The organism is Streptomonospora alba, from assembly GCF_000826685.1.
Lineage (GTDB): Bacteria > Actinomycetota > Actinomycetes > Streptosporangiales > Streptosporangiaceae > Streptomonospora > Streptomonospora alba.
In genome coordinates this window covers 1-112,273 of sequence record NZ_JROO01000042.1, presented here as the reverse complement: position 1 = coordinate 112,273, position 112,273 = coordinate 1, and the positions used below count along the sequence as shown (strand labels likewise).

Genomic DNA, 112,273 nt, shown 5'->3' with positions numbered 1-112,273 from the left:
AGGCACAGCCTGAAGGACGAGAGCCCGTGTGAGCGCAGCTTGGCCAGGGCCGAGCGCAGCGGTGCGCCCGCCTCGAACGGGAGGTCGCCGTCCACGGCCCCGATGACGTGGGGCCCGGTGTCGCGCTCGGCGGCGCTGACGGCGTCGTCGAGGCCCGCCCGGCCGGCCAGCCAGGCGTTGCCCCAGGCGACGAGCTGGGCGGATGAGAGTTCTCGCAGCATCGTCTCTCAGCCTAGATCGGTGAGCGGAGCCCGAGGGACGTCGAGTAGGTTCGCTTCGGTGGGGTCCCGCTGCCGCGCGGGCCTTTCGGGGGCCGCGGGGCCGCTTCAGCGGCCCGGTGCGGGCGGGGCCGCACGGCGGCAGAGGGCGGATTGTTTCGATTCACCAGTCCCAGTATGACGACGGAGAGTGCGATGAACGGCCAGGTGCTGCGCATGAGCGGCGTGACGGTGCGCCGCGGAGAGGCGGAACTGCTGCGCGAGGTGGATTGGACCGTGGAGGAGGACGAGCGCTGGGCGGTGCTCGGTCCCAACGGCGCGGGCAAGACGTCGCTGCTCAGCGTGGCCGCCGCACAGCTGGCGCCCGATGCCGGGTCGGCCGAGGTCCTCGGCGAGCCCGTGGCCGGTGCGGACACCACGGAACTGCGCAGCCTGGTCGGGTTCGCCAGCTCCGCGGTGGCCAACCGCATCCCCGATGCGATGACCGTGCTCGATCTGGTGATCAGCGCGGCCTACGGCTATCTCGGCCGCTTCGGCGAGGAGTACGGGACCGTCGACTACGGGCGCGGGCGTGCCCTGCTGAACCGCTGGGGTGTGGGCCACGTGGCGGAGCGGCGCTTCGGCACACTGTCCGAGGGCGAGCGCAAGCGGGTACTCATCACTCGGGCGCTGATGGCCGACCCGGAACTGCTGCTGCTCGACGAACCGGCAGCAGGGCTGGACCTGGGCGGGCGCGAGGACCTGCTGGGGCGCCTGGGCACGCTGGCGGGCGACATCGATGCGCCCGCGCTGGCCATCGTGTCGCATCACGTGGAGGAGATCCCGCCCGGGTTCACCCACGTGCTGATGATGCGCGAGGGCGCGGTGACGGCCGCGGGGCCGGTGGAGTTCGCCATGACCGGCGAGAACCTGAGTGAGACGTTCGGGTTGGCGCTGAAAGTCGAGCGCGACGGGGAGCGGTGGAGCGCCCGCGCCGTGTGACGCGCGTGTCCGGCGAGGGCCGGATCCGCCGTCCGCAGGCTGAGGCCAGGATCTAATCGACGTATCGGGGTGACCGCAATCAGGGCTGTTGTCCGCATGCGGCCAGGAGGTGCCCGGTTTGGTGCAGGGCCTGTGGGCTTTTGCGGGGACGGGCGGGTACATCCGGCTTAGGATCGCCGCGTGTGCCGGTGGCCGTGTCGCCGGCGCACCGGTCGCCGAGGACCGGTCGAGGTGGCTCGGCGACCGCGCACTGACCGCCTGTGTCCCCCCGACAGGAGAGCCGGAGCCGCCCTGATGGGAACCATCGTCATAATCCTGCTGATCTTCGTCGCCATCCTGGCGGTGATCGGCTGGCGCAGCGTCCGTATCGTCCCCCAGGCCATGGCCGACGTGGTGGAGCGGTTCGGCGGCTACCACCGCACCCTCAGCTCGGGGTTCAACATCGTGGTCCCCTTCGTCGACCACGTCCGCGAGCGCATCGACATGCGGGTGCAGGTGGTCAGTTTCCCGCCGCAGGCGGCCATCACCCACGACAACCTGTCGGTCAACGTCGACACCGCGGTCTACATCCGGGTCACCGACCCCTACAACGCCACCTACAAGGTCGCCAGCTTCATCCAGGCGGTCGAGCAGTTGGCTTCGGCGACGCTGCGCAACGTCATCGGCGGGATGGAGCTGGAGCAGACCCTGACCTCGCGCGACGAGATCAACCGGGAGTTGAGCGTCGTGCTGGACGAGGCGACGGCCGAATGGGGCATCGAGGTCAGCCGGGTGGAGCTGAAGTCGGTCGAGCCCCCGGAGTCGGTCCAGGAGGCCATGGAGAAGCAGATGCGCGCCGATCGCGACAAGCGCGCGGAGATCCTCACCGCCGAGGGGCAGAAGCAGTCGGCGATCCTGCGTGCCGAGGGCGAGCAGTCGGCCGCGGTGCTCAGCGCCCAGGGCGCCGCCGACGCGGAGAAGGTGCGCGCCAAGGCCGAGGCCGAGGCGATGACGGTGCGGGCCCGCGGTGAAGCCGACGCGATCACCATGGTCGCCAAGGCGCTGAAGTCCGGCGACTTCAGCCGGGAGGTGCTGGCCTACCAGTACGTCCAGAAGCTGCCGGAGATCGCGCGGGGCGACTCCAACAAGGTGTGGATCGTGCCCAGCGAGATGGGCAAGGCGCTGGAGGGCATCGGCGAGGTGTTCGAGCGCGTCCGCGACGTCGCCGGCGAGGCGTCGGCCGAGTCCGCCGGTGCGGGCGACGACGCCGACGGTTCGGCCGCCCGGCAGCGCCTGAAGGACTGAGGAACGTGTGCGGCGGCCCCGGCGGCGCCGCAGGCGCATCCCGTGCCGGGGGCGGCGGGACCCGCTCCCGGGGGATCGTACCGGTGCTTGCGCCCCCTCCTCGGCCACAGCGGGACGCGCGGCCCGGGCGGGCCGACGGGATCGATCGGTCCGCGCCTTCGCGGTCCCGCCGCGAAGGCGCGGACGGCCGCCGCGGTGGCGGCGGACACGCCGCGGGGCGCGGCGGGGGCGGTCCGGCGCTCCCGCCGAACCGGCCGCCTCACCCGGTGCGGGGCCGCGCTTACCGATCGGCCTCGGCTGGGACCGGTGCGGTGAGCGAGGCGTCCTGGAGCCAGCCTTCCCCTGCCGTCTCCGAATTCTCCCGCTCGTAGCGTGCCCGTGCGGCCGTGAGCAGATCCCACCACGAGGTGACATCCGGACGCCGCCGCAGCAGCGCCCTGCGCTCACGCTCGGTCATCCCTCCCCAGACCCCGAACTCGATGCGGTCGTCCAAGGCCTCGGCCAGGCACTCGGTGCGTACCGGGCAGCCGCGGCAGATCAGTTTGGCGCGGTTCTGCGCAGCTCCCTGGACGAACAGTGCATCGGGGTCGACCTCGCGACACAGTGCGCGGGTCGTCATCTCTGCAGTCCACATGTTGCCCCACTCCCAAGATCAGCATGTGTGTCGGATGCGCCGGCGGGCGCGGTCGCCGGCGCGGATCGGCGGTGCGGACACCGGCCGGGAACGATTCCCGCACGCTGGTCCGGACAGGGGGTCGGCTCTTCGCGTGGGGTCGGGGTTTCGGCTCGCTGTGTCTTACCTCACCGCTGAGGTCGAAACTACGGACCGGCGAAGACGCACGACAGGCCCCATTGGGCCCATTTCTGATATAGCCCGAGTGGGTCATAGCCAAATGGGCGTCGATTTGCAACACGGTGCGTTTTGTGATCGGCACGGGGAGCGATGAGTGCTGCTCGCTTCGGTGGAAGTGCGATCCGGCCCGGGCGCGGGGCGGCGGCGAATGTGACGCAGGGCGCGTTGCGACGGCGAGCGCCCACAGGAGCACTCCACGTAGACTGTATGCAGTGGACCTTGAGTTCGGCCAGGTCAGCGGCCCCGGAGGTCCCCGCGGCGTGTGGAGCCGCCTGTTCCTACGATGCGCTCCCGCCGCTGCTCGCGCTCTCGTCGTGAAAGGTGTCCATGGGTCCGTGGGAGGCGCTCGCCATTCTGCTGGCGGGCATCGGCGCAGGCGGGATCAACGCGGTCGTGGGATCCGGGACCCTGTTCACCTTTCCCGTCCTGCTGGCGTTCGGGTTCCCCCCGGTCACGGCGTCGATCTCGAACAGCATCGGCCTGGCGCCGGGCGCGCTCGCCGGAACGTTCGGTTACCGGCGCGAGCTGCACGGCCAGGGCCGCCGCGTCCTGCGCCTCGCGGCGATGTCCTGCCTCGGCGCCCTGACCGGCGGCGTACTGCTGCTCAACCTGCCCTCGGAGGTCTTCGAGAGCGTCGTGCCGGTGCTCATCGGCCTGGCCTGCGTGCTCATCATCATCCAGCCGCGCATCGCCCGCCGGGTGCGCGAGCGCAAGAAGCCCCGATCGGGCCGGGGACGGCCGCTGGTGCCGCTGGGGGTCTACGCCGCCGGCACCTACGGCGGCTACTTCGCCGCCGCCCAGGGCATCGTGCTGATCAGCATCCTGGGCACCGCCCTGGACGAGGACGTGCAGCGCATCAACGCGCTGAAGAACGCGCTCGCCGCCACGGTCAACGTGACGGCCGCGGTCTTCTACATCACCTTCGGAGAACCGTCGTGGGCCGCGGTGGGGCTGATCGCGGCGGGGTCGGTCATCGGCGGGTACACCGGGGCGTTGCTGGGCCGCATGCTCAAGCCCTTCGCACTGCGCGGGCTGATCGTGGCCGTCGGGCTGACCGCGGCGCTCCAGTTGGTGTTCGAGCGGTTCTGAGCGGTCCCGCCGCCCCGCCGCTCCGGGACGGCGGGCCTCCTCAGCCGGCCGCCAGGTATCCGCGGCGCTCGGCGTCCTCGATCAGCGCCGCGGCGTAGGATCCCAGCGCCTCCGACCCCTCGGCGATGATCTTCACCTTGTCGGCGACCTGAGCGCGGGTCACGTTGTGGCGCACCCACGTGCCGCCTTCGGTGTGCCAGTTGGCCAGCATCGGCGCCAAGCGGTCGATGGCCTTGGCGAAGCGCGCCTCGGGTGTCGTGCGCGCCTCGAACTCCTCCCACAGTGCACGCGTGTGCTCCGCTTGGTCCTCGGGAAGCAGCGCGAAGATGCGGTCGGCCGCGGCGCGCTCCCGCTCGGCTTGCGAACCGGTCTCCTGTGTGTCGTAGATGAACGTGTCGCCTGCGTCGATCTCGACGATGTCGTGCAGCACCAGCATCTCCACGACCCTGTCGATGTCGGTGCCCTGCGGTGCGTACTCGGCGAACACGCGGGCGGCCAGTGCCAGGTGCCAGGAGTGCTCGGCGTCGTTCTCGCGGCGTGAGCCGTCGACGAGCATGTTGCGCCGCAGGATGCGCTTGAGCTTGTCTGTCTCCAGAACGAACCGGAGTTGGGACGTGAGCCGTTCGTGATCGACGCCGCTGGCGAACACCGGTGCCGGTTCCGTCACGTAAGTCGCCCTCCTAGCAACAATGGGAGTCGCGTTGAAACCAGGGGGATCTCCCGGTTACCACGGGGATGATCCCACGCGGCGGCGTCTCTCAGGTCGGCGCCGAAGCATCCGACAGAGGAGGCGGCATGGAGCGGCGAGTGAACGCACGGTCACGGCTCATCGTCATCGGCGGCGACGCGGCGGGGATGAGCGCCGCGTCGCAGGCCCGGCGGCTGCGCGGCTCCGCGGACCTGCAGATCCTCGCCCTGGAACGCGGACATCACACATCCTACTCCGCATGCGGGATCCCCTATCTGGTCGGCAGAACAGTATCGAGTCACGACGAGCTGATCTCGCGCGACCCCGAGACTTTCCGCCGTGATTTCGATATCGACGTGCGCACCGGCACCGAGGCCGAGGGAATCGACCTGGACCGGCGCACCGTCACCGTGCGCACGGCGGGTGAGGGCGCCGTCGAGGAGCCCTTCGACGAACTGATGATCGCCAACGGCGCCGTCCCGGTGCGCCCCGACCTGCCCGGCATGGACGCTCCCGGCGTGTTCGGCGTGCAGACCCTCACCGACGGCATCGCCGTGCGCGAGTTCGTCGACACCGAGCGCCCGCGTAGCGCGGTCGTGGTCGGCGGCGGCTACATCGGTCTGGAGATGGCCGAGGCGTTCGTGCAGCGCGGTATGGAGGTGCACCTGGTCGAGGCGGCCGCCGAGCCCATGTCCACGTTCGATCCCGACATGGGGCGGCTGGTGCACGACGCGCTGGTGAAGATGGCCGTCCAGGCGCACATGAGCGAACCGGTCACCGGCATCGAGACCGGCCCCGGTGGCGCGGTCCGCGCGGTGGTCACCGACCAGGCGACCTATCCGGCCGACATCGTCGTGCTGGGCCTGGGCGTGCGGCCTGACAGCGGCATGGCGCGCGCCGCGGGGATCGAGGTGGGCCCCACGGGCGGCATCGCCGTCGATCCCCGCATGCGGACCTCCGCCGAGGGGGTCTGGGCAGCGGGCGACTGCGTGCAGAGCCTGCACCGCGTGTCCCAGGCGCCTGTGGCCATCGCCCTGGGCACACACGCCAACAAGCAGGGGCGTGTGGCCGGCACCAACATCGGCGGCGGCTACGCGCGCTTCGGCGGTGTGCTGGGCACCGCGATCAGCAAGGTGTGCGGGCTGGAGGTCGCCCGGACCGGGCTCAACGAGGCCGAGGCCGAAAGCGCCGGCTTCGAGTTCGAGACGGCCACCCTGGAGTCCACCACGCGTGCGGGCTACTACCCCGGCGCCGCGCTGATGACGGTGAAGATGCTGGCCGAGCGCCGCTCACGGCGGCTGCTGGGCGCGCAGATCGTCGGCTGGGAGAACGCGGGCAAGCGCGTGGACGTGCTGGCCACCGCGCTGTGGAACAGCATGTCGGTGGAGGACGTCGCGGCGATGGACCTCGGCTACGCGCCGCCGTTCTCGCCGGTGTGGGACCCCGTCCAGATCGCCGCCCGCAAGCTGGCCGAGGCGATGTGAGCTCGGCTGCCGCCGCGCCGACGGCGGCGGCCGCCCGGCTCAGTTCAGCCGGACGGTCTCCTCGGTCGGCGACGCGGCCTGCGAGGCGGCGGTGAGATGGGTGTGGAACCACTCGGCCAGGGCGCGGTCGGCCAGCACGTTGCCGGGAGCCGGCGGGCCGGGCTCCAGACCCGGCTCCGGACCCATGGTGTGGGCGAGGTCGGGCACCTCGATGTGGCGCAGCCTTTGAGCGGGATAGTCGGCTGCGAGCGCGTCGTGCAGAGCGCGACCGCGCTCGGGTGCGATGACGTCGTCCTGCTGGCCGCTGACGATCAGCAGCGGTGGCTGGGGGCGGCGGTGGGCGATGTCGGCGGCCCGTGCCGCGAAGTCCAGCCAGGCGGCGACCTCGTTTGAGGTGTCGTTCCAGGTGTAGGGGATGCCCAGGCGCCGCTCACGGGCCGAGAGCACCGCCCGCGGCTCGATGATCGGGTTGACCGTGCCGGCGGCGGCGATGGGCAGCTTGCTCTCGGCCAGGGCGAGCAGCGCCGCGGCACCGCCCGCCCCCACGCCCATCAGCCCGATGGCGGAGTCGGCGACGGGGAACCGCTCGCGCAGATCCTTCACCGCGCGCGGGAGTTCGGCGGCGGCCTGCTCGACGACGGGTCCGTAGAGCTCGATCAGGTAGTCCGACTGTCCGCGCCGGTTGACCTCGGCGACCCCGCCCTCGGGCAGGCGCGCTCCGAACATCGGCAGGCCCAGGTAGAAGCGCCACGCGGGCAGGGACGCCAGCGGCAGGGTGCCGGCCAGGGCGGTCTCACTGCGCGGCGGCTCGAACGCGTGCAGGGCGAGGATCATGGGCGCCTGGTCGACGGCGACCGCGGGCGGTATCGCGACGAAGGGGATTCCGGCCGCCGTACCGGTGGTCGGCTGAGTGGGGGTGCTGTCGGCTCGCACTGAAGGCTCCTCCCGTATTCGGATGCCGAAAGCCGTCGTGGCGATCTGGACCGACCTCATTCGTGCTGAGCATGCATGTCGAAGCCTAGTTCAGCCGAAGTGATGGCCGAGGTAGTTCCGCAGCAGGATCTTCGTCTCCTCGATGAGGCGGGGGTCGCCGTCGGGCTCGGTGCGGAACGCGAGCTTGAGTACCGCGTCGGCGGCCTCGACGGCCACGGTCACCGCCCGGTCGAGGTCCTCGCTCTCGCTTGCGCCGGCCACCGAGGTCAGCAGCGTGCGGATGCGGGCGGCGATGACCCGGTTGTTCTCGGTCGCGGAGTCCAGCAGGCGGGTGTCGACGACGTCGCCGAAGTGCAGGCTGCGGAACCCGGGTACGGTGCGGTGCATCTCCAGGTACTCGTCGATGATGGCGTCGGCGGCTTGGATCCAGTGGCTGTGGCCGCCCGCGGAGAGGCGCTCGCGCACCCGGGCGGTGAACAGGTCCAGGTAGCGCAGTCCCAGCGCCTGGGTGATCGCGCGCTTGTCGGGGAAGAACTGGTACACCGACCCGATGGCCACGCCTGCGCGCTCGGCGATGCGAGTGGTGGACAGGTTGGTGTAACCGCCTTCGTCGAGCAGTTCGGCGCAGGCGTCGAGCATGCGCTGCACCCGGACCATGCTGCGGTGCTGGGCGGGAAGTCTGCGGAGAGGGGCGCGGGACAGAGAGGACCCGACCGTGTCGAATCCCCCACCGGTCTCCGCTCGGCGGGAGGCGTCGGCGGGCGGCTGGGCTTCCGGTGCCGTCGGCACGCATGTGGTGCCGCGAGTGGAAGTGGTCATCACGCCCCCTTTGACTCTGCCCCGTGTTCGCACGGTTCCCATTGAATGCCGACGTCGCGACCGTGATCGCCGATCTGACCGCATACGGCCACGCCGACTGATGTGACGGATCGGCGCCGAACGGGGGGCGCCACGCTTGGAGCGGAGCCTGCGGCTGAGTAGCGTCACCCGAATGGAGCTCCCCAAACTCGCCTCCGACGTCGAGGCGTTCATCCACGAACTTCCCAAGGTCGAGCTGCACGTGCACCTGGAGGGCTCGATGCAGCCGGCCACGCTGCTGGAGCTTGCCCGCAAGCACGGTGTCGCCGATGTTCCCGGATCGCTGGAGGAGGTCCGCGAGTGGTACGTCTTCCGCGACTTCGCGCACTTCATCGAGGTCTATCTGGCTTCGGTGCACACGCTGGTCGACGAGGAGGACTTCGCCCTACTGGCCTCCGACGTGGCCGCGCGCCTGGCCGCGCAGAACGTGCGCTACGCCGAGGTGCACGTCAGCCTCTACGCCCATCTGATGCGGGGCGTGTCCGCACGCACGGTCTTCAACGGGATCGAGGCGGCCCGCACCGAGGCCGAGCGCAGGCATGGGGTCCGGCTGCGCTGGGTCCCCGACTTTCCCGGCGACTACGGCGTGCACACCGGCGAGCAGGCCCTCGACGCGGTGCTGGCCGAAGGGCCCGACAGTGTCGTGGGGTTCGGTGTGGGCGGTGTGGAGGTCCCCCTCGGACCGATGGCCGAGCTGTTCGACCGCGCCCGCGCGGCCGGGCTGCACAGCCTGCCCCATGCCGGCGAGAACGGCGGGCCCGAGCGTGTGCGCGAGGCGCTGGACCTGCTGGGGGCCGAGCGGATCGGCCACGGCATCGACAGCATGCGCGACCCTGAACTGGTGGCCCGCCTCCGGGAAGAGCAGATCCCGTTGGACGTCTCGCCGACCTCCAATCTGCGCACCGGAGCCGTCGCCCAGGTCTGGGACCACCCGCTGCCGCTGATGGTCGAGGCCGGGCTGGCGGTGACGCTGAACAGCGACGACCCGCCGATGTTCGGTACCGACCTGACCAACGAGTACCGCACTGCCGCCCAACTGGGACTCGGTGCGCCGGGTCTGGCGGCCCTGGCCCGCAACGGTGTGGCGGCGTCCTTCCTGGAGGACTCCGCGAAGCGGGTGCTGATCGCGGAGATCGACACAGTGCTGGCCGGGCACGCGCACCAGCCTTAGGGCGGCTCGGGCGGCGCATCCGGCCGCCGGAGCCGTCGCGGCTCCGGCGGCCGGGCCGGAGGACGGTTCCGGTCAGCCGGCCTCGACCGGCTCCTCCTCGCCTTCCTGGCCCTCGGGACTCGGGCTGAGTCCCACGGCGCATTCGGTCCGGTAGGACTCCCATGTGGCGCTGGCGTTCTCGGCGGCGGTGCCCTCGTAGAGCACGGGCACGCCGCCCTGGATCTGCCCGGGCTTCCACTCGTCGTCGACCACCTCGCCGTCCTGGAAGGTGAGGTTGAGGACGCCCGTCTCAGCCGTGGGGCCGCTGTAGTTGTAGAAGGCGAAGTTGCCCAGGCCGTAGTGGACGTAGGAATCACCCAGGTAGCCGCCCGGGGAGAGGACGTGGGCGTGCCCGCCGACCACGGCGTCGGAGCCGGCGTCGACCAGGGCCTGGGCCAGCCCGGGCGCGTGCGGCTTGGGGCAGTGGTCGCCTTCCAGGCCCCAGTGCAGGTAGGTGATGACGGTGTCGGCTTCCTCGGCCGCCGCCGAGACCGCCTCGACCAGTCGGCTCTGCATCTCGTTCTTGGCCGAGGCGAGGCCGGGCTTGCCGGGACCGGCGGTCCAGGCGGAGATGAGGTGGTCGTCGAGGACGTCGGCGGCGCCGATGACCGCCACCTTGCCGCCTTCGGTGTCGAAGACGTGCGGTGCGTAGGCCTCCTCGGCGTTCTCGCCGGCGCCCACGATGGGGAAGTCCGCCTCCTCCGCGTTGGCCAGGGTGTCCTGCAGGCCGTCGGTGCCGTAGTCCATGCCGTGGTTGTTGGCGACCGTGGCGACGTCGACGCCGGCCGAGTCGAGTGCGGTGAATGTGGTGGAGGGGGCGCGGAACACGAACTGCTTGCCGGGGGCGCGCGTACCGCCGTCGGTGACAGCGGTTTCGAGATTGACGATCGACAGGTCGGCCGCCGAAAGCGTCTGGGAGATCTCTCCGAGCGCGGTGGAGGGGTCGGCGTCCAGGCGCTGCCGCAGTTCGCCTTCGAAGTGCACGTCGCCGCCGATGGCGACGGTGATGGGCGCGCTCTTTTCGGTTTCCTCGGGGGAAGGCGAAGCCTCCGGCGAGGGGCGGTCGTCGCCCGCGGCCTGGCCGGAGCCGTCGGATTCGTCGGCCCCGCCTGAGCAGGCGGCCAGCAGCAGTGCGAGGGCGGCCATGGCGGCACCGGTGCGCACCGAGGCGAGGATCGGGGGAACGGGGGCCGAAGCGTCGTTGGACATCGGAAGCTCCAAGTAGGAGGCAGCTGCAGTGTGCGGGGGCGGGGGTGCCGTCACGGAGCGGGCGCGACCGCAGGCCGATTCCCGGTTTCCGGAGAATGGAGCCAAGGAGAGGATACGGGGCGCGATCGCCGCGGTGATAGTTGCCGCGCGCGTCGGTTCGCTACTCCTTGTGTCGGGATGGTGGTTGCGTGTGTTCGGGCTTCGCTGGACGGGCGCCTGAAGCGAAGGGAAACTCCAGGTCATCAGATGGCCAAGAGGGATCGACGAAGCTTACTTGACTCCTTCGTTTTCTTGAATCATTCCAGTTTGTGCCCTAGAGTGATGGCATGGACAACGTCGCCGACGATCTCCGTTCGGCCGGGCTCCGGGTCACCGCGGCACGAGTGGCAATACTGGAGCAGGTCCGAACCGGCAATCACCTCGACGCCGAACGCATTGCGCGCGGTGTGCGAGGCTCACTCGGCCACGTCTCGACCCAGGGGGTCTACGACGCGCTGCACGCGCTGACCCGAGCCGGCCTGCTCCGGCGGATCGAGCCCGCGGGCTCGCCCGCTCGCTTCGAATCCCGGGTCGGAGACAACCACCACCACCTGGTCTGCCGTTCCTGCGGCGAGGTCGCCGACATCGACTGCGTGGTCGGTGAGGCTCCCTGCGTGGAGCCGTCGAACACGCACGGCTACGCGATCGACGAGGCCGAGGTGGTGTTCTGGGGCGTCTGTCCGCAATGCCAGGCACAGCCGGCGGGATCCGGAAGCGGACAGCCCGCGCGGACGAAGAGCGAGGACTGACCCCGCTCCGCCGGGTCGGCGGCTGCCGCGAGGGCACCGCCTGCCCCGGCCCAGTGCCGTTATTCGAGGCCTCATCAAGCATTTCCGAAAGGTGCGAGCAGTGAGCGTTCCCTACAGCACGGACGACGCCGGCCACCCGGCGCCCAGCGATGGTTTGTCGCAGTCGGTAGGCCCCAACGGGCCGCTGCTGCTCCAGGACCACTTCCTGATCCAGAAGATGGCCCACTTCAACCGCGAGCGCGTGCCCGAGCGCGTCGTCCACGCAAAGGGCGGCGGCGCCTTCGGCGAGATGGAGATCACCGAGGACGTCAGCCGGTACACCAAGGCGGACCTCTTCCAGAAGGGGAAGAAGACCCCGCTGCTCATCCGGTTCTCGACCGTGGCCGGCGAGCTGGGCAGCGCCGACACCGCCCGCGACCCGCGCGGCTTCTCGCTGAAGTTCTACACCGAGCACGGCAACTACGACCTGGTCGGCAACAACACGCCGATCTTCTTCATCCGCGACCCCTCGAAGTTCTCCGACTTCATCCACTCGCAGAAGCGCCGCGCGGACAACCAGCTGCGCGACCACAACATGCAGTGGGACTTCTGGACGCTGAACCCCGAGTCGGCCCACCAGGTGTCGTTCCTGATGACCGACCGCGGCACGCCTAAGACCTGGCGCCACATGCACGGGTTCGGCAGCCACACCTTCCTCTGGTACAACGCCGACGGCGAGAAGTTCTGGGTCAAGTACCACTTCAAGACCGACCAGGGCGTCGAGAACCTCACCGCCGACGAGGCCAAGGCGATGGAGGGCGACGCCGACGCCCACCGCCGCGACCTGTGGCAGGCGATCGAGCAGGGCGACTACCCGTCCTGGACCGTCAAGGTCCAGATCATGCCCTTCGAGGACGCGGTGAACTACCGGTTCAACCCGTTCGACCTCACCAAGGTGTGGCCGCACTCCGACTACCCCGAGATCACCATCGGGAAGTTCACGCTGAACCGGAACCCCTCGAACTACTTCGCCGAGATCGAGCAGGCGGCGTTCGAGCCCTCCAACCTGGTGCCCGGCATCGGCGGCAGCCCGGACAAGATGCTCCAGGGCCGGCTGTTCTCCTACCCGGACACCCACCGCTACCGCATCGGTCCCAACTACCTGCAGCTGCCGGTCAACCAGCCCAAGGTCCAGACCCGCAGCTACAACTTCGACGGGCCGATGGCCTACGCCAACAACGCCGACCCGGTCTACGCGCCCAACACCATGGGCGGGGCCGTCTCGGCCAACGAGCTCTACGAGGACGAGGGTTATCACGTCTCCGGCGAGATCATGCGCTCGGCCTACGAGCTGCACAAGGAGGACGACGACTTCAGCCAGGCCCGTGCGCTCTGGGAGAAGGTCCTCAGCGAGTCCGAGCGGGCCAACATGGTCGGCAACATCGTCGGGCACGCCTCGGCTCCCGAGGTCACCGGCGACATGAAGAAGCGCGTGGTCGAGTACTGGACCAACGTCCACCCCGACCTGGGCGCCGGCGTGGCCAAGGGCCTGGGCGTGCAGGCCTGAGCTCCGCACCGCGCAAGCCGCAGCGCTGAACGCCGCGGGGGCCGGTGAGTCCACCGGTTCCCGCGGCGTACCGCCCCGGGCGCGATCCCGCGGTACCTCCGGGTACCGGGGTCGCGCCCGGGGCTTTGTGCTGTCCGGGGCGTTCGTGCGGGGGCTTCGGAGTTCCGGAGTTCCGGAGTGCGCCGGGGAGGCCTGGAGGTGCGAGAGGAGGGTGCCGAAGCGCGTGCGCCGACCTGCCGCCGACCCACGCGGTATGTCTTATTCAACGAGCTTTGCGTAGCTCGTCCCCTTTCTCGGCTTTCAAGGGCGGTCAGGGCAAAAGTCGGATTGCGGTTTTCCGGCGATCGGATTGCCGTCTGGTGTGTGTTGTCCGTGCTGGCGGCCGTGTGCCGCGTGCATTCCGAGTCGACTGGAATCGGGCGGTTTCGGGTGTTTTTCGGGTGGTCGCGACGGCTCGCTCCTCCGTACCTCCGTGCTTATCGGCCGTCCCCAAGTCCAGGTTCAGGGCGTGCAGATCAGGTGTTACTTCGACGTGTAGCTGATGGTGTACTCACCGATTTCTGTTATCGCCCTTTTTCTAGGAAAAAGCCCTGCCGTTCGGCGGGAAGCTGTTAGCGTTGGTGATCAACGGCGCAAGGAAACCCGCTCCGGCTATTACCGGGGCGTCGCCGTTCGGTTGTCATCGACGCGCGGGCGCACCGAATCCGTGCTTCCCGCGCCATCACGGATGGCGCCGACCACCCTGTTGTCCCCCTCGGGGCGACGGATCACTACCCCGCCTTAGGTGACGCCTCGCCTCCGAACGAACACATGCCGTGTTCGCGTCTGCGAAAGGTCATGCCTGAACATGCGCAAGCGTTTCTACACGTCCCTGTCCGCCTCGCTGCTGGCCGCCGGTCTGGTCGGCGCCGCACCGGCGACCGCGTTCGCCGGACCTGAGAGCGACGGCTCGGGCGGGATCGGCTCCGGCAACCAGCTCAACGTGCCTGCCGACGTCAAGGCCGAGCTGTGCGGCAACGCCCTGTCCGTCCTGGGAATCTCGCAGGCCGACTGCACCCGCGTGGCCGAGGTGCTCTACGCGTCGAGCGACGAGGGCGAGGACTCTCCGCAGACCGACGGCTCGGGCGGCGTCGCCTCGGGCAACCAGATCAACATCCCCGTCGACGCCGCTCTGGACGTGTGCGGCAACTCCGCCGCCATCGGCGGTGTCGCCGAATCGGACTGCACCACCGTGGTGAAGAAGCTGGTCGACAAGTCCGAGGACGGTGACTCTCCGCAGACCGACGGCTCGGGCGGCGTCGCCTCGGGCAACCAGATCAACATCCCCGTGGACATCGCTCTGGACGTGTGCGGCAACTCGGTCGCGGTGCTGGGCGCATCGAAGGCCGAGTGCACCACCGTGGTGAACGTCATCCAGGAGTCGGCCGGCGACGAGGGCGAGGACTCTCCGCAGACCGACGGCTCGGGCGGCGTCGCCTCGGGCAACCAGGTCAACGTCCCCGTCGACGCCGCGGTCGACATCTGCGGCAACGCGGTCTCGGTGCTGGGCGTCGCCAAGGCCGAGTGCCTGGAGAAGATCTCCGAGGACGACGGCGGCGAGGACCCCGGTGACGACTCCGGCAAGGAGACGGAGCCGCCGGAGGGCGACGACGAGACCGACGACCCGAAGGACCCCGGCGAGGACGGCCCCGGTGACGGCGACAAGACGCCCTCCCCCGAGCCCTCCCCGCAGCCCAGCGGCGACAGCACCCCGGACACCAAGCCCGCGCCCGAGGGCGACGACACCGACGCGTCCGGCGGGCTGCCGGTGACCGGCCCGGCTCTGGGCGGCCTGGTCGCCGCCGCCGTGGCCGCCGTCGGCGGCGGTGGCGCCGCGATGGTCATCAGCCGCCGCCGCAAGGCCGCCGCGGTCGGCACCGAGGACGCCGCCGGCGCCGAGGAGTAGCACCCGGCAGTGCGCCGCGCACCGCCCGCCCGGCCAGGCGCCGCGCCCGGGGTCCGAACGGACCTGCGGCGCGGCGCCTGCGCGTTTCGGCGCCCGGCCTCCGGACCGGGCGGGCGGCGCCCCGCAGGCGTGTTCGGGCAGGTCGGAAACGCCGACCCGATGACTGCGGAGCCCGTGTCTCCTATAGCCTCGAAAACGTGCTCCGTGTCCTGCTGTCTCCGCGCATGCTGGCGTTCCACGCGCTGGTGGCGCTGATCGTGCCCTCCTTCATCTGGCTGGGTTTCTGGCAGCTGGACCGCTGGGAGGACAAGTCCGCGGAGGTCGCCCGGCAAGAGGCGAACATGGCGGCCGACCCCGTCCCGGTCGGGCGGCTCACCGCTCCGGGCGAGGACGTATCGGCCGACGAGCAGTGGCGGCGGGTCACCGCGACCGGGCACTACGACGCCGAGCACGAACTGCTGGTACGCAACCGCGACGGCTCCCGCGGAGTGGGACTGCACGTGCTGACTCCCCTGGTCACCGCGGACGGCACCGCCCTGCTGGTCAACCGCGGATGGATCGAGCAGCCGCCGACGGCCACCAGTCGGCCGGACGTGCCGCCGCCGCCCGAGGGCCGGGTCACGGCCACCGGCCGACTGAGGTTCAGCGAGACCGAGGAGAGCACCGGAATCCGGGTGCGCGACGGTCTGCCCGAGGGTCAGATCATGATCGTCGACGTCGACAGGATCGCCGCGAATCTGCCTTACCCCGTCTACGGCGGCTACGCCGAGCTCACCGAGCAGCGCCCTGAGGGCACCGACCCGCCCGAGCAGGTCCCGGCGCCCGAGGCGAACACGGGCATGAACCTCTCCTATGCGGTGCAGTGGTGGGTGTTCACCGGGATCGCCGTGGGCGGATGGATCTTCCTGATGCGCCGCGAGATCGCCGACGCCCGCGACGACGAGGAGCCCCCGCAGCCGAACACGGAAGCGGGAGCCGAGCCGGCCTCCGCCGCACCCGACGGGAACGGTGCCGAGGACACCGACCACGAGGCCGCGCGCTCCGACGCCCGGTTGTAACCAGCGCCGCTGCGCGCCATTGTTGGGGCGCGTTCCGATCCGTTCGCCACACAGGGCCCCGGGGGTGCGAATGCTTACTCGATACGGGCGTGAGGCAGTATCGGTGTTCGATCTGCTCGGCCGTAACGAGGTCGACCTCACAGCGGCGCTGGGTTGGGCCCTCGCATCCTCGCCTCGATTGATGGAGTCGCTGCTGTCGCAGCTTTCGATAGACGCCGAGGCGGAGGACGTGAGTGTGGCGTTGGAACAGGCGGATGCCCAAGGCCGAACCGACATCGAGCTGACAGCGCCTGCAGCGAAGGTGGTCATCGAGGCCAAGCAGGGCTGGCTCGTGCCCGGCGAGGCTCAGCTGGGCAAGTATGCGGACCGGTTCGCAGGGTTCGTGTCGAAGCGCCTCGTCAGTCTCTCGGACTCGTCGCAGGATTGGGCGAAAGAGCAGCTGCCCGAGTCCGTCGACGATGTTCCGGTCGTCCACGTTTCCTGGGACGGAATCAGACACTGCGTTCGTGATGCCAAGGACGGGTGCCGCGGCCGTGAACGAGTGTGGCTCGAGGAGTTGGAGACGTACATGGGGTCGGTAACGTCCCGTCGTCCGGTGGAGGACCAGTGGGTGTATTGCGTCGTCGTGTCGAATGACGGGGTCGGAGGAGTCGGTTTTCAGGAGTACGTGACTGACAAGCGCGTCTACTTCCATCCCTACGGCGGCAACAACAGCTGGCCGAAGCTGCCGCCGAACTTCCTGTGCTTCCGCTGGGACGGCAAGGTCCGGCAGGTGAACCGTGTACAGAGCTGTGAGGTGGTGGCGGATCTGCGAACCCGATGCCCGGCGATCACAGAGGAAGAAGCGCCTGGACCGCACATCGTCTACCACCTCGGGCCGGATATCCCCATCCCGGAGATCTCAACGAAAGGGACCTTCGCGTCGGGGCGTGTGTGGTGCCTGCTCGATCAGTTGCTGACCCGGCCGACCTTGAAAGACGCCGGACACGCCAGCGTCCGAATGAGCGGGAAGTGACGACCGGCGGGCACGTGCGGGGGCCCGCGGCCGGGAGGCCGTCCCCCAGGGGCTCCGGCCCCGAGTCGATGGCCCGCGCTCCGGCGTGTGAACCGGGGTCGCGGGTCGACGGGGCGGTTGTTGTGCGTCCGTTTCCCGGTGAGTGGCAGGATCGGCGTATGAGCGACGAAGCGGGCGGAGCCGAGATCCAGCGTGTCACCCGGCGATCGGCCGGGCCCGACGAGAGCGCGCAGGCCAACCGCGTGTGGTGGGAGCGCGCGGCCGACGACTACCAGGCCGAGCACGGTTCCTTCCTGGGCGACACCGGGTTCCTGTGGGGCCCCGAGGGCGTCGACGAGGCCGACGTGCAGCTGCTCGGTCCCGTGGAGGAGTTGCGCGGGGCGCGGGTGCTGGAGTTGGGCTGCGGCGCAGGCCAGTGCTCGCGGTGGCTGCGGTCCCAGGGCGTGGAGCGCGTCGTAGGCGTAGACGTCTCCCACCGCCAGCTGCAGCACGCGCTGCGGATCGACGAGCACACGGACCTGCGGGTGCCCGTCGGGCAGGCCGACGTCCAGCGCCTGCCGTTCGCGGCGGCGGCCTTCGACCTGGTCTGTTCGGCCTTCGGCGGGCTGCCCTTCGTGCCCGACGCCGAGGCGGCGGTGACCGAAGCCGCGCGGGTACTGCGGCCCGGCGGGAAGCTGGTGTTCTCGGTCAGCCACCCGTTCCGCTGGTGCTTTCCCGACGACCCCGGCGAGCGCGGGCTGACCGTCCAGCAGTCCTACTTCGACCGCCGCGCCTACGTCGAGGAGAACGAGGTCGGCCGGGCCGTCTACGTCGAGCACCACCACACGGTCGGCGACTGGGTCCGCGCGGTCGCAGGCGCCGGCCTGGTCCTGCGCGACCTCGTCGAACCGGAATGGCCCGAGAACAACCCCGCCACCTGGGACGGCTGGAGCCCTCTGCGCGGCCGCCTCTTCCCCGGCACCGCAGTCTTCACCGCCGTGAAGCCCGAGGCCTAGGCCGGGCCGGGCCGGACAGGGGGACGGGCGGTCCGACCCGTGCGGCGCCCGAGCGGGCCGCTGCCCTCACCTCCCGGTGCCGAGCGGGCGGTCGGCGGGCGCTGGAAGCCGGGCACCCCCGCCGTCGTCCCCCGCGGCATGGCCGTTCAGGTGCCTTCTCGGCCGGAGCCCGGTCGACCGACCAGGTTCTCGGTGGTGGCCCGGAGGGGTGCGGTGTCGATGCCGGCTTCGGCGAGGACACGGCCGGCGGTGGAGTCGGGAACGCGCAGGACGCCCAGCAGGACATGGCCGCTGCCGATGGAGTCGCCCTCGCTCTCCAGCACCACACGCAAGGACTCCTCCAGCGCCTGCTTGGCGCGCTTGGAGAAGGGGATGTGCCTTCCGGCGCTGCGCAGGCGCCGCAGGAGGCCGCGCTTCGGGCGGTCGGCGGCGGCGTCCGCGCCTGCTTTCGCCCCCTGCTGTTCGCCGTCGGCCGGGGCCGGTGACAGCGCGCGGACCGCGGCGCGCAGCGGCTCGGGTTCTGCGCCGTGCAGGTGCAGCGCGCGATGCCCGATTCCGCCGCCCTCGGCGAGGAGAGCCAGCAGCAGGTGCTCGGTGCCGATGCGGCCGTGTCCCGCTGTGCGGGCTTCTTCCTGTGCCAGCACGACGACCTGGCGCGCATCGTGGGTGAACCGCTCGAACATGCCTACCCCTGCCTCTCCGTCACTGCGATCGCTCGGGCGGCGGCGCCCGCTCGTTTGTCAACTTATGTTGACTTCGGCAGGGAGTCAATCGAAGTTGACTCAGCGGTCGGCGGTCGCGGCGCCGAGGGCGTCCCCGGCTCCGTCGACGGACGCGATGGCTTCCACGGCCCTGTCGACGTCGTCGGGGGTTGTGGACAGGTGGAAGCTGAACCGCATCCGCCCGGCGCGCTCGGCCGCGACCACACCCGCACGGGCCAGCCGCTCGGCGCTGCCGGGCGGCAGCGGCAGCGAGACGATCGCCGAGTCGCCCGCCGGCAGCCCCAGCCCGGATCGGAACCGGGCGGCCAGCGCCAGATCGTGCCGGTGGATCGCCTCGACACCGACTTCTGCGAGGAACTCCAGCGCCGGGGCCTGTCCCGCCCAGGCCGGCCAGACCGGAGCCAGGTCCAGCCGCCGCGCGTCCGAAGCCAGGCGCAGCGGTCCGCCGTAAACCGAATCCCAGATCTCCGCGCCCGCGTACCAGCCCGCCCCCAGCGGCGGCAGCTCGGCCAGCGCCTCGGCTGTTCCCGCCAGGAAGCATGTTCCACGCGGCGCGAGCAGCCACTTGTAGCCGCCGCAGACCAGCAGGTCGACGCGATCGGCCGCCAGGGGCAGCCAACCGGCGGCCTGGGTGGCGTCGACCAGCGTCCGGGCGCCGTTGGCCGCGGCGGCAGCGGCGATCTCGTCCAGCGCCGCGACGGCGCCGTCGGACGACTGCACGGCCGAGACCGCGACCAGGTCGGTGCTCGGCCGAACGGAGGCGGCCAGTTCGGGAAGCGGCACCAGGCGTACGTGTACGCCGCGCTGCTCTTGGGCCAGCAGCGGGAACAGCAGGGAGGTGAAGTCGCCCTCGGCCGCCACCACTTCGGCGCCGTCGGGCAGGGCCGCGGCGACGAGACCGACCAGCTGCGACGCCTGCGATCCCACGGCGACGCGGTCGGGCGTCAGCCCCAGCAGCCGGGCGAAGGCCGCGCGGGATCCGCTCACCGCCGCGTCCATGGCGTCCAGATCCAGTCGGCCGGTCGCGCGGTCGCGTTCCGCGCGCACCACGGCCTCGTGGGCCTCCAGCGGCGGCAGTCCGTAGGTGGCGGTGTTCAAGTAGGCGGTCTGACTGCCCGCGGTGCCGAACTGTTCGGCGACGTCCGCGGGCAGGAGGTCTTCGGGCGCCGCCGGAGCGTTGGGCGCGGTCTGCTGCGGATGCGGCGCCGGGCGGTCGCCGCGGGCCGGGGCGTGGTCGGTGTCCATGTCCCGATCCTGGACCGCGCACAGACCAAGGACAATCGGAAGTTTTCCGCAGGAGCCCTAAAAACGGTTGATACCTTCAGTGCGTGCAAGAACTCCACCGGCTGCGCGTGCTGCGCGAGGTCGCCCGCCTCGGTTCGATGAGCGCGGCCGCCGCGAGCCTGTGCTACAGCCAGCCGGCGATCTCCCACCACATCTCCCGGCTGGAGGCCGAGGCCGGCACGCCGCTGGTCGTCCGCCACGCGCGCGGGGTCCGCCTCACCGAAGCGGGCCGGGTGCTGGTGGACCACGCCGACACCGCGCTCTCCGCCCTCGCCGAGGCCGACGAGAAGGTCGCGGCCATCGCGGGCCTGCGGGCGGGCCGGGTGCGTGTGGCCGCGTTCCCCACCGCGGTATCGGGCTTCGTGCCCGAGGCTCTGGCCGCGTTGCGTCGGCGCGCCCCCGAGACGCGGGTCTCGCTCCGGGAAGCGGAGCCCGCCGAGGCGTTCGCGGCGCTGCGGTCCGGGGAGATCGACATCGCGGTCGCCTTCGACTACGCGGAGACGCCCGGCGACGCCGACGAGCGGCTGCGCCTCGTGCGGCTCATGGACGATCCTCTCGTGCTCGCCGTACCCGAGGGGCACCCGGCCGCCGCCGAGGAGCGGCTGCGTCTGGGCGACCTCACCGACGCGACCTGGGCGTCGGGTTGCGAGCGGTGCCGCGGCCATCTGGAGTTCCGGTGCGCCTCGGCCGGCTTCGAGCCGCGTATCGACTTCGCCACCGACCAGTACGTCGCAGTGCAACGGCTGGTCGCCTGCGGGCTGGCGGTCTCTGCCCTGCCGGAGCTGGCCTTCGCGTGCCACAGCGAACCCGGCGTCGCCCGGATCGTGCTGCCGGAGCTCGGCTCGCGCCGGGTTTTCGCGGCCGTGTCGGCGGGGCCCCAGCCGCCGGCCGTCGCGGCGATGCTGGACGAACTGGTTGCGGTTTCCGCCGCGGCCGGTGGCCCCGCAGCGGCCGTGTGACGGCCGCTGCGGGGCCCGCCGACCGGATGGCGGAAACCGAGGAGGGTCCACCTGCCCGGATCGGGCGGGGAGGCCTACTCTTCGGGACGGCGCAGGTGCTGGATCCAGGCGGGAGGGAGGTTGGCCATCACCCGCTCGGTGCCGATCCCGTAGCGGTTGACCCACTCTTCGACGACCCAGCTGGAGCGGGCCTGGCGGAGGTAGTCCTCGCGGGGGGCGACGACCGCCTTGATCTGCTTGGTGTAGAGGTAGCCGAAGAGGGAGAGGTGGCCGCCGGGGCGCAGCACGGTGAAGTAGTACTCCAGGATCTCGCGGACCTCCTCCGCGGTGAAGTTCGCGAAGGGCAGCCCGGAGATGATCACGTCGTAACTGCGGTCGGTGCCGAGGTCGGTGACCAGCATCTGGTGCACCGTCGCGCTGTCGGCGATGGGGTTGAGGTCGGGGGCGGTGGCAAGTTGGTCGGCCAAACGCCCGGCGAACTCCGGGTTGGACTCGACCATGTCGATGGTGTCGCCCTCACGCATGTGCTGGGCGATCACTCGCGAGACGGCGCCCGTTCCGGCGCCCGCCTCCATGATCGCCAGTGGGGCGTCGGGCTTCTCGCGTTCGTCGACGAACCGGGCCAGCGCGTGTCCGAGGGCGCGGCTGCTGGGAGCCACCGCCCCCGTTGCGCGGAAGGTACGGACCGCTTGCTGGACGAAGAGTCCGGCGTCGCGGAGCCGCGAATCGAGACCAGTGGACTGCAGTGGTTTCTGTGGCGCTGCCATGCATGAACGGTAATGCTTCTCACCGTAAGCCGCAGGTTAGTGGGACCGGTGCGTGTCGGGTAACACCGGTCACACGGGTCCGGATGAGGCGGTGGAGCCGGGATTGGTAGACATGTCCGACCCGGCGTGCGGAGCCCGCGGCGGACTGCGGGCCGGTGCGGCGCCCGCAGCCGCGGCGCCGGGCCGGCAGCGGTACCGCCGCGCACAGCAGACCGGAGCAGACCAGACCCAGTAGGAAACCGGGCCGCACGGCCCGAGTGGAGAGCGAGCAGCCGTGAGCCAGACCGAGTCCAGGAACGAAACCGCGAGCACCTCCTCGGGCCGGGGAGCCCGGCACCGGCGCACCGCGCTGGTGACCGGCGCCTCGTCGGGCATCGGCGAAGCGTACGCGCGCCGACTGGCCCGCCTCGGATACGACCTCGTCCTCGTGGCGCGCCGCGCCGAACGTATCGAAGGGCTGGCGCGGGAGCTGACCGAGCAGCGCGGGGTTTCGGTCGTCGCCCTGCCGGCCGACCTCGCCGACGCCGACGACCTCGCCCGTGTGGAGGAGCGGCTGCGCGCCGACGGGACCGGCGATGCGGCGCCCGTCGACCTGCTCGTCAACAACGCGGGCATCGGCGGGGGAGGCGAGTTCGCCCAGCAGGAACCCGACGAGATCGACACCATGCTCGACCTCAACGTCCGCGCCGTGGTCCGGCTCGCCCGCGCGGTCGTCCCGGTGCAGATCGCCCGCCGCCGCAAGGCCGGTCTGGCCGAGGACGCCAAACCCCGCATGGGCGTCCTCAACATCGCCTCGATGGCCGGTGAGCTGGTGGCCAACCCCGGGGGCGCGGTCTACGGCGCCAGCAAGTCCTTCGTCCGGCTGTGGAGCGAGAGCGTGGCCGCGGAGGTCGCCGGTCTGGGCGTGCGCGTCACGGTCGTGCTGCCCGGCTTCGTGCGCACCGACATGACCAAGGGCGTACAGGAGAAGGGGCTGCCCGACATCGCGTTCGTGTCCAAGGAGCGTGTCGTCACCGAGTCGCTGCGGGCGTGGGCGGCCGACCGCAGCTCGGTCGTGCCCGGCGCGCAGTACAAGACCGTCGGCGGTCTGCTGCGGCTGATCCCCAGGGGGCTGTTCCAGACCGTCGCGCGCCGCGGCGGCTCCAAGGAGGCCGTGCCCCAGCCGGATTGAGCGCGTGGGTACGGCGCGGGTCCGGTGTCCGGGGCCGCCGGCGGTGTGCGCCGTCACACCGGCGGAGGTGTCCGCGCCGGTACCGCGGACGGTGCGGCCCCGGCGGCCCCGCCCTTGGCCGGTGCGGGGTCACGAGCGGGGGCGGGGGGCGCCTAGGCTAGGAGGGCACGCCGCTCGAGGAAAGTGATGATGAAGACCTTCGATGAGCTGTTCGCCGAGCTGTCCGAGAAGGCGCGTTCGCGCCCCGAGGGCTCGGGCACGGTAGCGGCCTTGGACGCGGGCGTGCACACCGTCGGCAAGAAGGTCGTCGAAGAGGCCGCCGAGGTGTGGATGGCCGCCGAATACGAGTCGGACGAGGCCGCGGCCGAGGAGATCTCCCAGCTGCTCTACCACCTCCAGGTGCTGATGCTGGCGCGCGGACTGCGCCTTGAGGACGTCTACCGGCATCTGTAGGCCGGTCCGGGCCGTTTCGTCCCCGTGGCCGGCCGCGTCCGTGCCCCTGCTCGAAGTCGACGCTCAACGAGGACATCCGCTTTATGGCTGACCAGCTCCGAATCGCCGTGCCCAACAAGGGCCAGCTCTCCGACCCCGCCAGCGACATGCTCCGCGAGGCCGGCTACCGCCAGCGCAAGGACTCCCGCGACCTGGTGATGGTCGATCCCGAGAACGAGACCGAGTTCTTCTTCCTGCGGCCCAAGGACATCGCCGTCTACGTCGGTGAGGGCATCCTGCAGGCCGGCATCACCGGCCGAGACATGCTCCTCGACTCCGGCGCGCCCGTGGAGGAGGCGCTGCCGCTGGGCTTCGGCGGCTCCACCTTCCGCTTCGCCGCGCCCGGCGGCTCCTCCATGACGGTCGAGGACCTCAAGGGCAAGCGGATCGCGACCTCCTTCGAGGGGGTGCTGGACCGCTACCTGCAGGAGAGGGGGATCGATGCGCGCGTCATCCACCTCGACGGCGCGGTGGAGAGCTCGATACAGCTGGGCGTGGCCGATGCCGTCGCCGACGTGGTCTCGACCGGGACGACGCTGCGCAACGCGGGACTGGAGCTGTTCGGCGAGCCGATCCTCACCTCCGAGGCCATCGTGATCCGCCCGCGCGGCGCCGAGAACGACCCCAAGATCGAGCAGCTGCTGCGCCGCCTGCGCGGCGTCCTAGTGGCGCGCGACTACGTGATGATGGATTACGACGTCCACGCCGAGCAGCTCGACGACGCCGTGGCGCTGACGCCCGGCATGGAGGGCCCCACGGTCTCGCCTCTGCACCGCGAGGGATGGGTCGCCGTGCGGGCCATGGTCCCGCGCTCCACCGCCCAGCGCATCATGGACGACCTGTGGCAGATCGGCGCCCGCGCGATCCTGGTCACCGACATCTACGCATGCCGGCTGTGACCGGCGACCGGGTGTAGCCGCCGAGCCTGCGGCCGTGCGGGCGCGGGTAGGATCCGCACCGGCTGGCGAGTACCGCCGACCCCGGTGGCCCGGCTAGGCGTCGACTCCGAGGAGGACCGGTGGACCGCGCTACGGCACCGCTCGCGGGATTCGAGGCGGAGCCGGCGGTCGTGGACAGAACCGTCGGGGCCACGGGCGGTGAACTGGTGCTGCGCCGGGCGGGCGAGCACTTCGAGATCATCAGCAACGGTGTGTTCCTGATGGACACCCGTGACGGCGCTTCCGAGCGCGAGATGGTGCGGGCCTGCCTGGCCGCCCTGCCCGACGCGCGCGGAGGTTCGGGCGTGCGCGTGGTGATCGCCGGCCTGGGCGTCGGCTTCTCCGCGCGCCGGGCGCTGGACGACCCGCGGGTCGAGCGTGTGCACGTGGTCGAGTTGGAACCCGCGGTGGTGGAGTGGCACCGCGGGCCGCTGCGTGCCGCCGCCGGCGATGTGCTCGCCGACCCCCGGTGCGAGACGGTCTGCGCCGACTTCACCGCCTGGCTCGCCGAAGCCGCCGAGGAGGCCGCGGCAGACGGGCCGTGGGCCGACGTGATCTGCCTGGACACCGACAACGGGCCCGACTGGACCGTGGTCGACGGCAACGACCGGCTCTACGAGCGCGCCGCACTGGTGCGGCTGCGACGGCTTCTGCGGCCCGGCGGCGCCCTCGCGTTCTGGAGCGCTATGCGCTCACCGGACTTCGCCGCACTGCTGGACGGCGAGTTCGGGTCCGTCGAGACGGTCGAGGTCCCCGCCCGGGCCGGCGAGCCCGACATCGTCTACCTCGTGCGGAAACCCGCCGCTGCATGACGAAGGGGGCGCACCCGAGCGGTGCGCCCCCTTGCCGTGCGGCGGTTCACTCGGCCTGAGCCTCGCCGTCGGCCTGCTGCTTCTCGATCTCCTTGCGGACCTCGTCCATGTCGAGATCGCGGGCCTGACGGATGAGGTCCTCCAGGCTCTCCTGCGGCAGGGCGCCCGGCTGGGCGTAGATCACCGTCTTTTCGCGGACCACCATCAGCGTGGGGATGGACTGGATGTCGAAGCTGGCGGCCAGCTCCTGCTGGTCCTCGGTGTCGACCTTGGCGAACACAAGGTCGTTGTGCTTCTCAGAGGCCTCTTCGTAGACCGGGGCGAACTGCTTGCACGGTCCGCACCAGGACGCCCAGAAGTCGATGAGAACGAAGTCGTTCTCCGTCAACGTCTCGTTGAAGTTGTCCTTGGTGAGTTCGATCGTGGCCACGAAGTCTCCTGGTGACGGGTCGGTTACGTGCTAACTCGTAGAGCGGTCCTGCCCGCTGATTTGTTCCACAAGCATCCGCTGCGGCACCGATGCGGGCGATTCGGCGACCTGGAAGCCCTGCATATGCCGACACCCCGCCCGCCTACCGCCACCGACCGACACTCTCACGGCCGTACGCGGAGTCCGACCCCGCCACCGTCGTCGACGGCGGCGTTCCGCAGCGCGAAGCCCTCGGCAATACCCCGTATCAATACCGGTTTGGGAGGAAAACGCCGAGGTCACTAGGGTCGTGGAGAGATGTTGATCGTGAACGACGGAAGGCGGGGGATGGCCGAGGGGAGAGATCCCTCCATAGGGGGACCGACAGACGCCGGTGCGGAGCGCTCGGGCGGGTCCCGGGGCGCCGAACCGGACTACCGCTTCACCCTCGCCAACGAGCGGACCTTCCTGGCCTGGATCCGCACCGCGCTCGCCTTGGTCGCCGGAGCCGTGGCGGTACTGCATCTGGTACCGCTGAAGTGGGATTCCGGAGTACGGCTGGCGGTGGGATTCGCACTCACCGGCCTCGCGATCGTCATCACCGTCTACGCGCCGCTGCGCTGGCTGCGGGTGCAGAAGGCGATGCGTCGCGACCAGGCGCTGCCCATGAGCGCGCTGCCGGTCATCACCGCTGTGGGAGTGGCGCTGGTGTGCGCCGTCGTACTGCTCGGGAACTACTGGTCGTGAGCGGATCCGCAGAGGACGGAAGCGGCGGCGCCGCCGAGCGGCCGCGCGGGCGGCGCGCCCGCGGATCCGGCGCCGACGGCCTGCAGGCCGAACGCACGCTGCTGGCCTGGCAGCGGACGCTGATCGTGCTCGTGGCGGTGGCGCTGCTGTACCTGCGCGACCCGCTGCTGCCCGGCGGCGCGCAGACAGGAGGCGAACCGCTGCACCGGCTGTTTCCGGTACTGGGTGTTCTGGCGGCGCTGGGTGTGCTGATCGTGCACCTGCGGCGGCGTTGGCGCATCACGGAGCACGGACTGCACGACGACACGACGGGCCGTCCGCCCGCACCCGTCGCCCGCCCGTGGGCGCTGGTGCTGATGAGCGCGGCCGCCTGCCTCCTGGCGGTCGCGGCCGCGGCGAGCGCGCTTCCGGCCTGACCTCCCTGCCGCGCGGATCGGCGGCTGATGCCCCGATGGGCGCCGGTAGGGCACCGAGGGGCCGGACAGCGGGTATCCGGCCCGGCGCTCTCGGGAAACGGCGTCAGAGGTCAGGAGGCCAGTAACGCGTGCCGTGGCGGTGGGGTGCCCGCGCGCTTGTACTCGATGATGGCCGTGATGATGTCGTCCAGCCGCCACTGCGGCTCGTAGCCGATGAGGTCGGCGGCCAGGCCGGTGTCGGGCATGCGCCGCCGCATGTCCTCATAGCCCTCGCCGTAGGCCTCCTCGTAGGGCACGTGGACCACCCCGCTGGTCGTCCCGGTCAGCTTGACCACGCGCTGCGCCAGGTCGCCGATCGAGATCTCCTCCAGCCCGCCGAGGTTCACGGCGCGGTTATGGGCCGCCGGGGTCTCCAGCAGCCGGCCCATGGCCGGGACCACGTCGAAGACCGAGCCGAAGCAGCGCCGCTGGGTGCCGTCGCCGTGGACGGTGATCGGTTCGCCTGCCAGCGCCTGGTCGACGAACCGGGGCACGACCATGCCGTAGCGTCCGCTCTGGCGCGGGCCGACGATGTTGAAGAACCTGGTGATGACGCAGGGAAGGCCGGAGTCACCACCGTGGACGTAGGCGACGAGTTCGTCGAGCCCCTTGGCCGCGGCGTAGGACCAGCGGCTCTTCAGAGGCGAGCCGAGGATGCGGTCGGCGTCCTCGGTGAGTCCGTCGGCGTCGTTCTTGCCGTAGATCTCGCTGGTCGAGGCGACGAGATAGCGGGCGTCGTGCCGCACCGCCGCCTCGACCACGTTCTCGGTGCCGTGCAGGTTGGTGCGCAGCGACTCCAGCGGCTTGTCCACGATGGTGTGCACGCCCACCGCCGCCGCCATGTGGAAGACGGTGTCGTGGGCGGCGACGACCTCGTCGACCAGCGCCCTGTCCAGGACCGACCCCTTCACCAGTTCGAAGCGCGGGTGCCCGTTGAGCTGCTCCAGGTTGGCCTCGGAACCTGTCGACATGTCGTCCAGGGCCACCACCTCGTGCCCTCGGGCGATCAGGTGGTCGCACAGATGCGATCCGATGAATCCGGCCCCGCCGGTCACAACGGCTTTCAAGTTGCCTCCCCAATCCAGGGTGCTCGTGGATACGCGGTTTCCGTTTGGCGGGGGCCGCCCGAGGTGTGCTCAGGCGAGCCAGCGCATCGCGTAGTAGCCCTCAGCGGATGCGACCCCGCATTGCATCCCGCGCAGTACGGCCAGGCTCTGCAGAGTGAGCTCGGACCGCGTGTGCGGGTGGTCGTGGCACTGGCTGCCGTACAGGCGCATGGCGGCGATCTTGGCGTCGAAGTCGGCTTGGCCGAGCTCGACGAGCATGTTGGGCGGGCCCGAGGGCTCCTGGCGCCACTGGTCGGCGGCCTCCTCGTAGGCCAGCACGAGGCCGGGATGGTGGCGGCGCCGGATGTCGGAGGGGCGCAACGCGGTGTGTACGGCCTCGGCCGCCGCCTGATGGTCCTGGTTGTAGCTGAGCTGGTGCGGAGCGATCACCACGGTGGGCTCGACGGAGGCGATGGAGAGCGGGCTGTTCCGTTCGACGGTGTTGGCGATCTCGAAGCGCGGGACCGCGTCGAGACGCAGGTGGTAGTCGTCACCGGGGAAGGCGATGTGCCAGTCGTCCCAGCGGTAGTGGTCGGCTACCGCCTTGATCTCGCCCACGCGCTCGTTGGCGGTGGAGAAGCCCCTTTCGGAGACGTCGGCGGTGTCGCCGACGGTCAGGAACTGCACATAGACCTCGGCTCCTGCGGCCCTCGCCTTGTGCAGAAGGCCGCCGCAGCCCAGGACTTCGTCGTCCGGGTGCGGGGCGATGACCAGGAGGCGCTGTTTGGACCAGTCGAACATGATGCGGCGCCCTTCATGGGGGATTCCGGAGATTACGCGGTGTCGGGGCCGGTGCTTCGCGGAGCGGTGTCTCGCGCGGCGCGGTCGGCTCGGCGGATTCGTGCTGCTCGGGCTGTGCGAGGTGGGACGGGAGCCGGAACCGGCAGGCGGAGGGTCAGCCGCCGGTGTCGCGTGTGCGGGTGCTGCGCAGAATGCGCAGGGCGTCGGCGGGGCCGGCGTTGACGAGCAGGTCCAACGCAGCCATCCGGGGCAGGAACTCCTCGCCGGCGCGGTTGTGCTGGGTGTAGGCGGGGTGGTGGAACCGCTGCCACTCCACCCCGACGCCGTAGCGGTCGAAGACCGCACTGTCGACGTAGTCGCGCGCGCCGTCGCCGGAGAGCATGGTGGTCGCGCCGGTCTTCGCGGCGAGCTGGGCGAGCAGCTCGCTCTTCTGGCCCGGGAACTCGCCGAGCTCGCTCGCGCGCACCACGGGCGTGTCGATCCCGAACCCGTCGAGCGCGGTGCGCATCGTGGCCATGGCGAGGTCGGCCAGGCTCTCCCACTCCCGGTCGTAGACGCTCAGAATCCCTCCGCGGAACTCCGGCCAGAACGGTGCGCCGCTGTAGCAGTGCTCTTCGAGCGTCCGGCGGTGCTTTTCCTGCCATGGGTGGGAGTTGTCGATCTTCTTATCGATGATTCGTTCGCCCCGGTTGCGTTGCAATACCGGAACGCTAAGCAGGACGGGACCGCTCTTCGTGGCGACGTAGTTGCGGTTCTGCCACCCCCGGCGCTCGTATTGGACATGATCGAGAACGACAAAGAGGTCACTCTGATCCGCCTTGTCGATGAGTCCCAGCCACGGCAGGTAATGGGGCTGGTGCATGGCGACGCGCACTGCGGTTCCTCTCCGAGGCGGCTTCGGCACGTGGAGTGGTGCTGACCAGGGCGGATTCCGCGGCGTCGGACCCGCTAGCGGATGCTGGGCCGGTGCGATCCGGACGTGTGGGCGGGGGAAGACTGATACCGGTTGAATCCGGCGTGGAATACGAAGAAACTACGGACATCGGGTCGTGTTGCTGGCCGGCTCCCTCCGGTATTGCATCAACGGGCACCCCCGACCGCAAGTACATGCCTAGGATTCGTGTGGCCTGGTTTGGCCGCCGAGTTCGGTGAACTCAACCGAACTCGGGAACGTCAACACAACGCCGGTTCTCGCCACCGCCGTCGGTCGAACACCCCGAATCCACTGCCAGGAGGACAACCCGTGCGTACGGCGCGTTTCATCGGAAGTTGGCTCGCCGGGGCGATCGCCCTGACGCTGGCCGTGGCACTCTTCGTGCAGTGGTTGCGGTTCGTCCTCGACTCCGCGCTCGCGGCGGCTCCGATGCCGCTCCTCCTCGGCATGGCGTTCGGGGTCAACCTGTTCGTGTGGAGCCTGGTGGGCGCCGTGCGCCTGGGCGACGACTCGGTGCGCGGGCTCAGAGCCCGGCGCAGCGGCAGAGGCAGGCATCGGGGGATCGAGCGCCGGCGCGCGGCCGCCCGCAGCGCCGGGTCCGCCGTACCCGCCGAGGCGGTCGGCGCGGCCGGCGAGGACCGGGTCCTGGTGCGCTCGCGCACGGCTCCCGGCACGGGCGGCGGCGCGGGAACGTCCGATCCGGCGCCCGCCGGCGGGCCGCCCGCAGCGGCCGGGGCGGCGCCGGCGCCGAACGCGCCCGCCGGCAGTGTCGCGGCCGACTCCGAGCACCTCAGGCTGGCCGTGGTGATCCCCGCGCACAACGAGGAGCCCGTGATCGACGCCGCTATCACATCGGCGCTGCGGCTGTTCGACCGCTGGGACATCTTCGTGGTCTCCGACAGCTCCCGCGACGCCACAGCCGACATCGCCGCCGAGACCGGTGTCAACGTCCTGGAGCTGCTGACCAACCGCGGCAAGGCCGGTGCCATCGAGGCGGTCATCGACGAGTTCGGGCTGACCGAGCACTACGATGGCGTTGTCATCCTCGACGCCGACACCGAACTCGACAGCGGTTACGTCGAGGGCGCCCGCCGCCAGCTGGGCGACCCCGGCGTCGCGGCCGTGGCGGGATTCGTCGTGGCCGAGTGGAAGCCCAAGCAGCGCACGGTCGTGGGCCGGATGATCTCCGCCTACCGCGACCGCCTCTACTGGCTCCTGCAGTACCTGATGCGCTTCGGCCAGACCTGGCGGCACACCAGCGTCACGTTCATCGTCCCCGGCTTCGCCAGCGTGTACCGCACCCGCGCCCTCAAGGGCATCGACATCAACCCCAAGGGCCTGGTGATCGAGGACTTCAACATGACCTTCGAGGTGCACCACAAGCGGCTCGGGCGTATCTCCATGCGCTCCGACACCAAGGCCTACTGCCAGGACCCCTTCACCTTGGGCGACTACGTCAAGCAGGTGCGGCGCTGGACCCTGGGCTTCTGGCAGACGGTGCGCCGGCACGGGATGTGGCCGAGCCTGTTCTGGTTCGCGCTGTTCTTCTACATCCTGGAGGTGGTGGTCGTCTCGCTGCTGTTGCTGGTCACGGCCCTGCTGGCCCTCTTCGTCCTCGTTCCGCCGCTCACCGGCGGCGCGGTGCTGGACATCGACGCCTACGCCGGCGCCTACGGTGCGGTCACGGCGGTGCTGCCGCTGACCACGATCCTCATCGGGCTGTTCGTGCCCGACTACATCCTGACCTGCGTGCTGGCGACCGTCCGGCGGCGGCCCAGCTACCTGGTCTACGGGCTGTTCTTCCTGCCGATGCGCATCCTCGACGCCTACCTGACGCTGCGCACGGCGCCCCAGGCGTGGACGACCCGCTCCGACGGCCGCTGGCAGAGCCCCACGCGGGATTCGGGCGTGCTGTAGGGATCGGTTCCGGCGGACTGAAACCGGGTGCCGGACGCTGACGGAGTGTGAGGTGCCCCGCATCCGCGGCGCTCACCACGGCGCTTAGGCTCGATTCGGGTCCGCAGTGCGGCATGCGCTGCGAGCACCGCGAACATCATCGGGCGGCGCCCGCCCCGGGGCGCCGTCTGCCGCCCGCCGACAGCACGAGGTGCCCTGTGGAGAAGAAGCGTCTGCCGTTCACCCTGTACCGCATCCTGGCCTATGTGACAGGCGTCTTCCTGCTGCTGCTCACGTTCGTGTCGATGCCGGCGAAGTACCTCGTCGGCGAGACCGCGCGGTTCTCGCTGGTCGGCGCGCCCGCAGGTACCGAGCAGCTCTTCGGCGACGATTCGGTGCTGATGCCGATCGTGGCCATTCCGCACGGCTACGTGTACATGGCCTATGTGCTCGTCGTGCTGTGGCTGGCGCTGGACCGGCGCTGGAGCGCTCTGCGGACGGTGGGGGTGGCGCTGGCCGGCACGGTCCCCTTCGCCGGGCTGATCATCGAGCACCGCTTGGCCACGGCGGAGAAGGCCGCCAGGCAGCCGCCGCGGGACGCGGCCGAGCGGGGAACCGGTCAGGTCCGGGCCACCGACACCTGATCGCCGTCTCCGCTGTCTTCGCCGGCGGGCGCTCGGCCGTCGGCGCCGCCGCTGTCGTTTCCGTCACTGTCGCCCTCGCCGCCGGGCGGATCGCCGTCGGCGGAGCCGCCCTCCTGCAGTGCGCGGCGCACCAGCGAAAGCCAGAAGACGACGACGGCGACGCCGAAGACCAGCCACTGGGCGGCGTAGCCCACGTTGCGCCAGTCCCACACGGTGCGCTTCGGCGGCTCGGGCGGGGGGATCTCCCGCAGTTCGGCGGCGGAACCACCGGACGCGGGGTCCTGCGGCCGCTGCTCGCCCAGCACGAGGTAGCCCTCGTAGAGCCTGTAGGGCCACTGGTTGACCAGCAGTGAGGGTGCGATCCGGGCGACGTGGTCCTCGGGGACGTCCATGGGGACGTAGCCCTCCTCGGCCTTGTCCGGCGGCAGCAGCCACCCGGTCACCGTCACCTCGCCCTCGGGCGGGGGCGCCACGCTCTGCGCGGAGTCGGCCGCGTTCTCGGGGAGCCAGCCGCGGCTGACGGCGATGGCCGTGTCCTCACCGGTGACGAGCGGCGCGACGACGTAGTAGCCCTTCTCGCCCTCGGGCGAGCGCGCGGGCGCCAGCCGCTGTCTTCCGGGGGCGTAGACGCCCGTCGCACGCACCGCCTGGTTGCCCTCGCTTTCGGACATGTAGGCGCCCGGCTCCAGCACCTCGCCCAATGGCCGCGCCTGGGAGAGCCGCTCCACCGGGTTGTCCACGACCTCCCGCGAGGGCTCCTGGGCACGCACGAACTGCCAGTACCCGGCCACCAGGCACACGGCCAGGGCAAGCACTGCCAGCAGATGCGTCCCGATCCATCCGGGTTTGACCAACACAGAGCGCACGATCCCAGGCTATGTCCGCCTCAGCGGCCCGCCGCTCCGCCCCCGGAACCACTGCGGACTTGACCTCGCGGGACGTGGCTTGGTTCGAGGGTTGAGCGGATATGGATATTACTTTAAGTAGTTCACTGTGACAGAGGGTTGTTACGGCAGGTCATAACCGGTAGTCTGGGTAACCAGAGCGAGAGGGAAAGCCGACTTGCGGCGAAGCTCTCCCGCCATAACTTAAGCCTTTAAAGGTCGCGACTCCAGGGGGGAGGAGTCGGCGACCGTTCCCAAGGCGAGGGCCGCATCCGTGATTTTGAGGGGGGACACGGAAGCGGCCCTCGCGTCATGTTCGGGGTGCTCCGCAGTGCGCACCGTCCGCGCTCCGGCGAGGAACCTCCGCGATGCCGCCGGGGCCGGGCCGGCTGCCACAGGGGGATCCGGGCCTCGGCCGCTTGCCGCCGCGAGGATCGCGGCAACGGGCGCGGCTCGCGCCGCGAACACTCCCGCCGGCGACCACCGCCACCGCAGGAGACGCTGCGCGCCGCGTACCGCTCCTTTCGCCACGCGCCTTCGACCGCGTCCGGGCCGTGGCCGCCCGCGTCGACGGGCGGCGAGCGTGTGCGGGGCGGTCTCTTCCCCTCTTCGCGGGACGGAAACCAGGGCTTCCGGGTCGGAAATCGCCGAATAAGGTCCTGAAAGGCACGTGGAATGCGAATCCGGGCGATCGGAGATTTTCATGTGATTCTCCGATTTCGAGGATCTGACCTGTAACTTCGCGCGTTCGCCGCGCTCGCGCCGAATGATCGGCGGCCGCAGGGCCGGGCGGAAGACTGAAAGGGCGAATCGCCAAAAAGCCGCGCGAACCGCACCTTTCCCTCTATCCTCTTCAGTGGTCGCAAGGTGCGGATCTCTCCGCGCCTTCGGTTCTGCTTGTTCCGTGCATGCGAAGGAGCGCCGTGATCGACCTGGATCAGCAGATGCGGGAGGTTCTCGGTCTGGACGGGGTACTGAGCGTCTGCCTCGTCCACTGGCGCGAGGGTCGCGCCCTCGCCTGCCACGGCGCCGACGACACCGCTCGGGCGGCGCAGACCTCGGCAGTCGTACGGGCCGTCGCGGAAGGCCCGCTTCAGCAGGGACGGACGGTGGAGGAGGTCGTCATCACCGATGGCAGCCATCACCTGATCTACACCGTGCTCGCCCATGCCGGCCTGTGCCTCCAGGTCCGGATGGACCGCGAGCGCGGCAGCCTGGGCCGCGCACTCCACCTGCTGCGGCGCCTGGCCGAAGAGGCGCAGCCGCCGATCCCCGAAATCCGCAGGAAGCGGGGGACGCCTGCGCCGGCCCCTGCCGCCACCGACGTCGAGCGCCCCGTCCTGATACGTGTTCTCAACGCCCTGCGGGAGCTGTCCGTCGGCAGCGCCCGGGTGGGCGAGGTGGTCGTTTGACCGGTGGAGCGAGGGCGCGCGGACAGGGCCGAGGACTGCGCCGCTGGATCGCCGAGCGGCCGGTGCTGCTCAGGTTCACCCACAGAAGAGAGAAGGATATGGCCAATATCGATTCCGGGCTCAAGGAAATGATGGAGATCGAAGGCGCGATCGGTGCCGCGGTCGTCGATTACGGCAGCGGCATGGCGCTGGGAACGCTTTCCTCCACCAACTCATTCGATCTCAATGTCGCCGCTGCGGGCAACACCGAGGTCGTCCGCGCGAAGATGCGGACCATCGAGCAGCTCAATCTCAACGAGGGGGTCGAGGACATCCTGATCACGCTGTCCTCGCAATACCACGTCATCCGCCCGCTCGCCAGCCGCAAGGGCCAGGGCCTGTTCCTCTACCTGGCCATGGACCGCACCCGGGCCAATCTCGCCTTGGCCCGCCACCGGCTGAAGTCGATCGAGGAGGAGTTGGAGGTCTGAATCTGCGCGGTTTTCTGCCCGCCGCAGAACGCGCAGGCGAGCGGTTCCGCAGTGATGGTCCTGCCGGAGCGGGCGGCGTAGTGTCGGATCTCCGGGAACGTGTCAGGGGAGGGCTCCATGGGCGAACAGGGCGCCGACGGCGACGAGCCGCTGATGCGCGACGTCATCGGGGGCGTGCTGCGCCGGGTCCGTCGGGAGCAGGGCCGCACGTTGCACGACGTCGCCGACCATGCGCAGGTGTCACTGCAATACCTGTCGGAGATCGAGCGCGGCCGCAAGGAGCCTTCCTCCGAGGTCCTGGCCGCGGTCTATCGGGCGCTGGGGCTGCAGCTGGTCGACCTGGTGGGCGGGCTGCACACCGAGCTCGCCCTCGCACCCGCGCCGATCGGCGGGGGCGCGGTGCAGCCGGCCGGGCCCGTCGGCGGTGCCCAGGCGGTCCTGCTGGCCGCCTGAGCCCCTGCGCCGTCAACATCGGGACGGCGCGCGGTAAGCAGGCGCCGCCCGCCGGTCGCGGGCGGCGCAGGCGTGTCCTCAGGCGAACGCGGGGGCGCGCCTTCCGGTGATCACGTGGTCGACCAGTCCGTATTCCTCGGCTTCCGGGGCCGTGAAGATCTTGTCGCGGTCGGTGTCGGCGCGCAGCCGCTCCACGCTCTGCCCGGTGTGCGCCGACAGGATTTCCTCGATCTCCGCGCGCACCCGCAGCACTTCGGCGGCCTGGATCTCCAGGTCGGCGGCCTCGCCCTGGCCTTCGCTGGAGGGCTGATGCAGCAGCACCCGCGAGTGCCCCAGCGCCATCCGCTTGCCGGGCGTCCCCGCGGCGAGCAGCACGGCGGAGCCCGATGCCGCCTGCCCCATGCAGACCGTGGTGACGTCGGAGCGCACGAACCGCATGGTGTCGTAGACGGCCGCCACCGCGGAGGTGGATCCGCCCGGGGAGTTGATGTAGAGGCTGATGTCGCGCTCGTCGTTCTCGTAGTCGAGGTGCAGCAGCTGGGCCATGGTCACGTTGGCCACCCCGTCGTCGATGGGCGTGCCCAGGAAGATGATGCGCTCCGAGAGCAGCCTGCTGAACACGTCGTAGGAGCGCTCGCCGCTCGCGGTGCGCTCGACCACCACCGGAACCGTGTACTGGCTCATTCCCGCTCCTCCTCCTGCTGCCGGGCGCCTGCCCCCTGCTGCTCGCGCGCCGACACCGCCGCCTGGGCGATCCCCGGCGCGTGCTCCGTGCCGAACCCGAAGCGCCGGGCGGTGTCGCCGCTCAGCTCGGCCACGCTCTCGACCACCTTGTCGACGAACCCGTACTCGCGCGCCTGCTCGGCGGTGAACCACGCGTCGCGGCGCTGGTCCTCGACGATGCGCTCGACCGGCTGGCCGGTATGCCGCGCGATGAGCTCCTGCAGGGTCTTTTTGGTGTAGGCGAGGTTCTCGGCCTGGATGGCGATGTCGGCCGCGGTGCCGCCCACTCCGCCCGAGGGCTGGTGCATCATGATCCGCGCGTTGGGCAGGCTGTAGCGCTTGCCGGGGGTCCCCGTGCACAGCAGGAACTGGCTCATGCTGCCGGCGAATCCCATGACCAGCGTGGACACGTCGTTGGGCAGAAACCGCATGGTGTCGTAGACGGCCATGCCGGCATGCACGGAGCCGCCGGGGCTGTTGATGATCAGAGTGATGTCGCGCTTGGGGTCCTCCTCGGCGAGCAGCAGCAGTTGCGAGCAGATCCGATTGGCGACCGCGTCGTCGACCTGGGTGCCCAGGACGACCAGCCGGCCGTGCAGCAGGCGCTCGGCGATCTGGTCGTCGAAGGGCGCTCCCCCGCCCTCGGCGGCGAGCCGTGGAAGCGTAGACGGAAGTGTGGAAAGCACTTCTCCTCCTCGTGGGGTATCGAAAGCCGGAACCCGACGGGTGGCCACCGCATCGCCCGGTCGAGTCCAGCCTGGGGCCCGCACCGGCACGGAATCGAGCGTTTCTGCCCTGGGGCGATCCGCTGCGGGCAGAAGTGCGGGCCCGCCGCGCAGCGCCGCCTGACGCGGCCCCGCGCCGACCCTTGACCTCAATATTGGTTGAGGTAGAAGGCTGGGCGGCGAACGGGACGGACGACGGAAGGAAGTGAGCGCCATGCGCGCGGTGCGGACGCGGCGGTTCGGCGGGCCCGAGGTGCTGGAGACGGTGGAGGTCCCCGAGCCCCTGCCGGGTCCCGGAGAGGTCGTGGTGGACGTGGAGGCGGCCGACGTGCTCTTCGTCGAGACCCAGATCCGCAGCGGCTGGAACCGGGACGTGTGGGGGATCGAGCACCCGTGGACCCCCGGCGACGGCATTGCCGGGCGGGTGGCCCGCATCGGTCCGGGCGTCGACCGGACCTGGGTGGGCAGGCGTGTCGTGGCGACCACCGGCGGTTCGGGCGCCTATGCGGAGCGCGCCGTCGCAGCCGAGGAGAGTCTGGCGCCCGTTCCCGACGGGCTGAGCTCCCCCGAGGCGGCGGCGCTGGTGCACGACGGCCGCACCGCGCGGATGCTCCTGGAGGGGATCGGCGCCGCGAAGGGGGAACGGGTGCTGGTCACCGCGGCCGCCGGGGGACTGGGTCTGGTGCTGGTGCAGATGGCGCGCACGGCCGGGGCCGAGATCGTCGGCGCCGCCCGCGGCGTGAGCAAGCTCGACCTGGTGCGCGACATGGGCGCCGACGGGGCCGTGGACTACTCCCGAGCCCGATGGACCGACCGGGTCCTGAGGGCATTCGGCGGCCAGGGCCCCGACGCCGTGTACGACGGCGCGGGCGGCCGGATCGGTGCCGAGGCGTTCGCGATCACCGGCGAGGGCGGCCGCTTCTCCGCGCACGGCGCGCCCAGTGGAGGATTCGCCGAGTTCACCGCCGAGGAGGCCGAGCGGCGCGGCATCACGCTGCGCGGCATCGAGCACGTTCAACCGGGTCCGGCCGAGAGCGCGCGGCTCATCGGCGAAGTGCTGGCCGATGCGGCCGCCGGACGCCTGCGCAGCCCCATCGGCGCCGTTTTCCCGCTGGAGCGGGCCGCGGAGGCCCACGCCGTGCTGGAGAGCCGCGCCGTGCTGGGCAAGGTGCTGCTGGCCCCATGAGTGCGTCGGAGCAGGGAGGCGGCGCGGGCGACGTAACCGTGTCCTCGGACGTGCCCGCGGGCAGGGGGCCGCCACCGAACCGCGCCTCGGCGAGGGCCTGCCCGAGGGCGCCCTCGTCGACGTCTTCCTCGGTCGCGGACGCTGAATCCGGCGGCTTGGGCGCGTCCGCCGAATGATCAGGAAAGCCCCGGCGCGACACGCGGTGCCGATACGCTTGCCACCTGGAGAACCAGGAGGTCGCGCATGGCCGTCGTTGCCCTCCACTACCGCTTTGACGGGCCCCGGCACGCCCCGGTCGTGCTGCTGCTGGCGCCGCCGGGGGCGAAGTGGACGCTGTGGGAGCCGCAGATGCCCGAACTGACCCGGGAACTGCGCGTCCTGCGCGTCAACCACCGCGGCCACGGCTCCTCGCCCGCTCCCGAAGGCGGCTACTCCATGGACGAACTGGGCGCCGACCTGCTGGCACTGCTGGACGAGTTCGGGCTGGAGCGGCTGTCGGTGGTGGGGGCCGGACTCGGCGGCATGCTCGCGACCTGGCTGGCCGCCTCCCAACCGCGACGGGTGGCGCGGTTGGGCTATGTGGCCGGTACCGCCGCGGTGGCGCGCAGGGGGCCGTGGCAGCGCCTCGCGGAACGCGCTCGCCGCGACGGCATGGAGGCCGTCGTCGACGAGGCGACTCTCTGCTGGTTCACTCCGGGCTTCGCCGAGCACCGCCCCGATGTGGTCAAACGGCTGGCCGAGGAGTTCGTCGGGGTGGCCGCGGCGGGTTTCGCCGGCTGGTGCTCGGCCGTGGCAGGACTCGACCAGCGCCGTCTGCTGGCCCGGGTGACCGCGCCGGCGCTGGTCGTCTCCTCGGCCCACGACCCGACGCTTCCCCCCGGCCACGGCCGCCGCCTCGCCCGCGGCCTGCCGCGCGCCCGCCTGGAAACGGTTTGGGGAGCGGCCCACCTCGCCGGCATCGAACGCGCCGACCGCGTCAACGAACTGCTCACCGAGCACCTGGCTCACTGACCCGCAGCGACACCGACCGCTCAGCCGTCGGTGCGCGAGGTCGGTGTCACGCTCCCCGGCTCGGCGCCCGACGGGAACGGAAGGCGGGAGGGCTCCTCCGGCCGCGGGCCGGGGTGCTGGTAGGACTGGATCCGTGCCCGAACGCTCCGACTCCGCGCGCCCCGGCCGCGGCTCGTGCGAACCCGGGGGCGCCTCCGCGGCCGCGGAGGCGCCCCCGCCCGTCGATCCCGACATCGGTCCGCACGCGCTCCGTCGGCGCCGCGAGCTGCGCGACGCGCCGTGGGCGGTGCTCGCCGCGGTCTCGCTCGGCGGGGCGATCGGCGGCGCGGCCCGCGGCGCGGTCGGGCTTGCGCTGCCCCACCAGGCGGGCGATGTCCCCTGGGCGACGCTGGCCGCCAACCTGCCCGGGTGCCTGCTGATCGGCGTGCTGATGACGGTGGTCGTGCACGCCCGCCCGGACTCCCGGCTGCTGCGGCCCTTCGCCGGGGTCGGCGTCCTCGGCGGCTACACCACCTTCTCCGCCCACATCGGCGACGTGCGGGACCTGTTGGAGGCCGGTGCCCCCGCCGGCGCGCTGGGCTACATCGGCGCGACGCTGCTGGGCGGCCTCGCCGCGGTGTGGGCGGGCGTCGCGCTGACCGAGCGCGTGCTGGGGCGGCGCGCCGCGAACGTCCGCCCGAGCGGCGACCGGAGCGGCGGCGGCGACGGGGAGGCGACGCCGTGACGATCCTGCTCGCCGCGCTGGGGGCCGCGATCGGCGCTCCGCTGCGCTACCTCGCCGACCGGTTCGTGCAGCGGCGCCACGACTCGGCGTTCCCCTGGGGCACCCACGCGGCCAACGCCACGGCCTGCCTGCTGCTGGGCTTGGCCGGCGGGTTCACGCTGCCGGAGTGGGCCGCGGATCTCGTGGCGACGGGGGTGCTCGGTGCCCTGTCGACCTACTCGACGTTCGGCTACGAGACGTTCGCGCTGCTGCGCGAGCGCCGGCGGTTCCTGGCCTTCGCCAACGCCGCCGCCTCACTGGCGGCCGGTCTGGGCGCACTGCTGATCGGCCTGGCCGTCGCGGCATCGGTCACCGGCGCAGCCTGAGCAGGCGGCCGCCGGAGGCCGTGCACACCGCAGACTCCCAGCACCCGGGTGCCGTGGCCTCACAGGATGTCGGGCCCCGCCCACGCGTAGGCGTTGCGGGCCCGCACCTCGGCCAGCTCGTCCTCGGAGAGGATCCGCGGCTCGCCCAGACTGCGGGCGCGAATGTAGACGCCGCACAGCCACTCCAGCAGCCGCGCGTGCTCGAAGGCCTCCTCCGCTCCGGCGCCCACGGCCAGTCCGCCGTGGTTGGCCAGCAGTGCGGCGTACTTGCCCTTGAGCGCCTTGATCAGGTGGTCGGCGAGCTGCCCGGTGCCGTAGGTGGCGTAGTCGGTCACCGGGACCGCACCTCCCAGACGCGCTGCGCTGTGGTGGATCGGCGGGAGTTCGGCCAGCGCGGCGGCGATGACGGCGGCGTTGTCTCCGTAGGCCTGGACGACGGCGGTGGCGTCGCCGCTGCGGTAAGCGGCGGTGTGCAGTGTGGTCTCGGCAGCGGGTTCGCGGCGCCCTTCCAGTACCCCGGCATCGACCGACAGCACCGGGCAGTCGGCGGGTTCGACCTTGTCCAGCGGAACCCCCGCCGGGGTGACCGCCATCAGGGATCCGCTGCGGACGCTGACGCTGCCGCCCTGGTCGCGGGCGAGGCCGCAGTCGACGAGCCTGCGGGCGGTCAGGCAGACGTCTCGGCGTTCTTGCTCCAGCAGCATGGGTCCTCAACAGCCTCCCGGCGCGGGCGGTCCGGGATCGGGGACGACGGCGACCCGGCACACGTTAGGTATGCCTAATCTACGTTAACCCGAGATGGGGTGCCGTTGTCCAGACCCGGGTACGACCAGCGATCAGGGGCGGCGGCCGACAGCGCGTCAGGCGGAACGCGCTCCTGCAGTCGTCGGCGACGACGCAACGCGGTGCGTGTCACGAGTCGTGAAAACGCTTTCCGGTTTCAGGATTTACCCAGCTCAGTTATGGTCTAGCGGTTGACGTGCAACCAGCGAAGACTCTGTCGTGGCCGTATCCGGCCAACCCACCTTGGGAGGAGGGTCCCGTGACCGGGCCTGACCTTCGACTCCCGGCCAAGCCCTATCTGTCCGACCCCGGGTCAGCGGGCGCCGAGAGCGATTACATCGACGGCGCCTGGCGCGCCGCCGCCAAGGGCGGCACCCGCGAGGTGCTCAACCCCTACGACGCCTCCGTGCTGACCGTCGTCAGCGAAGGCGGTGCCGACGACGCCGCCACCGCCGTGGCCGCGGCCCGCGCCGCCTTCGACAGCGGCGAATGGGCCCGCCGCCCCGCCGCCGAACGCGGCAGCATCCTCGGCCGCATCGCCGATCTGCTGCAGCGCGACCGTGCCGAGATCGCGCTGATGGAGTCCCTGGACACCGGCAAGACCATCGAAGAGGGCGGCATCGACGTCGACGACGTCACCGCCGTCTTCCGCTACTACGCCGGACTCGCCGACAAGGACTCCGGCCGCGTGGTCTCCACGCCGGAGGGCGTCTCCAGCCGTGTGGTCTACGAACCCGTCGGCGTCTGCGCGATGATCACCCCCTGGAACTACCCGCTGCTCCAGCTCGCCTGGAAGATGGCTCCGGCCATCGCCGCGGGCAACACCATGGTGGTCAAGCCCAGCGAGATCACCCCGGTGACCACCTGCAAGCTCGTCGAGCTGTGCGCCGAGGCGGGGGTGCCCGCCGGCGTGGCCAACCTGGTGCTGGGCACCGGGGCCGAGGTGGGATCCGCTCTGGTCGAGCACCCCGGCGTCGACCTCGTCTCCTTCACCGGCGGACTGGCCACCGGCAAGCGAATCATGGCCTCGGCCGCCGAGACCGTGAAGAAGGTCGCACTGGAGCTGGGCGGCAAGAACCCCAACATCGTCTTCCCCGACGTCGACCTGGACACGGCCGTCGACTACGCCATGATCGCGGCGTTCTTCCACTCGGGCCAGGTCTGCTCGGCAGGCGCCCGCCTGGTCGTGCACGAGGACGTCCACGACGAGTTCGTGGCCGAGCTGTGCCGCCGCGCCGAGCGCGTGCGCCTGGGCTGCGGCCAGCACGAGGGTGTGCAATGCGGCCCGCTGGTGTCCGAGGAGCACCGCGCCAAGGTCGAGGCCGCCGTGGCCCGCGGCATCGAAGAAGGCGCCACAGTGGCCGCCGGCGGCCGCCGCCCCGACGATCCCGAGCTGGCCAACGGCTTCTTCTACCGCCCCACCGTCTTCACCGGCTGCCGCGGCGACATGGACATCGTGCAGACCGAGGTCTTCGGCCCCGTCGTCACTGTGGAGACCTTCCGCACCGAGGACGAGGCGGTCGCCATCGGCAACGACACCGACTACGGCCTCTCCGGCGCCGTGTGGACCGACGACCCCGGCCGCGGCGAGCGCGTCGCCGCCGGACTGCGCCACGGCACCGTGTGGATCAACGACTTCGGCCCCTACCTGCCCGGGGCCGAATGGGGCGGATTCAAGCGCTCCGGCGTGGGCCGCGAACTGGGCCACGCCGGGCTCGACGAGTACCGCGAGGCCAAGCACATCTACCGCAACCTCGCTCCCGAGCCCCAGCGCTGGTTCGAATGAGGCGGCGGGGGCGCGCACGGCCGACGCGCGCCCCCGCACCCGCCCCGGCCTTCGCTCCGAACGCCTGCACGGCCGCGGCGCCGGCGACCACGCGGAGTACGACCTGAACAAGATCTTCCGCACGGGCTTCGCCGAGGACGACTCCCCGGCCTGCCGAATGCCGAAGAACGGGAACCGGACCGACGCCGACCAGGACGAGTCGCGACCGTGATCGCCGACGAGGGCATGTCGGTCGAAGAGGCCGCCAAGACCCGGGCCGGGGAGGACGAGGAGGCCTGGCGGGAGCGGATCCCCGAGAGCGCCTGAGGGTGATCCGCCGTCCGCGGGTGCTTGAGCTCGCGGACCCGGCGGGAGTCGAGCACCGAGCCGGGACCGGTACGCCTCGGTGCCCGCTCAGCGTTCGTAGCGGCGGCGCAAGGCGACCCAGTAGACGTTCAGCGCCGCCGCGACCGCCCCCGCCGAGAGCACGACGGTCAGCGGAGCCGATCCCGCAACCGCAGCCAGTACGGCGCCCGCGATCAGGACGACCAGCCCGAATACGGCCAGTACGAGCCGGAAGAGCAACGGGCTGGCCGGGCGTTCGTGGCTGCCCATCGGCCCCTTCAGCCGCCCACGGCGACCCATCCCGCGCCCTCCCGTGCCCGTGGTGCCATCCCCGACGGACCACGCTGAGCGTCGCGTGCCCGCGGCCGGTTTCCCGTCGGGATCATCGTAACGAGGCGCCTGCGGCCGCGCCCCGCGCCCGGACCGGCTCAGGGTGCCGCGGAGAACCGCAGGAACGCGCCGGCGCCGTCCTGCGCGTCGCCCGAATCGGGCAGCCGGGTGAACGCCGCGCTGGTGGCCTGCGCGGCCCGCAGCAGCAGCGAGCTGGCCGGCGCCTCGAACGCCTCGGCCGGATCGGTCATCCTGCTGCGGTCCTCGGCCGTCTCCAGCGGATCCGATGCAGACGCCCACAACGTGGGTTCGTCGGTGCGGTCGCCGGCCAGCAGCAGGCGGCCCACCTGCCCCGAGCGCAGCGCCTCGCACGTCGCGGAGAGCCCTTGGACGGCCCGCCCCTCCCGGTTGAGGTCCTGGGCGTACTGCTCCATCAGGCCCGACCGCAGGACGACTGCGGTGCGGCGCAGCCCTTCCTCCACGGACTTGCGCAGCTCGGCGATCGCGTCCGGGTCGCCGCGGCCGCCGCCGGAGAGCTCGATGAGCATCTCGGCCGTGCTGTGGTGAAGGTGCTCGCGCACCTTGCCCAGCGCGCGTTCGTCGCCGCCGACGAACACCGCCGCCGCCTGGACGTTCTTGACCGCCTCCTCGACGTCGTGGGCGACCTCGGCGGCGTTGGCGAACCACACCTCCTCGGTATGGCGCTGGTGGTGCTTCTGCCGCCAGCCGCCGGTGGGCACCTTGTTGATGTGCAGTGTCGCCCCGCTCGTGTGGCGCTCCTCGGAGAGGCTGCCGTAGGCGGGGTAGGCGTAGATGTCGGCGCCCTCGCGGTCCAGGGCCACCACCACATAGGGCAGGCCGTCGTCGAGGTCGGAGACGAGCTCGATGGGGTCGGGCACCGGCAGCAGAGACGCGCGGTTCCGCGACGGCGGGCTCGAAAGGGTGTAAGCCGCGATCAGCTCGCCGTCCGCGGCGAACAGCGCCTCGCCTTGTGGGCCCGGGATGCCCGACACTCCGCCCGCCGCGGAGTCGAGCGCCTTCAGCGTCGCCTCGTCGGCGCCGCTCTCCGACAGCTCCTCGCGGAGCCCGCGCCAGCGCAGGCCGATCTCGTGCACGGCGTTCTCGGTGGCGCGGGTGGTGTCCATGTAGACCGAAGCGACCGGACCGGGCGCACGGTACAACGGTTCCAGAAATCGCAGATCCATGTTGATCGGGCCGCAGCTGGACGGCCCTCTCACCTCCCGACGCTGCTGTGCTGTCGCTGGCAACGCGGCCGCGCTCGGCGCGTGGCCGGCGCGCCCTGCCAGCGCCACTGCCCGAGGCGGCGGGGCGCATGCGGGAGAGCGGCCACTCGTCGCCGCGGCTCGCCGCGGCCGCCGCGTGCCGTTTGTCCGGGCGGGTCGGCGGGTAGCCGCGGACCTGTAAGCAGGAATGACTGCGCCGATGACCGGTATGGAGGCGCGCGATGGCACAAGGCAGCGACAAGCACAGCCCGAAGCTCGACGACGAGATCGAGAGCGAGATCCAGGGCATGCTGAAGGGCGACAAGCCCACCCGCGCCCAAGAGGAGCGTGAGCCCGAGCCCACCGTCACCGACGAAGGGGAAGCGGCCACCGACCCGGCGGCCATCGACTCCGACGCCGAGCTGCCGGAGGACGAGCGGCGCGGCCGGTAGGCGGGCCGCGGCCCGGGGGAGCCCGGAACGCCGGGCCCCTCTGGGCCGCTGGAGCCGGTTCCACCAGGAGCGCCACAGCGGAGCATGACGCGGAGCCCTCAGGGCGATCCCGGCGCGCCCCGCCTCCTCCTATTCGTCTCCGAGAACCCCCGGAAGCGTCGACCCGTAGGCCGTGCCCAGCGTCTTCAGGCCGATGCTGAACCCGCCGTCGGGATGGGTGACGGTCATCGACCCGCCGCCCACGACGCCGATCTCGGCCGCGGGAACATGGTGCTTGCGGCACAGCCGGGCGAAGGCGTCCCCGTCCTCCTCCGGGCCGGCGACCACGATCGCGCGGGCCCCCGACTCGCTGAACAGCGCTGTGAAGGGGTCGTCGTCCAGGTGCACCGAGCAGCCCACTCCGCCGCGCAGCGCCGATTCCGCCAGCGCGACGGCCAGGCCGCCGTCGGAGAGGTCGTGCACGGTGGTCAGCAGCTGGTCGTCGACCGCCGCGGCCAGCAGACGGGCCAGCGCGGCCTCGGCGTCCAGGTCCACCTGAGGCGGCAGGCCGCCGAGGTGGCTGTGGACGACCTCGGCCCAGACCGAACCGCCCAGTTCCTCGGTGGTGCTGCCCAGCAGCATGATGCGCGAGCCCTCGCCGTTGCGCGGGAACGCGCTGGTGGGCCGCGAGTGGACGTCGTCGATCACCCCGAGTACGCCGATCACCGGGGTGGGATTGATGGCGGCGTCCCCGGTCTGGTTGTAGAAGCTGACGTTGCCGCCGGTGACCGGGGTGCCCAGCTTCTGGCAGGCGTCGGCCAGGCCGCGGGTGGACTCCGCGAACTGCCACATCACTCCCGGGTCCTCCGGTGAGCCGAAGTTCAGGCAGTTGGTGACCGCCAGCGGGCGGGCACCGGAGGCGGCGACGTTGCGGTAGGCCTCGGCGAAGGCGGCCTGGGTGCCGGTGTAGGGGTCCAGACGCGCGTAGCGGCCGTTGCCGTCGGTGGCCAGCGCGATGCCGCGGTCGCCGTCGTCGCCCACCCGGACCATGCCGGCGTCGTGGGGCGCCGAGAGCACGGTGTCGCCCCTGACGTAGCTGTCGTACTGCTCGGTGACCCAGGAGGGGGCGCAGACGCCCGGGGCCGCGAGCACGTCGAGCAGCTGCGCGCGCAGCTCCTCGTCGTCGTCGGGCCGCGCCAGGGTGCCGGGGGTGTCGGCCTGCAGCGCGTCCTGCTCGGCGGGGCGCGCGTAGGGGCGTTCGTAGACCGGGCCTTCGTCGGAGGCGGTGCGCGGGGGCAGGTCGACCACCGTCTCGCCGTTCCAGGTCATCACCAGCCGTCCGCCGCGCTCGGCCTCCTCGGAGGTGACGTCGGTGACCTCGCCGATGACGCTGGCCTGGATGTTCCACTTGGCGCAGGTGTCCATGAACGCGTCGAGGCTGCCCGGCTCGACCACGGCCATCATGCGCTCCTGCGACTCACTCATCAGGATCTCCTCCGGAGTGAGCGTGGAGTCGCGCAGCGGCACCCTGTCGAGTTCGATGCGCATGCCGCCGGTGCCGCCGGCGGCCAACTCGGTGGTGGCGCACGAGACCCCGGCCGCGCCGAGGTCCTGGATGCCCACGACCAGCCGGTCGCGGAACAGCTCCAGGCTGCATTCCACCAGCAGCTTCTCCAGGAACGGGTCGCCCACCTGCACGCTGGGGCGCTTGGCGTGGCTCTCGTCGTCGAAGTTGGCACTGGCCAGTACCGATGCGCCGCCGATGCCGTCGGGACCGGTGGTGGCGCCGAAGAGCACCACCTTGTTGCCCGGGCCCGGCGCCTGGGCGAGCTGGATGTCCTCGTGGCCCATCACGCCCACGCACAGCGCGTTGACGAGCGGGTTCCGCGCGTATCCGGCGTCGAAGCCCAACTCGCCGCCGATGTTGGGCAGGCCCAGGCAGTTGCCGTAGAAGGAGATGCCCGAGACCACGCCGGGAAGCACACGGCGGGTGTCGTCGGCCTCCAGCGGCCCGAAGCGCAGCGCGTCCATCACCGCTACGGGCCGCGCGCCCATGGTCAGGATGTCGCGGACGATGCCGCCCACGCCCGTGGCCGCGCCCTGGTGCGGCTCGACGTATGAGGGGTGGTTGTGCGACTCGATCTTGAAGGTGACGGCGCGGCCGTCGCCGACGTCGACCACTCCCGCGTTCTCGCCCATGCCGACCAGCAGCGCATCGCTGTGCGGAGCCTTCTCCCCGAACTGGCGCAGATGGACCTTGGAGCTCTTGTAGGAGCAGTGCTCGCTCCACATCACCGAGTAGATCGCCAGTTCGGCGGCCGTGGGGCGGCGGCCCAGGATGGAGCGGATGCGCGCGTACTCGTCGTCGGCCACCCCCAGCTCGGCGTAGGGCTGGGGGGTTTCGGGGGTGCGCTGCGCGGCGGCGACGGTGTCCGGCTGGGGCTGTTCGGGCATGCGGTGCTTTCCGTTCGGGCGTGCTCGGCGGGGTGTCTGCGGTTCGGAGGAGGAGGGGGATCGGCTCCCGGGACGCGCGCGTTCAGGACCCGGGCGCCTGGGCGTGCATCAGCATCAGGCCGGCGCTGGCGTCGGGCGCGTCCACCGGGGTGGCCGTGATCAGCACCTGCCCGTCGGAGAGGTAGCCCTCACCGAGCGGAACGTCCTCGGGGTCGGCCTCCTCGTTGGGCAGCACCCGTCCCCAGCCCTGGTCGAGCAGGTGGGTGAAGACCGTGTCGATCGCCTTCTCGGTGGCCTTGTCGGAGCCCTGCTCGGCACTGCCGTCCTGCAAGGCGACGCCGACGATGCGTACGCACTCCACGTCCGGGCACTGCTCGCCGAAGTCGGTGTAGGACACGTCGTCGGGAGCCTTGCCCAGCTTGTTCATCTCGGGAGCCGCCGCCGGCGAGGAGACGCTCCCCGGCGGGCCGCTCTGCCCTGCCGCCGGGGCGGAGTCAGGGCTGTTGAGCGATCTGATCAGGCCGACCGCTCCTGTGGCGACCAGTGCCACTGTCACCACGGCGGCAAGCACCACCATGGTCGTCCGCGACCGCAGTTGGTCCATCAAGCGCATACCGTCCCCCGGACGTCGCGTCGGCGGTCTCAGCCGATCGCGGCGGGCGCCGCGGGGCTGGATTCCAAGTGCGCGAGGAGGGAGGTGAAGAAATCGAGCCCGTCGGTCGAGGGGCCGGTCAGCTCCTCCACGGCGTGCTCAGGGTGGGGCATCAGACCGACCACGTTGCCGTGCTCGTTGCTGACGCCGGCGATGCCGCGGCGTGCGCCGTTGGGCGCGTCGCCCGCGTAACGGGCGACCACGCGGCCCGAACGCTCCAGCTCGTCCAGCGTGGCGTCGTCGGCGACGAAGTTGCCCTCGCCGCTCTTGAGGACGATGCGGATCTCCTCGCCTGCGGTGTAGCGGTTGGTCCAAGCCGTGGCGGTGGACTCGATCCGCACAGGCTGCGCGCGGTTGATGAACCGCAGCGAGCTGTTGCGGGTCAGCGCGCCCGGCAGCAGGTGGCTCTCGCACAGGACCTGGAACCCGTTGCAGATGCCCAGCACCGGCAGCGCGCCCGAGCGGGCGGCCGGTACCAACTCGTTCATGACCGGGGCGAAGCGGGCGATGGCACCGCAGCGCAGGTAGTCGCCGTAGGAGAACCCGCCGGGCAGCACGACGGCGTCGACTCCTCGCAGGTCGGGCTCGTCGTGCCAAAGCGAGACGGGGCGGGCGCCGGCGAGGCGGACGGCGCGTTCGGCGTCCCTGTCGTCCAGGGAGCCGGGGAAGGTGACGACGCCCACACGGGCTGTCATGGGCACTCTCCGGATATCGGTCGGATGGGAGCCGGGCGCCGGGTGCGGCCGGACCGCCGCCGACGCTTTCCGCTTCCGAGGTTACCTGCTGGTCTCGGCGCCGGGGTTCAGCGCAGGACCGGCTCCAGGCGGCTCCACTCGCCGTGCTCGGGCGGACCGGGACGGCACTGGCTGAAACGCTTGGCCATGTGCAGCCGGGTGCTGCCGTCGGGATCGGCGGAGACCGAGACGTCCTCCATGACCTGGCGCATCAGAAGAAGGCCCCTGCCCGACTCGGCTTCGATGTCTGGCAGGGGCACCCGGGAGGGGTTGAATCCGGGCCCTTTATGGGCGACCTCAAGGTCGCAGGTGTCGGTGTGGACCCGGATCGTGACCTGGTAGCCGCAGGACGGGGCTCCGTGATCGACGGCGTTGGCGCAGGCCTCGGAGGCGGCGAGGAGGATCGGGAACCGGCAGTCGGCGCAGACGCCGGTGCTGCGGAGCGCCTCCCCGAGGAACTCCCGCACCACGGCCACCGTGTACGCCTGTCGGGGGAGCGCAATCGAGAATTTCACATCCATCGCAAGCCCTCACGACCGGTAGGCACACAGTGAAGATTTCCCGGGGTGCGTCCTGCGAAACGGACATGGGCCGGAGTTGGCCGTATGCGGCAGGTGGCGTGGCGAACGCGCAGCGCGAGCAATCCTGGGCACTCGTCTGCGACGGGTTCAGGTCACCGTCGGCGCGGCGGCTCGACGTGTCCTAACCCACATGCAGCGAGTAATCCTCGATGACCGGATTGGCGAGCAGGGTCTCGGCCATGCGCCGGACCTCGTCCAGCTTGGCTTCGTCGGCCTCGCCCTCGACCTCCACCTCGAAGCGCTTGCCCTGGCGGATCCCGCGGACTCCGGAGAACCCGAGCCGTTCGCAGGCGCCGGCGATGGCCTGGCCCTGGGGGTCCAGGATCTCCGGCTTGAGCATGACGTCAACCACGACGCGGGCCACGGGGTCCTCCACTGATCGGTCGGGCGGCGAGTTCGGTTCAGAGGTCGATGGAGCCGCATCCGCGGGTAGCGGGGCGGGGCAGCAGAAAGCGTACGGCACCCAGGAGGCGCCGTGCGGGCCGTTGCGTCGGCGTCTATCCTGGAGGAGGGTGCGATTGATACACCCGCCACCCTCGAACCACCCTCGAAGGGCCTGCAAGGGGGCGCACCGCGTCCCGGTTCCTCCTGGGCGTCGTTATCGCCCGCTCTCAGGGAGACGCATCGCCGCTCGAATCCGTCCCGCGCCGTTGTCGACGGTCGTCCCGACGGAGAGGCAGTGCGTATCCGCTCGCATGAAGGCGTTCCGCGGTCCTTTTTACCGGATCTCGAGTCGCCGCGGACTCCAACTGGAAGCTTCGGTGACAAGCATCACGCGTGACGGCGTCATCATAGGGCGTCTTTGCGTGCGTCTACCGAATCAGTAGCAAGGCCGGTCGTCCCAAGGGGGAGATTTGACGACCATAGACCTGGAGCGTATGAGCGAATCCACCGAGTCCACTGAAGAGCTCGACTTCGCCACCGCCGTCACCCCGTACGCCGATCAGCTTTACCCCACGGCGCTGCGCATGACCCGCAACTCCGCCGACGCGGAGGATCTGGTGCAGGAGACCTTCGCGAAGGCCTTCGCCAACTTCCATCAGTTCCGAGCGGGCACCAACCTGCGTGCGTGGCTTTACCGCATCCTGACCAACACCTTCATCAACGGCTACCGCAAGAAGCAGCGCGAGCCCCGCCAGGACTCCACCGACGAGATCAAGGACTGGCAGCTCGCCGCCGCCGAGGCGCACTCCTCCACAGGGCCGCGCTCGGCCGAGTCGGAGGTGCTGGACCGCCTGCCCGACTCCGCGATCCGGCACGCGCTGGCCGCGCTGCCGGAGGACTTCCGCCTGGTCGTCTACCTCATCGACGTCGAGGGCTTCACCTACAAGGAGGTGGCGGCCCGCATGGGCACGCCGCTGGGTACCGTCATGTCGCGGCTCCACCGCGCACGCCGCCAGCTGCGCGAGCAGCTGGGCGACTACGCCAAGAAGCGCGGTGTCCGCGCCGCGGCCTGACCCGCCGCGCGCACCCGGCGAGGCCGTGCCCCCGAACGCGCAGGGCGGCCGCTCATCCGAAAGCGGCTCCGCCCCGGGGCGCGAGACCGCCCGGCGCCGCGACCGGCCGCCGGCGGGGCCGCCTCCTTCCATCAGCGGCCCAGTCTGATAGCTCTGTGTAATCACGTCCCGCTGCGCAGTCACACGACACTCGCCAGGGCGCCCACGTCCGGTTCTCGGCCGTCCGAATTCTTCCTTGGACGGCCTTGCTTTTACTTGGAAGCCCTGCTAGTTGCAGTTTCAGGAGTCTCGGTCATGATGGGGCGGCGGATGAAAGTCGGCGCTGGGCCCTTGCGCCGTCGGCGGTGAGTTCTGTCACGATGTCGGTAGGGCTGTCCGCTATACCCGTTACCCCGGGTGAGCGGCAGAGATCCGGCCGACGTAGTGGTACCCCGCGAAATCGGCCCCGAGTACCCGAGGAGCGACAGGTGTCGAACAACACCGCGCATGGAGAACCCGAGCTCGTCCAGCTCTTGACCCCGGACGGAGAGCTGCGCGACCACCCCGACTATCCCCTGGAGATCAGCACCGAGGAGATCCGCGGACTCTACCGCGACCTGGTCCTGGTGCGCCGCGTCGACACCGAGGCCGTCGCGCTGCAGCGCCAGGGCGAACTGGGCCTTTGGGCCTCGCTGCTGGGTCAGGAGGCCGCTCAGATCGGTTCTGCGCGCGCGCTGCGCCCGCAGGACATGGCCTTCCCCTCCTACCGCGAGCACGGCGTCGCCTGGGCGCGCGGTGTAGCGCCCAAGGAGCTGCTCGGCCTGTTCCGCGGCGTGACCAACGGCGGCTGGGACCCCGCTCAGTACGGCCTGCACCTCTACACCATCGTCATCGGCAGCCAGACGCTGCACGCCACCGGCTACGCCATGGGCATCCAGCGCGACGGCGCCACCGGCGAGGACGGCTCGGCGGTCGTCGCCTACTTCGGTGACGGCGCGAGCAGCCAGGGCGACACCAGCGAGGCGTTCACCTTCGCCGCCGTCAACAACGCCCCCGTGGTGTTCTTCTGCCAGAACAACCAGTGGGCCATCTCCGAGCCCCCGGACCGCCAGATGCGCGTCCCGCTGTACCGCCGTGCGGCCGGGTTCGGCTTCCCCGGCGTGCGCATCGACGGCAACGACGTCCTCGCCTCCCTGGCGGTCACCCGCAAGGCCATGCAGCAGGCCCGCGAGGGCCAGGGGCCGATGCTGATCGAGGCGTTCACCTACCGCATGGGCGCCCACACCACCAACGACGACCCCACCCGCTACCGGGTGCCCGCCGAGTTGGAGGAGTGGAAGGCCAAGGACCCCATTCTGCGGCTCCGTGCCCACATGCAGGCGCAGGGCATCGCAGGCGACGACTTCTTCACCGAGGTCGAGTCCGAGGCCGACCGCCTCGGCGAACAGCTGCGCGCGGAGTGCCGGTCGCTGCCCGATCCGGCCCCGCTGGACATCTTCCACGAGGTCTACGCCGAACCCAACACCCAGATCGACCTGCAGCGGGCCGAGTTCGCCGACTATCTGGCGTCGTTCGAAGACGCCGGCGCCGAGGGAGGGCGGTGACCATGAGCGTCAACCTCACGATCGGGAAGGCGATCAACGCCGGGCTGCGCCGTGCGATGGAGTCCGACCCCAAGGTCCTGGTCATGGGCGAGGACGTCGGTCGTCTCGGCGGCGTGTTCCGGGTGACCGACCAGCTCCACAAGGACTTCGGCGCCGACCGCGTCATCGACACCCCTCTGGCCGAGTCGGGCATCGTCGGCACGGCCATCGGCCTTGCACTGCGCGGTTACCGGCCGGTCTGCGAGATCCAGTTCGACGGTTTCTTCTTCCCTGCCACCAACCAGACCTTCTCCCAGCTCGCCAAGATGCGCCGCCGCTCTGCGGGCGCGCTGAGCGTGCCGGTCGTGCTGCGCATCCCCTACGGCGGCGGTATCGGAGCGGTCGAGCACCACAGCGAGTCGCCCGAGGCCTATTTCGCACACACGGCCGGGCTGCGGGTGGTCACCGTGGCCAACGCCGTCGACGCCTACTGGATGATCCAGCAGGCCATCACCTCTCCGGACCCGGTGGTGTTCTTCGAGCCCAAGCGGCGCTACTACGACAAGGCCGAGGTCGACACCGACGCCTCCCCGGACTCCGCCGCGGCGATGGGCTCGGCCCGCATCGCGCGACAGGGAAGCGACCTGACGCTGCTGGCCTACGGGCCCATGGTCAAGACCGCTCTGCAAGCCGCCGAGGCCGAGACCGAGCGCTCCATCGAGGTCGTCGACCTGCGCTCCCTCGCGCCGGTCGACTACGCGACCGTCGAGGAGTCGGTGCGGCGCACCGGCCGGCTGGTCATCGCCCACGAGGCTCCCGTCACCGGCGGCATCGGCGGCGAGGTCGCGGCGCGGATCACCGAATCCTGCTTCTACCACCTGGAGTCGCCCGTCATCCGCGTCGGCGCCTTCGACACCCCTTACCCGCAGTCCCGCCTGGAGGAGCACTACCTGCCCGATTTGGATCGGATCCTCGACGGCGTCGACCGGGCGTTCACGTACTAGTAAGGGGGCGGGAGAGACAAGGTGAGCCAGGTGAACACCGAACAGGCCGGCGTGCAGCGGTTCCGGCTGCCCGACGTGGGCGAAGGGCTGGTCGACGCCGAGTTGCTGCAGTGGTACGTGCAGCCGGGCGACGAGGTGCAGGTCAACCAGATGATCTGCGAGGTCGAGACCGCCAAGGCGGCCGTCGAACTGCCCTGCCCTTACGCGGGGACCGTGCGCGAGCTGCTGGTGGAGGCCGGCTCCACCGTCGATGTGGGCACGCCCATCATCTCCGTCGACACCGGCGGAGGCTCGGACGGCCAGGCACAGGAATCCGGCGGCGGAGCGGCCGGCGCCGAGGAGGCCGAGGAGCGGGAGAAGCCGCTCGTGGGCTACGGCGAGCGCGCCTCCTCGACCACCCGGCGCCCGCGCCGCAGGCGCACGGATGCGGCGAGCACCTCGGCGGCCGCGGAGTCCGCTGCCGCGCCCGGCGGCGCGCAGAGCGAGCGCAACGGGCAGGCGGCGCCGACCGCACCCCCGGCCCCTGCCGACCAGGGCGAGGGCGGCGCCGGTGCGGCGAGCAACGGCACTCAGGCCCGCGCACTGGCCAAGCCGCCGGTGCGCAAGCTGGCCAAGGATCTGGGCGTCGACCTGGCGTCGGTCACCCCGACCGGGCCGGGAGGCGTCGTCACCCGCGACGACGTCCGCCGCGACGCGGGCGAGGAGGCCGCACCGGCCGCGCCCGCCGCACCGGCGGCGCCCGCTCCCCAGCCCGAGCAGGCGGAGCCGGAGGCCGCGCCCGCGGCTCCCGCGGCCGATGCCGGGGCGCGCGAGGAGCGCATCCCGGTCAAGGGCGTGCGCAAGCACACCGCCGCGGCCATGGTGCGCAGCGCGTTCACCGCGCCGCACGTCACCGAGTTCCTGCAGGTGGACGTCACCGAGGCGATCGAGACCGTCGAGCAGCTGCGCGGGCGGCCGGAGTTCGCCGAGGTGAAGGTGTCGCCGCTGCTGCTGGTGGCGCGTGCCCTGCTGACCGCCGTACGGCGGCACCCCGAGGTGAACGCCTCCTGGGACGACGAGCGCCAGGAGATCGTGCGCAAGCACTACGTGAACCTGGGGGTCGCGGCGGCCACCGATCGCGGGCTGGTGGTGCCCAACATCAAGGAGGCGCACACCAAGCCGCTGCCGGAGCTGGCGCGGGAGCTGCAGGCGCTCACCGAGACCGCCCGCGCGGGCAGCGCCACCCCGGCCGACCTGAGCGGCGGCACGATCACCATCACCAACGTGGGGGTGTTCGGGGTGGACGCCGGGACGCCCATCATCAACCCGGGCGAGGCGGCGATCCTGGCGTTCGGCCAGATCCGCGACATGCCCTGGGTGCACGACGGCGAGCTTGCGGTGCGCAAGGTGACGACGCTGTCGCTGTCCTTCGACCACCGGCTGGTCGACGGCGAGCTGGGCTCGAAGGTCCTGCGCGACGTCGGCGCCATGCTTGAGGACCCCAAGACCGCGGCGCTGATCTGGGGGTAGCGCACGGCAGGCTCCGGCAGGACGAGTGACAGCGAAGCGGGGCCGGACTCCGGTCCGGCCCCGCTTCGCTGTCCGGATCCGGCTGAAACGCCGATCGCGGGCCGAGCCACTGGCTGCGCGGCCCGCGGAACCGTAGGGTTTCACGATGTCTCTGGTTTCCCCGTTGGTTCTTCTCGCCGGCGCCGCGGTTCTGGTGATCGTGATCGCGGTGGTCGTCCTGGTGGTGGTGCTGGTCTCGAAGTCCGGCAGGTCCCGCCCGTCCCAGCCGCCGCAGCACCCGTATCCGGGAAGTCCGCCCGGTCCGCCTCCAGGCGCTTGGCACCAGGCCGGGCCGACGCAGCAGCCCTCGCCGCCCGGCGGCCCGCCTCCGCCGAACCAGTGGCCCCCGCAGGGCGGGCACGGCACCCGGTAGCGAGCCCGGCGTAGGTACCCGGCACCGGAGCGGTGCTCATTCGGACTGCCGGAGAAAGGAACTCTCCGGAACCGCCCGGGAGCGGCTACCTCAGAGGGTGCTGGGCGGATTCTGCGTTTCGGGGATGGGGGTCCCTCGGCCGTACATCAGGCGGCGGAGGAGTGCCTCGGCGGGGCCGCGGCGGTCGGTGCGGTCGAGGGCGTAGGCGGCGGCGACGGTCAGCAGCCACACGCCGACGGCGAAGAGCGCCATGGTCGCGCTGGTCAGGTGCGCACCCCAGCCCAGCCCCCAGGCCGCCAGCAGCGGCGCGAAGATCAGCGAGTGAGCCAGGTAGCAGGAGAGAGACCGCCTGCCGACCGCTGACACGGCGACGACGGGCAGGCTGCACCGGGTGCGGGCGGAGATGTGATGGGCGATGAGGGCGAACACCGCGACGTAGCCGAGGCCGCCTGCCAGGCCCGTGATCGACTGCGCCGCGTACAGCGGCCCCGTCTCCGCCACCATCGCGGGTGCGGCTTCCACCGCGCCGACGTGGGCGAGGGCGGCGGGCAGTCCGCCGAGCCACCCGATGGCCAGGCCGGCGACCGCGGCGACGCGCAGCAGCGGCAGGTGCCGTGCCGGGTCTTCGAGGACCTGCCGCCGGGCCGCCCAGAAGCCGAGCAGCATCGCGGCGTGGAAGGAGAACCCGAACAGCCCGCCGCCGACGGTGATGTACAGCCATGTGAAGAACCGGGTGGCGACCGAGGCGGGATAGCTCTCCTCGTCGGAGGCGTAGTAGCTGGTCGATGGGTCGGCGGACTGGGCGGCGGCGTTTCCGGCGTTGAGCACGTCGAACGCGGAGACGACCTCGCCGACCACCAGGAGGACGACCGCGATCCCCGACCACACGAGCAGGGTGGCGTCGCGGCGGCGCAGGAACAGTGCACCGAGCACCAGGCTCGCCACACCGTAGGGGCCGAGAATGTCGCCGCCGAGCAGGAGTGCGCCGTGGAGCAGGCCGAAGACGAGCAGCCACAGGCTGCGGCGTCGCAGGATCCGAACGGCGGTGCGCTCGTCGGCTCCGGCCGCGGTCTGCCGCAGCATGACCTGCATCATGCCGTAGCCGAAGAGGAAGGCGAAGAGCGGGAAGACGCGCAGGTCGAGTCCGGTGATCATGGCGAACTGCACGGCTTGGTCGGCTGTGGAGCCGTCGGTGGGGTGCCAGCCGGACGGGCCGTGTTCGGCCGCATAGAGGAAGAACGCGGTGTTGGACACCACGATCAGCAGCAGCATGATGCCGCGTGCGAGGTCGGGAGCGAGGGCCCGCTCTCGGGGGCGTACGCCGCCGCGAGCGGGCGCATGGGTGGGGGCATCCACGGACACAAACTCCGAACAGCATTCGAGGTAATTTCTCCGAACGCTATACGGAGTTCTATGATGTAGGCAAGATGACCAACGACGACACCGCCGCCGAACGCGTCGAGGACCCCACACGCGCGCTGAAGCTGCTCTGGGGGGTGGACGAGCCGAATTCCAGCCGGGGGCCCAGGCCCGGGCTGAGCAGGGAACGGGTGGTGCAGGCGGCGATCGAGGTCGCCGAGATCGCAGGGGTCAACGGGCTGTCCATGCGCCGCGTGGCGCAGCACCTGAAGGTGGGTACGGCGTCGCTGTACACCTACGTCCCCGGAAAGCCCGAGCTGCTCGCGCTCATGTTGGACGCCGTGGTCGGCCAGGGACCGCTGCCGCACACACTGCCCGGCGGATGGCGCGAGCGGTTGGAGGCGGTCGCCCGTTCCGACTGGCAGGGCTTTCGCAGGAGTCCGTGGCTGCTCCGGCTCGCATCGGAGCGCCCGCTTCCCGGGCCGAACCTGCTGGCGTGGTTCGACTCGGCGCTGTATGTGCTGGAGGGCACCGGGCTCACCCGCGCGGAGAGCTTGACGGTGATCGAGAGCTTGGACGGCTTGGTCCGGGGTATGGCGCGCAACGCCGTGGACGCGGCTTCCGGCGAAGGGCCGGGAGACCGTGCGCAGGCATGGCGGGTTGCGCGCGACGTGTTCCTGGAGGAATACGTCGACTTCAGCCGCTATCCGCGTTTCGCCGAGGCGGCCGGCGCCGCCACACCCCCCGGTCCCGACGAGATCTTCGAGTTCGGGCTGCGGCGCATGCTCGACGGGGTGGAGGCGCTCATCCGCGAGCGCAGCGGCGGCTGACGGGCGCGCCCCGGCCGTGAGCCGGACACAGGTGTGCCCGTGGCGGCGTTATCGGGATCATGCGAGGTTTCCGCGAGACGGGCGGAACTCATCGGGCGTATACGGCGTCAGAACCGATAGAGACTCCACGAGGCTGCCGGGGAGGGATCCGGGGGCCGGGTGGGGGTTCTGCAACGCCGGGAGCTCTTCAAGCGGCCGTGAGGGACGAGGCGTGATGGCGGCCGCGTTGGAAGGGACTTGTGAGAGGGAAGGTGAGGGAGCTCAGCAACTGCGCCGCTCCGGCGGGGTCGCTGGCCGGATGGGTGACGGTGCTGCCGAAGAGATCGTTCCAGAAGAACTTTCCGTCGCGGCACCAGACGTTGATGCCGCGCATGACCGAGATGACCGCGAGTTCGGAAGTGCCGGCCCGATACATCGGCCGGGCGGCGACCGCGACGAGTTCGTCCCACAGTGCGGTGACGGCTCGCTCGGCGCAGAACGCGTGACGAGGTCTGTGTTTTACGCGGTTCGCCAGTGCTGCCTTCACACGGTTCGCCCGCGGGTTGTTCAACCGCCAGTGACTCACTTCGACGTCTCCTGATCAGTTCCGGTTTCCGCCGAGGAGCGCCGTCTCCGGACGAGCCGGCGCGCTACCGCGGTCAGAGCATGGGCCGGTCAGTCGAGGACCCATGTTCTTTCGCAAAGTTGGTAGGCCGCGAACTCTGTCGTTACCTCCTGGTTATTCTTTGCGCTCCGGATAGTAGCAGCAATCGCCCCCTAGGGGTCGACCCTCGAAAATGTGACCCATGCCACACATGGACGCGGGGCGACATCGGGATGTACGGACCGTTTTCCCTGCTCATGGTGGGTGTCGAGGAACCGTGTGGCCGAAACAGGCCATGCCCGGCCCCTGGGAAATGTCAGGCGCGTCACCGGGTGCCACCGGGCGGTGCGGCTTGCGTAACCCCTGGTGGGAGGCGGGTGCTGACGCGTGCAGGGGTGACGATCACGGTCTGGGCAAAGGGAAACCTGTCGAACCGTACAAACATGCGTATCCACGGCCGGATATGTCGCTCTGCGGAGGTTCCATCGGCGTTCCGTATCCGAGTCGTCGCCCTCCGTGACTCCACGGGGGTCCGCGAGCGGCAGTCCCCCGCTCCCGCCGCCGTGCGGATTCGGGCGTGCTTCCGCGGCGGAATCACGGCCTCCTCGCTGTCTCCGGTGCTCCCGTACCCGCTCGGGGCGACCCGGCGTGCTCCGCGTCACGGGGCTGCGTGGCTGGACCCACCCCGCCTCGCCCCTCTTCTCCTGCGCGCGCACTCGGGGGCGCGGCTAACATAGATACAAGATGCATACAACAACCTCGGCGACCGACCGCGCCTACCGCTATGCCAAGGAAGCGATCCTCGACCGCCGCTACGCCGGAGGCGACCTCATCAGCGAGGGGGACATCGCGGCCGGTGTCGGCGTCTCCCGGACTCCCGTGCGCGAGGCGCTGCTGCGGCTGCAGGGGGAAGGCCTGGTGCGGCTCTACCCCAAGCGCGGGGCGCTGGTCGTGCCCGTATCCCAAGGCGAGATCGACGACGTGATCGAGACCCGCCGGCTGGTGGAGGGGCACACCGCGCAGAAGGCCGCCGGCGCCGAGGCCGATGTGCGCGGCGCCCTGGTGCGCCGACTGGGCGAGTTGCTCGGCCGGATGCGCACCGAGGTCGACGGGGACCGCCAGGCGTTCATCCTGGCCGACCGCGATTTCCACCGGGAGATCGTCGCCGCGAGCGGCAACGACATCCTGGTCGGCCTGTACGACTCACTGCGCGACCGGCAACTGCGCATGATGGAGGAGGGGGTCCGCACCGTGGCGCGGATGTGCAGGAACATCGACGAGCACGCCGCCATCCTCGCGGCGATCGAAGCGGGCGACGGCCCGGCCGCCGGCCGCGCCGTGCAGGTCCATATGGACGGAGCCGCGCACCTGCTCGGGGCCCGCACGTGAGCGGCCCGGTTCCCGGGGCCGACGCCTCCGACTCCGCGGACGGTCCGCACGGGCGAAGCCGCCACGAGCGGGCGGACGCATGCGCGGATTCATCCGGTGATCGGGCATCCCCGGTGCCCGACGACTCCCCGTCTGCGAGAACCCCCACCGCCGCCATGACCAAGACCGCGACGAAGACGGCCGCGACCGGCGCTTCCTCTGTTCCCACCGAGCCCGTCGGCGGCGCCCGCGCCTGGCTCGTGTGGGTGATCGGCGTAGGCGTCTACTTCCTGGCGATGTTCCACCGCAACGGCCTGGGCGCTGCGGCGCTGCAGGCCCAGGAACGCTTCGACGCCGGTCCGGCGCTGCTGTCCATGCTTCCGATGCTGCAGCTGCTGGTCTACGTCGTGCTCCAGGTTCCCACCGGCCTGCTCGCCGACAGGATCGGCCCGCGCGTCTCGCTGACGGCGGGCTCGGTGCTGATGGCCGTGGGGGTGGCGCTCTTCGCCGTCGCGCCCTCCCTTGAGGCGGCCATCGCCGGCCGGGTGCTGATCGGCATCGGCGACGCCGTCACCTTCCTCAACGTCATCCGCCTCGCCGCCCTGTGGTTCCCCCGCTCCCAGTACGCGCTCGTCAGCGGGCTCACCGGAGTCGCCGGCGGGATCGGCCAGGCGGCCAGCGTCGCCCCCCTGGCGTTCGCGCTGCGGGGCATGGGCTGGACCGGGGCCTACCTCTTCTTCTCCGCCCTGACACTGATCATGGCGCTGCTCGTGGTGCTGGTGGTGCGCGATCGCCCTTCGAGCCGGCGGGCCGCGGCGTCCCATCCTCCCGTGCGCGCTCTGGAGAGCATCGGCGAGGCGCTGCGCAACCGCGGTACCCGGCTGGGCCTGGCCCACCACGCCGCGATCATGCCGCCCTACACGATGCTCGGCGTGCTGTGGGGATACCCCTTCCTCGTCGAGGGGATGGGGTTCCCGCCGGCACTGGCCGGCACGCTGCTCTCCGGCGTGGGCCTGTCCGTGCTGTGGATCTCCCCGCTGATCGGCGGGCTCGTCGGCCGCCGCCCCGGCATGCGGCGTCCGCTGGCGACGACGCTGGTGAGCCTCTTCGCCTTGGGCTGGCTGCTGGTGGTCGGCTGGCCCGGCGGACTGCCGCCGTCTTGGGTGGTGTTCGCGGTGCTCGTGGTCAGCGCGGCCGGCGCGGTGGCCGCTCCCGCGCTGTCGTTCGACTTCGCCCGCGACGGCCTGCCCGCCGAGCGCACCGGCGTGGCTTCGGGCCTGGTGAACATGAGCGGCTTCTTTACCACCGTGGTGGTGACCGTGGCGGCCGGCGTGGTGCTGGAGGCGGGTGCCGGGTTCCAGGCGGCGTTCGTGCCGGTGACGGTCACGACCGCACTGGCGGGCGCCGCACTGCTGGCCATGCTCTGGAAGCGTCGGCCTCGGGCGGCGCAGGAGGTCGTCGGCACCTGACGCCCGCCGATACCTCCGCTCGGAGGATCGCCCTGGGCCCGGTGGTCCCGGTCGCGGCGGTGGTCTTGGCGTGGGGCGGGCCCGGCGCGATCGTGCTGGGTGTGCGCAGGGTGCTGCCCGCCGAGCGGCAACGCAGGGGCGGCGGCTTCGTAGGCCGGACCTGCGTGGTGCGCACCGGCCGGGTGGATCGGGAGTTCGGCCTCGCCGAGATCTCCGGCGGCGACGGACCGGCGTCGCCGGTCGAGGTCCGCACCGCCGGCGGAGCGGCTGACCTCAGTAAGCACGGCGCTGATTCTCGACCAGGACGCCGCGGCCGGCGCCTACCGCGTCACCCCCTTCGTCGCCGCGCTCGATCCGGGCTCGCCGGACTGAGCGCGCCCGGTGCGCAGGGGGCTCGGCCGCGCTCGTCCCCGGACCCGGGAACGCCGTTGCCCGCCGGTATCGGGGCGCGGTAGGAACGGGGGATGACCACCCTCGGAGCCGTGTTCCGGCCTCAGCTTCCCCCTGAACGCCTCCGCCCCGTGGTCCGGGCGGCGGAGGACGCGGGCCTGGAGGAGTTGTGGCTGTGGGAGGACTGCTTTCTGGAGAGCGGTATCGCCGCGGCCTCCGCGGCCCTGGCCTGGAGTGAGCGCCTGCGGATCGGGGTCGGCCTGCTCCCCGTCCCGCTGCGCAACGTGGCGCTGACCGCCATGGAGGCGGCCACGCTGTACCGCCTGTTCCCTGACCGCGTCACGCTCGCCGTCGGCCACGGCGTCCAGGACTGGATGGCCCAGGTCGGCCGGAAGGCGGCGTCGCCCATGACACTGCTGGAGGAGCACCTTACGGCGCTGCGGGCGCTGCTGCGGGGCGAGCGCGTCACGACCGAGGGCCGCTACGTCCGCCTCGACGACGTCGCCCTCGACTGGCCGCCCGCCACCCGCGCCCCGATCCTCGCCGGTGCACGCGGCCCGCGCACGATCGACCTGGCGGGCAGCAGGGCGGACGGGACCGTTCTCGACTGCACAGCCGGACCCGACGAGGTGCGGCGGGCCCGGCAGCGGATCGACGAGGCCCGCGCGGAAGCGGGGCGGACCGACGACCACCGCGTGGTGTCCTACCTCCTCACCGCGACCGGGCCGGGTTCCGGCGAGCGGCTGGCGGTCGAGCTCGACCACGAGGGGATCGCGTCGGTGCCGGACGTCGCGGTGTCCGGGGATGCGGCCGCCGTCGCCCGCGCCGTCCGGCGCCGCGCGGATGCCGGAGCCGACACCGTCGTCCTCCAGCCCACCGCCGACGAGCCGGATCCCGAGGGCTTCGTGCGGTTCGCCGCTGAGGAGGTCCGCCCGCTGCTCACCTGACCGGAGCCCGCCGCCCTTGCCGATGCGCCGCCCTGGCGGGGGCGCCTCCCGTTCGGGCGGCAGCAGCGCCGCACCCGTACCTCCTCGGCGGTATGCGGCGGACCGTCGAAACGCCTGCCCTTGGCCGGGCTGTCCCCACCTTCGGCGAAGCCCACCGTCCGGCCGGTGCACGACGCGGAGAAGTCCGCTCTCCCGCCGGTGAACCGCGCCGCCTCGAAGGTCCCCGCGCGGCGGAGAACTCCCAGCCGGAGCTGGAACTGCCCCGGGGGGCGCCGGCCAGGCCGCTGCGCGTACAGCAGGCGGTGCCGGCCGTCGATCAGGCCCGCATCGCATCGGCCGCCCCGGCCGAGGAGTCCCGCATCGAGCCGTCGTTCCGGCTGCGGTGCTCCTGCCAAGCCACCGAAGAGGCTGCGCAGGCGGCACCGGTGCGCTTCGCGCTGAAATCCTCCTCGCCGCGGCCTGCCGTGATGGCGGCCGCGGACGGTTTCCGGCGGGCTCCCCATCGGAAGCGCGGTCGGCCTGGGGTGATCCGCTGGGTGAGAGGACTCTCTCCGAACGGTAGGCGGCGGGCGCTGGCGACCACTGCTACCGGGTAGTAACCTAGTCTTGTTACTAGTCAGTAGATCGCGTGTGCACACACAGCGGCCCGGACAAGCGGAGCGCGCCCATGTCGCATTACCAGAGCAATCTCCGTGACCTCGAGTTCAACCTCTTCGAGGTCTTCAAGCGCCAGGACGTGCTGGGTAGCGGCCCGTTCGAGGAGCTGGACGAGGACACGGCCCGCACCATCCTCGAGGAGGTCAACCGGTTGGCGACCGGCGTCGTCGCCGAGTCCTTCGAGGACTCCGACCGCAATCCGCCGGTGTTCGACCCCTCGACCAACAGCGTCACGGTGCCCGAGAGCCTCAAGAAGTCCTACAAGGCTTATATGGACGCCGGCTGGTACAACCTCGACCTTCCTCAGGAGCTCGGCGGCCTCAACGCCCCCCGCTCGCTGGCCTGGGCCGCCTCCGAGTTGATCCTGGGCGCCAACCCGGCCGTGCACATGTACTCCGCCGGCCCCGGCTTCGCCAAGATCCTCTACCAAGAGGGCAACGACGACCAGAAGCGCTTCGCCGAGCAGGCGATCGAGCGCGGCTGGGGCGCCACCATGGTGCTCACCGAGCCCGACGCGGGCTCCGACGTCGGCGCCGGCCGCACGAAGGCCGTCGACCAGGGAGACGGCACCTGGCACATCGACGGGGTGAAGCGCTTCATCACCTCCGCCGAGCAGGACATGACCGAGAACATCTTCCACCTGGTCCTGGCGCGCCCCGAGGGCGCCAAGCCGGGCACGAAGGGCCTCTCGCTGTTCCTGGTACCCAAGTACCTCGTCAACGAGGACGGCTCCCTGGGCGAGCGCAACGGCGCCTACGTCACCAACGTCGAGCACAAGATGGGCCTTAAGGCCTCCACCACCTGCGAGTTGACCTTCGGTGCCAAGCACCCGGCCATCGGCTACCTCGTCGGCGACAAGCACGACGGCATCCGGCAGATGTTCCTGGTCATCGAGCACGCCCGGATGATGGTCGGGACCAAGGCCATCGCCACGCTCTCCACCGGCTACCTCAACGCGCTGGAGTACGCCAAGGAGCGCAAGCAGGGCGCCGACCTCGCCAAGCAGGCCGACAAGACCGCGCCGCGCGTGCCGATCACCCAGCACCCCGACGTGCGCCGCAGCCTGATGACCCAGAAGGCCTACGCCGAGGCGCTGCGGGCCCTGGTTCTCTACACGGCCACCCAGCAGGACGCGGTGCAGATCGCCCAGCACGAGGGTGCCGACTACAGCGACACCGACGCGCTCAACGACCTGCTGCTGCCCATCGTCAAGGGTGTGGGCTCCGAGCGCTCCTACGCGCTGCTGTCGGAGTCGCTGCAGACCCTGGGCGGCTCCGGGTACCTGCAGGAGTACCCGATCGAGCAGTACATCCGCGACGCCAAGATCGACACCCTCTACGAGGGCACCACGGCGATCCAGGCGCAGGACTTCTTCTTCCGCAAGATCGTCAAGAACAACGGCGAGGCCTTCGGCCGCCTCGTCGGCGAGATCAAGGCGTTCGCCGAGGGCGAGGCCGGCAACGGGCGCCTCAAGCAGGAGCGCGCGGCCCTGGCCGATGCCGCCGGCAACGTCGAGAAGATGGTCGAGCACATGGTCGGCGACCTGATGCGCTCGGCCGAGCAGACCGAGGAGATCTACAAGGTCGGGCTGAACACCACCCGGTTGCTGATGAGCGCCGGCGACCTGGTGCTGGGCTGGCTGCTGCTGCGCCAGGCCGAGGTGGCCCTGAACGCGCTCGATGGCGCCGAGGGTTCCGACCGCGACTTCTACACCGGCAAGATCGCGGCCGCCGCCTTCTTCGCCGAGCAGATCCTCCCGCGCCTGGCAACCGAGCGCGAGATCGCCGAGAACGTCGACGCGGACCTGATGGAGGTCCCCGAGTCGGCGTTCTAAGAGCCCGGCCCCTCCGATAGACCGGAGGCCCCCTCGCTCCGGCGCGGCGATCCCGCCCCGGCATCCGCGGCCCGGTGCGCACGACCCTTGCGCACCGGGCCGTCGTGTGTCCGGGCACACCCTGACCGGATCCGGTGAGGAGCGGGGATTGTGGGATGCCGAGCGCTCGAACGGGTAGAGGTAATTGACGTGAGCCCAACGTGAGCGGTGCGGAGGAAGCCAAATGGGAATAGGACTCGGCATCTTCCTGGTGGTCATCGGGGCGGTGCTCTCGTACGGCATCACCACCGATATCGCCGGGCTCGACCTGGACGCCATCGGCATGATCCTGATGGTCGCCGGAGTGGCGGTGGTCGTGCTGACCCTCGCCCTGATGATGCTCCGCCGCGACCGCACCCGGAAACCGATCCAGGACGACTCCGACGTGATCTGACACCGGGGCGCCGCGCCGACCGGCGCGGCGACCTACGCTCGGAACCGAGGAAGCCCCCGAAGCGACGACGGCCCCGGCGGCGCACGCCGCCGGGGCCGCTGAGCCCGGTGTGCCCGCTGCGCGGAGCCCGGCCGTCAGGCGGTCGCGGGCTCCGCGGCGGCCGGGCGCACGCTGAGCGCGTCCCGGCCCTCGTCGAGGTCGACGACCACCGTGTCGCCCTCCGACAGCTCGGCCGAAAGCATCGCCTTGGCCAGCGGGTCGCCGATGGCCGACTGCACCAGCCGCCGCAGCGGTCGTGCACCGTAGACCGGGTCGTAGCCGGTCAGCGCCAGCCACTCGCGGGCGGCCGGGGTGACCTCCAGCTCCAGCCGCCGCTCGCTCAGCCGCGCGGCCAGCCGGTCCACCTGTAGATCGACGATGCGGGTCAGCTCCTCGGTGGACAGCGCCTCGAACACGATGAGGTCGTCCAGCCGATTCAGGAACTCCGGCTTGAAGGTGCTGCGTACGGCCGACATGACCTTCTCCCGCCGCTCCTCGCCGACCAGCGCGGGGTCGACGAGGAACTGCGAACCGAGGTTGGAGGTCATGACCAGCAGCGTGTTGCGGAAGTCGACGCTGCGCCCCTGGCCGTCGGTGAGCCTGCCGTCGTCGAGGACCTGCAGCAGGGTGTCGAACACCTCGATGTGGGCCTTCTCGACCTCGTCCAGCAGCACCACCGTGTAGGGCCTCCGGCGCACCGCCTCGGTGAGCTGGCCGCCCTCCTCGTAGCCGACGTAGCCGGGAGGCGCGCCCACCAACCGTGCGACCGAGTGCTTCTCGGAGTACTCGCTCATGTCGATGCGCACGATCGCGCGCTCGTCGTCGAACAGGAACTCCGCCAGCGCCTTGGCCAGCTCGGTCTTGCCGACGCCGGTGGGGCCGAGGAACAGGAACGAGCCGGTGGGGCGGTCCGGGTCGGAGATCCCGGTGCGCGCGCGGCGCACCGCGTCGGAGACCGCGGCCACCGCCTGGTGCTGGCCGACGAGGCGCCTGCCCAGCTCGTCCTCCATGCGCAGCAGCTTGGCCGTCTCACCCTCCATCAGCCGGCCGACGGGGATGCCGGTCCACGACGACACCACGTCGGCGACGTCGTCGGCACCCACCTCGTCCTTGACCATGGTCGGCTCCGCGCCGGTGTCCTTCTCCTCCTCCGCGTGGGAGGCCTCCTCCAGCTGCTTCTCCAACTGCGGGATCTCGCCGTACATCAGCCGCGACGCCTCGGTGAAGTCGCCGTCGCGCTGGGCGCGCTCGGCCTGGGTGCGCAGGTCGTCCAAGCGCTCCTTGAGCTCGCCGACCCGGTTCAGCCCGGCCTTCTCCTGTTCCCAGCGCGCCACCAGCGCGTTGAGCTCCTCCTGCCGGTCGGCGAGGTCGGCGCGCAGCCGCTCCAGCCGCTGCAGGGAGGCGGCGTCGGACTCCTTGCCCAGCGCCATCTCCTCCATCTTCAGCCGGTCGACGGTGCGCTGCAGCTCGTCGATCTCCACCGGGCGGGAGTCGATCTCCATGCGCAGCCGCGAGGCGGCCTCGTCGATCAGGTCGATGGCCTTGTCCGGCAGGAACCGGGCGGTGATGTAGCGGTCGGACAGCGTGGCGGCCGCCACCAGCGCCGAGTCCGCGATCTGCACCTTGTGGTGCGCTTCGTAGCGGCCCTTGAGCCCGCGCAGGATCGCGATGGCGTCGGCCGCCGACGGCTCGCCCACCTGCACCTGCTGGAAGCGGCGCTCCAGCGCCGCGTCCTTCTCGATACGCTCGCGGTACTCGTCCAGCGTGGTCGCCCCGACCATGCGCAGCTCGCCGCGCGCCAGCATCGGCTTGAGCATGTTGCCCGCGTCCATGGCGCCCTCGGCGGCTCCGGCGCCGACCATGGTGTGCAGCTCGTCGATGAAGGTGATGATCCGGCCGTCGCTCTCCTTGATCTCGTTGAGCACGGCCTTGAGGCGCTCCTCGAACTCGCCGCGGTACTTGGCGCCGGCCACCATCGCCGACAGGTCCAGCGCGATCAGCCGCTTGTCGCGCAGCGACTCGGGGACGTCGCCCGCCACGATGCGCTGGGCCAGGCCTTCGACCACCGCGGTCTTGCCCACACCCGGCTCGCCGATGAGCACCGGGTTGTTCTTGGTGCGCCGGGAAAGCACCTGCACTACCCGGCGGATCTCGGAGTCGCGCCCGATCACCGGGTCGAGCGCGCCCGAGCGCGCACGTCCGGTGAGGTCGACGCCGTACTTCTCCAGCGCCTGGTAGGTGTCCTCGGGGTTTTCGGTGGTGACCCGCCCCGGGCCCCGGACCCGGTCGAACGCCTCCAGCAGTGCCTCGGGCGTGGCGCCGGCGTCCTTGAGCAACCGGCTCGCCTCGCCGCCGTCGGCGGCCAGGCCCACCAGCAGGTGCTCGGTCGAGACGAACTCGTCCTCAAGCTGCTGGGCGCGCTGGGCCGCGGTGTTCACCGTGACGATGAGCTGGCGCGTGCTCTCCGGCGCGCCCGCCGAGCTGCCCGAGACCTTGGGCAGAGCGGCTACCGCCTGCTCGGTCTTGGCGGCGAGGTCGTCGGGCGACGCGCCGACCTCTTTGAGCAGCGGGCGGATGATCCCCTCGCCCTGGCCGAGTAGCGCGGCGAGCAGGTGTACCGGCTCGACCTGCGGGTTTCCGTCGGTCGTGGCACGCTGCGTCGCCGTCGAAACGGCTTCCCGGCTCTTGGTGGTGAGTTTGAAGTTCATGCGTCGCCGCCCCCTTCGAGCGATCGCTATGCGGTTGTGGATCGTGTTTCGCGGCCTGGAAGAGTGACGCCCGCCGGCGGGGCCGCCGCGGGATCGGTGCTTCGAACACAGGCCCTCCGCACCGGCCGCTGCGGCGGCCGGTGCGACGGTGTGCGGTCGGCTACTGGTCCTGCTCGGGCGGAGGCGACGTGTTGAAGATCGTCACGCGGGCGCGCCGCACCGGCAGCAGCTCGCCTCCGCCGGTCTCGCCGCCGGAGCGCCGCGCCACCGCCGACCGGGCCGCGTCGAGCTCGTTTCGCAGATGGAACACGTGCTCGCGCAGCTTCTCCACTTCGTCCTCCAGCTCGAGGATGCGCTTGATCCCGGCGAGGTTGATGCCCTCCTCCTGGGAGAGCCGCTGCACCTCCCGCAGAGTCCGTATGTCGCGCATCGAATAGCGCCTGCCCCGCCCGGTCGCCCGGCCCGGCGAAACCAGGCCGAGCCGGTCGTACTGGCGCAGGGTCTGCGGATGCAGTCCGGACAGCTCAGCGGCCACCGAGATCACATAGACCGGGATATCGTCGCCCAGTCCCCGATCGGTCATGACATTCACATCCCCTTCGCGCGCGTCTCCAGACCACTGCGCGGGTCTTGGTCCGCGGTCGCGGCACGGAACTTCTCCAGTGCCTCGCGCGCCTCGTCGTTGAGGCGATCCGGCACCGCCACGTCGACGGTCACCAGCATGTCGCCCGCCGTGCCGTCGCGCCTGGTCGCGCCCTTGCCGCGGACCCGGAAGGTGCGGCCGTTGGGAGTGCCCGGCGGGATCTTGACGGTGACGGGAAGGCCGTTGAGCGTCGGCACCCGCACGTCGGCGCCGAGTGCGGCCTCGGGGAAGGTCACAGGAACGGTGATCGTCAGGTTGTCACCGGACTTGCCGAACACGGGGTGCGCCTGCACATGTACCACCACATAGAGGTCTCCGGCCGGTCCACCGTGCTCGCCCGGCGCGCCTTTTCCCTTGAGCCGGATCCGCTGGCCGTCGGAGACGCCTGCGGGGATCCGGGCCTGGATCGTACGGGTGCTCTTGCCGCGTCCGCTGCCGCTGCAGGTGGGGCAGGGGTCGTCGACCACCAGGCCGCGCCCCTTGCACTCGCTGCAGGGCTCCGAGAGCGAGAACCCGCCCAGGTTCCGGTTCTCGTGGCCGGTGCCCGAGCAGTTCGGGCACACCCGCGGCGCGGTACCCGCCTTCGCGCCGGTGCCCCTGCAGGTGGGGCATGCGGCGTCGCTGCTGAGTTGGAACGAACGGGTGACCCCGGTGGCGGCCTCGCTGAAGGTCAGCCGTGTCTCGGTCTCGATGTCCGTCCCGCGCCGGGGCTGCGTCGTGGTTCGGCCGCGCCCGCCGAAAAGTCCGCCGAACAGGTCGCTCAGCCGCTCGCCCCCGCCGCCGCCACCGGTCGGGGCGCCTTGGCCCTGGCCGAACAGGTCGCCCAGGTCGAAGCCGCCGGCGCCGGTGTTTCCGCCGCCGGGCCGGTAGGAGCCGCCGAAGAGCGAACGGGCGTCGTCGTACTCCTTGCGCCGCTTCTCATCGCTGAGCACGTTGTAAGCCTCGGAGATCTCCTTGAAGCGCTCCTCGGCCTTGGGGTCGCCGGTGTTGGCGTCGGGGTGGTTCTCGCGCGCGAGCTTGCGATAGGACTGCTTGATCTCGTCCTGCGAGGCGGTCTTTGAGACTCCGAGGACCTTGTAATAGTCCTTCTCGAGGTAGTCCTTCGTGCTCATCGACGTTGCCTTCTCCCGCTTCGCGCTCTAGGTCCGATGTCCCCGGGAGCCGGTCCTCCGCACTCCGCCGCGGTGGACGGCCCGGTGGCCGCGTGCCCCGGGCGCCGCGGAGGCGCCCGGGGCCCGGGTACTGCTAGTTGTCCTCGCCGGTCCCGCCGGAGGACTCGGAACCGGGCTCCCCGCCGGAGGCGCCCGACTCGCCGGACTCGGCCGATGCCGGCGCCTCAGCGGCATCGTCCCCAGGTCCGGCGACCACCACGCGTGCCGGGCGCAGAACCCGCTCGCCGATGGTGTAGCCGGGCTGGAAGACCTCGATCACCGTGGGAACCGTGGCGTCGGGTGAGGGCACCATGGTCAGGGCCTCGTGGACGTTCGGGTCGAACTCGTCGCCCTGATCGCCGTACTTCCTCAGCCCGAGCTTGGTGACCAGCGCCTCCAGGGACTCGCCGACGGACTTGAATCCGCCGTTGAGCTCGTCGTGCTCGCGAGCCCGACCGATGTCGTCGAGGATCGGCAGGAGGTCGCCCACCACCTGGGCGGTGACCTGCTCGCGCAGGGCCGCCCTGTCGCGCTCGACGCGCTTGCGGTAGTTGGCGTATTCCGCCTGGGTCCGCTTGAGGTCGCTGGTCAACTCCGCGACCTGCTCGCGGGCCTTGAGGAGCTCGCCGCCCTCGGCGGTCTCGTCGATGACCACGGGCTCCTCGCCGGCGTCTCCGGCATCGACCGGGGTTTCGGGGGAGTCGGGGGCGGTGCCCTCGTCCTCCTCAGGCGTGCGGAGCTCGCCGGTCTCAGGATCGATACGCCGCCTGTCGCGGATCACCGGTCCCTGCTGCTCCTCGCCGTTGTCGTTCTCCGGCAGCGCCATTGGCTGCGCCTCCCTTGCCTTGCCTCTCGGCCGATCAGGCGTTGCCGTCCTTCTTCTCCTCGTCGACGATCTCGGCGTCCACGACGTCGTCGCTGCTGTCGCTGTCGTCCTGGGCGCCGGCCGGCGCGTCCTCGGAGCCGTCCGCCTGGCCCTGACCGTAGATCGAGGAGCCGATCTTCTGGCTGGCCAGTGCGACCTTCTCGCTCGCCTGGCGGATCACCTCGATGTCGGTGCCCTCCAGCGCCTTCTTCAGCTCGCCGACGGCGTCCTCGGTCTCGGTCTTGACCTCGGCCGGGATCTGCTCCTCGTTGTCCTTGATGACCTTCTCGGTCTGGTGGACGAGGGACTCCGCGTTGTTGCGGACCTCGGCCTCCTCGCGCCGCTTGCGGTCCTCTTCGGCGTACTCCTCGGCCTCGCGGACCATCTTGTCGATCTCGTCCTGGCTCATGGCCGAGCCGCCCGAGATGGTGACCGACTGCTCCTTGCCGGTGCCCATGTCCTTCGCGGTCACGTTCACGATGCCGTTGGCGTCGATGTCGAAGGTGACCTCGATCTGGGGCACGCCGCGCGGCGCCGGCGGGATGCCGGACAGGTCGAAGACGCCCAGCTTCTTGTTGTACTGAGCGATCTCGCGCTCGCCCTGGTAGACCTGGATCTGCACCGAGGGCTGGTTGTCGTCGGCCGTGGTGAAGATCTCCGAGCGCTTGGTCGGGATGGTCGTGTTCTTCTCGATGAGCTTGGTGAACACGCCGCCCTTGGTCTCGATGCCCAGCGACAGCGGGGTCACGTCCAGCAGCAGGACGTCCTTGACCTCGCCCTTGAGCACGCCGGCCTGCAGCGCGGCGCCGATGGCCACGACCTCGTCGGGGTTGACGCCCTTGTTGGGCTCCTTGCCGCCGGTCAGCTCCTTGACCAGTTCGACGACCGCGGGCATGCGGGTGGAGCCGCCGACCAGCACCACGTGGTCGATCTTGTCGACGCTGATGCCGGCGTCCTTGATGACCTGGTGGAAGGGCTGCTTGGTGCGGTCCAGCAGGTCGGAGGTCAGGCGCTGGAACTCCGCCCGGCTCAGCTTCTCGTCGAGGTGCAGCGGGCCCTCGGACGAGGCGGTGATGTAGGGCAGGTTGATGGCCGTCTCGCTGGAGCTGGACAGCTCGACCTTGGCCTTCTCAGCGGCCTCGCGCAGACGCTGCAGCGCCATCTTGTCCTTGGACAGGTCGATGCCGTTGCTGTTCTTGAACCGCTCGGCCAGCCAGTCGACGACCGCCTGGTCCCAGTCGTCGCCGCCCAGGCGGTTGTCGCCGTTGGTGGCCTTGACCTCGACCACGCCGTCGCCGACCTCGAGCAGGGAGACGTCGAACGTGCCGCCGCCCAGGTCGTAGACGAGGATGGTGGCCTCGTCCTCCTTCTCCAGGTGGTAGGCCAGCGCCGCGGAGGTGGGCTCGTTGATGATGCGCAGGACGTTGAGGCCCGCGATCGTGCCCGCTTCCTTGGTGGACTGGCGCTGGGCGTCGCTGAAGTAGGCCGGCACCGTGATTACGGCGTCGGTGACCTCTTCGCCCAGGTAGGCCTCAGCGTCGCGCTTGAGCTTCTGCAGTACGAAGGCGCTGATCTGCTGAGAGTTGAACGACTTCTCGTCGATCTCGGTCTTCCAGTCGGTGCCGATGTGACGTTTCACCGAGCGGATGGTCCGGTCGACGTTGGTGACCGCCTGGCGCTTGGCGACCTCGCCGACGAGCACCTCGCCGTTCTTGGCGAAGGCAACGACGGACGGAGTGGTCCGGGCGCCTTCGGCGTTGGCGATGACCGTGGGCTCGCCGCCTTCCAGGACCGAGACGACCGAGTTCGTCGTCCCCAGGTCGATACCGACCGCACGTGCCATGAGTTCGTTCCTCCGTCAGAGTTGAGTCTTACAGACGTAAGTTTGCTTCGCGGCTCGTCTACTGTCAAATCACTTGAGTCACGCCGACTCAACGCCTGTTGTCGCCTCTACAACGGCCGGGACCACGGCGTTTGTTCCCGCCGCGGCCTGCCGATCCCGGGATGTCCGGGCGGTCTCGGGGAGAGTTCAGGGGGCCCTCAGGGCCGGAACGGGCGGGACTCGGGGGTCGCGCGCTGGGACGCAGGACGGGAAGCCGGGAAGGTGGGGCTGCTCACACCGGCGCGGCGAGCCCGGTCCGAACTCGCGGGCGCGCGGGCGATGATGGAGGCGGGAGCGCGCCGCGCGCCGCCGTCGCGGTGCAGGTGAACCCGCCGATTCGCGGCGGCCCGTTGTCGCCTACCGTTGGGAGGCCGCGGCCTAAGCGTCCATGCCAGGGGCGACGGACCCAGTCGCCATTACCGGCTAGTAACATGCGGGGGACCTCCGATGTGTGGCGCATCGGGGCACGACAGCAGGATGGGAGGCCGCGGGCGATGCTCTACATCGTTCTGGGGATCATCACGACCCTCTTCGCCGTGGTCGGGGTCGCGATGTTCGCGTTCGGCATCAGCCGGATGGTGCGGACCATGCGTCTGGGCCGACCGGTGGAAAGCGAGCGCACGGGGCCCTTCGGCCGGCGACTGACGACCACGCTGCTCGAGGTGCTCGGGCACACCAGGATGCTCAAGCGGCCGTGGGTGGGCGTCGCCCACTGGTTCGTGATGGTGTCCTTCCCGCTGCTGGTGTTCACCGTGGCCGAGGCCCACGGCGAAGTGTGGGACCCGCACTTCCACCTGCCGCTGATCCACGACTGGACGGTCTACGGACTGGCCATCGAGCTGATCGCGGCACTGGGGCTGATCGCCATCGTGGGGCTGGCCCTCTACCGCCAGATCGCCGGGCCGCGCCGCCGCGGGCGCGACTCCCGCTTCGCCAACTCCGTGCACTGGACGGCCTACTACGTCGAGGCCTACATCGTCGCGCTGCTGGTCGCCATCTTCGTGATCCGCGGCTTCAAGGTCGCGATGGCCGATTTCCCCTTCCCCGTATGGGCCACGCCGATCTCGCATGCGCTGGGCGCCGTGCTGCCCGCGAGCGAGCCGGCTCTGGCTCTGGTCGCCGCGTTCAAGCTGATCATCTCCTGGATGTTCTTCATGGTCCTGGCCGCGGTGCTGACCATGGGCATCGGATGGCACCGCTTCACCGCGCCGTTCAACATCTACTTCAAGCGCGACCCCGAGGGCGGTCCCGCGCTGGGCGGCCTCAAGCCGATGATGGACAAGTCCGGCACGAAGCCGCTGGACTTCGAGGAGGCCGACCCCGACGAGGACCCCTTCGGTGTCGGCAAGGTCGAGGACTTCACCTGGAAGGGCCTGCTCGACTTCTCCACCTGCACCGAGTGCGGCCGCTGCCAGTCGCAGTGCCCGGCCTGGAACACGGGCAAGCCGCTCTCGCCCAAGAAGCTGGTCATGGACCTGCGTGACCACGCCTATGCCAAGGCGCCCTACCTGATGCAGGGCGTCACAGAGGAGACGCCCGACATCCACGACGACGTCCTCTCCCTGCTCGGCCAGCCCCTCGTGGGCACCGAGGAGGAAGGGGGCATCATCCACCCCGACGTGCTGTGGTCCTGCACCAACTGCGGCGCGTGCGTCGAGCAGTGCCCGGTCGACATCGAGCACATCGACCACATCATGGACATGCGCCGCTACCAGGTGATGATCGAGTCCAGCTTCCCCTCCGAGGCCAACACCCTGCTCAAGAACCTGGAGAACAAGGGCAACCCGTGGGGCATGGCCGAGGACCGGCGCATGGACTGGATGGCCGAGCTCGACTTCGAGGTCCCCGTCGTCGAGGACCGGCTCCCCGAGGGCACCGAGTACCTGTTCTGGGTGGGCTGCGCCGGTGCGCTGGAGGACCGCGCCAAGAAGACCACCAAGGCCATCGCCGAGCTGCTGCACATGGCCGGCGTGAAGTTCGCGGTCCTGGGCGGTATGGAGGCCTGCACCGGCGACCCCGCCCGGCGCCTGGGCATGGAGTACGTCTTCCAGATGCTGGCCCAGCAGAACGTCGAGACGCTCAACGAGGCGGGCGTCACCAAGATCGTGGCCAGCTGCCCGCACTGCTTCAACACGCTGGGCAACGAGTACCCGCAGTTGGGCGGCGAGTACGACGTCGTCCACCACAGCCAGCTGCTGGCCCAGCTGGTCGACGAGGGCCGGCTCACCCCGGTCCAGCCCATCGAGGAGAACATCACCTACCACGACCCCTGCTTCCTGGGCCGGCACAACAAGGTCTACACGCCGCCGCGGGAGATCATGGAGCAGGTGCCCGGCATCACCACCAAGGAGATGCACAGGCACAAGGAGCGCGGCTTCTGCTGCGGCGCGGGCGGCGCGCGCATGTGGATGGAGGAGCGCATCGGCAAGCGGATCAACACCGAGCGGGTCGACGAGGCGCTGACGACCGACCCCGACACGGTTTCGACCGCCTGCCCGTTCTGCCAGGTGATGCTGGGCGACGCCATCAACGAGAAGAAGTCCGCCGGCGAGGCCAAGGAGTCGCTGGAGGTCGTCGACGTCTCCCAGCTGCTGCTGCGCTCGGTCAAGCCCGACGCCGCTGCGAGCGAAGAGGAGCACAAGGAGAAGGCCTGACCTCGAACGTCCGGCCCGGGTCCGCGGACCCGGGCCGGACGGTCACCGCCCTCTCGGGGCCCGCGCGGGGCCGCGCCTGAGGAGGGGGAACGCACCGGAACGGCAGGACCGCGCTCCGGGAAGGCCGCCACCCGGGGCGCGGCCCTGCTGCGCCGGTCGGACCACCGCAGACGCGGGTCGGAACGCCTCGCTCAGCCCGCGTGATGCGCCTGGGCGGGGCGTCGGCGCATGCGGCGCCGCCTCTGCTCGGGGACCGGCGCGCGCACACCCAGCACGACGTCGATCTCCTCGTAGGTCAGCCGCCGGTCGGACCCGGCGACCGCGATCAGCAGTTCGGCGTAGAGTTCGATCTCGGCCATCGCCACATGGTCGTGGAGGCGCACGTCCGGATCCATTCGCGCCCACCTCCATCGACAGCACCGCGGGGGCGCGAACCGCCCGGGACCAGGGAACACGGCAGGTCCGACGATACGTATCCCCGGGTCGGAACGCCGACCAACGTGGGATCCCGCCGGAGACATCCCGCTGGATGCAGATTACGTCTGCGCGGTGCGCCGCCGCATGACCCAGACGAGCCATTCTCAGAACCACGTTCGGCTAGTCATCCGGTGGTAGGCACCCACCGGTGGAGCGCACCGACCGGACCGGCACGCGCGCCGAAGGAAACCGGTCCCGCCGCCGTGTCCGCCGCTCTCCGGACTGCCGCCTCACCGGGTGTTCCAGTGGTCTCGCAGGTCGCCGCGTGCGAACATCAGGGCGTGCATTATCACGGGTACTTCTGGCGCGGATCCGATCAAGACCGTTCGCGCAAGGCGCGCGACGCCCATATCGACGGCCCCCGGTTCGCCGACGCCGATGTGCCGCCCGTCAAGGCGTGCTGGTGGCTGCGCAAGCCCGCCGACCGGATCTCGGGCACCTGGGACGACGCCGAGTCCGCCGCCAAGTGGATGGTCTCCCGGTACGAAGGCGTACGCGGCGAGATCGACGCCGCGACAGCGTTCTGGGCGCCCGCCGACGACCGCTACGCCCCGGCCCTGCGCGACATCTCCGCGGGCCGCGACGTCACCTGGCAGTACCAGCTCGGCGGCGACGAGCGCGTCTTCGTCTCGGTCGTCGCCTGTACGCCCAACGAATGGGACCGCGACGCCCCCTGTCCGCTTGAGGGGGAGCGGGACGGCTGAAGCGCAGGGCTCTGCGGGGCGGGTGGTTGCGGCCCCGGCCCGCCGCTCAGTCCGAGGACAGCTCCCGGTTCACCGAGTCCTGGAGGAGTTCGGCGGTGTACTCGAACTCCTCCTGCAGGCGTGAGACCTCGACGAGCAGGATGCCGTAGGGGCTGGTCCGGTCGGTGATGATGAGCTTGATGTCCTCGGCACGCTCGGACAGGCGGTTCTCGCAGTCGCCGGACCGCTGTGTCAGCGAACTCAGGCGCTCGGCCTGCTCGACGAGCCGGTCCTCGTCCACCTCGCTCAGCTCTGCGGTGATCTCCGCCAGCGAGGCGAGGAAGTCCGCGTAGAGCCCGAAGAACTCGGTCCGCTGCGGTCCCTCGCTGGTATGGCACACCGACTGGTCGAGGGTGCGCGTCACGGATGCGAGCTGGTAGGAGACCCGGTCGAGGGCGTCGACCACGCCCGCATAGCCGGAGAACGACGGCGAGCGGCGCCGGAGCAGCAGGCGCAGCGGGTTGTAGTAGACGCTCTCCTTGGCGGTGCGCACCGCGCTCTGCGCCTCGGCGACAGTGGTGCCCATCCGGCTCGCGCGGTAGCGCCACTGGCCGGTGCGCTCCTGTCCGAGGTCGCCTTCGCGCAGCGGCGGGTGCATGTCCGACAGCAGGTCGCACATCGCGTGGGCGAGCGAGCGAACACCGTGTTCGGCGCTGCGGAACCGCATCGGCGGCATCACGACCAGGTTGACCAGCACTCCGATGCCGCAGCCGATGAGCACCAGCAGCAGGATCTGGCCGAGTTGGGCGGCGCCCTGGAGCGTGTCGCCCGCCGACACGTAGATGGCGAAGGAGAAGAACGCCGCGGTGACCACCTGCGAACCCTGCGACCCCAGCCGCGGCCACCGTCCGATGACCAGAGCGATCAGCGTGACCGCCGCGAACGTCGCTACGCCGGCCCCGGCCACGAATCCGATGAACCCTTGCACGGCGACCCCCGCTGCGACCGCGGCGAGGTAGCGCAGCGACTGGGCGATGGACTGGTAGATCGTCACCTGGATCATCAGCATCGCCGAGAACGGCGCGAACGCCGGCGCGGGTGAACTGAGCACGGTGTAGGAGACGATCCAGGCGAGCGTGGCCGCCAGCGTGCTCTTGGCGATGAGCAGCAGGATGGAGCGCTCGTACCCCTCGCTGCGGGCCCGCCTCAGCCACTGCTTGCAACGCGACCAGCGCCCGGTCTCCGCCGGTCGCCTACCACTCCACTCCGACGGCCCCATCGCCGTTCGCCCCCTTGACGAGCCGCACCTCACTGCCCCTGTAACCTGAAGACGGCTGGTCATGTGCGCCCCGACGGGGCGAAGTTCCGGTGCCGGGGGGTACGGCGGGGGCCTGCGGGGTGCCGCGTCCCGCATCTACCGCCTGTGCCTGGGGGCGCTGAGCCAGGTGACCTCGCGGTGGCGGTCGGCGTAGCGGGCGTACTTCTCCGGCGTCTCGGCGAAGCCCGCACGGTCCTCGTCGGTCAACTCGCGCACGACCTTGCCCGGCAGCCCGGCCCACAGCGTCCCGGCGGGGACCTCCTTGCCCGGCGGCACCAGCGAACCGGCCGCCACCAGGGCGCCTTCGCCGACGCGGGCGCCGCCCAGCACGATCGCGCCGATCCCGATCAGCGAACCTTCGCCGATCTCGGCGCCGTGCACCATCGCCTTGTGCCCCAGGCTCACCCGGTCCGCCAGCACCGCGGGCTCGCCGGGGTCGGAGTGCAGCCCGCACTGGTCCTGGATGTTGCACATCCGGCCGATGACGATGTCCTCGGTGTCGGCGCGCAGGACCGAGCCGTACCAGACACTGCTGCGGGCGCCGACGTGTACGCGTCCGACGACGACGGCTCCCGGGGCGATCCAGGCGTCGGGATGGATGTCGGGCTCTCCGAACGGGGCGTCTCCGACGAGCGGAGCGGACACGTGTACCTCCCTGGGCCGGGACCGGGACCGGGGCCGGGCGCCGATTCGCGCCGAGATGGCGCCTCCGGCCCCGCGCCGCTGTGAACGGGCATACCTTAGTAGTGGCGTGCGCACGGGGGCCGAAGCGGCGCGCCGCATGCGCAGGGGCGTCCAGGCTATTGAGCGGGAGGTGCAGCGGGCATTAACGTAGTCGCCTCCCCCCGTGTTCACTACGTCACACTTCGCACGCGATTCGGGTCTCTGTTGCGGTTTCCCATCACACCGCCAAGCTTGGGGAATGAATGTCATTGACGTGTATTCCGGGTGTTATGGGAATGATAGGCAGGGAGTCCGGCCACCATCCCATTGGCAGCCAACCTGGTTGATTAGGACATGAACGAGCACAGCGCAGAGATCTTGCCGAACTTCCTCCGCGAGGAAGCCTTCCCGACCGAGAAGCGCGGCTACAGCAAGCGTCAGGTCGACGACTACGTGGTGCGCACCCACAACCAGACACGCGACCTTCAGGAGCGGCTGGCGCGCACCCACGACGAGCTGGAGCAGCTCCGCCGCGAGCTGGCCGAGGCCAAGGAGCAGGCCGCGGTCAAGCCCGAGCACGAACAGATCAGCGAACGCATGTCCAGCATCCTTCGCATAGCAGAGGAAGAGGCGAAGGAGAAGCGCAGCAAGGTCGACAGCGAGGTCGACAGCATCCGCGGCAAGGCCGAGGAAGAGGCGGCCAAGCGGGTGAAGGACGCCGAGGAGCACGCCGAGCGCGTGGTCTCCAGCGCGCGCTCCGAGGCCCAGGAAATGGTGTCGGGGGCCAAGCAGGAGGCCGAACAGCTCCGTTCGCAGGCCGAGGAGGAGACCCAGCGGCGCATGGCCGATGCCGAGGCCAGGGCCAAAAAGATCAACGACACCGCCGACCGCCGCCTGGCCACGCTCACGGCGACGCACAACGAGGCGGTGCGCCGGCTCAGCGACATGCACGGCACGCTGGCCGAGCTGCTCGACGCCGAGAAGAAGGCGGGACCACTGGAGAGCGGACTGTCCCAGGCCGAGGTCGAGGCGGAGCAGGAGGCCGCCGGTTCCTCGAATCAGGGTCAGCAGGGGCGCCAGCCGCACCAGGGTCAGCAGGGGCAACAGCCCCAGCAGGGTCAGCAGGCCCGGCAGGCGGCCGATCAAGGCCAGGCGCAGCAGCAGGGGCGCCAGCCGCAGCAGGGCCAGCATGCCCAGCAGAAGCAGGGCCCGGGACAGAAGCCCGCGGAGCAGCCGGCCAAGGCCGTCTCGCCGCAGCAGCCGCCCGCGAGCGGGGGGAGCGACTCCGGGGCCGAGGGCCCGGCGGGGCAGCGTCAGGCCCAGGCCGAGCCTGCGCAGTCGGGGCAGGGCGGTACCGATTCCAAGACCGGTCCCGCCGCTCCGCAGCAGGATGCCGGCGAGGAAGCCACCGTCCGCCTCAACCCGGACCAGTCCGCCGACCGGCAGGGCGCAGCCCCGCATTCGGCCGGGCAGGCTCCGCATCCGCAGGGCCCGACCAACGCGGGCGCCGCGCCGCAGCAGCACCAGGCGCAGCAACAGCAGCAGCCGAATCCGAGCGGCCAGCCCCAGCAAGCACCGCCGTCGGCCAACGACCCGGGAATCACGGCCATGCACCAGCGGCCCGACGCGTCGGCGGCCCAGCGGCCCGACGACGCCGAGGGCACTGAGGGAGTGCGCATCATCAAGCCGTGACCCCGGCGCGGTCCGCGCTCCGGCGAAGTGTCGCGTGCGCACTCCGTCGTCGCGGACCACAGGGCCGGGCCGGACTGGACTCGCTCATGTCACAGGTGGAGCGGGGTGCCGAGAGCATCCCGCTCCGTGCTGTTTGTCCAGGCCTGAGGGTGACGTCGGCCTTTTCCCCGGTGTCGGCTACGATGCCGGAAGCCATGTTTATCCGCGCGGCCATCCGGTCTGACCTCGGTGCGATTCTGCGGCTCCTCCGCGAACTCGGCGACTCCATCCCCGAGCAGAGCAGCACCGTCCGCATGTCCTCGGCCGCCGTGCGTGCCTGGACCCGGATGGAGAACGACCCGGACCGCTCGGTCCTGGTCGCCGAGCGCCGCGGGCAGATCATCGGGACACTGGACCTGCTGGTCATCGCCAACCTCACCCATGACGCGCAATCCTGGGCGATCGTCGACAACCTGGTGGTCGACCCGGTCTGCCGCCGCGCCGGTGTGGGGCGCGCGCTGGTGGAGGAGGCCGTCGACCGCGCCGACCGCGCCGGCTGCTACAAGGTCGAGCTGCTCTCCCGCGAGAACGGGGCCGGGACCCAGGCGTTTTACGCGGCCGTGGGATTCGAGAGCTCGGCCGAGGGCTTCCGCCGCTACCTCTGATCCGCCCGGCCGCCCTGGCATCTACCGGCGCTTGGGCGCCGGCCCTGAGCGGGCGCGGGTCCCGACCCGCCGGGCCGGGCGGCGCGCCTCGGGAACGCGCCCTGAGCCCGCGCGGCCCGTGACAGGCGGCGGCACCAGGGGTGCGTGCGGGTCAGCCGCGTCCCGAGCGCAGCGGGACCGGCTTGAACAGGAGCACGATCACGAACGCCACGACGGCGATCGGGATCCCCAGCGTGAACACGGTGTGCATCGCATCGCTGAACGCCGTGATCACCGCGTCCTGGGCCACCGGTGGCAGCGCCCGGATCGCGTCCGGCGAGCCGGTGGCCGATCCGGACAGATCGCCCGAACCGGCGAACCCGCTGAGCTCGTCGTGCAGCCTGTTGGTCATCACCGACCCGAACATGGCCACGCCCAGTGCACCGCCGAGGTTGCGGAAGAACGAGACGGCGGAGGTGGCCGAGGCCAGATCCGTCCGCTTTACGGCGTTCTGCGTCGCCAGGATGAGGATCTGCATGCACATCCCCAGGCCCAGTCCGATCAGGCAGACCCCCGACCCCACCAGGACCAGGCTGGACTCGGTGTCCAGGAACGTCAGGGTGGTGAAGCCCGAGGCGACGAGCAGGGTGCCCGAGACCGGGAAGACCTTCCATCTTCCCGTGCGGCTGACGAGGAAGCCCGAGGAGATCGAAGCGGTCAGCAGGCCCAGGACCATCGGAAGGGTCATCAGTCCCGATGCCGTGGGGCTGAGCCCTTGCACGATCTGCAGGTACTGCGGCAGGTAGATCATCACGCCGAACATGCTCATACCCACCGCGGCGGAGGCGAGCGAGCCCAGCACGAACGTCCGGTTGCGGAACAGGTGCGGCGGCAGGATCGGCTCGTGGGCGCGGCGTTCGACCAGCACGGCCGCGACGGTCAGCGCCAGCGCCGCGGCGATCAGCGCGAAGGACGGTGCGGACGCCCAGGCGAACTCCTGGCCGCCCAGACTCAGCAGCAGCATCACGGCGCTGGCGGCGCCGACGACGCAGGTGGCGCCGCGCCAGTCGATGCGATGCTGGACGTCCGGCCGCGCGGGCAGCTTGAGCAGGCGCTGGATGACGACGAAAGCCACCGCCGCCAGCGGGACGGTGATGAAGAAGCACCAGCGCCAGCCGAGCGGGCTGTCGACGAGGAACCCGCCCAGCAGCGGACCGGCGACGGTGGCGGCGCCGAAGACGGAGCCGAGGAAGCCGGAGTAGCGGCCGCGCTCGCGCGGGGCCACCACGTCGCCGAGGATGATCTGGGGCAGCGCGGCCAGGCCGCCGGTGCCGATCCCCTGGAACAACCGCGCGATGATCAGCCAGGTCATGTCAGTGGCGAACCCGGCGGCGACCGACGAGCAGATGAAGATCACCAGCGCGGTCTGGAACAGCAGCTTGCGGCCCCAGACGTCGGAGAGCTTGCCCCACACGGGCGTGGAGGCGGTCATGGTGAGCAGGGTGGCGCTGGCCACCCACGACAGGCGGTCCTGGCCGCCGAGCTCGCCGACGATGGTGGGCAGGGCCGTGCCCACGATCGAGGTGGTCAGCATCGACGTCAGCATGGCCAGCATCAGGCCGACGAGGATCTCGACGACCTGGCGCGGCGAGTAGTTCACCTGCGCTTCCTCATCGGCTCCGCCGTCGGCGTGCTCCCCCGGCAATGTCGCGGCCTCCTCGTCCGCTGTGCCTAAGCGTCGCTCCACGTTCGGGTTCTCCTGTTCGTCGCCCCGTCTTGCGCTGGTACGACGGCCCCGCCGACCTGCGCAGGCGGCGGCTGGGGGCCGGGCACGGCGGACCGCCGCCGCTGAGGCGGAGCGGTCCGGTGGATTGTCCGTTCCAGGTATAAGTAAACAGTGTTGACTTGTCAAGCGGAGCGGTTATAGTGCGGGGAACCGAACGGGAGAAGCCGCGCTGAGCTGCGACTCCGCGCCGGCCACAGCATGGGGGCCCGATGAATCCGACGGACGCCGCCGACACCTGCCACGGGCGGGTGCGCGACCGCGAGGCCACGCGCCAGCGCATCCTCGACAGCGCCCGCGAGCTGTTCACCCAGGAGGGCTACGCGCAGGTCTCCTCACGGAGCATCGCCGCCGAGGCCGGGGTCAACGTCGCCCTGATCAACCGCTACTTCGGCGCGAAACGCGGACTGCTGGCCGAGGTCATCGCCGAGGACGCCGCGTTCCCCCAACTGGTTCAAGGTGAGCGCCAGACCCTGCCGCGGCGCATCGCCGAGCACGTGGTCCACCGCACCCTGGGCGAGGGGACGCCGCTGCAGCGCGCGCTGCTGCACTCCCTGGGAGATCCGGATCTCAAGTCGGTGTTCGAGGAGCGGCTGCAGAGCGCGATCATCGGGCCGCTGGCGGACTACATCGGCGGGCCCGACGCCCGTACCCGCGCGACGCTGGTCGCGGCGCTGCTGATCGGGGTGGGCAACGTCCGCCGGATGGGCGGGGCCGACGCCCTCATGGAGGCCGACGCCGACGCGCTGGTGCAGCGGCTGACCGGGATCGTCGAGCGCTGCCTGGAGGAGTGAGGGCCGGTCCGGTTCCGGCCGCCTGCCCGGCCCGAGGTCGGAGGCGGCGTGCGGTGCTCGGTGCCCGGGGGTGCTGCAAGGGAACGGGACCTGCGCCCGGCGCGTGTTGAGCGCTACGCGGCCGATCCCGACGTTCCGCTCGGGCCGGTGCCCCGGCGGTTTCCGCGACGGGGCGGCGATGCTCGGCCGTCGCCCCGCCACGGGCCGGAGAGAATCCGTACGTTTCCCCCACCCTGCGGCAAACTCCCCGTATCCCCAGGAATTGCCGATCCGATAGGCGCCCGAGGGCCCGTATCCGCCTATACGGCGGGGAAATCCGTCGCGACACGCCAAAGGGAGCATAAGGGTGAAGGCGGCGGACCCCTGTGTTTCCCTAAGGAACTGTGCCCCGGGGCGCACCGCTTCGGGGGAAGCGAAATACGGGGGGACCAGTGAACATGTCGATCGCAGCCGCGTGCCCGAAACCGGAAAACAGATCCAGCGCCGTGGTCAGGGCCGCATTGACCTTATCCTCCCTGGCGGTGCTCGCCGCGTTCGGTATCGGATCCGCTGCTCCCGCGGCCTCCGAGGAGCGGGTGCACCAGGCGTCGAGCGTCGCCAGGGAAGCCGTTCAACACGCGAAAAAACAAGTAGGAAAGCCCTACCGATACGGCGCCGAAGGCCCTAGAGCCTTCGACTGCTCGGGCCTTGTGCAGTACGCCTACAAGAAGGCGGGCAAGAGTATCAGCCGTACCACCTACACCCAGTTCGATCAAGGCAGATCGGTCTCCAGGTCGAATCTCCGGCCCGGAGACCTCGTATTCTTCTATTCCGGCCCGAGTCACGTCGGGATGTACATCGGAAACGGCAGAATGATCCACGCGCCGAGTTCCGGGAAAACGATCCAGACCGCCAAGATGGCCGGTTACTACAACCGGCAGCTCGTGGGGGCGCGCCGCGTCGCCTGAGTCTCCGCCCGGCACCGTGAGTCCGGGCGTCGAGACCGGCCGGCCGCGCCGCCCCGCGGCCGCCGTCCGGATGCGCACCACCGCGGCAGCGCCGAGCAGCGCGCTGCGCGGATCCGCCCCCGGACGGCGGCCGCCGCCGACCGCATCGACCGCTGAGCCGACCGTTCCGTCCGGCTCCGCCGCCGGAGCCGCGGCGGAACGCGCAGGACCGCCGGTCCGGGCGCCGGGTGCCGAAGAGCGCGCGATGGCGGCGTGGCGGGGCGTGCGGCCGGGCGTCGTCGGCCGGGCGGCGGCACGGCCGCAGGCGTTCGGCGAAAGCTCAGAGGGCGGCATCGGGAAGGCTCTTCGTTCTTCGAAAGGTCGGGCGCGACGGACTGCGGATGGGCGGCGTGGCGGGCTGCGGAGCCGGTGAGCGCGGCTCAGCCCAGCACGATCGCGCCGGCGAGGACGGGCTGGCTGAAGTCGACGGAGCCGCGGCCCGAGGTGACCGCGCGGCCGCCCTGGCAGGAGGTCCCGACGAAGAGCGCGTACTTGGAGCCGGCCTCGGCCTCGATGGCCACGACGCCGCCCTGGTCGGATTCCAGCGACCTGCAGCCGCCGGTGTCCACCACCTGGCGGTGCCCCGACTCGAAGGTCACGGTGACAGGTCGGATCGTGTCGTCGCTGTCGGAGCGCATGCCGGACAAGGCGCCGGCGATGGTGGCGGACATGGTGGCCAGATTGGTCGGGCGGATCGGCACGGCGCGGCTCTCGTTCCTCGGGTTCTCAGGGGAGTCGAGTGTTTCTCACTCTCCGTGATTGAACTAGAGCTTGGAGTGGCAGTCGCGGATGACGTGCGGTGTGTCGCCGGATCCGGACGGAACCCGGACCGGACGCGCCCGGTCGCGGCGGAGGTTCGTCCGGCGGCGACGACCGCCTGGAGCGCTGCGGACCGGCTGATGCCGCATCGGAGGATCACCGGCTGAAGCGGGCAGAGGAGTGCGCTGCCGGCGGCGCCGGGGCGCCGCCGACAGCGCACTCCGGCGTCCTGCGGGGCGGCGAGAGGGCGGCCCGCCGTCGGTGCCGCGCGCAGGGCCCTGCGTGGGAACGTGCCGGTCGCCGTGCTTACAGCGGAACGTTCACGCAGGCCAGACGGGTGCCCGCCGTGCCGGCCTCACCTTCGGCGGTCTCGGTGTGGTCGGAGTGGATCACGACGGAGTAGGTTTCGCCGATGCGGGGGTGCCAGTCGACGTCGGCGTCGGATTCGGCGGTGCCGTCGCCGTCGGTGGTGAAGTCCAGCCAGACCTCGTTGTCGTCGTTGGCGTACTCGGGGTCGTTCGAGCTGTCCTCGGGCGCCTCGTCGTTCTGGTAATGCGGACCGGCGGCGTCGGGCGACTCCCCGCATGGCTTCGTGTGCAGATGGGCGCCGTAGGTCTCGTCGGGCTGCAGACCGGTCGCCGCGAAGTTGAAGTCGGTCTCCGCCCCGTCTCGCGTGGCGTGCAGGGTGACAGTGGCGCCCGTCGGAACCGCCTGCTCGTCGTAGGTGACGGCCTTGGCGTCGGGCGAGTAGGTCGCGAACTCGGCGTTGACGCTTGCGAGGCCGGGAGCGCCCGCATCGCCGGTGCCGTTCTGGTAGGGAGAGGGGTCGGCGGCGCCCTCGTCGTCGCCCTCGAAGTCCTCTCCACAGCCCGCAAGCAGCAGTGATGCGGCGGCCACGCTGAAGATGGCCCGGGTCAACGACACAGTGGAACCCCCCGATGTCCGATCGGTGTCACTGCGGAACGCTACCCCAAGTGACTCCGCTGTCACGTGGATTCGTACTGCCGGGCGGCTGGGGGAGGTGGTCGGAACCGCCGTGCGGGGGCTCGGGCTCAGTCGCGTGCGCTGACGGATGCGGTGCTCTCGTGCGCTCCGGGCGGCGGGAAGGACTCGCTGAACGTGAAGGCCTCGGGGGAGGGGCCGCGGGAGCGGAGCATCTCCAGGCGGCTGCGCGCCTCCTGCAACGTGGGGACGCGTCCGGCCGGGAGCCACCACAGCGCCGCGTGCATGCCGCTCAGGCGGGTGAACCACTCGCGCCGGCGGCGCAGCGCGTCGAGGTGGTCGCTGCGGTAGGTGAAGTTCCACAGCGACTCCCGGTCCTGCCACACCGAGAGGTTCACCAGGACGTCGTCGCCGAACGGCCGCGCTGCGGTGGCGTCGTTGCTCCCCTCGTCGGTGTAGCGCCACACGAAGCCGGGGCTGGAGTCGGCCAGGGCGTTGACCGGATCCAGGAGCGCGACGAACTCGGCCATGGAGGGATCGTCGAGGGGCGCCTTGAGGATGCCGGTGTTGATCTGGGCCAGGTGGTGGAGGCTCATGCGCTTCAGCATGAGCCCGCGGTCGTTCTATGTCAACGATTATTGGTTTTGGAATCGCCGACCGGTGAGATGACGACACAGCACCCCTCCACCGCCGGGGCCATGTCCGCGCGGTAGGCGTCCGCGCCCGCCCCGTGCAGCAGGCCGCGCAGCAGTTCCAGGTTCATCCCGCAGGCCACCGGCGGATGGCTGCGGGCCACCGCGTCGAAAGGGCAGTTGCGCAATCGGAGGGTGGAGCGGGCCGCGGGCGAGGCGGAGTCGGGGCCGCCGTCCGGCAGCGGACCGGCGGGACCGACCGGCGGTCCGTCCGCGGAACCCGCGCCGTCGTCCTCGGCGACGGGTTCGTACCCGTGGGCCTCCAGCCAGCCCGCGAGCCCGTCCGCCGACACGGGCGCGCCGGGGGCATCCTGCCGGACCTGCGATCTCTGCGGGACCTGCTGGTACCCGGCGGCGTAGGCGGCCCCGCGGCGCTCGCCCTCCTCCCGTGCGGCGGCGTAGAGCGCCTCCTCGGCGCCGGCGCGCTCGACGGCCTCGGACAGGAGCGCGGCGGCAGTGCCGTAGTCGCGCGGCGGAAGCTGGACCCCGTGCTCGCGGGCGGAGCGGCGGTAGAGCTTCGCCGGTCGGCCCGATCCGGGCCCCTCACGACCGGAGACCTTCCGCCGGTCGACCTCCAGCAGTCCCGCCTCCACCAGCTTGTCCAGGTGGAAGGCCGCCAGGTTGCGCCGGGCACCCACCGCCTCGGCGGCTTCGGTACGGGTGACCTCGTCGCCGCGCCGGGCGACGTAGTCGTAGAGCCTGCGGCGCAGCGGCTCGGCGAGGACACTGAGAGCGTCGATACCGGATCCGGTCATACCTCCATTGTGCGGCGGGGCCGGCCGGCCGGGCCGCACCACTTCGTTGCCGGTTCGATACCGCACGGACGGTTCACCCGCCGGGGCACAGGTAGAACACGTGTGATGCACGACACCCGTGTGACGGATCCGAGGAAATCCAATGGCGCAACCGACTGAACCCGGGTCGACGACGTCCTCCACGGAAGGATCGGTCGGCGGCAGCTCGCCCACAGCCCCCGGCGACAGCGCCGAAGGCGAGGGCGGCCTGGCCCGCAGGAGGATCGGCCTGGGGGTGGGCGCCGTCCTGGCGCTGATCGTCTATCTCGTCCTGCCCGACTCGCTGGAACATGCGGGCAAGGTGACGGCGGCCGTCGCCACGCTGATGGCCGTGTGGTGGATGACCGAGGCCATCCCGCTGCCCGCGACGGCGCTGCTGCCCCTGGTGCTGTTCCCCGTGCTCGTCGGCGCCGACATCGCCGATGTGGCGGCCCCCTACGCCGACGACGTCATCTTCCTGTTCATGGGCGGCTTCATGCTGGCCATGGCGATGCAGCGGTGGAACCTGCACCGCCGTATCGCGCTGGTGGTCGTCGCAGCCGTCGGCACCGGCCCCGTGATGCTCATCGCCGGCTTCATGCTGGCCACGGCCTTCCTCACGATGTGGGTGAGCAACACCGCCACCACCGTGATGATGCTGCCGATCGGCCTGTCGGTTCTGGGCCTGGTCAACCAGTTGGGGGACGGCAAGGGCGACGCCAACTTCGCCACCGCACTGATGCTGGGCATCGCCTACTCCGCGTCGATCGGGTCGGTGTCCACGCTCATCGGCACCCCGCCCAACGCCTTCATGGCGGGCTACCTCTCCCAGAACCACGACATCGACGTCGGGTTCGGCCAGTGGATGCTGGTGGGACTGCCCCTCGCGGCGGTCTTCCTGGTGGTGGCCTGGCTGCTGCTGACGCGCGTGGTCTACCCGCCCGGGATCCGCGAGCTGCCCGGCGGCCGGCAGCTCATCCGCGACCAGCTCCACGAGATGGGCCCGATGTCCCGCGGCGAGTGGACCGTGCTCACCGTCTTCGTCTGCGCGGCCGTGGCCTGGGTCGCCGTCCCGCTGCTGGCCGACGTCCCCGCGGTCTCCGACGCGCTGCCGTGGCTGGCCGACGTCTCCGACGCGGGCATCGCCATGGCGGTGGCCGTGGCCCTGTTCCTCATCCCGGTCAAAGCCCGCCAGGGGGTGGCCGCGCTCGACTGGCAGACCGCCCTGCAACTGCCCTGGGGCATCCTGCTGCTCTTCGGCGGCGGCATCTCGCTGTCGGTGCAGTTCGAGGAGTCGGGGCTGAGCGGTTGGATCGGTGAGCGAGTGGGCCTGCTCAGCGCCGTGCCCGCATGGGTGGTGGTGCTGATCGTGGCGGCCCTGGTCCTGCTGCTCACCGAGCTGACCAGCAACACCGCGACCGCGAACATCTTCCTGCCGGTGTTGGCGGGCGTCGCTGTGGGGCTGGGCCTGGACATCATGCTCCTCGTCGTCCCCGCCGCCCTCGCCGCGTCCCTCGCCTTCATGCTCCCGGTGGCCACCCCGCCCAACGCGATCGCGTTCGGCTCCGGCTACATCCGGATCGGGCAGATGGTGCGTGCCGGCGTCTGGCTGAACGTCTGCTCGGTGGTGCTGATCATGGGCACGATGTACGGGATCGCCTACTGGGTCTTCTCGATGGGAGGCTGAACGCCGCTCTGACCGGCGGACCCGCCCCTGTGCGCTGCGGACGAACCAGACCGCCGGCGGCCACGGGGGCGGGGCCGCCCTCGCCGCGCCCTTTACCATCGGATTCGGACATGCGGACCATCAGAAGCGGCGGCGAGCACGAGCTGCAGATCAAGAAGTCCCGGTTCGTCTGCGCCCTGGCGCGGGTGGGCGGCGAGGACGAGGCGCGGGCGTTCATCGCCGAGCGCCGGCGGCTGCATTGGAGCGCGGCGCACAACTGCACCGCCTATGTGGTCGGGGCCGAGGGCGATGTGCAGCGCTCCAGCGACGACGGCGAGCCCTCCGGTACCGCCGGGGTACCGATGCTGGAGGTGTTGCGTCACCGCGGCATCACCGACACCGCGGCCGTGGTCACGCGCTACTTCGGCGGAGTGAAGCTGGGCGCCGGCGGGCTCATCCGCGCCTACGGCAGCGCGGTGGCCGCCGCACTCGACGGCGTGGGTGTGCTGGAGCGGCGTACCCTCGCCGTGGTGACGGTCAGCGCCGACTACCTGCTCGCGGGCAGACTGGAAAGCGGGCTGCGCGACTCCGCGTACCGCGTGCAGGACGTGCGCTACGGCGCGGGCGTGGACTTCGACGTCGCCGTGTCCGAACCCGCTCTCCCCGGCTTCGGCGCGTGGCTGGCCGAGGCCACCGGTGGGAAGGCCCACTACGAGATCAGCGGCAGCGCCACCGTCGAGGTCGATCCGGACACCGGCTGAGCGCGGATGCCGCAGTCCGGCCCGGTTCCGCACGTCGCCGCAGGTCCGCCGGATGCTCCTCCCGGCGGTCGAGGCCGCCGGGGTGACCGTGTATGTGGGGCCGCCCCGCGCGTTCTAGGATTCCGGTACCTGATGTCGTCGTAGGGAGTGACCGGTCATGCGCACCTGGCGACGGGCCCCGCTGGCAGCGGCCGCGGGCGTTGCGCTGCTCGTCGCGGGGAGCGCCTGCACGCCCGAGGACGAGCCGGACGGGTCACAGGATTCGCCGCGCCCGCTGCCCACCGCCTTCGAGAGCGAGCTTCCGCCGGGGGTCGGCGGCGAGCCGCTGCGGCACCTGCACGGCCCCGGCGGCGAGGGGCCCGACATCCTCGACGACGAGATGGGCGTGCGGATCTCCGCGGTCGGCGACGCCTTCCTCGTCAGTTCCAACAGCGAGGAGCGGCACCTGCTGCTGGGAGCCGAGGACGGGCGGACGCTCTGGCGGGGCCGCCAGCACATCCAGCGGTTCGGTCTGGACGCCGACGGCTCGCAGGTGCTGATCGCCGAGGGGCGCGACGGCGGCACCGAGGTGATCGGCGACGACGGCGAGACGGTGTGGCACGGTACCGGCGGCCGGACGTCCTTCGTCGGCGGCGTGGTGGTGCGCCGCCCCGCCGACTGGAGCGCCGGCGAGCCCTACGGCGACTACACGGTCCGCGCGCCCGGAGGCGCGAAGCTGTGGGAGTACACCTTCGAGGCTCCTCCCGAGGACGCCGGGGAACCGGACGGCTCGGGCTCCGAGGGCTCCGGCAACGGCGCCGCCGACGACGGTGGCGACCCCGACCGCAACGGCGTGCCCGTGGCGGCCCGCGACGGCGTGCTGCTGCTCGACGACGGCCAGGGGCTGCTGCAGGCGCGCGGCATCGGCGAAGAGGGCGCGGGCGAGCTGCTGTGGAGCATCGCCGGCGACGACCCGGCGCTGGCGGGCGGCACCGACGTCCAGCGGCCACGCCCCCAGGTCATCGGCAGCTACGAGATCCCGAGCGGGGACGAGGGCGGCGAGACCGCGGCCCCCGAAGAGGGCACCGGCGCTCCGCAGGAGGACCGGAGCGCTTCGCCCGAGCCCGGCACCGACGACTCCCCCTCCTCTGCGGCGCCCTCGCCCGAAGGCACGGCCGCCCCCTCCGGCGGGGAGGGGCCCGGGGACGAACCCGCCCGCACCGCCACCCTGGTGCGCTGGACCGTGCCCGAGGAGCCCTCGGTGCTGTCGCTGCACGACCTGCACAGCGGTGAGCTGCTGTGGAGCGTCGCCGAGCCCGGCGCCAACCCGCCCGGGGACGAGTTCGCGCCGCCCCCGCTGCAAGGCGCCCTTTACGAGCGGGACACGGGCACGGTGCTGCTGCCGCAGGCCACCGGCGAGACGCCGCTGATCGCCGTCGGCCTGGAGGCCGGCGAGATCCGCTGGGAGTTCGAGGACGAGTTCGAGCAGGCGATCTCGCCCGCGCTGGCCATGAACGGCTACATCTACGGCGACGCCCGCGGCACCGGCGACACCTCCGGCGCCCAGGTCGTGCTGGACGCCGACGACAAGAACGTCGCCGCCGAAGGGCTCGGCGCCTACGTCGAGGCGGCCACCGCCGAGGGCTACAGCATCGTCGTCAGCGACCGCCAGCGCTTCGTGTTCCCGCCCGCCGATGCGCCCGAGGGCGAGGAGACGAGCCCGACCGGCTAGGGGCGTGTGCGAGCGGGCCGACCCGCCGTCCACAGCTTCGGGACCCGCATTGGTCGAGCGTCGACGCGGTTGCCTAACATCCGGAGGTATGGAGACGCCGGAGAGCGGTCCGCAGACCGCGCAAGGGGAGGGGGCCGCCGGGTTGACGCTCGCGGACTTTCCCGAGGCCACGTACGAGCGGTGGCGCGAGCTCGTCGCCGGCGTGCTGAAGAAGACCGGCGTGGAGGTCGATCCCGACGACCCCGCGCCCGAGGAGACCCTGGCCACCGACACCTACGACGGCGTCCGGCTGAGTCCGCTGTACACGGCCGGTGACGCCCTCGACTCCGGTTACCCCGGCCTGGCGCCCTTCACCCGCGGCGGCCGCCCGCACGGGAGCGTCACCGAGGGCTGGGAGGTGCGCCAGCAGCACCGCGATCCGCGGCCCGACCGTGCGCGCCAGGCGGTGCTCGCCGACCTGGAGAACGGCGTCGGTGCGCTGTGGCTGGTCTGCGGCGGGGCGGGCGTCCCGGTCGGCGGGATCGGCGAGGTCCTGGCCGACGTCCACCTCGACTTCTGCCCGGTCACCCTCGAACCCGGCGCCGACTACGAGGCTGCCGCGCAGGAGCTGGTGCGCGCCTGGACCGACCGCGGTCTGCCGGAGAGCGCGGTGGCCGGCGGTCTGGGCATCGACCCCCTGAGCGTCGCGGCCCGCACCGGTGAGCCCGCCGACGTCCGAGGTGCGGCGCGTACCGCCGCCGCCTTCGCCCAGCGCCACCCGCGCCTGCGGCTTCTCACCGCCGACGCGACCCCTTACCACGAGGCCGGCGGCTCCGACGCCCAGGAGCTGGGCGCCGCCGTGGCCGCGGGCGTGGCCTACCTGAGAGCGCTGACCGGCGAGGGCATGGAGCTCGCCGAGGCCGCGCGGCGCCTGGAGTTCCGCTTCGCCGCGAGCGCCGACCAGTTCGCGACGATCGCCAAGCTCCGCGCTGCGCGGGCGATGTGGGACCGCGTGCTGGAGGCCTGCGACCTGGACGCCGCCGACCGCCCGCCCATGTACCAGCACGCCGCCACCTCGGCGGCCATGGCCACCCGCCGTGACCCCCACGTCAACATGGTCCGCACCACGCTCGCGTGCTTCGCCGCCGGTGCGGCCGGCGCCGACGCCGTGACGGTGCTGCCCTTCGACTCGGCCCTGGGCCTGCCCGACGGCTTCGCGCGGCGCATCGCCCGCAACACCCACGCTCTGCTGGCCGAGGAGTCCCACCTCACCCGGGTCGTCGATCCGGCGGGCGGCTCGTTCTACGTCGAGCGCCGCACAGCCGACCTCTACGGCGCGGGCTGGGAGTTCTTCCAGGATCTGGAGGCCGCGGGCGGCATGGCCGAGGCGCTGGCCGGCGGCCTGGTCGCCGAGCGGGTCGAGGAGGTGTGGCGGCGGCGCCGCGACGCGATCGCCCACCGGCGCGACCCCATCACGGGCGTCAGCGAGTTCCCCGCCCTCGACGAGGCGCCGATCGAGCGCGAGCCGCTCCCGGGCCCGGAACCGGCCGCGGCGGGCGGCGCGGCCCTGCCGCGGCGGCGCTACGCCCAGGAGTTCGAGGAGCTGCGCGACCGCTCCGACGCCCATGTGGCCGCGACGGGTGCGCGCCCGCGGGTCTACCTGGCCACGCTGGGCCCGGTCGCCGCACACACCGCGCGCGCCGCGTTCGCCGGCAACCTGCTGCGCTCCGGCGGGATCGAGACCGTGGGCGGCGACTCGACAGGAGGCGCCGCCGAGGCGGCAGCCGGGTTCCGCGAGAGCAGCGCCCGCATCGCCTGCCTGTGCGGCAGCGACGCCCTCTACGCCGAGCACGCCGCCGCGGCCGCCGCCGCGCTCAAGGAGGCCGGGGCCGAGCGGGTGCTGCTGGCGGGGCGGCCGGGAGCCGCCCCCGAGGAGGCCCCGGTGGACGCGTTCTGCTTCGCCGGATGCGACGCGCCCGAGCTGTTGGCAGACCTGCACGACGCCCTGGGGGTGGTCGAATGATTCCCGACTTCAGCCGTATCGGACCCGGTTCCGCCGCCGCCGGCGGCGGGGCCCGCACCGCCGACTGGGCCCGCGCCTTCGAGGAGGCCACCGGCAAGACCCCCGAGTCGCTGACGTGGGAGACGCCCGAGGGGATCGGCGTCAAACCGCTGTACACACCGGCCGACCGCGAGGGATTGGGACTGGAGGGGCGGTTCCCCGGCGTTCCGCCCTACCTGCGCGGCCCGTATCCGACCATGTACGTCAACCAGCCCTGGACCGTCCGCCAGTACGCGGGGTTCTCGACCGCGCAGGAGTCCAACGCGTTCTACCGGCGCAATCTGGCCGCCGGGCAGAAGGGGTTGTCGGTCGCCTTCGACCTGGCCACCCACCGCGGATACGACTCCGACCACCCGCGCGTCACCGGCGATGTCGGTATGGCGGGGGTGGCCATCGACTCCATCTACGACATGCGCCGGCTCTTCGACGGCATCCCGCTGGACCGCATGAGCGTGTCGATGACCATGAACGGCGCGGTGCTGCCGGTGATGGCGCTCTACATCGTCGCCGCCGAGGAGCAGGGGGTGGCGCCCGAGCAGCTGGCGGGCACCATCCAGAACGACATCCTCAAGGAGTTCATGGTCCGCAACACCTACATCTACCCGCCGCAGCCCTCCATGCGGATCATCTCCGACATCTTCGCCTACACGTCGCAGCGCATGCCGCGCTTCAACTCCATCTCGATCTCCGGTTACCACATGCAGGAAGCCGGGGCCACGGCCGACCTGGAGCTGGCCTACACGCTGGCCGACGGCATCGAGTACCTCCGCGCCGGGCGGCGCGCGGGCCTGGACGTCGACGCGTTCGCGCCGCGTCTGTCGTTCTTCTGGGCGATCGGCATGAACTTCTTCATGGAGGTCGCCAAGCTCCGGGCGGCGCGGCAGCTGTGGGCGGGGCTGGTGGGCTCCTTCGAACCCGACAACCCCAAGTCGCTGTCGCTGCGTACCCACTCCCAGACGTCGGGATGGTCGCTGACCGCCCAAGACGTGTTCAGCAACGTGGTGCGCACCTGTGTCGAGGCGATGGCCGCCACCCAGGGCCACACCCAGTCGCTGCACACCAACGCGCTCGACGAGGCGCTGGCGCTGCCCAGCGACTTCTCCGCGCGCATCGCCCGCAACACCCAGCTGGTGCTGCAGCAGGAGTCGGGTACCACGAGCGTCATCGACCCCTGGGGCGGCAGCCACTACGTCGAGCGCCTCACCGCACAGCTGGCCGACCGCGCCCTGGAGCACATCGCCGAGATCGAGCGGGCCGGGGGCATGGCCGCCGCGATCGACGCCGGCATCCCCAAGATGCGCATCGAGGAGGCCGCGGCACGCACCCAGGCGCGTATCGACTCCGGCCGCCAGCCGGTCATCGGCGTGAACAAGTACCGGCCCGAATCCGAGGACGAGATCGACGTGCTGCGCGTCGACAACAGCCGGGTGCGCGCCGAGCAGTTGGACAAGCTGGAACGGCTGCGCGCCGAGCGCGACGACTCCGCGGTGCGCGCGGCCCTGGACCGGCTCAGCGCCGCGGCGGCGGCCGAGTCGGGCGGCGCCGGGCTGGAGAACAACCTCCTCGCCGCGGCTGTCGACGCGGCCCGCACCAAGGCCACCGTCGGCGAGATCTCGGCCGCCATGGAGCGGGTCTTCGGCCGCCACGCCGGCCAGGTCCGTACCATCCAGGGTGTGTACCGAGACGAAGCCGGGGCATCCTCCGATTCCCGGTCCGCCATGGACGCCGTGGCCGAGCGGGTGGGCGCCTTCGAGGAGAACGAGGGCCGCCGGCCGCGCATCCTCGTCGCCAAGATGGGCCAGGACGGGCACGACCGCGGGCAGAAGGTGATCGCCACCGCGTTCGCCGACCTGGGATTCGACGTCGACGTGGGCCCGCTGTTCCAGACCCCGGCCGAGGTCGCCGCTCAGGCCGCCGAGTCCGACGTGCACATCGTCGGCGTCTCCTCGCTGGCGGCCGGGCACCTGACCCTGGTCCCGTCGCTGCGTGCCGAGCTGGCCGCACTGGACCGCTCCGACATCAAGATCGTGGTGGGCGGCGTGATCCCCCCGGCCGACCACGACGCCCTGTACGAGGCCGGGGCCGCGGCGATCTTCCCGCCGGGCACCGTCATCGCCGAGGCCGCGCTGGGTTTGCTGGACACGTTGGAATCCGAGTTGGGCCACCCGTCGTGAGGTCCGCAGCGCGATCCGCCGAGGAGCCGCGGTGAGCCGCACCGTCGACATCGACGCCTACACCGAGGGGGTCCTGGCCGGGCACCGCCCCACGCTCGCCCGCGCCATCACCCTGGTGGAGTCCCGTCGGCCCGACCACGCCGAGCAGGCCCAGGAGCTGCTGGTGCGGCTGCTGCCGCACGCGGGCAAGGCCCACCGCGTCGGGATCACGGGAGTCCCGGGGGTGGGCAAGTCCACCTTCATCGACACCTTGGGCGCCCGGCTCACCGGGCAGGGCCACCGGGTGGCGGTGCTGGCGGTGGACCCCTCGTCCACGCGCAGCGGCGGCAGCATCCTCGGCGACAAGACCCGCATGGAGCGGCTGTCGGTCGATCCGCAGGCGTTCGTGCGGCCGGCGCCCACGGCGGGCACGCTGGGCGGGGTCGCCCGTGCCACTCGGGAGACCATGGTGCTGATGGAGGCCGCGGGCTTCGACGTGGTGCTGGTCGAGACCGTGGGCGTGGGCCAGTCCGAGGTCGCCGTGGCCAACATGGTCGACTGCTTCTGCTTTCTGACCCTTGCGCGCACCGGCGACCAGCTGCAGGGGATCAAGAAGGGCGTGCTGGAGCTGGTCGACCTCGTCGCGGTGAACAAGGCCGACGGCCCGCACGAGACCGACGCCCGCAAGGCCGCCCGCGAACTGTCCCGCGCGCTGCGGATGCTGCAGCCGGTGCACCCGGCCTGGCGGCCGCCGGTGCTGACCTGCAGCGGGTTGACCGGCGACGGCCTCGACGGTTTCTGGCAGAGCGTCCGCGACCACCGCAGCGCGCTGGAGGAAGCCGGGGAGTTCGCCGAGCGCCGCAGCCGCCAGCAGGTCGACTGGATGTGGGCGCAGGTGCGCGACCGGCTGATGGACAGCCTGACGGCGCACCCGCGAGTGCGCGAGGAGACACCGCGCCTGGAGGACGGAGTCCGCGCGGGGGAGCTGACTCCCACACTGGCGGCCGAGCGGATCCTCGCCGAGTTCGCGGGCGGAAGCCCGGAACCGGGCCGCCAGGTCACGACGGGTACGGACGAATCGGGCGAAGGTAATGATTCATCACATCGTCCGCCAATCCCGTGATGACGGGGTTGGACGCCGGGCATGAAACAGGTCACAATAGCGGCGCGGTGGATTGCCGTTTATGTGGAGAAAATACTTGCGCTACGGCATTCCCGTCGGACGGCAGGGCTAATACCGTATGTGGTCGAAGGCTTACGGAAACAGGGCCGAGCCTCGGTGGTCCGCCCTGTCGGCGTCGGCCGCGCCGCGAACCCCTCCGTCGGCGGCCGCAGCCGAGAGGAAGCGCGGATGGACCCCTACCGAAATCCGCAGTTTTCCGTAGGGTGAGCAAGGGGACCCCTCATCGACACGTGGGGCTGGGAGGAGTGAACGTGCAGAGGCTTGGGCTGAGTACCCGGGTCGAGAACCACAGCGTGATCGTGAGTGTCGAGGGCGACCTCGACATCGCGACCGCAGACGACCTCCACGAGCATGTCCTGTCCGCGATCGACAAACACGGACCGTGGTTGATCCTCGACCTGACAGGGCTGGAGTTCATGGACTCCAGCGGCCTGAACGTCGTCATCAACGCCTACCGCGCCGTCAAGGAGCACGGTGGCAGCCTTGCGCTGGCCGCGCCGAACGAACGGGTGACCAAGGTCGTCCGCCTCGTCGGACTGCACCGGCAGGTTCCGGTCCATAATTCCGTTTCGGCGGCCGTCAACGCCATGGAGCTGCTGGAGAGCAAGCAGCAGGCGGGCTGAGCAACCCGCCCCTGCCCCCATGGCCGACCGCGCCGCGGCGCGCGGCGCCCCGGGATTCCGGGGCCGCCGCGGTGCCGTGCGAGCGCACACGCTGTGCACTCGGAGCCATCGTGGACCTCTCGTGGAACCACAACGCCCATTACCACGATCACCTGCTGCGCCATGTGCCCGATCACTGCGTGCGCGCGCTCGACGTCGGCTGCGGTACCGGCGCCTTCGCGCGCCGCCTCGCCGGCCGCTGCGCGCGGGTCGAGGCGATCGATCCCGACCCGGCCGCGATCGCACAGGCACGTGAGCGCACCCCGCGACGGCTGGGCGTCCGATACACGGATACCGCCCTGGCCGACTACGGCATCGCTCCCGGTGCCTACGGCTTCGTCTCCGCCGTAGCGAGCCTCCACCACATGGACTTCGCGGAATCGGTGCGCGCCATGGCCAACGGTCTCGCGCCGGGCGGCGTCCTGGCCGTCCTCGGGCTGTACCGCCGGCAGAGCGCGGCCGACTACGCCGTCAGCGCTGCCGCTCTGCCGCCGGAATGGGCGATCGGCGCCGGTCTGCGCGCCGCCCGCGCCGCGACCGGAGTGCGCGCCCCCTCGTCCGAAGCGCCCGTAGCCCTGCGGGAGCCCCGGATGAGCCTGGCCGAGATCCGCCGCGCGAGCCGGTTCCGCCTGCCGGGCGCCCGGATCCGCCGCCTGCTGTTCTGGCGCTACTCCCTCATCTACACGCGCCCCCCGGCCGACTGACGGCGACGCACGCACCTCTCCATCCCGGGCGGGCGCTTTCCGCCGCGCTGGGTAATGTCGGAGCCATGCCCACACCCGATTTCATCCTCCGCCTGCGCAAGCACGTCGGCCACGAGCTGATATGGCTGACGGGCGTGACGGCCGTGGTCGTCGCGGAGTCCGGGGAGATCCTGCTGCACCGGCGCGCGGACGACGGGTGCTGGAGCACCCCCGGCGGCATCCTGGAGCCCGGTGAGCAGCCGGCCGCCGCACTCGTCCGCGAGGTCGCCGAGGAGACCGGCGTCGACGTGGTCCCCGAGCGGATCGCCGGCGTGGTCACCGAGCCGCCGTTCACCTACGGCAACGGCGACCGGGTGCAGTTCATGGACGTCACCTTCCGCTGCCGCCCGGTGGGCGGGAGGGCGCGCCCCGACGAGGAGGAATCCTTGGAGGTCGGCTGGTTCACGCCGGACCGGCTGCCCGCCATGAACGAGCGGATCATGCGCCGCATCGCCCACGCCCGCGAGGAGGGGCCCGCGTACTACGTGGAGCCGTGAACGCCTCCGCGACCGGACCGGGGCGCCGGCCCCGCTGCGCGATGTCGGTGCGATGGGGGATGCTGGTCGGGTGAGCGGACCGGCGAACGAGGATTCCGGCGCGGCGGGGACGGATGTCGAGCATCTGGCCGCGGTCCTGGCGCGCCGTCGGCGCGAACTCACGGGCGGCCGGGCCACGATCGGCGCGTCGTCGGTGGTCCACGCCGTCGAGGAGACCGTGTGGGCGGGCGTGCGCGTGCCTGCGGTCCTATGCCGCGCCGCCGCCGACCCGTTGCGCCTGCACCCGGCTGAGAACCCGGTGACCTGCCGTCGCTGCCTCAAGAGGGCCTCTGGCGGACGCAGCGCCCGCGTCCCCCGGGGACAGACCGAACTCGACGTCTGAGCCGCCTCCTGCTACGCCCGCGCGCCCGGCCGTCCCGCGCACTGCGGCCGGGCGGCCGGGCGGCCGGGCGGGTCAGTCCCACAGGCGGCGCATGGTCCAGTTGCCGGAGGCGCCGTCGCAGGTGATGTCGGCGATGCTGTGCTCCCCCTCGGGAGACTCGGCGGCCACGCGGACCAGCCGTACCTCGGTGGCCGTGGCCCGAGCGCCGCGCCCGCGGGAGGCGGGCTCACCCGGCGAGCACCACGAGCCGATGACGCGCCGGACACGGTAGGTGCGGTCGCGCCAGGCGAAGAACGCGGGGTGACCGCCGGTGGTCGATCTGACGTCGATCCGTTCGTTGTAAAGACTCACATAAGGAGTGTATCGAACAAAGGTTCGATCTCGCATCGGCCTCGGGCGTGTCGCGACGGCTCCACCAGCCTAGGACCGTACCGGGCGCCGGTGTCGGTGCACGTGCCGCCGCGGCTGCATCACAAGCCCTGCTGTGTCCCTCGTGGCCTGCGCAAACATCGTCGAGATCGGTGTCGGTCGGAGGCGGCGGTCCGGCGTGTCGCGCTGGTGGGCGCCCGCGGTGTGTCGGACCGTCGGGTGTGCGCGCGGCGACCGACCGGATGGTATGTCTATCCTGGGATTCGCTCTCGACGACGCGGCAGACCGGAAGACGGGAAGACGCATGCAGAATACGGACGGCTCCGAGCGGTCGGCGACCGCACCCGACCGCAGCCTCGCGGTTCCCGACCGGCTGCTGTCGGCTGCCTCGCGGCTCTTCGCCGAGCAGGGCTTCGAGCGGACCTCGGTGCAGGAACTGGTCTCGGCCGCCGGGGTGACCAAGGGGGCGATGTACCACTACTTCACCTCCAAGGACGACCTGCTCTACGCGATCTACCAGCGTGTGCTGGCGATGCAGATGGAGCGGTTGAACCGGTTCGCCGCCGCCGAAGGGCCGGCGCGCGAGCGTCTGTACGCCGCCGCGGCCGACGTCGTGCACACCACTGTGGACAACCTCGACGACACCCGGATCTTCTTCCGCTCGCTGCACATGCTCTCCGAAGACCGTCAGATCGCCGTGCGCAAGGAGCGCCGCCAGTACCACGAGCGCTTCCGCGCGATCGTCGAGGAAGGCCGGCGCCACGGCGCCTTCCGTGCCGACGTGCCCGCCGACGTCGCCGTCACCCAGTACTTCGGGGCCGTCCACCATCTGAGCACGTGGTACCGCGCCGGCGGCGAGCTTACCGGCGCGCAGGTGGGTGCCTACTTCGCCGATCTGCTGCTGGCGGGGCTCACGCCTGAGGACTCCGGAAGCGCGCGGCCTCCGGAGTCCACCGCCTAGCCGACCGGATCCCGCCCCGACGGCTCAGAGGAAGACGCGTCCAGGGCGGGTGCGATCGCGCAAGGCGGCCATGCGCTTGGTGTTGGCGGGCCGGCTGGAGAGCAGGTTGTACAAGAGCAGGAACGGCCCCCGGTCGGTGCGCGCCCGCTCGGCCATCTCGCTCATGTTGACCTGCGCGTACAGCCGCGTGCCCCCGGCGAGCACGCGGATCGCGTGCACGCCCTCAGGGCAGTGCGCGTGCGCGTGGTCGTCGGCCGTGTACTCCGCAGCCCGCGACAGCGACGAGCCCAGAACGGGCACCAGCCGCCCCAGCGCCGTCGACGCGCGCAGCCAGAACGACGCGTGGCCGGCGGCGATGTGGCCCAGTTGGTGGGCGACCACGAAGCGCAGCGCGTCGGGGTCGCGCAACCTGCCGCCGGCCTCGAACAAGTCGCTCGGGACGACGACGTAGCCGCGCCTGCCGTGCCCGGCGGCCCAGGCGCGCTGACCGCCGGAAGCCGGGCACACATAGGCGTCGGGTGTGCGGGCCAGGCCCATATCGACGCTCAGTCGCCGGATCGTGTGGTCGGCCTCGGGGAACTGCGTCGGAGAGATCCGGACGGACTGCGCCCGCTGACGGGCGTGGCGCAGTCCGCTCGACGCCCAGCATCCGCCCGGGACCCCGGCGAGCACGAGCGCTGCGGTCCCCAGGGAGACTGCGCCTTGGGCTGTCAACAGGGTGTGGACGGCGGTGGCCAGTGCCGCCGCGGTCACCAGGACCGCCGCTGCGGTCAGCGGCCACTCCCAGGGATGCCGGGAAACGGATGGGGCATCGGTCGGCGCCGTCGCGCCGGCGTGCGGTTGGGAACGGGGCGGGGTCTGCGCCCCCCGCAGCGGGACATGGTCGGAGCCCCCGCCCGCTCGGGTGGGGCCGAGCTGCGGTTCCTGTCGGGTGAGCGGTGAGGGCGCCCGGGTCGCGGCCGTGTGCCCCGACCGCGACCGCGCGGTGGAGCGCAGCGGTGGGAGGCGGTGCTGACCGCTGCCGGAGGCCGCTGTGTGCGTCATGGTGCTGCCCTCCTCCGCGTCCGTCGTGCCAGTTCCGACACGCACGTGTGCGTCAAGTTACCGCATATTACTTTCCGTATCGGATGCAAGGCGCGCAGATTCGAGCGTGTCCGGAGGGCGACGCTTTCGGTGCGGCCCGTGCGTGCGGACCGCCCGGCCCGCGGGCGGCGCAGCGGGCCGGGCCAGGGCGCGGGAGCGCGGCGATCGGGACTGCGCCGCCCTCCAGTGCCCTGGCCCGCACTACTCGGTGCCCTCGTAGTGGCGGAACTCCTGGGCGAGGAAGTCCAGGAAGGCGTCGACCTGAGCCGGGTCGTAACCGGGTCGGGCGCGCGTTGTGGAGAATTTGACGCGATCCACGTGGGCGGCGCTCAGCGGCGCGCGCTCGGGGTGGCCGTGGACCAGGGCCTCCAGCGTGGCCTCGGCGCTGTCCAGGAAGGCGTCGACCTCCTCCTCGTGGTATCCGGTGGTGAGCCGGGTCGTGGAGAACTGCTGGTTGCGGATGTCCTCCGGCCGCAGCGGCGGACGCCCGCCCTGCGCCGACGGCGGCGGGCCGACAGGGCGGGGCGGCCCTCCGACCGGCGGGGGTGCAGGGGCCGGGGGGCCGGGAGGCGGCGGAGGAGGGGGCGGGCCGTCGGCGGGCCCGGGGCCGTGCCGTGCAGGCGGTGCCTGCGGCCCTCCTTGCGGCCGCTGCGGAGGCTGGGGCCCGGTGCTGGGCCAGGCCGCCTCGGAAGGGCGGCTCAGGCCGTGCGCCCGCAGTTCGGCGGCGACGATGTCGAGAAAGGCGTCGACCTCCTCCTCGTCGTACCCCGGACTCAGCCGCGTGGTCCGGAACTTCGCGTGCTCGACCTCTTCGGCGGTCATGGGCGGCCCGCTGCGCAGACCTCCCTGTAGGCCCGCGAACGTGGCCTCGACCCGATCCAGCAGCGCGTCGACGTCTTCCTCGTTGTAGCCCGGGCGCAAGCGCACCGTGTTGAATTGCTTGTTTCGTATGTCACCGGGTGTCAGAGGCATGGCTACATTGTGCCGATTCTCCGACGGGACATGGGCGGAGACTCCTCGGTCGGCTCCCCGGTCACAGGTGCCCGGCCGAGAGCGGCGGGGTGGCGGGGCGCGAGCGGATCCGCCGGAAGCCGCGGATTCCGGGGCGGCGGCGCCGACGGCCCCGCGGTGTCGGCCGCGGGGCTGCGCTTCGTCGGCGGATTCCTCAGTTTGGCGCCGGCTTCTCGCCCTCCGGGCCGCCGACGGCCTCGCCGTGCACGTGTGCCAGGCGGTTCAGCAGCCGCTCGTAAGCGGTGTGCACTTGGGCGCGGTCGTAGCCGCGCAGCACGACGTCGAACCCCGCCCCTTCGCGCGCCTGGGCGGGCGTGATGGCGCCGCCGGTGGCTGGCTCCGCGATGCTGCGCTGCATCGTCTCAAGCAGGGACATGACTTGGGCGCGATCATAGCCGCGCAGCACCACGTCGAAGTCGAGTGGGGCCTCGGCCGTATCCGGGGGGTTCTCAGCGGGGGTTGCGGGGGACGAATCGGTCATCGTGCGATTATCGGGCATCGTTCGTCGCCGCGGAACCCGTGGGCCTCGCAGCGACCCCGGCCGGGGGATCGTCCGGATGCGGTCAGCGGTCGGCCTTCGCGGACCGTCGGCCATCCGCGCGCCCTCCGCCCGGGCGCGGCCCTCGTCGCCGCCGAGGGCCGTCAGAGTGGGTCGAGGCGGGCCTTGAGCAGGCAGAACTCATTGCCTTCGGGGTCGGCCAGCACATGCCACTGCTCCTGCCCTGTCTGGCCGATGTCGGCCGGGTGCGCACCCAGCTTGAGAAGGCGCTCGAGTTCGGCGTCCTGATCGCGGTCGGTGGCGTTGACGTCGATGTGCAGCCGGGACTTCCCCTGCTCCGGCTCGTCCCTGCGACTGACGATGATCGTCGGCTGCGGACCGCCGAACCCTTCGCGCGGCCCGATCTCCACCGAGCCGTCGTGCATGCGGCCGAGCACGACGAAGTCCAGGACCTCGCACCAGAACCGCTCCAGCACCTCGGGGTCGCGGCAACCGAGCACGAGCTCACCGATACGACATGCCATAACCGAAACCTGCTCTCCGCTTGGGAAGCGCCGGGGAGGCCACACGCGAACGGGCCTCCGCGGCGAAAACACCCGCAACCGTACCGAGCGGGGCGAGCGGGAGCGAGGTGTTTTCCAGTCCTCGCCCGCCGGGCCGCAAGGCGGGGACCGGGGTCGCGCAGGAGGGCGGCGACCGTCGAACGCGTCCTAGCCCTCCTTCTCCTCGCCCTCCCGGAGGAAGCGGCCGATCCCCTCGGCGACGGATTCCGCGGCCTTCTGCCGCCATTCGGGATCGGCCAGGTCGGCGGCATCGGCGCTGTTGCTCATGTTCCCGGCCTCCAGGAACACCTTGGGCACGTCGGAGAGGTTCAGCCCGCCCAGGTCGGTGCGCGCGTCCAAGCCGTCCTCGGCGATGTAGTCGGCGCGCTGCTGGCCGGTGCCCTCCTCGAACGCCGAGCGCACATCGAGGGCCAGGCGCCGTGAAGGCTCGGCGATGTCGTCGGTGTAACCGTCCAGCTCGCCGGGCCGGATGATGTGGAAGCCCCGCCCGCTCGACGGGCCTCCGTCGGCGTGGACGGAGATGGCGGCGTCGGCGCCGGCCTCGTTTCCGATGGCGGCGCGCTCGGTGATGCAGGGACCGACGCCCTCGTTGTCCTCGCGCGTGAGCACCACCTCGGCGCCCTCGTCCTCCAGGCTGTCGCGCAGCCGCTTGGACACGTCCCAGTTGAAGGCGTGCTCGGAGTAGCCGTCGGCGGTCTCGGCGCCGACGGTGTCGCAGGCCTTGCGCCCGTGGCCGGCCTCGACCAGCTCGCTGATCTCCTCGGACGCGTCGGCGTTGCCGCCGTTGTGGCCGGGGTCGATGACCACTGTCGTGCCCGCCAGCGGGCCCGTGGACTCGGTCGCCTCATCGCCGGCGCCCGAGCCGCGCTCATCGGCGGTGGCATCCGAACCGTCGGAGGCGGAGGGGGCGGGAGCGGCGGAAGGGTCGGGTGTGCCGCCTCCCGAGACCGCCGTACAGGCGGACAGGGCGAGGACGGCCGCTGCCACGAGCGGGGCGATTCGTGGCGCTTTCCCCGGTAAGGCGGTCTTCGTTCGCATGGCGGTCCAGGAGGTCCTTATGTCGGGAGCGAGGGGGTGGGACCAACCTAGCCGCTCGACGGAACATTCGCTCCCGGCGACGCGTCATATCGTGAGTAGTGCGATGTTCCGGCCACGCGGGCCGGACCGCCGATACGCACCGATCGAGGTGAAGCCGATGCGCAAGAGCAACCGCGCCGCCGCCGGAGCCGCGGCATGGCAGGCCGTGCGGCACAGCGCCCGGCCGGGAGCCCCCGGGCTGGGGGAACGCGCCGCCGCCGTTCCGCGCATGCTGATGTCGCGCCTGCGCGGCCGTTACGAGGGCATCAGCATCTCCCGGATGATGATGTACGTCCTGGCCGTCGCCTATGTCGCTTCCCCCGTCGACCTGGTGCCCGAACTCTTCGTGCCGGTGCTTGGCCTGGCCGACGACGTCGGTGTCGCCGTCTGGCTCGTCACGGGGCTGATGGGCGAGTCGGAGCGCTATCTGCAATGGGAGCGGCGCGACGGCCACGTCCAGGGCCACGTCGTCGGCTGACCCGCGGGCTCCCCGGTCGGCTTTCGCGCGGCCGGGGCGCCTGACGTCGTCGAACGCCTCGGCCGCGATCACCCTGTGAAATCGGGCGGTTTCCTCCCGTTGACGCGGTCTCGGGTTCCTCCGCACACTGATCGCGACGCTCCGTCCGCGCTCCCCGGTCCCTGATCCGCCAACCACACCCGAGCCGTCGTCGAATCGGTTCGATGCGCCGCCCGAAGCGGCGCATCCGGAGCCGAGCGCGGGCCATCCCCCACCGCAAGGAGCCCGCCGTGACCTCCCCGCCCCGTCCCTTCCCCCACCCCTGCCCGCGCCCGCCTTCCGCCCGCCGGCACCGCACCGCGCGAACCGGCGCAGCAGCGGCAGGGCTGCTGCTCGCCGCCGCCTCCCTCACAGCGCTGGGCCCCGCGGGCCCGGCGGCGGCCGAGTCCGGCGACTACACGTGGCACAACGCCCAGATCGAGGGCGGCGGCTTCATCCCCGGAGTCGTCTTCAACCGGTCGGAGCCCGGGCTGGCCTACGCCCGCACCGACATCGGCGGCGCCTACCGCTGGGACGGCGACGACGGGCGGTGGGTCCCGCTGCTCGACTGGGTGGGCTGGGACGAGTGGGGCTGGACCGGTGTCGCCGGGCTGGCCACCGATCCCGTCGACACCGACAACGTCTACGCCGCCGTGGGCACCTACACCAACGACTGGGACCCCGGAAACGGCGCCGTCCTGCGCTCCCGCGACCGCGGCGAGACGTGGGAGGCCGCGGAACTCCCGTTCAAGCTGGGCGGCAACATGCCCGGCCGCGGCGTCGAACGGCTCTCGGTCGACCCCAACGACAACAGCGTGCTCTACCTGGGCGCCCCCGGCGGCCACGGCCTGTGGCGCAGTACCGACTACGGCGAGACCTGGTCGGAGGTGGAGTCGCTGCCCAACCCCGGCGACTACGTCCAGGACCCGGACGACTCCTCGGGGCTCTCCAGCGACAACCAGGGCGTGGGCTGGATCGCCTTCGACGAGACCAGCGCCTCGCCCGGAAGCCGTACCCAGGACGTCTACGTCGGCGTGATGGACAAGGACGACACCGTCTACCGCAGCACCGACGGCGGAGAGTCCTGGGAGCGCATCCCCGGCCAACCGGAGGGGCACCTGGCCATCGAAGGCGTGGTCGACCACGAGAACGGCCTGCTCTACATCTCCACCAGCGACACCGGCGGTCCCTACAGCGGCGACAGCGGCGACGTGTGGAAGTTCGACTTCGCCACCGAGGAGTGGACGAACGTCAGTCCGGTGCCCTCGGGCTCCGAGGACAACCACTTCGGCTACGGCGGGCTGACCATCGACAGGCAGAGCCCCGGGACCCTGATGGTCGGTACGCAGATCTCCTGGTGGCCCGACATGCAGATGTACCGCACGACCGACGGCGGCGAAAGCTGGACCCAGGCCTGGCGCTACGGCGCCTACCCCGAGCGGATCAACCGCTATGAGATGGACGTGTCCGCGGCACCGTGGCTGACCTTCGGCGAAGACCCGGAGCCGCCCGAGACCGCGCCCAAGCTCGGCTGGATGACCCAGGCGATGGAGATCGACCCGTTCGACTCCGATCACCTGCTCTACGGCACCGGCGCCACGCTGTACGGCATCGAGGACCTCACCGACTGGGACGCCGACGAGACCGTCACCGTCGAGCCCAAGGCGCGCGGCATCGAGGAGACCGCCGTAAACGACCTCGCCGCACCGCCGGGGGACACCCCGCTGGTGTCGGCGCTGGGCGACATCGGCGGGTTCCGCCACGAGGACCTGGGCACGGTGCCCGACCTCATGCACACCGAGCCCTTCCACGCCGATGTGACCTCGCTGGACTTCGCGGAGTCGGCGCCGGAGCACTTCGTGCGCGTGGGCAGCGGTGACGACGACTCCGTCCCCTCCATCGCCGTCTCCTCCGACGGAGGCGCCACCTGGCAGCCCGGCCAGGAGCCCTCCGGAGTCACCGGGCCGGGCACCGCCGCCATGGCCGCCGACGGCTCGGCGATCGTGTGGAGCGCCGAGGGCGCCGGGGTGCACAGCTCCACCGACTCCGGGGCCTCCTGGTCGGCGTCCTCGGGCGTCCCGGAGGGCGCGCGGGTGCAAGCCGACCGCGTCGACCCCGACGTCTTCTACGCCCACGCCGGCGGGGCCTTCTACGTCAGCACCGACGGCGGCGCCACCTTCGAGGAGTCCGCCGCGCAGGAGCTGCCGCAGAGCAGCGTCCGGTTCGCGGCCGTGCCCGGCAACACGGGCGACGTCTGGCTTGCGGGAGGCTCCGAGGACGGCGCCTACGGTCTGTGGCACTCCACCGACTCCGGCGCCTCCTTCGAGCGGCTGTCCGGGGTGGAGGAAGCCGACACCGTCGGATTCGGCAAGGCCGGACCCGGCTCGGACTACCCCGCCGTCTACACCAGCGCCAGGATCGACGGCCGGCGCGGGATCTTCCGCTCCGACGACGGCGGCGCCTCCTGGACGCGCATCAACGACGACCGGCACCAGTGGGGCTGGACCGGGGCCGCCATCACCGGCGATCCCGACGTCTACGGCCGTGTCTACGTCTCCACCAACGGCCGCGGCATCGTCTACGGCGATTCGAACGATCCGCAGTGGTGGCAGGACAGCGAGACGGGCTGGTGGCAGGACGGCGACACGGAGTACTGGGAAGGAGGCTGGGGCGACTGACCGCGCCCTCAGGCCGCACCGGCGGCGGAACGGCGCGCCCGCTCCGCCGCCGGCCGGGGACCGCAGCGCCGGAAGCCGGTTCGGCGCGCGACCGCGGTCCGGCGGGCAACCGGCGGAGCTGGGGCTCCGGGCCTCAGGACGCCCCTTCGTCGGCGGCGGCCACGCCGCTCTCCTGCGGCGGGGGCAGCGGCAGCCGACCGCTCTCCATCGCGTCGATCATCGCCGCGGCGCCGCCCTGCGCGGCGGCGCTCAAGCCCAGCGCCGAGGTCTCGACGACGCACCCGCCCGCGTCGGGCGCGAAGGAGAACTCGCGCACCGCCGGCCGGCACGCCGGAAGCAGCCACGGCGCGAGCGGCACGAAGTACCCGCCCAGCACCACGACGCCCGGGTTGACCAGGTTGACCAGTGTGGCCGCGCCGCGCCCCAGCCAGGCACCCGCAGTGTGCAGGGCCTCCACGGTGACCGGGTCCCCGGCGGACGCGCGCTCGACGGCCGTATCGACCAGGTCGGCCAAGTCGGCGCGGGTGAGCGCGCCTGCGGGGAAGCGGTCGGGCAGCGCCGCGCGCAGGATCGCCTCGATTCCGGCCAGCGCCTCCAGACACCCGCGCCGTCCGCAACCGCACGGCGGACCGTCCTCGACCATCCGCACGTGCCCGATCTCGCCGGCGAACCCCGCGGAGCCCCGCAGCAACTCGCCGTTCATCAGCACACCCGCGCCGATGCCGACCTCGCCGGTGATGTAGACGAGGTCGCCGGTGCGGGCGAGGTGGCCGCCGCGGTACTCGGCCACCGCGCCGAGATTCGCGTCGTTGTCGACGAGGACCGGCATGGGCGCCGAGCCGGCCTGCTCCATCAGCTGTTCGAGCCGGCTGCGCAGCGGGGTTCCGCGCCAGGCGAGGTTGGGAGCCCGGGTGACGACGCCGTTGGGGGCGTCGACCAGGCCGGGCACGGCCACGCTCAGCCCGATCAGGGTGCGGCTGCGTAGAGCAGGGGAGGTCGCCACCGACTGCACGGCCTCGACGATGCGGCGCGCGCACGCGTCGGGGCCCGCCGCTCGGGCGTCGAAGGCGATGTGGCGGGTGACCAGGCCGCGTTCCAGCAGGTCCACGGCGACCACCGACAGGTAGTCGACGTTGACCTCCACCCCGATCGCGGCGATGGTCAGGTCGTCGAGCGCGAGCATCACGCCGGGCCGGCCGACCCGGCGCTCGGCGGACTCGCCGGTCTCGCGGAGCAGGCCGCGGGCGATGAGGTCGGCGACCAGGCTGGAGACCGTGGTCTTGTTCAGCCCGGTCGCGGCGGCCACCGCGGCCCGAGAGCACGGGGCGAGCGTGCGTACCGCCCGCAGCACGACGCCCAGGTTGGTCTCGCGTACGTCGTGGAAGCCGGTGGGGCCGGCGCGCATGTCCTTCACGTCGGCCTCCCTCTCCCCGTCGCCCTCGGCCGGGGTGCCGGGGCGGCGCGTCGTCGCTTCCGTGCCATGGCGCCGCCTCCTCCTCCGCCGACGCCGCGTGCCTGCACGCTCGCCGGGTCCCCCGGCAGGGGGCCTGCCGCCGGTACAGCAGCGAACATACCGACAGCGCCGACGCGGCGGCAAAGCTGCCCCCGCTCGCAGCAGGGACGATGCGTGCGGAGCGGGCGCAGCAGAGGGCTGCCCGCGGGCCCGGCCGCCCCGCGCGAGCGAAAGGGCGGGCCGCCGTGCGGCCCGCCCTCAGCGGTAGGGGAGTTCCGCACTCCCCGGTCGATCCCCCCGGATACGGCACAAGCCGGGAGAGATCACTCCGTGCGCTGGCTGGGGATGCCGGCCAGCAGAGCGCGGACCTCGGTCTCGCGGTAGCGGCGGTGGCCGCCCAAGGTCCGAATCGAGGTCAGCTTGCCCGCCTTCGCCCAGCGCGTGACGGTCTTGGGGTCCACGCGGAACATGGTGGCGACCTCGGCAGGGGTCAACAGGGGCTCCGCCTCGGGCGTGCGAGTTGACATGTGTACGGCCTCTCCTCCTGGATCTGTGTGCCGATCCTGAGCCTTATCCTGGCACTTGGGCCCGGATGTCCAATATTGCCCTCGTAGGTCTATATTGGCATCACCCGAGGTGATTACGCGACCACTTACCGCGACTTTGTCGGATGGGAGACTCCAAAGGCGCCCATGGGTCGCGTCACGCTGAGTGATTCTAGCGACACGTTTAGTGGCATGTGGCGTATTCGGTCAAAACTTCGTTCTCCGGCCCTGTTTTTCTCGATCCGGTGAACCGGAAGTGCTAGGGGCGGCCGGACTGAAACCCGCGTCGCAGTCGTCGAGGCATACCGTCCCCTGGCCTCTGGCCAGGTCTTTCGCGAGCGCGAGCGGCGCGAGTGAGGTACCTGTCTTCTCTCATCGACGCCTCTCCAGTGTCACGTACATCCTCGGTGTGCCCCGGCTTTGCGGTTACGCAGGGTGCGTTCGGTGGCCGGCTCGACACAGTCTATGTCGGTCCCTATGGAGGGGTATGCCCAGTTTCGGTGGTGTTGATGCCAACTGTGAACCTCGTCCGGACATATCCGCCTGTCAGAGCGCAGTAGAACGACCGCGCTGGGTGAGAAACCTGGCCGCCAGGTTGGTGTTCGGCGTGGCGGCGGGCCAATGGAACGTGAAGGGGTTTCGCGATCGGCTGGGGAAACCGTGACCCTCAGTTGGCGTACTGGAGGGCTTGGCGCTTCTTCCAGCGCCCGGTGACCCTCTGGTACATCGCCGTCGCCAGCTCCTCCTCACCCGTCTCCAACCCGGTGAGCGCCGCGGCCACCTCGGCCACCGACTGGTCCTGGCGCAGCCCCTCGTCGTCGACCAGGTGCACCAGACCGCCGTAGTCCAGCTCCAGCAGGGCGCGAGGATGGGCCACGCCCAGCAGCCAGTCCTGCAGCTGCTCGGCCGCTGACAGCATGGGCCCGTCGCCGACGTGCTCACGCAGCAGGGCGATCGCGCGCTCCAGCCGGGGCCGGGCCTCGGACATGGCGGCGACATACAGCAGGGTCCGCTGCGTCTGGCCCGCCCGCCCGGCCGGGTGGCCGCTGCGCTCGGCGGCACCGCAGCCCTCTCCCCGCTCGGCGGCGGGGTCGGCGGTCTCAGCCGGCTGCTGGTCGCCGCCCAGCACCAGGCAGCGCTCGGCGGCGTCGAACGGGGCGAACCAGTGGATCGGCACCGTCCACGTGCTGGTCAGGATCTGCGTGCGCATCGGCTCGCCGCGCTCGCGCCAGCGCTCGAACCGCGCCTCGGCGGCCGCCGCGATCGGCTCGGGCACAAAGGCGGGGCTCAACCGCGCGGGGGTTTCGTCGCGGAACTCGCGCAGTCCGAGCCAGGACCGCAACCGGGTCTGCCACGGGCAGACGTAGACCTCGCCCTCCAGGCGCCGCACATAGGCGTCCCCGCTCTCCCGCTCGGGCACGGGTACGGGCGGGGTGGCCACCACGCGGCGCAGGCTCTCGTTGTGCTCGGCCGCTACCGCGCTGCTGCGCCGGGGCCGCCGCGAGGAGGCGGCATAGGCCCGCCAGTAGGCCTTCTCGCGGTTGGAGAACGCGATGAGCGGCTGGTACACGCGAAGATAGGCGGTATAGGGCAGCACGCAGGGCATCCTGGCACAGATGGCCGCCCCCGGCATGCCGGGGCCGGTGCCGGGAACAACGCCACTGCACCGCGGCGTTCAAACGGTCGAACGCCCGCACGGCCCGGGGCGCGGTTGGCCTCCGGGCATCGCGGGCAGCGGGGTGACACGCCCGGCTGCCCGCACCGCCGGCTCCGGCCGGCATGGGCCGGTCGCGCGCGGCCTGTTAGGGATGGGCGGCGTAGGCAGGTAGGGGCCAAACCGGGTACGGTTGTATCCGTACGTAAGCTGGCGCCTGTCGTCAGTGCGGTGACGGCCGTCAGCCCGGCATTGCGGTTTTGCTAGTGATCTGGGGTTATCCGAACCCAATCGTTGAGGGGGTCGAGCCATGGGGCGCGGCCGAGCCAAGGCCAAGCAGCAGAAGGTCGCTCGGAGGCTGAAGTACAACACCGGCCACACCGACCTCGATCAGCTGCGGGCAGAGCTGGGTGTCGCTGAGGATGACGGGGCGACGGCGGATGCGCCGGACCAGCCCCACGAAGACCCTTACGACGACCTGGTCGACCGTTATGCGGATCTCGCCGAGGAGTACCCGAGCGGCGGCAAACTGACCGAGGAGGAGTCCGATCGCTCCGACAGCCTCCGCTGAGTCGCCGCATCGGATATCCGTGACATCCGCATGAACCGGGTCTGCTGAACCCGCTGCTACGCATAACGTGCTTGCATTCATATCCGGTCCG

108 protein-coding genes (1 of these 108 cut by a window edge) are annotated in these 112,273 nt (G+C 71.3%); 60 read left to right on the top strand and 48 right to left on the bottom strand.

Going from position 1 to position 112,273, the window contains the following annotated elements; genetic code table 11:
• A protein-coding gene (locus tag LP52_RS21010; RefSeq protein ID WP_040276070.1) for a hypothetical protein crosses the window boundary here: on the bottom strand, positions 1 to 221 show its beginning. Its footprint begins 550 nt before the window's first position; the window shows 221 of its 771 coding nt (coding positions 1-221); its start codon is at positions 219 to 221; its stop codon lies off the left edge, out of view.
• 192 nt (positions 222 to 413) lie between these two features.
• On the opposite strand from LP52_RS21010, the gene LP52_RS21005 reads away from it, so the two are divergent.
• Positions 414 to 1,199, top strand: coding sequence for an ABC transporter ATP-binding protein (locus tag LP52_RS21005; protein WP_040276069.1), 786 nt, complete (start codon positions 414 to 416; stop codon positions 1,197 to 1,199).
• A 294-nt stretch (positions 1,200 to 1,493) separates the two neighbouring features.
• Positions 1,494 to 2,483, top strand: a complete 990-nt coding sequence (locus LP52_RS21000) for an SPFH domain-containing protein (RefSeq protein ID WP_052810087.1) — start codon at positions 1,494 to 1,496, stop codon at positions 2,481 to 2,483.
• A gap of 280 nt (positions 2,484 to 2,763) precedes the next feature.
• On the opposite strand, the gene LP52_RS20995 is transcribed toward LP52_RS21000, so the two are convergent.
• The gene (locus LP52_RS20995) at positions 2,764 to 3,117 is read right to left on the bottom strand and encodes a WhiB family transcriptional regulator (protein ID WP_084723377.1); all 354 of its coding nucleotides are present in this window, start codon (positions 3,115 to 3,117) and stop codon (positions 2,764 to 2,766) included.
• A gap of 546 nt (positions 3,118 to 3,663) precedes the next feature.
• Here LP52_RS20995 and LP52_RS20990 point away from each other — a divergent pair.
• Positions 3,664 to 4,425 (top strand): sulfite exporter TauE/SafE family protein, encoded by a 762-nt coding sequence (locus LP52_RS20990; RefSeq protein WP_040276068.1) that lies wholly within the window; start codon positions 3,664 to 3,666, stop codon positions 4,423 to 4,425.
• A gap of 40 nt (positions 4,426 to 4,465) precedes the next feature.
• Here LP52_RS20990 and LP52_RS20985 read toward each other — a convergent pair whose 3' ends face one another.
• Entirely contained in the window at positions 4,466 to 5,092 is a 627-nt protein-coding gene (locus LP52_RS20985; protein WP_040276067.1) for an HD domain-containing protein, read from the bottom strand.
• Positions 5,093 to 5,280: 188 nt separating this feature from the next.
• On the opposite strand from LP52_RS20985, the gene LP52_RS20980 reads away from it, so the two are divergent.
• On the top strand, positions 5,281 to 6,597 hold the full coding sequence (locus LP52_RS20980) for an FAD-dependent oxidoreductase (RefSeq protein WP_238581027.1): 1,317 nt from the start codon (positions 5,281 to 5,283) through the stop codon (positions 6,595 to 6,597).
• Positions 6,598 to 6,636: 39 nt separating this feature from the next.
• On the opposite strand, the gene LP52_RS20975 is transcribed toward LP52_RS20980, so the two are convergent.
• Both LP52_RS20975 and LP52_RS20970 read right to left on the bottom strand, forming a co-directional pair.
• On the bottom strand, positions 6,637 to 7,530 hold the full coding sequence (locus LP52_RS20975; RefSeq protein WP_040276065.1) for a prolyl oligopeptidase family serine peptidase: 894 nt from the start codon (positions 7,528 to 7,530) through the stop codon (positions 6,637 to 6,639).
• A gap of 90 nt (positions 7,531 to 7,620) precedes the next feature.
• On the bottom strand, positions 7,621 to 8,187 hold the full coding sequence (locus LP52_RS20970; RefSeq protein ID WP_040276064.1) for a TetR/AcrR family transcriptional regulator: 567 nt from the start codon (positions 8,185 to 8,187) through the stop codon (positions 7,621 to 7,623).
• A 334-nt stretch (positions 8,188 to 8,521) separates the two neighbouring features.
• Here LP52_RS20970 and add point away from each other — a divergent pair, with 334 nt between their 5' ends.
• Positions 8,522 to 9,559 (top strand): adenosine deaminase, encoded by a 1,038-nt coding sequence (gene add, locus LP52_RS20965; protein WP_040276063.1) that lies wholly within the window; start codon positions 8,522 to 8,524, stop codon positions 9,557 to 9,559.
• A 72-nt stretch (positions 9,560 to 9,631) separates the two neighbouring features.
• Here the strand turns inward: add and LP52_RS20960 are convergent, their stop codons facing one another.
• The gene (locus LP52_RS20960) at positions 9,632 to 10,807 is read right to left on the bottom strand and encodes a CapA family protein (protein ID WP_052810086.1); all 1,176 of its coding nucleotides are present in this window, start codon (positions 10,805 to 10,807) and stop codon (positions 9,632 to 9,634) included.
• Positions 10,808 to 11,133: 326 nt separating this feature from the next.
• Between LP52_RS20960 and LP52_RS20955 the strand changes: the two genes are divergently transcribed.
• The 6 genes from LP52_RS20955 (at position 11,134) to LP52_RS20930 (ending at position 18,154) form a co-directional block, all read left to right on the top strand.
• Complete coding sequence (locus LP52_RS20955; protein ID WP_052810085.1) at positions 11,134 to 11,595, top strand: Fur family transcriptional regulator; 462 nt, start codon at positions 11,134 to 11,136, stop codon at positions 11,593 to 11,595.
• 100 nt (positions 11,596 to 11,695) lie between these two features.
• Complete coding sequence (locus LP52_RS20950; RefSeq protein ID WP_040276062.1) at positions 11,696 to 13,141, top strand: catalase; 1,446 nt, start codon at positions 11,696 to 11,698, stop codon at positions 13,139 to 13,141.
• 847 nt (positions 13,142 to 13,988) lie between these two features.
• A complete protein-coding gene (locus LP52_RS20945) occupies positions 13,989 to 15,086 on the top strand; it encodes a chaplin (RefSeq protein ID WP_040276061.1) in 1,098 nt (365 codons plus the stop codon).
• 197 nt (positions 15,087 to 15,283) lie between these two features.
• Positions 15,284 to 16,144, top strand: a complete 861-nt coding sequence (locus LP52_RS20940) for an SURF1 family cytochrome oxidase biogenesis protein (protein WP_338011650.1) — start codon at positions 15,284 to 15,286, stop codon at positions 16,142 to 16,144.
• A 103-nt stretch (positions 16,145 to 16,247) separates the two neighbouring features.
• Complete coding sequence (locus LP52_RS20935; protein WP_052810084.1) at positions 16,248 to 17,159, top strand: hypothetical protein; 912 nt, start codon at positions 16,248 to 16,250, stop codon at positions 17,157 to 17,159.
• A 158-nt stretch (positions 17,160 to 17,317) separates the two neighbouring features.
• Positions 17,318 to 18,154, top strand: coding sequence for a class I SAM-dependent methyltransferase (locus LP52_RS20930; protein WP_040276059.1), 837 nt, complete (start codon positions 17,318 to 17,320; stop codon positions 18,152 to 18,154).
• A gap of 146 nt (positions 18,155 to 18,300) precedes the next feature.
• Here LP52_RS20930 and LP52_RS20925 read toward each other — a convergent pair whose 3' ends face one another.
• Complete coding sequence (locus tag LP52_RS20925; protein ID WP_040276058.1) at positions 18,301 to 18,837, bottom strand: Clp protease N-terminal domain-containing protein; 537 nt, start codon at positions 18,835 to 18,837, stop codon at positions 18,301 to 18,303.
• Between the two features lie 99 nt (positions 18,838 to 18,936).
• Positions 18,937 to 20,121: an aminotransferase class V-fold PLP-dependent enzyme gene (locus LP52_RS20920; RefSeq protein WP_084723375.1), complete on the bottom strand. Its 1,185-nt coding sequence runs from the start codon at positions 20,119 to 20,121 to the stop codon at positions 18,937 to 18,939.
• 83 nt (positions 20,122 to 20,204) lie between these two features.
• Between LP52_RS20920 and LP52_RS20915 the strand changes: the two genes are divergently transcribed.
• Positions 20,205 to 21,119 (top strand): LysR family transcriptional regulator, encoded by a 915-nt coding sequence (locus tag LP52_RS20915; protein WP_040276057.1) that lies wholly within the window; start codon positions 20,205 to 20,207, stop codon positions 21,117 to 21,119.
• A gap of 74 nt (positions 21,120 to 21,193) precedes the next feature.
• Here the strand turns inward: LP52_RS20915 and LP52_RS20910 are convergent, their stop codons facing one another.
• Complete coding sequence (locus LP52_RS20910; RefSeq protein ID WP_040276056.1) at positions 21,194 to 21,886, bottom strand: class I SAM-dependent methyltransferase; 693 nt, start codon at positions 21,884 to 21,886, stop codon at positions 21,194 to 21,196.
• 274 nt (positions 21,887 to 22,160) lie between these two features.
• On the opposite strand from LP52_RS20910, the gene LP52_RS20905 reads away from it, so the two are divergent.
• From LP52_RS20905 to LP52_RS20890, 4 genes are all read left to right on the top strand, one after another.
• Positions 22,161 to 23,057 (top strand): SDR family NAD(P)-dependent oxidoreductase, encoded by an 897-nt coding sequence (locus tag LP52_RS20905; protein WP_052810083.1) that lies wholly within the window; start codon positions 22,161 to 22,163, stop codon positions 23,055 to 23,057.
• A 189-nt stretch (positions 23,058 to 23,246) separates the two neighbouring features.
• On the top strand, positions 23,247 to 23,510 hold the full coding sequence (locus tag LP52_RS20900; RefSeq protein WP_040276055.1) for a phosphoribosyl-ATP diphosphatase: 264 nt from the start codon (positions 23,247 to 23,249) through the stop codon (positions 23,508 to 23,510).
• Between the two features lie 83 nt (positions 23,511 to 23,593).
• Entirely contained in the window at positions 23,594 to 24,448 is an 855-nt protein-coding gene (gene hisG, locus LP52_RS20895) for an ATP phosphoribosyltransferase (protein WP_040276054.1), read from the top strand.
• A gap of 170 nt (positions 24,449 to 24,618) precedes the next feature.
• Positions 24,619 to 25,299 carry a spermine/spermidine synthase domain-containing protein gene (locus LP52_RS20890; protein ID WP_238581021.1) on the top strand — a complete coding sequence of 227 codons (681 nt, stop codon included), beginning with the start codon at positions 24,619 to 24,621 and terminating at the stop codon, positions 25,297 to 25,299.
• A gap of 46 nt (positions 25,300 to 25,345) precedes the next feature.
• On the opposite strand, the gene trxA is transcribed toward LP52_RS20890, so the two are convergent.
• Positions 25,346 to 25,729 (bottom strand): thioredoxin, encoded by a 384-nt coding sequence (gene trxA, locus LP52_RS20885; RefSeq protein WP_040276052.1) that lies wholly within the window; start codon positions 25,727 to 25,729, stop codon positions 25,346 to 25,348.
• Positions 25,730 to 26,056: 327 nt separating this feature from the next.
• On the opposite strand from trxA, the gene LP52_RS20880 reads away from it, so the two are divergent.
• The gene (locus LP52_RS20880) at positions 26,057 to 26,455 is read left to right on the top strand and encodes a YidH family protein (protein WP_052810093.1); all 399 of its coding nucleotides are present in this window, start codon (positions 26,057 to 26,059) and stop codon (positions 26,453 to 26,455) included.
• Between the two features lie 80 nt (positions 26,456 to 26,535).
• Complete coding sequence (locus LP52_RS20875; protein WP_040276088.1) at positions 26,536 to 26,871, top strand: DUF202 domain-containing protein; 336 nt, start codon at positions 26,536 to 26,538, stop codon at positions 26,869 to 26,871.
• Positions 26,872 to 26,981: 110 nt separating this feature from the next.
• On the opposite strand, the gene LP52_RS20870 is transcribed toward LP52_RS20875, so the two are convergent.
• From LP52_RS20870 to LP52_RS20860, 3 genes are all read right to left on the bottom strand, one after another.
• Positions 26,982 to 27,977 carry an NAD-dependent epimerase/dehydratase family protein gene (locus LP52_RS20870; RefSeq protein ID WP_040276051.1) on the bottom strand — a complete coding sequence of 332 codons (996 nt, stop codon included), beginning with the start codon at positions 27,975 to 27,977 and terminating at the stop codon, positions 26,982 to 26,984.
• Positions 27,978 to 28,046: 69 nt separating this feature from the next.
• Positions 28,047 to 28,760 (bottom strand): PIG-L deacetylase family protein, encoded by a 714-nt coding sequence (locus tag LP52_RS20865; RefSeq protein WP_157036418.1) that lies wholly within the window; start codon positions 28,758 to 28,760, stop codon positions 28,047 to 28,049.
• A gap of 151 nt (positions 28,761 to 28,911) precedes the next feature.
• The gene (locus LP52_RS20860; RefSeq protein WP_040276049.1) at positions 28,912 to 29,631 is read right to left on the bottom strand and encodes a WbqC family protein; all 720 of its coding nucleotides are present in this window, start codon (positions 29,629 to 29,631) and stop codon (positions 28,912 to 28,914) included.
• 369 nt (positions 29,632 to 30,000) lie between these two features.
• On the opposite strand from LP52_RS20860, the gene LP52_RS20855 reads away from it, so the two are divergent.
• On the top strand, positions 30,001 to 31,608 hold the full coding sequence (locus LP52_RS20855; RefSeq protein ID WP_040276048.1) for a glycosyltransferase: 1,608 nt from the start codon (positions 30,001 to 30,003) through the stop codon (positions 31,606 to 31,608).
• A gap of 197 nt (positions 31,609 to 31,805) precedes the next feature.
• Complete coding sequence (locus LP52_RS20850; protein WP_040276047.1) at positions 31,806 to 32,231, top strand: DUF3817 domain-containing protein; 426 nt, start codon at positions 31,806 to 31,808, stop codon at positions 32,229 to 32,231.
• Here the strand turns inward: LP52_RS20850 and LP52_RS20845 are convergent.
• Positions 32,207 to 33,097: an SURF1 family protein gene (locus LP52_RS20845; RefSeq protein ID WP_084723373.1), complete on the bottom strand. Its 891-nt coding sequence runs from the start codon at positions 33,095 to 33,097 to the stop codon at positions 32,207 to 32,209. The genes LP52_RS20850 and LP52_RS20845 overlap by 25 nt on opposite strands.
• A 941-nt stretch (positions 33,098 to 34,038) precedes the next feature.
• On the opposite strand from LP52_RS20845, the gene LP52_RS20840 reads away from it, so the two are divergent.
• From LP52_RS20840 to LP52_RS20830, 3 genes are all read left to right on the top strand, one after another.
• The gene (locus LP52_RS20840; protein ID WP_238581020.1) at positions 34,039 to 34,527 is read left to right on the top strand and encodes a hypothetical protein; all 489 of its coding nucleotides are present in this window, start codon (positions 34,039 to 34,041) and stop codon (positions 34,525 to 34,527) included.
• Between the two features lie 98 nt (positions 34,528 to 34,625).
• Positions 34,626 to 34,997 carry a hypothetical protein gene (locus LP52_RS20835; protein WP_040276045.1) on the top strand — a complete coding sequence of 124 codons (372 nt, stop codon included), beginning with the start codon at positions 34,626 to 34,628 and terminating at the stop codon, positions 34,995 to 34,997.
• A gap of 117 nt (positions 34,998 to 35,114) precedes the next feature.
• Complete coding sequence (locus tag LP52_RS20830; RefSeq protein ID WP_040276044.1) at positions 35,115 to 35,450, top strand: helix-turn-helix domain-containing protein; 336 nt, start codon at positions 35,115 to 35,117, stop codon at positions 35,448 to 35,450.
• A gap of 78 nt (positions 35,451 to 35,528) precedes the next feature.
• Here LP52_RS20830 and LP52_RS20825 read toward each other — a convergent pair whose 3' ends face one another.
• Both LP52_RS20825 and LP52_RS20820 read right to left on the bottom strand, forming a co-directional pair.
• Positions 35,529 to 36,134, bottom strand: coding sequence for an ATP-dependent Clp protease proteolytic subunit (locus LP52_RS20825; RefSeq protein WP_040276043.1), 606 nt, complete (start codon positions 36,132 to 36,134; stop codon positions 35,529 to 35,531).
• Entirely contained in the window at positions 36,131 to 36,859 is a 729-nt protein-coding gene (locus LP52_RS20820; protein ID WP_052810082.1) for a ClpP family protease, read from the bottom strand. The genes LP52_RS20825 and LP52_RS20820 overlap by 4 nt, the downstream gene beginning before the upstream one ends.
• 253 nt (positions 36,860 to 37,112) lie before the next feature.
• On the opposite strand from LP52_RS20820, the gene LP52_RS20815 reads away from it, so the two are divergent.
• The 4 genes from LP52_RS20815 (at position 37,113) to LP52_RS20800 (ending at position 40,184) form a co-directional block, all read left to right on the top strand.
• Positions 37,113 to 38,084 carry a zinc-binding dehydrogenase gene (locus LP52_RS20815; protein WP_040276042.1) on the top strand — a complete coding sequence of 324 codons (972 nt, stop codon included), beginning with the start codon at positions 37,113 to 37,115 and terminating at the stop codon, positions 38,082 to 38,084.
• 243 nt (positions 38,085 to 38,327) lie between these two features.
• The gene (locus LP52_RS20810; RefSeq protein ID WP_040276041.1) at positions 38,328 to 39,095 is read left to right on the top strand and encodes an alpha/beta fold hydrolase; all 768 of its coding nucleotides are present in this window, start codon (positions 38,328 to 38,330) and stop codon (positions 39,093 to 39,095) included.
• A gap of 133 nt (positions 39,096 to 39,228) precedes the next feature.
• Positions 39,229 to 39,819, top strand: a complete 591-nt coding sequence (locus LP52_RS20805; RefSeq protein WP_040276040.1) for a fluoride efflux transporter FluC — start codon at positions 39,229 to 39,231, stop codon at positions 39,817 to 39,819.
• Positions 39,816 to 40,184: a fluoride efflux transporter FluC gene (locus LP52_RS20800; RefSeq protein WP_040276039.1), complete on the top strand. Its 369-nt coding sequence runs from the start codon at positions 39,816 to 39,818 to the stop codon at positions 40,182 to 40,184. Before LP52_RS20805 ends, LP52_RS20800 begins: the two co-directional genes overlap by 4 nt.
• A 59-nt stretch (positions 40,185 to 40,243) precedes the next feature.
• Here LP52_RS20800 and LP52_RS20795 read toward each other — a convergent pair whose 3' ends face one another.
• Positions 40,244 to 40,888: a class II aldolase/adducin family protein gene (locus LP52_RS20795; RefSeq protein ID WP_040276038.1), complete on the bottom strand. Its 645-nt coding sequence runs from the start codon at positions 40,886 to 40,888 to the stop codon at positions 40,244 to 40,246.
• Between the two features lie 377 nt (positions 40,889 to 41,265).
• Between LP52_RS20795 and LP52_RS20790 the strand changes: the two genes are divergently transcribed.
• Positions 41,266 to 42,753, top strand: coding sequence for an aldehyde dehydrogenase family protein (locus tag LP52_RS20790; protein WP_052810091.1), 1,488 nt, complete (start codon positions 41,266 to 41,268; stop codon positions 42,751 to 42,753).
• Between the two features lie 393 nt (positions 42,754 to 43,146).
• Here the strand turns inward: LP52_RS20790 and LP52_RS20780 are convergent, their stop codons facing one another.
• Positions 43,147 to 43,347, bottom strand: a complete 201-nt coding sequence (locus LP52_RS20780; protein ID WP_238581019.1) for a hypothetical protein — start codon at positions 43,345 to 43,347, stop codon at positions 43,147 to 43,149.
• 158 nt (positions 43,348 to 43,505) lie between these two features.
• A complete protein-coding gene (locus LP52_RS20775) occupies positions 43,506 to 44,552 on the bottom strand; it encodes a baeRF2 domain-containing protein (RefSeq protein WP_238581018.1) in 1,047 nt (348 codons plus the stop codon).
• Positions 44,553 to 44,872: 320 nt separating this feature from the next.
• Here LP52_RS20775 and LP52_RS20770 point away from each other — a divergent pair, with 320 nt between their 5' ends.
• Positions 44,873 to 45,082, top strand: coding sequence for a hypothetical protein (locus LP52_RS20770; protein WP_040276033.1), 210 nt, complete (start codon positions 44,873 to 44,875; stop codon positions 45,080 to 45,082).
• 129 nt (positions 45,083 to 45,211) lie between these two features.
• Here the strand turns inward: LP52_RS20770 and purL are convergent, their stop codons facing one another.
• The 5 genes from purL to purS form a co-directional block, all read right to left on the bottom strand.
• A complete protein-coding gene (gene purL / locus LP52_RS20765; RefSeq protein WP_040276032.1) occupies positions 45,212 to 47,515 on the bottom strand; it encodes a phosphoribosylformylglycinamidine synthase subunit PurL in 2,304 nt (767 codons plus the stop codon).
• Positions 47,516 to 47,597: 82 nt separating this feature from the next.
• Positions 47,598 to 48,119: a hypothetical protein gene (locus tag LP52_RS20760; RefSeq protein ID WP_052810081.1), complete on the bottom strand. Its 522-nt coding sequence runs from the start codon at positions 48,117 to 48,119 to the stop codon at positions 47,598 to 47,600.
• Between the two features lie 38 nt (positions 48,120 to 48,157).
• On the bottom strand, positions 48,158 to 48,862 hold the full coding sequence (purQ, locus tag LP52_RS20755) for a phosphoribosylformylglycinamidine synthase subunit PurQ (protein WP_040276031.1): 705 nt from the start codon (positions 48,860 to 48,862) through the stop codon (positions 48,158 to 48,160).
• A gap of 107 nt (positions 48,863 to 48,969) precedes the next feature.
• Entirely contained in the window at positions 48,970 to 49,422 is a 453-nt protein-coding gene (locus LP52_RS20750; RefSeq protein ID WP_040276030.1) for an ATP-binding protein, read from the bottom strand.
• A 181-nt stretch (positions 49,423 to 49,603) separates the two neighbouring features.
• On the bottom strand, positions 49,604 to 49,846 hold the full coding sequence (gene purS, locus LP52_RS20745) for a phosphoribosylformylglycinamidine synthase subunit PurS (protein WP_040276029.1): 243 nt from the start codon (positions 49,844 to 49,846) through the stop codon (positions 49,604 to 49,606).
• Positions 49,847 to 50,336: 490 nt separating this feature from the next.
• Here purS and LP52_RS20740 point away from each other — a divergent pair, with 490 nt between their 5' ends.
• The 5 genes from LP52_RS20740 (at position 50,337) to LP52_RS27450 (ending at position 55,426) form a co-directional block, all read left to right on the top strand.
• Positions 50,337 to 50,939 carry a sigma-70 family RNA polymerase sigma factor gene (locus LP52_RS20740; protein WP_040276028.1) on the top strand — a complete coding sequence of 201 codons (603 nt, stop codon included), beginning with the start codon at positions 50,337 to 50,339 and terminating at the stop codon, positions 50,937 to 50,939.
• 467 nt (positions 50,940 to 51,406) lie between these two features.
• Positions 51,407 to 52,522, top strand: coding sequence for a pyruvate dehydrogenase (acetyl-transferring) E1 component subunit alpha (pdhA, locus tag LP52_RS20735; RefSeq protein ID WP_040276027.1), 1,116 nt, complete (start codon positions 51,407 to 51,409; stop codon positions 52,520 to 52,522).
• Positions 52,523 to 52,524: 2 nt separating this feature from the next.
• A complete protein-coding gene (locus LP52_RS20730; protein WP_040276026.1) occupies positions 52,525 to 53,505 on the top strand; it encodes an alpha-ketoacid dehydrogenase subunit beta in 981 nt (326 codons plus the stop codon).
• A gap of 30 nt (positions 53,506 to 53,535) precedes the next feature.
• Entirely contained in the window at positions 53,536 to 55,014 is a 1,479-nt protein-coding gene (locus LP52_RS20725) for a dihydrolipoamide acetyltransferase family protein (RefSeq protein WP_157036415.1), read from the top strand.
• A gap of 145 nt (positions 55,015 to 55,159) precedes the next feature.
• Complete coding sequence (locus LP52_RS27450) at positions 55,160 to 55,426, top strand: hypothetical protein (protein WP_157036414.1); 267 nt, start codon at positions 55,160 to 55,162, stop codon at positions 55,424 to 55,426.
• Positions 55,427 to 55,516: 90 nt separating this feature from the next.
• Here LP52_RS27450 and LP52_RS20720 read toward each other — a convergent pair whose 3' ends face one another.
• On the bottom strand, positions 55,517 to 56,782 hold the full coding sequence (locus LP52_RS20720; RefSeq protein WP_238581017.1) for a DUF418 domain-containing protein: 1,266 nt from the start codon (positions 56,780 to 56,782) through the stop codon (positions 55,517 to 55,519).
• A 71-nt stretch (positions 56,783 to 56,853) separates the two neighbouring features.
• Here LP52_RS20720 and LP52_RS20715 point away from each other — a divergent pair, with 71 nt between their 5' ends.
• Entirely contained in the window at positions 56,854 to 57,615 is a 762-nt protein-coding gene (locus LP52_RS20715) for a TetR/AcrR family transcriptional regulator (protein ID WP_040276024.1), read from the top strand.
• Between the two features lie 187 nt (positions 57,616 to 57,802).
• On the opposite strand, the gene LP52_RS20710 is transcribed toward LP52_RS20715, so the two are convergent.
• On the bottom strand, positions 57,803 to 58,180 hold the full coding sequence (locus LP52_RS20710) for a hypothetical protein (protein WP_238581016.1): 378 nt from the start codon (positions 58,178 to 58,180) through the stop codon (positions 57,803 to 57,805).
• Positions 58,181 to 58,942: 762 nt separating this feature from the next.
• On the opposite strand from LP52_RS20710, the gene LP52_RS20705 reads away from it, so the two are divergent.
• From LP52_RS20705 to LP52_RS20685, 5 genes are all read left to right on the top strand, one after another.
• Entirely contained in the window at positions 58,943 to 59,587 is a 645-nt protein-coding gene (locus LP52_RS20705; protein WP_040276022.1) for a GntR family transcriptional regulator, read from the top strand.
• Positions 59,588 to 59,742: 155 nt separating this feature from the next.
• Positions 59,743 to 61,035: an MFS transporter gene (locus LP52_RS20700; RefSeq protein ID WP_040276021.1), complete on the top strand. Its 1,293-nt coding sequence runs from the start codon at positions 59,743 to 59,745 to the stop codon at positions 61,033 to 61,035.
• Between the two features lie 464 nt (positions 61,036 to 61,499).
• Positions 61,500 to 62,372, top strand: a complete 873-nt coding sequence (locus tag LP52_RS20695; protein ID WP_040276020.1) for an LLM class flavin-dependent oxidoreductase — start codon at positions 61,500 to 61,502, stop codon at positions 62,370 to 62,372.
• Between the two features lie 667 nt (positions 62,373 to 63,039).
• Positions 63,040 to 64,863 (top strand): acyl-CoA dehydrogenase, encoded by a 1,824-nt coding sequence (locus LP52_RS20690; protein WP_040276019.1) that lies wholly within the window; start codon positions 63,040 to 63,042, stop codon positions 64,861 to 64,863.
• 223 nt (positions 64,864 to 65,086) lie between these two features.
• Positions 65,087 to 65,296: a DUF6458 family protein gene (locus LP52_RS20685; protein WP_040276018.1), complete on the top strand. Its 210-nt coding sequence runs from the start codon at positions 65,087 to 65,089 to the stop codon at positions 65,294 to 65,296.
• 134 nt (positions 65,297 to 65,430) lie between these two features.
• On the opposite strand, the gene clpB is transcribed toward LP52_RS20685, so the two are convergent.
• The 5 genes from clpB to dnaK all read right to left on the bottom strand — a co-directional run bounded on the left by clpB (position 65,431) and on the right by dnaK (position 72,545).
• Positions 65,431 to 68,043 (bottom strand): ATP-dependent chaperone ClpB, encoded by a 2,613-nt coding sequence (clpB, locus tag LP52_RS20680; RefSeq protein WP_040276017.1) that lies wholly within the window; start codon positions 68,041 to 68,043, stop codon positions 65,431 to 65,433.
• 160 nt (positions 68,044 to 68,203) lie between these two features.
• Positions 68,204 to 68,626 (bottom strand): heat shock protein transcriptional repressor HspR, encoded by a 423-nt coding sequence (locus LP52_RS20675; protein WP_040276016.1) that lies wholly within the window; start codon positions 68,624 to 68,626, stop codon positions 68,204 to 68,206.
• A gap of 5 nt (positions 68,627 to 68,631) precedes the next feature.
• On the bottom strand, positions 68,632 to 69,798 hold the full coding sequence (gene dnaJ, locus LP52_RS20670; protein WP_040276015.1) for a molecular chaperone DnaJ: 1,167 nt from the start codon (positions 69,796 to 69,798) through the stop codon (positions 68,632 to 68,634).
• A 133-nt stretch (positions 69,799 to 69,931) separates the two neighbouring features.
• Positions 69,932 to 70,663 carry a nucleotide exchange factor GrpE gene (grpE, locus tag LP52_RS20665; RefSeq protein WP_040276014.1) on the bottom strand — a complete coding sequence of 244 codons (732 nt, stop codon included), beginning with the start codon at positions 70,661 to 70,663 and terminating at the stop codon, positions 69,932 to 69,934.
• A gap of 34 nt (positions 70,664 to 70,697) precedes the next feature.
• Positions 70,698 to 72,545 (bottom strand): molecular chaperone DnaK, encoded by a 1,848-nt coding sequence (gene dnaK, locus LP52_RS20660; RefSeq protein ID WP_040276013.1) that lies wholly within the window; start codon positions 72,543 to 72,545, stop codon positions 70,698 to 70,700.
• A gap of 533 nt (positions 72,546 to 73,078) precedes the next feature.
• Here dnaK and LP52_RS20655 point away from each other — a divergent pair.
• Complete coding sequence (locus LP52_RS20655; protein WP_040276012.1) at positions 73,079 to 75,238, top strand: (Fe-S)-binding protein; 2,160 nt, start codon at positions 73,079 to 73,081, stop codon at positions 75,236 to 75,238.
• Positions 75,239 to 75,429: 191 nt separating this feature from the next.
• On the opposite strand, the gene LP52_RS20650 is transcribed toward LP52_RS20655, so the two are convergent.
• Positions 75,430 to 75,633 carry a hypothetical protein gene (locus LP52_RS20650; protein ID WP_040276011.1) on the bottom strand — a complete coding sequence of 68 codons (204 nt, stop codon included), beginning with the start codon at positions 75,631 to 75,633 and terminating at the stop codon, positions 75,430 to 75,432.
• A gap of 363 nt (positions 75,634 to 75,996) precedes the next feature.
• Between LP52_RS20650 and LP52_RS25905 the strand changes: the two genes are divergently transcribed.
• Positions 75,997 to 76,419, top strand: a complete 423-nt coding sequence (locus LP52_RS25905; protein ID WP_157036413.1) for a hypothetical protein — start codon at positions 75,997 to 75,999, stop codon at positions 76,417 to 76,419.
• A 46-nt stretch (positions 76,420 to 76,465) separates the two neighbouring features.
• Here LP52_RS25905 and LP52_RS20640 read toward each other — a convergent pair whose 3' ends face one another.
• Together LP52_RS20640 and LP52_RS20635 are read right to left on the bottom strand one after the other, a co-directional pair.
• Positions 76,466 to 77,677, bottom strand: a complete 1,212-nt coding sequence (locus tag LP52_RS20640) for an FUSC family protein (RefSeq protein ID WP_040276010.1) — start codon at positions 77,675 to 77,677, stop codon at positions 76,466 to 76,468.
• Positions 77,678 to 77,812: 135 nt separating this feature from the next.
• Positions 77,813 to 78,361 carry a gamma carbonic anhydrase family protein gene (locus tag LP52_RS20635; RefSeq protein WP_040276009.1) on the bottom strand — a complete coding sequence of 183 codons (549 nt, stop codon included), beginning with the start codon at positions 78,359 to 78,361 and terminating at the stop codon, positions 77,813 to 77,815.
• Between the two features lie 372 nt (positions 78,362 to 78,733).
• Here LP52_RS20635 and LP52_RS20630 point away from each other — a divergent pair, with 372 nt between their 5' ends.
• Positions 78,734 to 80,071 carry a DivIVA domain-containing protein gene (locus LP52_RS20630; protein WP_052810079.1) on the top strand — a complete coding sequence of 446 codons (1,338 nt, stop codon included), beginning with the start codon at positions 78,734 to 78,736 and terminating at the stop codon, positions 80,069 to 80,071.
• A gap of 194 nt (positions 80,072 to 80,265) precedes the next feature.
• On the top strand, positions 80,266 to 80,715 hold the full coding sequence (locus LP52_RS20625) for a GNAT family N-acetyltransferase (protein WP_040276008.1): 450 nt from the start codon (positions 80,266 to 80,268) through the stop codon (positions 80,713 to 80,715).
• A 151-nt stretch (positions 80,716 to 80,866) separates the two neighbouring features.
• Here the strand turns inward: LP52_RS20625 and LP52_RS20620 are convergent, their stop codons facing one another.
• Positions 80,867 to 82,399: an MDR family MFS transporter gene (locus tag LP52_RS20620; RefSeq protein ID WP_052810078.1), complete on the bottom strand. Its 1,533-nt coding sequence runs from the start codon at positions 82,397 to 82,399 to the stop codon at positions 80,867 to 80,869.
• A gap of 290 nt (positions 82,400 to 82,689) precedes the next feature.
• On the opposite strand from LP52_RS20620, the gene LP52_RS20615 reads away from it, so the two are divergent.
• Positions 82,690 to 83,271 carry a TetR/AcrR family transcriptional regulator gene (locus LP52_RS20615; protein ID WP_040276006.1) on the top strand — a complete coding sequence of 194 codons (582 nt, stop codon included), beginning with the start codon at positions 82,690 to 82,692 and terminating at the stop codon, positions 83,269 to 83,271.
• 437 nt (positions 83,272 to 83,708) lie between these two features.
• Positions 83,709 to 84,218 (top strand): C40 family peptidase, encoded by a 510-nt coding sequence (locus LP52_RS20610; RefSeq protein ID WP_084723369.1) that lies wholly within the window; start codon positions 83,709 to 83,711, stop codon positions 84,216 to 84,218.
• A 419-nt stretch (positions 84,219 to 84,637) separates the two neighbouring features.
• Here LP52_RS20610 and LP52_RS20605 read toward each other — a convergent pair whose 3' ends face one another.
• From LP52_RS20605 to LP52_RS20590, 4 genes are all read right to left on the bottom strand, one after another.
• Positions 84,638 to 84,958 (bottom strand): hypothetical protein, encoded by a 321-nt coding sequence (locus tag LP52_RS20605; RefSeq protein ID WP_040276005.1) that lies wholly within the window; start codon positions 84,956 to 84,958, stop codon positions 84,638 to 84,640.
• Positions 84,959 to 85,322: 364 nt separating this feature from the next.
• Positions 85,323 to 85,940 (bottom strand): superoxide dismutase family protein, encoded by a 618-nt coding sequence (locus tag LP52_RS20600; protein ID WP_040276004.1) that lies wholly within the window; start codon positions 85,938 to 85,940, stop codon positions 85,323 to 85,325.
• A 128-nt stretch (positions 85,941 to 86,068) separates the two neighbouring features.
• The gene (locus LP52_RS20595; RefSeq protein WP_052810089.1) at positions 86,069 to 86,554 is read right to left on the bottom strand and encodes a DUF3291 domain-containing protein; all 486 of its coding nucleotides are present in this window, start codon (positions 86,552 to 86,554) and stop codon (positions 86,069 to 86,071) included.
• Between the two features lie 32 nt (positions 86,555 to 86,586).
• Complete coding sequence (locus LP52_RS20590) at positions 86,587 to 87,405, bottom strand: helix-turn-helix transcriptional regulator (protein WP_040276002.1); 819 nt, start codon at positions 87,403 to 87,405, stop codon at positions 86,587 to 86,589.
• A 142-nt stretch (positions 87,406 to 87,547) separates the two neighbouring features.
• Here LP52_RS20590 and LP52_RS20585 point away from each other — a divergent pair, with 142 nt between their 5' ends.
• The 10 genes from LP52_RS20585 to LP52_RS20540 all read left to right on the top strand — a co-directional run bounded on the left by LP52_RS20585 (position 87,548) and on the right by LP52_RS20540 (position 99,222).
• Positions 87,548 to 89,110: an SLC13 family permease gene (locus LP52_RS20585; protein WP_040276001.1), complete on the top strand. Its 1,563-nt coding sequence runs from the start codon at positions 87,548 to 87,550 to the stop codon at positions 89,108 to 89,110.
• Positions 89,111 to 89,220: 110 nt separating this feature from the next.
• Positions 89,221 to 89,850, top strand: a complete 630-nt coding sequence (locus LP52_RS20580) for a YigZ family protein (RefSeq protein ID WP_040276000.1) — start codon at positions 89,221 to 89,223, stop codon at positions 89,848 to 89,850.
• Between the two features lie 157 nt (positions 89,851 to 90,007).
• Positions 90,008 to 91,561, top strand: a complete 1,554-nt coding sequence (locus LP52_RS20575; RefSeq protein WP_040275999.1) for a hypothetical protein — start codon at positions 90,008 to 90,010, stop codon at positions 91,559 to 91,561.
• A gap of 88 nt (positions 91,562 to 91,649) precedes the next feature.
• Entirely contained in the window at positions 91,650 to 93,563 is a 1,914-nt protein-coding gene (locus tag LP52_RS20570; protein ID WP_040275998.1) for a methylmalonyl-CoA mutase subunit beta, read from the top strand.
• Positions 93,560 to 95,776 carry a methylmalonyl-CoA mutase gene (gene scpA / locus LP52_RS20565; protein ID WP_040275997.1) on the top strand — a complete coding sequence of 739 codons (2,217 nt, stop codon included), beginning with the start codon at positions 93,560 to 93,562 and terminating at the stop codon, positions 95,774 to 95,776. The genes LP52_RS20570 and scpA overlap by 4 nt, the downstream gene beginning before the upstream one ends.
• Before the next feature lie 31 nt (positions 95,777 to 95,807).
• Positions 95,808 to 96,878: a methylmalonyl Co-A mutase-associated GTPase MeaB gene (meaB, locus tag LP52_RS20560; protein WP_084723368.1), complete on the top strand. Its 1,071-nt coding sequence runs from the start codon at positions 95,808 to 95,810 to the stop codon at positions 96,876 to 96,878.
• Positions 96,879 to 97,189: 311 nt separating this feature from the next.
• Positions 97,190 to 97,561, top strand: coding sequence for an STAS domain-containing protein (locus tag LP52_RS20555; protein ID WP_040275996.1), 372 nt, complete (start codon positions 97,190 to 97,192; stop codon positions 97,559 to 97,561).
• 110 nt (positions 97,562 to 97,671) lie between these two features.
• On the top strand, positions 97,672 to 98,304 hold the full coding sequence (locus LP52_RS20550; protein ID WP_040275995.1) for a class I SAM-dependent methyltransferase: 633 nt from the start codon (positions 97,672 to 97,674) through the stop codon (positions 98,302 to 98,304).
• Positions 98,305 to 98,369: 65 nt separating this feature from the next.
• On the top strand, positions 98,370 to 98,840 hold the full coding sequence (locus LP52_RS20545) for an NUDIX hydrolase (protein ID WP_040275994.1): 471 nt from the start codon (positions 98,370 to 98,372) through the stop codon (positions 98,838 to 98,840).
• A gap of 70 nt (positions 98,841 to 98,910) precedes the next feature.
• Positions 98,911 to 99,222: a hypothetical protein gene (locus LP52_RS20540; RefSeq protein ID WP_040275993.1), complete on the top strand. Its 312-nt coding sequence runs from the start codon at positions 98,911 to 98,913 to the stop codon at positions 99,220 to 99,222.
• 72 nt (positions 99,223 to 99,294) lie between these two features.
• On the opposite strand, the gene LP52_RS20535 is transcribed toward LP52_RS20540, so the two are convergent.
• The gene (locus tag LP52_RS20535) at positions 99,295 to 99,573 is read right to left on the bottom strand and encodes a DUF6504 family protein (RefSeq protein WP_040275992.1); all 279 of its coding nucleotides are present in this window, start codon (positions 99,571 to 99,573) and stop codon (positions 99,295 to 99,297) included.
• A 322-nt stretch (positions 99,574 to 99,895) separates the two neighbouring features.
• Here LP52_RS20535 and LP52_RS20530 point away from each other — a divergent pair, with 322 nt between their 5' ends.
• The gene (locus tag LP52_RS20530) at positions 99,896 to 100,552 is read left to right on the top strand and encodes a TetR/AcrR family transcriptional regulator (RefSeq protein WP_052810077.1); all 657 of its coding nucleotides are present in this window, start codon (positions 99,896 to 99,898) and stop codon (positions 100,550 to 100,552) included.
• Between the two features lie 24 nt (positions 100,553 to 100,576).
• Here LP52_RS20530 and LP52_RS20525 read toward each other — a convergent pair whose 3' ends face one another.
• The 5 genes from LP52_RS20525 to LP52_RS20505 form a co-directional block, all read right to left on the bottom strand.
• A complete protein-coding gene (locus LP52_RS20525) occupies positions 100,577 to 101,596 on the bottom strand; it encodes a M48 family metalloprotease (RefSeq protein ID WP_084723366.1) in 1,020 nt (339 codons plus the stop codon).
• Positions 101,597 to 101,836: 240 nt separating this feature from the next.
• Positions 101,837 to 102,607 (bottom strand): DivIVA domain-containing protein, encoded by a 771-nt coding sequence (locus LP52_RS20520; RefSeq protein WP_040275991.1) that lies wholly within the window; start codon positions 102,605 to 102,607, stop codon positions 101,837 to 101,839.
• Between the two features lie 193 nt (positions 102,608 to 102,800).
• On the bottom strand, positions 102,801 to 103,127 hold the full coding sequence (locus LP52_RS25900) for a hypothetical protein (RefSeq protein ID WP_052810076.1): 327 nt from the start codon (positions 103,125 to 103,127) through the stop codon (positions 102,801 to 102,803).
• A 161-nt stretch (positions 103,128 to 103,288) separates the two neighbouring features.
• A complete protein-coding gene (locus LP52_RS20510; RefSeq protein ID WP_040275990.1) occupies positions 103,289 to 103,669 on the bottom strand; it encodes a VOC family protein in 381 nt (126 codons plus the stop codon).
• 186 nt (positions 103,670 to 103,855) lie between these two features.
• Positions 103,856 to 104,746: an N-acetylmuramoyl-L-alanine amidase gene (locus LP52_RS20505; protein ID WP_040275989.1), complete on the bottom strand. Its 891-nt coding sequence runs from the start codon at positions 104,744 to 104,746 to the stop codon at positions 103,856 to 103,858.
• 157 nt (positions 104,747 to 104,903) lie between these two features.
• Between LP52_RS20505 and LP52_RS20500 the strand changes: the two genes are divergently transcribed.
• On the top strand, positions 104,904 to 105,263 hold the full coding sequence (locus LP52_RS20500; protein ID WP_040276076.1) for a YkvA family protein: 360 nt from the start codon (positions 104,904 to 104,906) through the stop codon (positions 105,261 to 105,263).
• Positions 105,264 to 105,532: 269 nt separating this feature from the next.
• The gene (locus LP52_RS20495) at positions 105,533 to 107,959 is read left to right on the top strand and encodes a beta propeller repeat protein (protein ID WP_052810075.1); all 2,427 of its coding nucleotides are present in this window, start codon (positions 105,533 to 105,535) and stop codon (positions 107,957 to 107,959) included.
• Between the two features lie 133 nt (positions 107,960 to 108,092).
• Here LP52_RS20495 and LP52_RS20490 read toward each other — a convergent pair whose 3' ends face one another.
• From LP52_RS20490 to LP52_RS20480, 3 genes are all read right to left on the bottom strand, one after another.
• A complete protein-coding gene (locus tag LP52_RS20490) occupies positions 108,093 to 109,364 on the bottom strand; it encodes an ROK family transcriptional regulator (protein ID WP_040276074.1) in 1,272 nt (423 codons plus the stop codon).
• Positions 109,365 to 109,735: 371 nt separating this feature from the next.
• On the bottom strand, positions 109,736 to 109,939 hold the full coding sequence (bldC, locus tag LP52_RS20485) for a developmental transcriptional regulator BldC (RefSeq protein ID WP_013155387.1): 204 nt from the start codon (positions 109,937 to 109,939) through the stop codon (positions 109,736 to 109,738).
• A 685-nt stretch (positions 109,940 to 110,624) separates the two neighbouring features.
• Positions 110,625 to 111,554, bottom strand: a complete 930-nt coding sequence (locus LP52_RS20480) for a hypothetical protein (protein ID WP_040275988.1) — start codon at positions 111,552 to 111,554, stop codon at positions 110,625 to 110,627.
• Positions 111,555 to 111,921: 367 nt separating this feature from the next.
• Between LP52_RS20480 and LP52_RS20475 the strand changes: the two genes are divergently transcribed.
• On the top strand, positions 111,922 to 112,182 hold the full coding sequence (locus LP52_RS20475) for a DUF3073 domain-containing protein (protein ID WP_040275987.1): 261 nt from the start codon (positions 111,922 to 111,924) through the stop codon (positions 112,180 to 112,182).
• Positions 112,183 to 112,273 lie beyond the last annotated feature (91 nt).

What these genes read in the sequence shown, in the direction of transcription:
- LP52_RS20520 (WP_040275991.1), bottom strand. Translation starts at nt 102,607, where the DNA reads ATGCCTCTGACACCCGGTGACATACGAAACAAGCAATTCAACACGGTG.
- LP52_RS20630 (WP_052810079.1), top strand. Translation starts at nt 78,734, where the DNA reads ATGAACGAGCACAGCGCAGAGATCTTGCCGAACTTCCTCCGCGAGGAA.
- LP52_RS20500 (WP_040276076.1), top strand. Translation starts at nt 104,904, where the DNA reads ATGCGCAAGAGCAACCGCGCCGCCGCCGGAGCCGCGGCATGGCAGGCC.
- LP52_RS20475 (WP_040275987.1), top strand. Translation starts at nt 111,922, where the DNA reads ATGGGGCGCGGCCGAGCCAAGGCCAAGCAGCAGAAGGTCGCTCGGAGG.
- LP52_RS20595 (WP_052810089.1), bottom strand. Translation starts at nt 86,554, where the DNA reads ATGAGCCTCCACCACCTGGCCCAGATCAACACCGGCATCCTCAAGGCG.
- LP52_RS20575 (WP_040275999.1), top strand. Translation starts at nt 90,008, where the DNA reads ATGCGCACCTGGCGACGGGCCCCGCTGGCAGCGGCCGCGGGCGTTGCG.
- LP52_RS20640 (WP_040276010.1), bottom strand. Translation starts at nt 77,677, where the DNA reads ATGGGGCCGTCGGAGTGGAGTGGTAGGCGACCGGCGGAGACCGGGCGC.
- LP52_RS20675 (WP_040276016.1), bottom strand. Translation starts at nt 68,626, where the DNA reads ATGACCGATCGGGGACTGGGCGACGATATCCCGGTCTATGTGATCTCG.
- LP52_RS20750 (WP_040276030.1), bottom strand. Translation starts at nt 49,422, where the DNA reads ATGGATGTGAAATTCTCGATTGCGCTCCCCCGACAGGCGTACACGGTG.
- LP52_RS20930 (WP_040276059.1), top strand. Translation starts at nt 17,318, where the DNA reads ATGAGCGACGAAGCGGGCGGAGCCGAGATCCAGCGTGTCACCCGGCGA.
- LP52_RS20530 (WP_052810077.1), top strand. Translation starts at nt 99,896, where the DNA reads ATGCAGAATACGGACGGCTCCGAGCGGTCGGCGACCGCACCCGACCGC.
- LP52_RS20525 (WP_084723366.1), bottom strand. Translation starts at nt 101,596, where the DNA reads ATGACGCACACAGCGGCCTCCGGCAGCGGTCAGCACCGCCTCCCACCG.
- LP52_RS20610 (WP_084723369.1), top strand. Translation starts at nt 83,709, where the DNA reads ATGTCGATCGCAGCCGCGTGCCCGAAACCGGAAAACAGATCCAGCGCC.
- LP52_RS20920 (WP_084723375.1), bottom strand. Translation starts at nt 20,121, where the DNA reads ATGGACACCGACCACGCCCCGGCCCGCGGCGACCGCCCGGCGCCGCAT.
- LP52_RS20825 (WP_040276043.1), bottom strand. Translation starts at nt 36,134, where the DNA reads ATGAGCCAGTACACGGTTCCGGTGGTGGTCGAGCGCACCGCGAGCGGC.
- LP52_RS20880 (WP_052810093.1), top strand. Translation starts at nt 26,057, where the DNA reads ATGGCCGAGGGGAGAGATCCCTCCATAGGGGGACCGACAGACGCCGGT.
- LP52_RS20830 (WP_040276044.1), top strand. Translation starts at nt 35,115, where the DNA reads ATGGGCGAACAGGGCGCCGACGGCGACGAGCCGCTGATGCGCGACGTC.
- LP52_RS20510 (WP_040275990.1), bottom strand. Translation starts at nt 103,669, where the DNA reads ATGGCATGTCGTATCGGTGAGCTCGTGCTCGGTTGCCGCGACCCCGAG.
- LP52_RS20955 (WP_052810085.1), top strand. Translation starts at nt 11,134, where the DNA reads ATGGACAACGTCGCCGACGATCTCCGTTCGGCCGGGCTCCGGGTCACC.
- LP52_RS20685 (WP_040276018.1), top strand. Translation starts at nt 65,087, where the DNA reads ATGGGAATAGGACTCGGCATCTTCCTGGTGGTCATCGGGGCGGTGCTC.
- clpB (WP_040276017.1), bottom strand. Translation starts at nt 68,043, where the DNA reads ATGAACTTCAAACTCACCACCAAGAGCCGGGAAGCCGTTTCGACGGCG.
- LP52_RS20795 (WP_040276038.1), bottom strand. Translation starts at nt 40,888, where the DNA reads ATGCTGCTGGAGCAAGAACGCCGAGACGTCTGCCTGACCGCCCGCAGG.
- scpA (WP_040275997.1), top strand. Translation starts at nt 93,560, where the DNA reads ATGATTCCCGACTTCAGCCGTATCGGACCCGGTTCCGCCGCCGCCGGC.
- LP52_RS20810 (WP_040276041.1), top strand. Translation starts at nt 38,328, where the DNA reads ATGGCCGTCGTTGCCCTCCACTACCGCTTTGACGGGCCCCGGCACGCC.
- LP52_RS20545 (WP_040275994.1), top strand. Translation starts at nt 98,370, where the DNA reads ATGCCCACACCCGATTTCATCCTCCGCCTGCGCAAGCACGTCGGCCAC.
- LP52_RS20770 (WP_040276033.1), top strand. Translation starts at nt 44,873, where the DNA reads ATGGCACAAGGCAGCGACAAGCACAGCCCGAAGCTCGACGACGAGATC.
- LP52_RS20760 (WP_052810081.1), bottom strand. Translation starts at nt 48,119, where the DNA reads ATGGACCAACTGCGGTCGCGGACGACCATGGTGGTGCTTGCCGCCGTG.
- LP52_RS20715 (WP_040276024.1), top strand. Translation starts at nt 56,854, where the DNA reads ATGACCAACGACGACACCGCCGCCGAACGCGTCGAGGACCCCACACGC.
- purQ (WP_040276031.1), bottom strand. Translation starts at nt 48,862, where the DNA reads ATGACAGCCCGTGTGGGCGTCGTCACCTTCCCCGGCTCCCTGGACGAC.
- LP52_RS20570 (WP_040275998.1), top strand. Translation starts at nt 91,650, where the DNA reads ATGGAGACGCCGGAGAGCGGTCCGCAGACCGCGCAAGGGGAGGGGGCC.
- LP52_RS20990 (WP_040276068.1), top strand. Translation starts at nt 3,664, where the DNA reads ATGGGTCCGTGGGAGGCGCTCGCCATTCTGCTGGCGGGCATCGGCGCA.
- LP52_RS20690 (WP_040276019.1), top strand. Translation starts at nt 63,040, where the DNA reads ATGTCGCATTACCAGAGCAATCTCCGTGACCTCGAGTTCAACCTCTTC.
- LP52_RS20505 (WP_040275989.1), bottom strand. Translation starts at nt 104,746, where the DNA reads ATGCGAACGAAGACCGCCTTACCGGGGAAAGCGCCACGAATCGCCCCG.
- LP52_RS20945 (WP_040276061.1), top strand. Translation starts at nt 13,989, where the DNA reads ATGCGCAAGCGTTTCTACACGTCCCTGTCCGCCTCGCTGCTGGCCGCC.
- LP52_RS20580 (WP_040276000.1), top strand. Translation starts at nt 89,221, where the DNA reads ATGCGGACCATCAGAAGCGGCGGCGAGCACGAGCTGCAGATCAAGAAG.
- LP52_RS20815 (WP_040276042.1), top strand. Translation starts at nt 37,113, where the DNA reads ATGCGCGCGGTGCGGACGCGGCGGTTCGGCGGGCCCGAGGTGCTGGAG.
- LP52_RS20970 (WP_040276064.1), bottom strand. Translation starts at nt 8,187, where the DNA reads ATGGTCCGGGTGCAGCGCATGCTCGACGCCTGCGCCGAACTGCTCGAC.
- bldC (WP_013155387.1), bottom strand. Translation starts at nt 109,939, where the DNA reads ATGTCAACTCGCACGCCCGAGGCGGAGCCCCTGTTGACCCCTGCCGAG.
- LP52_RS20695 (WP_040276020.1), top strand. Translation starts at nt 61,500, where the DNA reads ATGACCACCCTCGGAGCCGTGTTCCGGCCTCAGCTTCCCCCTGAACGC.
- LP52_RS21000 (WP_052810087.1), top strand. Translation starts at nt 1,494, where the DNA reads ATGGGAACCATCGTCATAATCCTGCTGATCTTCGTCGCCATCCTGGCG.
- LP52_RS20585 (WP_040276001.1), top strand. Translation starts at nt 87,548, where the DNA reads ATGGCGCAACCGACTGAACCCGGGTCGACGACGTCCTCCACGGAAGGA.
- LP52_RS20590 (WP_040276002.1), bottom strand. Translation starts at nt 87,405, where the DNA reads ATGACCGGATCCGGTATCGACGCTCTCAGTGTCCTCGCCGAGCCGCTG.
- dnaK (WP_040276013.1), bottom strand. Translation starts at nt 72,545, where the DNA reads ATGGCACGTGCGGTCGGTATCGACCTGGGGACGACGAACTCGGTCGTC.
- LP52_RS20995 (WP_084723377.1), bottom strand. Translation starts at nt 3,117, where the DNA reads ATGTGGACTGCAGAGATGACGACCCGCGCACTGTGTCGCGAGGTCGAC.
- LP52_RS20900 (WP_040276055.1), top strand. Translation starts at nt 23,247, where the DNA reads ATGAAGACCTTCGATGAGCTGTTCGCCGAGCTGTCCGAGAAGGCGCGT.
- LP52_RS27450 (WP_157036414.1), top strand. Translation starts at nt 55,160, where the DNA reads ATGTCTCTGGTTTCCCCGTTGGTTCTTCTCGCCGGCGCCGCGGTTCTG.
- add (WP_040276063.1), top strand. Translation starts at nt 8,522, where the DNA reads ATGGAGCTCCCCAAACTCGCCTCCGACGTCGAGGCGTTCATCCACGAA.
- LP52_RS20490 (WP_040276074.1), bottom strand. Translation starts at nt 109,364, where the DNA reads ATGCGCGCCGGCCCCACCGGCTTCCACGACGTACGCGAGACCAACCTG.
- LP52_RS20960 (WP_052810086.1), bottom strand. Translation starts at nt 10,807, where the DNA reads ATGTCCAACGACGCTTCGGCCCCCGTTCCCCCGATCCTCGCCTCGGTG.
- LP52_RS20775 (WP_238581018.1), bottom strand. Translation starts at nt 44,552, where the DNA reads ATGGACACCACCCGCGCCACCGAGAACGCCGTGCACGAGATCGGCCTG.
- LP52_RS20625 (WP_040276008.1), top strand. Translation starts at nt 80,266, where the DNA reads ATGTTTATCCGCGCGGCCATCCGGTCTGACCTCGGTGCGATTCTGCGG.
- purL (WP_040276032.1), bottom strand. Translation starts at nt 47,515, where the DNA reads ATGCCCGAACAGCCCCAGCCGGACACCGTCGCCGCCGCGCAGCGCACC.
- LP52_RS25900 (WP_052810076.1), bottom strand. Translation starts at nt 103,127, where the DNA reads ATGACCGATTCGTCCCCCGCAACCCCCGCTGAGAACCCCCCGGATACG.
- LP52_RS20835 (WP_040276045.1), top strand. Translation starts at nt 34,626, where the DNA reads ATGGCCAATATCGATTCCGGGCTCAAGGAAATGATGGAGATCGAAGGC.
- LP52_RS20705 (WP_040276022.1), top strand. Translation starts at nt 58,943, where the DNA reads ATGCATACAACAACCTCGGCGACCGACCGCGCCTACCGCTATGCCAAG.
- LP52_RS20730 (WP_040276026.1), top strand. Translation starts at nt 52,525, where the DNA reads ATGAGCGTCAACCTCACGATCGGGAAGGCGATCAACGCCGGGCTGCGC.
- LP52_RS20780 (WP_238581019.1), bottom strand. Translation starts at nt 43,347, where the DNA reads ATGGGCAGCCACGAACGCCCGGCCAGCCCGTTGCTCTTCCGGCTCGTA.
- hisG (WP_040276054.1), top strand. Translation starts at nt 23,594, where the DNA reads ATGGCTGACCAGCTCCGAATCGCCGTGCCCAACAAGGGCCAGCTCTCC.
- LP52_RS20655 (WP_040276012.1), top strand. Translation starts at nt 73,079, where the DNA reads ATGCTCTACATCGTTCTGGGGATCATCACGACCCTCTTCGCCGTGGTC.
- LP52_RS20615 (WP_040276006.1), top strand. Translation starts at nt 82,690, where the DNA reads ATGAATCCGACGGACGCCGCCGACACCTGCCACGGGCGGGTGCGCGAC.
- LP52_RS20925 (WP_040276058.1), bottom strand. Translation starts at nt 18,837, where the DNA reads ATGTTCGAGCGGTTCACCCACGATGCGCGCCAGGTCGTCGTGCTGGCA.
- LP52_RS20910 (WP_040276056.1), bottom strand. Translation starts at nt 21,886, where the DNA reads ATGGCAGCGCCACAGAAACCACTGCAGTCCACTGGTCTCGATTCGCGG.
- LP52_RS20650 (WP_040276011.1), bottom strand. Translation starts at nt 75,633, where the DNA reads ATGGATCCGGACGTGCGCCTCCACGACCATGTGGCGATGGCCGAGATC.
- LP52_RS21005 (WP_040276069.1), top strand. Translation starts at nt 414, where the DNA reads ATGAACGGCCAGGTGCTGCGCATGAGCGGCGTGACGGTGCGCCGCGGA.
- grpE (WP_040276014.1), bottom strand. Translation starts at nt 70,663, where the DNA reads ATGGCGCTGCCGGAGAACGACAACGGCGAGGAGCAGCAGGGACCGGTG.
- dnaJ (WP_040276015.1), bottom strand. Translation starts at nt 69,798, where the DNA reads ATGAGCACGAAGGACTACCTCGAGAAGGACTATTACAAGGTCCTCGGA.
- LP52_RS20700 (WP_040276021.1), top strand. Translation starts at nt 59,743, where the DNA reads ATGACCAAGACCGCGACGAAGACGGCCGCGACCGGCGCTTCCTCTGTT.
- LP52_RS20980 (WP_238581027.1), top strand. Translation starts at nt 5,281, where the DNA reads ATGAGCGCCGCGTCGCAGGCCCGGCGGCTGCGCGGCTCCGCGGACCTG.